This is a genomic window from Pontibacter akesuensis, from assembly GCF_001611675.1.
GTDB lineage: Bacteria > Bacteroidota > Bacteroidia > Cytophagales > Hymenobacteraceae > Pontibacter > Pontibacter akesuensis.
On the sequence record NZ_CP014766.1, the window covers coordinates 4,317,946 to 4,433,288 of the forward strand.

General features: G+C 50.3%; 101 protein-coding genes and 1 riboswitch (2 of these 102 only partly in view). Of the genes, 48 read left to right on the forward strand and 53 right to left on the reverse strand.

Features of this window, described 5'->3' with window-relative positions:
* The 3 genes in view from A0W33_RS18300 to A0W33_RS18310 are tightly spaced (at most 1 nt apart) and all read right to left on the reverse strand, a layout consistent with a single transcriptional unit that may run on beyond the window.
* On the reverse strand, positions 1–141 hold the beginning of the coding sequence (locus A0W33_RS18300) for an alanine racemase (RefSeq protein WP_068839537.1). It extends 933 nt beyond the left edge of the window; 141 of the gene's 1,074 nt are visible here — the first part of the coding sequence; its start codon is at positions 139–141; its stop codon lies beyond the left edge, outside the window.
* 1 nt (position 142) lies between these two features.
* Positions 143–595, reverse strand: a complete 453-nt coding sequence (locus A0W33_RS18305) for a GNAT family N-acetyltransferase (RefSeq protein WP_068839538.1) — start codon at positions 593–595, stop codon at positions 143–145.
* Complete coding sequence (locus A0W33_RS18310; RefSeq protein WP_068839539.1) at positions 585–2,276, reverse strand: sodium:solute symporter family protein; 1,692 nt, start codon at positions 2,274–2,276, stop codon at positions 585–587. Before A0W33_RS18310 ends, A0W33_RS18305 begins: the two co-directional genes overlap by 11 nt.
* Positions 2,277–2,580: 304 nt before the next feature.
* Positions 2,581–2,649: riboswitch (Fluoride riboswitch) on the forward strand.
* 44 nt (positions 2,650–2,693) lie between these two features.
* Here A0W33_RS18310 and A0W33_RS18315 point away from each other — a divergent pair.
* Together A0W33_RS18315 and A0W33_RS18320 are read left to right on the forward strand one after the other, a co-directional pair.
* Positions 2,694–4,037, forward strand: a complete 1,344-nt coding sequence (locus tag A0W33_RS18315) for a voltage-gated chloride channel family protein (RefSeq protein WP_194585088.1) — start codon at positions 2,694–2,696, stop codon at positions 4,035–4,037.
* 146 nt (positions 4,038–4,183) lie between these two features.
* Complete coding sequence (locus tag A0W33_RS18320; RefSeq protein WP_068839540.1) at positions 4,184–5,440, forward strand: aspartyl protease family protein; 1,257 nt, start codon at positions 4,184–4,186, stop codon at positions 5,438–5,440.
* A gap of 18 nt (positions 5,441–5,458) precedes the next feature.
* On the opposite strand, the gene A0W33_RS18325 is transcribed toward A0W33_RS18320, so the two are convergent.
* Positions 5,459–5,734 carry a hypothetical protein gene (locus A0W33_RS18325; protein WP_068840232.1) on the reverse strand — a complete coding sequence of 92 codons (276 nt, stop codon included), beginning with the start codon at positions 5,732–5,734 and terminating at the stop codon, positions 5,459–5,461.
* A gap of 657 nt (positions 5,735–6,391) precedes the next feature.
* On the opposite strand from A0W33_RS18325, the gene A0W33_RS18330 reads away from it, so the two are divergent.
* From A0W33_RS18330 to argH, 8 genes are all read left to right on the forward strand, one after another.
* Complete coding sequence (locus A0W33_RS18330) at positions 6,392–7,075, forward strand: acetyltransferase (protein WP_068839541.1); 684 nt, start codon at positions 6,392–6,394, stop codon at positions 7,073–7,075.
* Positions 7,076–7,101: 26 nt separating this feature from the next.
* Positions 7,102–8,304 (forward strand): argininosuccinate synthase, encoded by a 1,203-nt coding sequence (locus A0W33_RS18335; protein WP_068839542.1) that lies wholly within the window; start codon positions 7,102–7,104, stop codon positions 8,302–8,304.
* Positions 8,292–9,296, forward strand: a complete 1,005-nt coding sequence (argC, locus tag A0W33_RS18340; protein WP_068839543.1) for an N-acetyl-gamma-glutamyl-phosphate reductase — start codon at positions 8,292–8,294, stop codon at positions 9,294–9,296. The genes A0W33_RS18335 and argC overlap by 13 nt, the downstream gene beginning before the upstream one ends.
* 87 nt (positions 9,297–9,383) lie before the next feature.
* Entirely contained in the window at positions 9,384–10,538 is a 1,155-nt protein-coding gene (locus A0W33_RS18345; RefSeq protein ID WP_068839544.1) for an aspartate aminotransferase family protein, read from the forward strand.
* Positions 10,539–11,489 (forward strand): Rossmann-fold NAD(P)-binding domain-containing protein, encoded by a 951-nt coding sequence (locus A0W33_RS18350; RefSeq protein ID WP_068839545.1) that lies wholly within the window; start codon positions 10,539–10,541, stop codon positions 11,487–11,489. It begins immediately after the preceding gene.
* 130 nt (positions 11,490–11,619) lie between these two features.
* Positions 11,620–12,408: an acetylglutamate kinase gene (gene argB, locus A0W33_RS18355; RefSeq protein ID WP_068839546.1), complete on the forward strand. Its 789-nt coding sequence runs from the start codon at positions 11,620–11,622 to the stop codon at positions 12,406–12,408.
* Positions 12,408–13,484: a M20 family metallo-hydrolase gene (locus tag A0W33_RS18360; RefSeq protein WP_068839547.1), complete on the forward strand. Its 1,077-nt coding sequence runs from the start codon at positions 12,408–12,410 to the stop codon at positions 13,482–13,484. The genes argB and A0W33_RS18360 overlap by 1 nt, the downstream gene beginning before the upstream one ends.
* A gap of 120 nt (positions 13,485–13,604) precedes the next feature.
* A complete protein-coding gene (argH, locus tag A0W33_RS18365) occupies positions 13,605–14,939 on the forward strand; it encodes an argininosuccinate lyase (RefSeq protein ID WP_068839548.1) in 1,335 nt (444 codons plus the stop codon).
* 179 nt (positions 14,940–15,118) lie between these two features.
* Here the strand turns inward: argH and A0W33_RS18370 are convergent, their stop codons facing one another.
* A complete protein-coding gene (locus A0W33_RS18370) occupies positions 15,119–15,802 on the reverse strand; it encodes an MCP four helix bundle domain-containing protein (RefSeq protein ID WP_068839549.1) in 684 nt (227 codons plus the stop codon).
* A 180-nt stretch (positions 15,803–15,982) separates the two neighbouring features.
* On the opposite strand from A0W33_RS18370, the gene A0W33_RS18375 reads away from it, so the two are divergent.
* The 7 genes from A0W33_RS18375 (at position 15,983) to A0W33_RS18405 (ending at position 22,436) form a co-directional block, all read left to right on the forward strand.
* The gene (locus A0W33_RS18375; RefSeq protein WP_068839550.1) at positions 15,983–16,705 is read left to right on the forward strand and encodes a C39 family peptidase; all 723 of its coding nucleotides are present in this window, start codon (positions 15,983–15,985) and stop codon (positions 16,703–16,705) included.
* A gap of 1 nt (position 16,706) precedes the next feature.
* Positions 16,707–18,185 carry a RimK family protein gene (locus A0W33_RS18380; RefSeq protein ID WP_068839551.1) on the forward strand — a complete coding sequence of 493 codons (1,479 nt, stop codon included), beginning with the start codon at positions 16,707–16,709 and terminating at the stop codon, positions 18,183–18,185.
* The gene (locus A0W33_RS18385) at positions 18,172–19,428 is read left to right on the forward strand and encodes a carboxylate-amine ligase (RefSeq protein WP_068839552.1); all 1,257 of its coding nucleotides are present in this window, start codon (positions 18,172–18,174) and stop codon (positions 19,426–19,428) included. The genes A0W33_RS18380 and A0W33_RS18385 overlap by 14 nt, the downstream gene beginning before the upstream one ends.
* Positions 19,422–20,153 carry an N-formylglutamate amidohydrolase gene (locus tag A0W33_RS18390; protein ID WP_068839553.1) on the forward strand — a complete coding sequence of 244 codons (732 nt, stop codon included), beginning with the start codon at positions 19,422–19,424 and terminating at the stop codon, positions 20,151–20,153. The genes A0W33_RS18385 and A0W33_RS18390 overlap by 7 nt, the downstream gene beginning before the upstream one ends.
* A 129-nt stretch (positions 20,154–20,282) precedes the next feature.
* Positions 20,283–20,897 (forward strand): YqaE/Pmp3 family membrane protein, encoded by a 615-nt coding sequence (locus A0W33_RS21320; protein WP_317040211.1) that lies wholly within the window; start codon positions 20,283–20,285, stop codon positions 20,895–20,897.
* A 205-nt stretch (positions 20,898–21,102) separates the two neighbouring features.
* On the forward strand, positions 21,103–22,050 hold the full coding sequence (locus A0W33_RS18400) for a DnaJ C-terminal domain-containing protein (RefSeq protein ID WP_068839554.1): 948 nt from the start codon (positions 21,103–21,105) through the stop codon (positions 22,048–22,050).
* A 29-nt stretch (positions 22,051–22,079) separates the two neighbouring features.
* A complete protein-coding gene (locus A0W33_RS18405) occupies positions 22,080–22,436 on the forward strand; it encodes a hypothetical protein (protein WP_068839555.1) in 357 nt (118 codons plus the stop codon).
* On the opposite strand, the gene A0W33_RS18410 is transcribed toward A0W33_RS18405, so the two are convergent.
* Positions 22,423–23,172, reverse strand: coding sequence for a pseudouridine synthase (locus A0W33_RS18410; protein WP_068840234.1), 750 nt, complete (start codon positions 23,170–23,172; stop codon positions 22,423–22,425). The genes A0W33_RS18405 and A0W33_RS18410 overlap by 14 nt on opposite strands.
* A 195-nt stretch (positions 23,173–23,367) precedes the next feature.
* On the opposite strand from A0W33_RS18410, the gene A0W33_RS18415 reads away from it, so the two are divergent.
* Positions 23,368–23,571 (forward strand): hypothetical protein, encoded by a 204-nt coding sequence (locus A0W33_RS18415; RefSeq protein WP_068839556.1) that lies wholly within the window; start codon positions 23,368–23,370, stop codon positions 23,569–23,571.
* Here A0W33_RS18415 and A0W33_RS18420 read toward each other — a convergent pair.
* Positions 23,568–23,828 (reverse strand): hypothetical protein, encoded by a 261-nt coding sequence (locus tag A0W33_RS18420; RefSeq protein ID WP_068839557.1) that lies wholly within the window; start codon positions 23,826–23,828, stop codon positions 23,568–23,570. The genes A0W33_RS18415 and A0W33_RS18420 overlap by 4 nt on opposite strands.
* A 264-nt stretch (positions 23,829–24,092) precedes the next feature.
* Between A0W33_RS18420 and A0W33_RS18425 the strand changes: the two genes are divergently transcribed.
* From A0W33_RS18425 to A0W33_RS18435, 3 genes are all read left to right on the forward strand, one after another.
* Positions 24,093–24,392, forward strand: coding sequence for a GIY-YIG nuclease family protein (locus tag A0W33_RS18425; RefSeq protein WP_068839558.1), 300 nt, complete (start codon positions 24,093–24,095; stop codon positions 24,390–24,392).
* Positions 24,393–24,565: 173 nt separating this feature from the next.
* Complete coding sequence (locus A0W33_RS18430; RefSeq protein ID WP_229802033.1) at positions 24,566–25,567, forward strand: cation diffusion facilitator family transporter; 1,002 nt, start codon at positions 24,566–24,568, stop codon at positions 25,565–25,567.
* An 18-nt stretch (positions 25,568–25,585) separates the two neighbouring features.
* Positions 25,586–26,518 (forward strand): ketopantoate reductase family protein, encoded by a 933-nt coding sequence (locus tag A0W33_RS18435; protein ID WP_068839559.1) that lies wholly within the window; start codon positions 25,586–25,588, stop codon positions 26,516–26,518.
* Between the two features lie 77 nt (positions 26,519–26,595).
* Here the strand turns inward: A0W33_RS18435 and A0W33_RS18440 are convergent, their stop codons facing one another.
* The 3 genes from A0W33_RS18440 to A0W33_RS18450 all read right to left on the reverse strand — a co-directional run bounded on the left by A0W33_RS18440 (position 26,596) and on the right by A0W33_RS18450 (position 29,675).
* The gene (locus A0W33_RS18440) at positions 26,596–28,041 is read right to left on the reverse strand and encodes a carbon starvation CstA family protein (protein ID WP_068839560.1); all 1,446 of its coding nucleotides are present in this window, start codon (positions 28,039–28,041) and stop codon (positions 26,596–26,598) included.
* 145 nt (positions 28,042–28,186) lie between these two features.
* Positions 28,187–29,305: a DNA-processing protein DprA gene (dprA, locus tag A0W33_RS18445; protein ID WP_139237082.1), complete on the reverse strand. Its 1,119-nt coding sequence runs from the start codon at positions 29,303–29,305 to the stop codon at positions 28,187–28,189.
* A gap of 22 nt (positions 29,306–29,327) precedes the next feature.
* Complete coding sequence (locus A0W33_RS18450) at positions 29,328–29,675, reverse strand: MerR family transcriptional regulator (protein ID WP_068839561.1); 348 nt, start codon at positions 29,673–29,675, stop codon at positions 29,328–29,330.
* Between the two features lie 199 nt (positions 29,676–29,874).
* Here A0W33_RS18450 and alaS point away from each other — a divergent pair, with 199 nt between their 5' ends.
* The 3 genes from alaS (at position 29,875) to A0W33_RS18465 (ending at position 35,186) form a co-directional block, all read left to right on the forward strand.
* Positions 29,875–32,511, forward strand: a complete 2,637-nt coding sequence (alaS, locus tag A0W33_RS18455; protein WP_068839562.1) for an alanine--tRNA ligase — start codon at positions 29,875–29,877, stop codon at positions 32,509–32,511.
* Between the two features lie 88 nt (positions 32,512–32,599).
* Entirely contained in the window at positions 32,600–34,057 is a 1,458-nt protein-coding gene (gene gatB / locus A0W33_RS18460) for an Asp-tRNA(Asn)/Glu-tRNA(Gln) amidotransferase subunit GatB (protein WP_068839563.1), read from the forward strand.
* Positions 34,058–34,067: 10 nt separating this feature from the next.
* A complete protein-coding gene (locus A0W33_RS18465; RefSeq protein WP_068839564.1) occupies positions 34,068–35,186 on the forward strand; it encodes a TlpA disulfide reductase family protein in 1,119 nt (372 codons plus the stop codon).
* Between the two features lie 133 nt (positions 35,187–35,319).
* On the opposite strand, the gene A0W33_RS18470 is transcribed toward A0W33_RS18465, so the two are convergent.
* The 3 genes from A0W33_RS18470 to A0W33_RS18480 all read right to left on the reverse strand — a co-directional run bounded on the left by A0W33_RS18470 (position 35,320) and on the right by A0W33_RS18480 (position 37,259).
* The gene (locus A0W33_RS18470) at positions 35,320–35,958 is read right to left on the reverse strand and encodes a hypothetical protein (protein ID WP_068839565.1); all 639 of its coding nucleotides are present in this window, start codon (positions 35,956–35,958) and stop codon (positions 35,320–35,322) included.
* Between the two features lie 8 nt (positions 35,959–35,966).
* Positions 35,967–36,500, reverse strand: coding sequence for an acyl-CoA thioesterase (locus A0W33_RS18475; RefSeq protein WP_068839566.1), 534 nt, complete (start codon positions 36,498–36,500; stop codon positions 35,967–35,969).
* Positions 36,501–36,599: 99 nt separating this feature from the next.
* Entirely contained in the window at positions 36,600–37,259 is a 660-nt protein-coding gene (locus tag A0W33_RS18480; protein WP_068839567.1) for a protein-L-isoaspartate(D-aspartate) O-methyltransferase, read from the reverse strand.
* A gap of 205 nt (positions 37,260–37,464) precedes the next feature.
* Here A0W33_RS18480 and A0W33_RS18485 point away from each other — a divergent pair, with 205 nt between their 5' ends.
* Together A0W33_RS18485 and A0W33_RS18490 are read left to right on the forward strand one after the other, a co-directional pair.
* A complete protein-coding gene (locus tag A0W33_RS18485; protein WP_068839568.1) occupies positions 37,465–38,052 on the forward strand; it encodes a riboflavin synthase in 588 nt (195 codons plus the stop codon).
* Between the two features lie 106 nt (positions 38,053–38,158).
* A complete protein-coding gene (locus tag A0W33_RS18490) occupies positions 38,159–38,464 on the forward strand; it encodes a ferritin family protein (protein WP_068839569.1) in 306 nt (101 codons plus the stop codon).
* Positions 38,465–38,479: 15 nt separating this feature from the next.
* Here the strand turns inward: A0W33_RS18490 and A0W33_RS18495 are convergent, their stop codons facing one another.
* Positions 38,480–38,941 carry a DoxX family protein gene (locus A0W33_RS18495; protein ID WP_068839570.1) on the reverse strand — a complete coding sequence of 154 codons (462 nt, stop codon included), beginning with the start codon at positions 38,939–38,941 and terminating at the stop codon, positions 38,480–38,482.
* A 67-nt stretch (positions 38,942–39,008) separates the two neighbouring features.
* Positions 39,009–39,632 (reverse strand): trimeric intracellular cation channel family protein, encoded by a 624-nt coding sequence (locus A0W33_RS18500; protein ID WP_068839571.1) that lies wholly within the window; start codon positions 39,630–39,632, stop codon positions 39,009–39,011.
* 139 nt (positions 39,633–39,771) lie between these two features.
* Here A0W33_RS18500 and A0W33_RS18505 point away from each other — a divergent pair, with 139 nt between their 5' ends.
* On the forward strand, positions 39,772–40,104 hold the full coding sequence (locus A0W33_RS18505) for a DUF4377 domain-containing protein (RefSeq protein ID WP_068840237.1): 333 nt from the start codon (positions 39,772–39,774) through the stop codon (positions 40,102–40,104).
* 35 nt (positions 40,105–40,139) lie between these two features.
* Here A0W33_RS18505 and A0W33_RS18510 read toward each other — a convergent pair whose 3' ends face one another.
* From A0W33_RS18510 to A0W33_RS18520, 3 genes are all read right to left on the reverse strand, one after another.
* A complete protein-coding gene (locus A0W33_RS18510) occupies positions 40,140–40,619 on the reverse strand; it encodes an SRPBCC family protein (protein WP_068839572.1) in 480 nt (159 codons plus the stop codon).
* A gap of 65 nt (positions 40,620–40,684) precedes the next feature.
* On the reverse strand, positions 40,685–42,961 hold the full coding sequence (locus A0W33_RS18515) for a TonB-dependent receptor (RefSeq protein ID WP_068839573.1): 2,277 nt from the start codon (positions 42,959–42,961) through the stop codon (positions 40,685–40,687).
* A 202-nt stretch (positions 42,962–43,163) separates the two neighbouring features.
* On the reverse strand, positions 43,164–43,859 hold the full coding sequence (locus A0W33_RS18520; RefSeq protein ID WP_068839574.1) for an SIR2 family NAD-dependent protein deacylase: 696 nt from the start codon (positions 43,857–43,859) through the stop codon (positions 43,164–43,166).
* Between the two features lie 140 nt (positions 43,860–43,999).
* Here A0W33_RS18520 and A0W33_RS18525 point away from each other — a divergent pair, with 140 nt between their 5' ends.
* Together A0W33_RS18525 and A0W33_RS18530 are read left to right on the forward strand one after the other, a co-directional pair.
* The gene (locus A0W33_RS18525) at positions 44,000–44,473 is read left to right on the forward strand and encodes an AAA family ATPase (protein WP_068839575.1); all 474 of its coding nucleotides are present in this window, start codon (positions 44,000–44,002) and stop codon (positions 44,471–44,473) included.
* Positions 44,474–44,562: 89 nt separating this feature from the next.
* Positions 44,563–45,792, forward strand: coding sequence for a pyridoxal phosphate-dependent aminotransferase (locus A0W33_RS18530; protein ID WP_068839576.1), 1,230 nt, complete (start codon positions 44,563–44,565; stop codon positions 45,790–45,792).
* A 122-nt stretch (positions 45,793–45,914) separates the two neighbouring features.
* Here A0W33_RS18530 and A0W33_RS18535 read toward each other — a convergent pair whose 3' ends face one another.
* The 3 genes from A0W33_RS18535 to A0W33_RS18545 all read right to left on the reverse strand — a co-directional run bounded on the left by A0W33_RS18535 (position 45,915) and on the right by A0W33_RS18545 (position 50,936).
* Positions 45,915–47,744 carry a M2 family metallopeptidase gene (locus tag A0W33_RS18535; protein ID WP_068839577.1) on the reverse strand — a complete coding sequence of 610 codons (1,830 nt, stop codon included), beginning with the start codon at positions 47,742–47,744 and terminating at the stop codon, positions 45,915–45,917.
* A gap of 269 nt (positions 47,745–48,013) precedes the next feature.
* On the reverse strand, positions 48,014–49,345 hold the full coding sequence (gene rmuC, locus A0W33_RS18540; protein WP_068839578.1) for a DNA recombination protein RmuC: 1,332 nt from the start codon (positions 49,343–49,345) through the stop codon (positions 48,014–48,016).
* A gap of 214 nt (positions 49,346–49,559) precedes the next feature.
* Entirely contained in the window at positions 49,560–50,936 is a 1,377-nt protein-coding gene (locus tag A0W33_RS18545) for a DEAD/DEAH box helicase (RefSeq protein WP_068839579.1), read from the reverse strand.
* Between the two features lie 136 nt (positions 50,937–51,072).
* Here A0W33_RS18545 and A0W33_RS18550 point away from each other — a divergent pair, with 136 nt between their 5' ends.
* Entirely contained in the window at positions 51,073–52,182 is a 1,110-nt protein-coding gene (locus A0W33_RS18550) for an AI-2E family transporter (protein ID WP_068839580.1), read from the forward strand.
* 169 nt (positions 52,183–52,351) lie between these two features.
* Here A0W33_RS18550 and A0W33_RS18555 read toward each other — a convergent pair whose 3' ends face one another.
* Positions 52,352–55,123 carry an outer membrane beta-barrel protein gene (locus tag A0W33_RS18555; RefSeq protein ID WP_068839581.1) on the reverse strand — a complete coding sequence of 924 codons (2,772 nt, stop codon included), beginning with the start codon at positions 55,121–55,123 and terminating at the stop codon, positions 52,352–52,354.
* A gap of 364 nt (positions 55,124–55,487) precedes the next feature.
* Between A0W33_RS18555 and A0W33_RS18560 the strand changes: the two genes are divergently transcribed.
* Positions 55,488–56,018 carry a DUF2062 domain-containing protein gene (locus A0W33_RS18560; RefSeq protein WP_068839582.1) on the forward strand — a complete coding sequence of 177 codons (531 nt, stop codon included), beginning with the start codon at positions 55,488–55,490 and terminating at the stop codon, positions 56,016–56,018.
* 62 nt (positions 56,019–56,080) lie between these two features.
* Here the strand turns inward: A0W33_RS18560 and A0W33_RS18565 are convergent, their stop codons facing one another.
* The 4 genes from A0W33_RS18565 to A0W33_RS18580 form a co-directional block, all read right to left on the reverse strand.
* Positions 56,081–56,959: an OmpA family protein gene (locus A0W33_RS18565; protein ID WP_068839583.1), complete on the reverse strand. Its 879-nt coding sequence runs from the start codon at positions 56,957–56,959 to the stop codon at positions 56,081–56,083.
* Positions 56,960–57,178: 219 nt separating this feature from the next.
* Positions 57,179–58,018 carry a methylated-DNA--[protein]-cysteine S-methyltransferase gene (locus A0W33_RS18570; protein WP_068839584.1) on the reverse strand — a complete coding sequence of 280 codons (840 nt, stop codon included), beginning with the start codon at positions 58,016–58,018 and terminating at the stop codon, positions 57,179–57,181.
* A 107-nt stretch (positions 58,019–58,125) separates the two neighbouring features.
* Positions 58,126–58,857, reverse strand: a complete 732-nt coding sequence (locus A0W33_RS18575; RefSeq protein ID WP_068839585.1) for a tetratricopeptide repeat protein — start codon at positions 58,855–58,857, stop codon at positions 58,126–58,128.
* Between the two features lie 104 nt (positions 58,858–58,961).
* Positions 58,962–59,690 carry a tetratricopeptide repeat protein gene (locus tag A0W33_RS18580; protein ID WP_068839586.1) on the reverse strand — a complete coding sequence of 243 codons (729 nt, stop codon included), beginning with the start codon at positions 59,688–59,690 and terminating at the stop codon, positions 58,962–58,964.
* A gap of 171 nt (positions 59,691–59,861) precedes the next feature.
* Here A0W33_RS18580 and parS point away from each other — a divergent pair, with 171 nt between their 5' ends.
* The 3 genes from parS to A0W33_RS18595 all read left to right on the forward strand — a co-directional run bounded on the left by parS (position 59,862) and on the right by A0W33_RS18595 (position 62,296).
* Positions 59,862–60,290, forward strand: coding sequence for a type II RES/Xre toxin-antitoxin system antitoxin (parS, locus tag A0W33_RS18585; protein ID WP_068839587.1), 429 nt, complete (start codon positions 59,862–59,864; stop codon positions 60,288–60,290).
* Positions 60,287–60,751, forward strand: coding sequence for an RES family NAD+ phosphorylase (locus tag A0W33_RS18590; protein ID WP_068839588.1), 465 nt, complete (start codon positions 60,287–60,289; stop codon positions 60,749–60,751). The genes parS and A0W33_RS18590 overlap by 4 nt, the downstream gene beginning before the upstream one ends.
* A gap of 276 nt (positions 60,752–61,027) precedes the next feature.
* Positions 61,028–62,296, forward strand: coding sequence for an alkaline phosphatase family protein (locus A0W33_RS18595; protein WP_068839589.1), 1,269 nt, complete (start codon positions 61,028–61,030; stop codon positions 62,294–62,296).
* 73 nt (positions 62,297–62,369) lie between these two features.
* On the opposite strand, the gene A0W33_RS18600 is transcribed toward A0W33_RS18595, so the two are convergent.
* The 3 genes from A0W33_RS18600 to A0W33_RS18610 all read right to left on the reverse strand — a co-directional run bounded on the left by A0W33_RS18600 (position 62,370) and on the right by A0W33_RS18610 (position 65,315).
* A complete protein-coding gene (locus tag A0W33_RS18600) occupies positions 62,370–62,990 on the reverse strand; it encodes a hypothetical protein (protein ID WP_216637165.1) in 621 nt (206 codons plus the stop codon).
* A 219-nt stretch (positions 62,991–63,209) separates the two neighbouring features.
* Positions 63,210–64,598, reverse strand: a complete 1,389-nt coding sequence (locus A0W33_RS18605) for an MBL fold metallo-hydrolase RNA specificity domain-containing protein (RefSeq protein ID WP_068839590.1) — start codon at positions 64,596–64,598, stop codon at positions 63,210–63,212.
* A gap of 306 nt (positions 64,599–64,904) precedes the next feature.
* The gene (locus A0W33_RS18610; RefSeq protein ID WP_068839591.1) at positions 64,905–65,315 is read right to left on the reverse strand and encodes a DUF4625 domain-containing protein; all 411 of its coding nucleotides are present in this window, start codon (positions 65,313–65,315) and stop codon (positions 64,905–64,907) included.
* 277 nt (positions 65,316–65,592) lie between these two features.
* Between A0W33_RS18610 and A0W33_RS18615 the strand changes: the two genes are divergently transcribed.
* Positions 65,593–65,979 carry a hypothetical protein gene (locus A0W33_RS18615; protein ID WP_068839592.1) on the forward strand — a complete coding sequence of 129 codons (387 nt, stop codon included), beginning with the start codon at positions 65,593–65,595 and terminating at the stop codon, positions 65,977–65,979.
* Positions 65,980–66,089: 110 nt separating this feature from the next.
* Here the strand turns inward: A0W33_RS18615 and A0W33_RS18620 are convergent, their stop codons facing one another.
* Positions 66,090–67,121 (reverse strand): N-acetylmuramoyl-L-alanine amidase family protein, encoded by a 1,032-nt coding sequence (locus A0W33_RS18620; RefSeq protein WP_068839593.1) that lies wholly within the window; start codon positions 67,119–67,121, stop codon positions 66,090–66,092.
* A 234-nt stretch (positions 67,122–67,355) separates the two neighbouring features.
* Positions 67,356–68,816, reverse strand: coding sequence for a M48 family metalloprotease (locus A0W33_RS18625; RefSeq protein WP_068839594.1), 1,461 nt, complete (start codon positions 68,814–68,816; stop codon positions 67,356–67,358).
* A gap of 529 nt (positions 68,817–69,345) precedes the next feature.
* Here A0W33_RS18625 and A0W33_RS18630 point away from each other — a divergent pair.
* On the forward strand, positions 69,346–70,332 hold the full coding sequence (locus A0W33_RS18630) for an aldo/keto reductase (RefSeq protein ID WP_068839595.1): 987 nt from the start codon (positions 69,346–69,348) through the stop codon (positions 70,330–70,332).
* Between the two features lie 79 nt (positions 70,333–70,411).
* On the opposite strand, the gene A0W33_RS18635 is transcribed toward A0W33_RS18630, so the two are convergent.
* From A0W33_RS18635 to A0W33_RS18665, 7 genes are all read right to left on the reverse strand, one after another.
* On the reverse strand, positions 70,412–71,026 hold the full coding sequence (locus A0W33_RS18635; RefSeq protein ID WP_139237083.1) for a hypothetical protein: 615 nt from the start codon (positions 71,024–71,026) through the stop codon (positions 70,412–70,414).
* 131 nt (positions 71,027–71,157) lie between these two features.
* Positions 71,158–74,064 carry a PD-(D/E)XK nuclease family protein gene (locus A0W33_RS18640; protein ID WP_068839597.1) on the reverse strand — a complete coding sequence of 969 codons (2,907 nt, stop codon included), beginning with the start codon at positions 74,062–74,064 and terminating at the stop codon, positions 71,158–71,160.
* A gap of 35 nt (positions 74,065–74,099) precedes the next feature.
* Entirely contained in the window at positions 74,100–74,261 is a 162-nt protein-coding gene (locus A0W33_RS18645) for a hypothetical protein (RefSeq protein ID WP_172798138.1), read from the reverse strand.
* A gap of 144 nt (positions 74,262–74,405) precedes the next feature.
* The gene (locus tag A0W33_RS18650; RefSeq protein WP_068839599.1) at positions 74,406–74,840 is read right to left on the reverse strand and encodes a VOC family protein; all 435 of its coding nucleotides are present in this window, start codon (positions 74,838–74,840) and stop codon (positions 74,406–74,408) included.
* Between the two features lie 130 nt (positions 74,841–74,970).
* Positions 74,971–77,202 carry an ATP-binding protein gene (locus A0W33_RS18655; RefSeq protein ID WP_068839600.1) on the reverse strand — a complete coding sequence of 744 codons (2,232 nt, stop codon included), beginning with the start codon at positions 77,200–77,202 and terminating at the stop codon, positions 74,971–74,973.
* A 167-nt stretch (positions 77,203–77,369) separates the two neighbouring features.
* A complete protein-coding gene (locus A0W33_RS18660) occupies positions 77,370–80,774 on the reverse strand; it encodes a UvrD-helicase domain-containing protein (protein WP_068839601.1) in 3,405 nt (1,134 codons plus the stop codon).
* A 151-nt stretch (positions 80,775–80,925) separates the two neighbouring features.
* On the reverse strand, positions 80,926–81,459 hold the full coding sequence (locus A0W33_RS18665) for a hypothetical protein (protein WP_068839602.1): 534 nt from the start codon (positions 81,457–81,459) through the stop codon (positions 80,926–80,928).
* 642 nt (positions 81,460–82,101) lie between these two features.
* Between A0W33_RS18665 and A0W33_RS18670 the strand changes: the two genes are divergently transcribed.
* Positions 82,102–83,967 (forward strand): DEAD/DEAH box helicase, encoded by a 1,866-nt coding sequence (locus tag A0W33_RS18670; RefSeq protein ID WP_068839603.1) that lies wholly within the window; start codon positions 82,102–82,104, stop codon positions 83,965–83,967.
* A gap of 337 nt (positions 83,968–84,304) precedes the next feature.
* On the opposite strand, the gene A0W33_RS18675 is transcribed toward A0W33_RS18670, so the two are convergent.
* From A0W33_RS18675 to A0W33_RS18685, 3 genes are all read right to left on the reverse strand, one after another.
* Positions 84,305–84,760, reverse strand: a complete 456-nt coding sequence (locus A0W33_RS18675; protein ID WP_068839604.1) for a ferritin-like domain-containing protein — start codon at positions 84,758–84,760, stop codon at positions 84,305–84,307.
* Positions 84,761–84,840: 80 nt separating this feature from the next.
* The gene (locus tag A0W33_RS18680) at positions 84,841–86,073 is read right to left on the reverse strand and encodes a BaiN/RdsA family NAD(P)/FAD-dependent oxidoreductase (protein ID WP_068839605.1); all 1,233 of its coding nucleotides are present in this window, start codon (positions 86,071–86,073) and stop codon (positions 84,841–84,843) included.
* A gap of 96 nt (positions 86,074–86,169) precedes the next feature.
* Positions 86,170–87,000 carry an SDR family oxidoreductase gene (locus tag A0W33_RS18685; RefSeq protein ID WP_068839606.1) on the reverse strand — a complete coding sequence of 277 codons (831 nt, stop codon included), beginning with the start codon at positions 86,998–87,000 and terminating at the stop codon, positions 86,170–86,172.
* A gap of 94 nt (positions 87,001–87,094) precedes the next feature.
* Here A0W33_RS18685 and A0W33_RS18690 point away from each other — a divergent pair, with 94 nt between their 5' ends.
* Both A0W33_RS18690 and A0W33_RS18695 read left to right on the forward strand, forming a co-directional pair.
* Positions 87,095–88,552 (forward strand): phytoene desaturase family protein, encoded by a 1,458-nt coding sequence (locus tag A0W33_RS18690; protein WP_068839607.1) that lies wholly within the window; start codon positions 87,095–87,097, stop codon positions 88,550–88,552.
* Between the two features lie 263 nt (positions 88,553–88,815).
* On the forward strand, positions 88,816–89,691 hold the full coding sequence (locus A0W33_RS18695; RefSeq protein WP_068839608.1) for an SDR family oxidoreductase: 876 nt from the start codon (positions 88,816–88,818) through the stop codon (positions 89,689–89,691).
* Positions 89,692–89,794: 103 nt separating this feature from the next.
* Here A0W33_RS18695 and A0W33_RS18700 read toward each other — a convergent pair whose 3' ends face one another.
* The 7 genes from A0W33_RS18700 to A0W33_RS18730 all read right to left on the reverse strand — a co-directional run bounded on the left by A0W33_RS18700 (position 89,795) and on the right by A0W33_RS18730 (position 99,564).
* On the reverse strand, positions 89,795–90,406 hold the full coding sequence (locus A0W33_RS18700; RefSeq protein WP_068839609.1) for a hypothetical protein: 612 nt from the start codon (positions 90,404–90,406) through the stop codon (positions 89,795–89,797).
* A gap of 153 nt (positions 90,407–90,559) precedes the next feature.
* Entirely contained in the window at positions 90,560–93,757 is a 3,198-nt protein-coding gene (locus A0W33_RS18705; RefSeq protein WP_068839610.1) for an efflux RND transporter permease subunit, read from the reverse strand.
* Positions 93,758–93,781: 24 nt separating this feature from the next.
* Positions 93,782–94,936, reverse strand: coding sequence for an efflux RND transporter periplasmic adaptor subunit (locus tag A0W33_RS18710; RefSeq protein ID WP_068839611.1), 1,155 nt, complete (start codon positions 94,934–94,936; stop codon positions 93,782–93,784).
* Between the two features lie 19 nt (positions 94,937–94,955).
* Positions 94,956–96,287, reverse strand: a complete 1,332-nt coding sequence (locus A0W33_RS18715) for a TolC family protein (RefSeq protein WP_229802032.1) — start codon at positions 96,285–96,287, stop codon at positions 94,956–94,958.
* Between the two features lie 139 nt (positions 96,288–96,426).
* Positions 96,427–97,002 carry a TetR/AcrR family transcriptional regulator gene (locus tag A0W33_RS18720; protein ID WP_068839612.1) on the reverse strand — a complete coding sequence of 192 codons (576 nt, stop codon included), beginning with the start codon at positions 97,000–97,002 and terminating at the stop codon, positions 96,427–96,429.
* Between the two features lie 692 nt (positions 97,003–97,694).
* Entirely contained in the window at positions 97,695–98,876 is a 1,182-nt protein-coding gene (locus A0W33_RS18725; RefSeq protein ID WP_068839613.1) for a dipeptidase, read from the reverse strand.
* A gap of 241 nt (positions 98,877–99,117) precedes the next feature.
* Entirely contained in the window at positions 99,118–99,564 is a 447-nt protein-coding gene (locus A0W33_RS18730) for a YkvA family protein (RefSeq protein ID WP_068839614.1), read from the reverse strand.
* 206 nt (positions 99,565–99,770) lie between these two features.
* Between A0W33_RS18730 and A0W33_RS18735 the strand changes: the two genes are divergently transcribed.
* Positions 99,771–100,322, forward strand: coding sequence for an SRPBCC family protein (locus A0W33_RS18735; protein ID WP_068839615.1), 552 nt, complete (start codon positions 99,771–99,773; stop codon positions 100,320–100,322).
* Positions 100,323–100,334: 12 nt separating this feature from the next.
* Complete coding sequence (locus tag A0W33_RS18740; RefSeq protein WP_068839616.1) at positions 100,335–100,868, forward strand: DinB family protein; 534 nt, start codon at positions 100,335–100,337, stop codon at positions 100,866–100,868.
* A gap of 100 nt (positions 100,869–100,968) precedes the next feature.
* Here the strand turns inward: A0W33_RS18740 and A0W33_RS18745 are convergent, their stop codons facing one another.
* From A0W33_RS18745 to A0W33_RS18755, 3 genes are all read right to left on the reverse strand, one after another.
* Positions 100,969–102,408 carry a PhoH family protein gene (locus A0W33_RS18745; protein WP_082815301.1) on the reverse strand — a complete coding sequence of 480 codons (1,440 nt, stop codon included), beginning with the start codon at positions 102,406–102,408 and terminating at the stop codon, positions 100,969–100,971.
* Between the two features lie 309 nt (positions 102,409–102,717).
* Complete coding sequence (locus A0W33_RS18750; RefSeq protein ID WP_068839617.1) at positions 102,718–103,338, reverse strand: AlbA family DNA-binding domain-containing protein; 621 nt, start codon at positions 103,336–103,338, stop codon at positions 102,718–102,720.
* Positions 103,339–103,492: 154 nt separating this feature from the next.
* Positions 103,493–103,861, reverse strand: a complete 369-nt coding sequence (locus A0W33_RS18755) for a DUF3127 domain-containing protein (RefSeq protein ID WP_068839618.1) — start codon at positions 103,859–103,861, stop codon at positions 103,493–103,495.
* 175 nt (positions 103,862–104,036) lie between these two features.
* On the opposite strand from A0W33_RS18755, the gene A0W33_RS18760 reads away from it, so the two are divergent.
* Positions 104,037–104,978, forward strand: coding sequence for an isoaspartyl peptidase/L-asparaginase family protein (locus tag A0W33_RS18760; RefSeq protein ID WP_068839619.1), 942 nt, complete (start codon positions 104,037–104,039; stop codon positions 104,976–104,978).
* Positions 104,979–105,151: 173 nt separating this feature from the next.
* Here the strand turns inward: A0W33_RS18760 and A0W33_RS18765 are convergent, their stop codons facing one another.
* Complete coding sequence (locus A0W33_RS18765) at positions 105,152–106,045, reverse strand: cyanophycinase (RefSeq protein ID WP_068839620.1); 894 nt, start codon at positions 106,043–106,045, stop codon at positions 105,152–105,154.
* A gap of 316 nt (positions 106,046–106,361) precedes the next feature.
* Here A0W33_RS18765 and A0W33_RS18770 point away from each other — a divergent pair, with 316 nt between their 5' ends.
* The gene (locus A0W33_RS18770) at positions 106,362–106,853 is read left to right on the forward strand and encodes a YciE/YciF ferroxidase family protein (protein WP_068839621.1); all 492 of its coding nucleotides are present in this window, start codon (positions 106,362–106,364) and stop codon (positions 106,851–106,853) included.
* Positions 106,854–106,993: 140 nt separating this feature from the next.
* Here the strand turns inward: A0W33_RS18770 and A0W33_RS18775 are convergent, their stop codons facing one another.
* Positions 106,994–108,796 (reverse strand): M1 family metallopeptidase, encoded by a 1,803-nt coding sequence (locus tag A0W33_RS18775; protein ID WP_082815302.1) that lies wholly within the window; start codon positions 108,794–108,796, stop codon positions 106,994–106,996.
* A 421-nt stretch (positions 108,797–109,217) separates the two neighbouring features.
* Between A0W33_RS18775 and A0W33_RS18780 the strand changes: the two genes are divergently transcribed.
* From A0W33_RS18780 to A0W33_RS18800, 5 genes are all read left to right on the forward strand, one after another.
* Positions 109,218–110,960 (forward strand): L,D-transpeptidase family protein, encoded by a 1,743-nt coding sequence (locus A0W33_RS18780; RefSeq protein WP_068840241.1) that lies wholly within the window; start codon positions 109,218–109,220, stop codon positions 110,958–110,960.
* A gap of 65 nt (positions 110,961–111,025) precedes the next feature.
* Positions 111,026–111,568 carry a plastocyanin/azurin family copper-binding protein gene (locus tag A0W33_RS18785; RefSeq protein WP_068839623.1) on the forward strand — a complete coding sequence of 181 codons (543 nt, stop codon included), beginning with the start codon at positions 111,026–111,028 and terminating at the stop codon, positions 111,566–111,568.
* 432 nt (positions 111,569–112,000) lie between these two features.
* A complete protein-coding gene (locus tag A0W33_RS18790) occupies positions 112,001–112,387 on the forward strand; it encodes a helix-turn-helix domain-containing protein (RefSeq protein WP_068839624.1) in 387 nt (128 codons plus the stop codon).
* A gap of 313 nt (positions 112,388–112,700) precedes the next feature.
* On the forward strand, positions 112,701–114,044 hold the full coding sequence (locus A0W33_RS18795) for a DUF2254 domain-containing protein (protein WP_068839625.1): 1,344 nt from the start codon (positions 112,701–112,703) through the stop codon (positions 114,042–114,044).
* Positions 114,045–114,095: 51 nt separating this feature from the next.
* Positions 114,096–115,343, forward strand: the 5' portion of a protein-coding gene (locus A0W33_RS18800; protein WP_068839626.1) for a TIGR00341 family protein. It continues 156 nt past the right edge of the window; 1,248 of the gene's 1,404 nt are visible here — the first part of the coding sequence; its start codon is at positions 114,096–114,098; its stop codon lies beyond the right edge, outside the window.

Here is a 115,343-nt window from a genome sequence, read left to right on the forward strand (position 1 = left end):
CAGCACCTCCTCCAGGAACATTTCATGGCCACAAAGTAATTTCGTCACAATGCCCCAGTCAATTTTCTTCTCTTTAAAGACCTTGTCCAGGTGATCGTAATTGTGCTTTAATTTATCGTAATACAGTTTTAAAACTGCCATGTTATCTCGTTAGTCTATATTCTAAGTACTTATTGGTGAAGCCCATTTTCTCGTACAGATGCCTGGCCGGGTTCTGTGGCTCCACGTGAAGGGCTATGCTTCCAGTTGTGTTTTCGGTTGCCAGCTGCACCAGTTTCTTGCCCACGCCCTTTCCGCGCTGGTTGCCGTGCACCGCCACATACACCAGGATATTCTCTGGTATATAACCGCTCATGCCGGTATTGTTTAAAATCATGGCGCCTACCACCTTGTCGTCTTCCCGGGCAACCAGAACAGAGCCTCCTTTACCTTCTGCCGCTGAAAGTGCGTAATCCATGCACTTGGCAATGTCTTCGCGCTTATCGCCGTATTCGTCGAGGTGCTCAAACAAAAAGTCCAGTACCTCATCACGGTTTAGTTGCTGGTTATTTTCGGGAGTATAAATGTCGTAGGTAACGCTTGTGTTATCTGCCATGCTTGAATTCCTGTTTGTCTGGAAATAAATAGGTTAATGAAAGGTATAAAATTAAAGAAGCGGTTAGCCCAAAAAGATTCGGGTCCAGGTTAAATGGAAGCCGAAAGGTGAGGTTAACCAAAGGAATATGTACGATGCTGGCAGAAGAAAGTGTACGCCTCATCAGCTCCTCCAGCTCGAACTGGCTTAATGTCAGCCACGTTTGCGACACATCTGCAGGGAAATAGGGGTGCAGCGTCTGCGCCAGGCCCGTTAAATCAGCACCGGGATCGGGCGCGGAGAGCGAGCATACCTGCAGCGTTACGGTAACCGCGCCTCCTAGCAGCATAGCCCAAAAAGCAGCCACACTACTGCGGCGCTTCCAGAAGAGTGCTCCGATAATCGGTACAAATAGACCCGAAACCATAAAGGCGTAGGAGTATAGCATCAAATCCAGCACGTTTGTCATCATCGTGGCCAGCCACAGGGCAAAGGCCCCGGTCAGCAAGGTCACAATCTGAGAGAGCCGTAAGGTCCTGGGAGAATCCTGGTCCAGTTTGTAGAAATGGCTTAGCACATCGGTCACTATGTTCCCGGACGAAGCCATCAGGCAACTATCGGCTGTGGAAAGTATGGCTGAGAAATAGGAGGCCAGCATCAAGCCCATCAACCCGACAGGCAATACGGTGCGCAACAGCATCGGCAGTCCGGTTTCGGGATCCACCATGGCGCCTGCTGCGCCTAAGCTTTCAAACATTCCCTGCTCTGCTGCTACACGCGCCAGTATGCCCAGGCTAACTCCCATGAAAGCCATGATAGGCCACTCAAACAAGCCGGCGCTGTACCAGGCGCGCTGTGCCGTTTTCGTGTCGCGGCTGGCGTAGATGCGCTGGTACAGCGTCATGCCCACAAACCAGATGGGGATAATGGTGATAGCCCAGTTTACAAGCTCCTGCCAGGTAACGTTTGTCAGGCTAAGAAACTCCGGTGGCAACGTGGAACGGATGGCTGCCATACTTCTGGAGGATTGGGCTGTCAGGTAATCGATGCTGAAGAGCTGCGAAAATCTCAACGTTTCCATACCACCCACGGCCAGAAAGGAGACAGGCACGCCAATGAAGACAAGGCCGCCCATCAGGATGGCCCACTGGATGGTATCGGTGTAAATAACGGCTTTCATGCCGCCCATTACCGTATAAACCACCGCTATAATGCCCATGATCAGGAGGGCCGTGTTTAAATTTAGCGCTACAAAGGTGCCGCTAGCTAGTTTGGCGCCTGCCAGTATCTGAGAACTTGTGAAGCCGGTGTAGCCAATAGCCGAGATGATACCCGCCAGCAAAGCAACCCGGCGGTTAAAGTAATAGCCAAACAGCTGCGGAAAGGTAAGGAACCTGGCAAAGGCGGGGTTGCCCTTCACCTTCGGGATAAGAAACACAGCCGCAAGCCAGGCGCCCAGTAATCCCGTGAACAGCATCCACGAGCCTGATAGTCCCATGGCAAATCCAAGGCCACCAAGGCCAATAGAAAACCCTCCGCCGACATCCGTCGCAACAACAGACAAGCCAATGTGCCCACTGCTCATGGTACGGCCCCCTACATAGTAATCTTCAGCCCCTTCGTTTTTCCTGAGGAAGTAAACCCCCACGCCCAGCATGGCCACCATATAGAGCACAAAGATAGACGAGTCGATGTAGTGCATCTGTTAGAAAAGTATAATTAAGTTGTGCTGATAAAAACATAGATATACTTGAAGATAGCAAATTCTAAGCTTATTTCACCATTCTGAAGCATAATCTACGCTTGCTGGGCGGTGGCCTACACTTTGGTAGCGTCAGTTAAATGCAAATTAAGGCAAGCGTTAAGGGTTTGTAAAAGCAAGGGCGGAAACAAGCCGTTCACCGAAATTATTAGATGCGTTCAATTCAGGTTGACACTGAAAAGGCAGGGAGAATGCGCGAATTTGGCAGCGAACGCTGTACTACGTCCGACTGATTTTATATATTTGCAAAGAAGGTGATGGGGTACCACCTGGAACCGCCTGCCCGGGCAGCGCTGATGACTCCTGGTGCAGGGCATGTGCAAGCATGTGCCTGTGCTTTGTATGTAGCAGCCGAACATGATCAACCGCAGAAAATCACCCGCTACCTTTCTAACTAAACTACTTAGCCACGCAAAAGCGGCTGGAGAGCCATTTGCAACGATGAAGGTCCTTTTCAAGTGGCTACTGATCTGTGTGCTGGTCGGCTTGATGGCTGGCAGTGCATCTGCCTTTTTTCTTACGTCCCTGCGTTGGGTAACAGCATTTCGTGAGAGCCATACCTGGATTATCTGGTTCCTGCCTTTTGGAGGCTTAGGCGTAGGACTGCTCTACCATTACTATGGCGGCCGCGCGAACGGCGGGAACATTCTCTTGAAGAAGGAAATACGACATCCTGAAAAGGTAATTCCGCTCCTGATGGCACCGCTGGTTCTGCTTGGAACTTTAATAACGCATTTATTGGGTGGTTCGGCAGGAAGGGAAGGGACAGCCATGCAAATGGGAGGGGCCATGGCCGACCAGCTGACACACCTTTTTCGTTTGCGCCCCAGTGATCGTAAAATTCTCTTGATTACAGGTATTAGTGCCGGCTTTGCCTCTTTGTTCGGTACTCCCTTGGCAGGGGCTGCGTTTGGCATAGAAGTGTTTTTATTAGGTAGGACGCGTTATGGGGCACTTCTGCCCAGTTTGCTGGCAGCTGTCATCGGCCATTACACCTGCCTTTCCTGGGGAGTTGGGCACATGCACTTCAGTATTCCGTTTGTGCCCACGCTAGCAGTACCGTCCATCCTTTACGCACTGGGAGCGGGCGCAATATATGGCCTGGCTGGTATGCTCTTTTCGAGGAGCACGCATTACTTTACCAGAATTTTCCGGAAGCACATAGCCTTTCCACCGCTTCGGCCGCTTATGGGCGGCGCAGTTATAGCCGTTACCGTCTGGCTCATAGGCACCACAAAGTACATTGGCCTGGGATTACCCACCATTCTTGCTGCATTTCAAACGCCCCAGCCATGGTATGATTTCTTGATAAAAACGCTTCTGACAGCATTTACCTTGGGCGCGGGGTTTAAGGGAGGAGAGGTAACCCCTTTGTTCTTTGTGGGCGCATCGTTAGGAAATGCGCTCGCGCAGGAAATTCCGCTGCCGATGGCCCTACTAGCAGGTATGGGGTTGGTTGCGGTATTTTCCGGAGCCACCAATGCCCCGCTAAGCTGCACGATTATGGCCGTAGAGCTCTTTGGAATTGAAACCATGCCTTTTATGGCCTTGGCTTGTGCCACAGCCTATCTCTTTTCAGGCCAGACCGGTATTTATGGTCCACAAGAGGTCGGTACACCAAAGCACTTTATCTACGCACGCCTTACCGGAAAGCGGCTTGATAAAATAGGAGAAAGTGACGGCAACGCGGGCTCCATCTGAAGTTGAAACACCAATTATTTTATTGTGCTTTTGCCGCATAACATTGGCTGCTTAGCAGTTATTGCTCTGAAAATGATTATATTGTATGAGTAAATCTTCGTATACTATATAAACAAACGATGCAGTCACATTGTAAGTAAGCACCTATGACAGGAGCGGCTCTATTTATAATTCTTTGTCTTTCACTTTGCCTGCTGCCTCAGAAATCCTTAGCGCAGGAGCAACTGCAGATCGAAAGCGACACGGTTTACTTTACCTCAAACCGAAAGAAGATAACTATACCCTTTAAGTTGGTGCACAACCTGATTGTTATTCCTGCCCGCATCAATAATTCCAACACGCTCAATTTTATACTTGACTCCGGGGTGAAAAACACCCTCATTACCCGATTGGATTTTAGTGATTCGCTGGACCTGCATGCAGCAAATAAAATCAACCTGCAAGGACTGGGCGAAGGGCATGTTATAGAAGCATACTACAGCGAAGGAAACAATCTTTTTATGGAAGGCATACAGGGCGACGAGCAGGCTGTTTATGTGCTGATGGAGGACGTGTTTAACCTCTCCACCCGCATGGGGATGCCGGTGCACGGCATAATCGGGTACAGCATCTTCAAAAACTTTATTGTAAAGGTAAACTATAGCAGCAAGACCTTAACACTTTACAGACCAGATTACAAGATAAGGAAGAAACGTAGGGCCGAGGAGTATGCAATCACCATAGAGGATACCAAACCTTACCTGCACGGCACCATACGGCAGCAGAACGGAGACACGGTAAAAGTAAAGCTGATTGTGGACACCGGAGCCTCCCACAGCCTTTCGCTTTACCTGCCCACGGATGAGCGCCTGGCTCTGCCACCAAAGGTGATGGAAGCGTATCTGGGCCGGGGCCTGAGCGGGGATATAAATGGTAAGATTGGGAGAATTGAAGCCTTCCGGTTAGGCAAGTATGAACTGGAAAATCTGACTGTCTCATACCCGGACGACGCCGCCGTAAAACACGCCATCCACATTGCCGACCGTAATGGCAATTTGGGCTCTGATATACTGACGCGCTTTACCGTGATTTTTGATTACCCGCACAACCGTATGCTGTTGCAACCCAATGGCAAGTTCAAAGACCCCTTCCAGTACAATATGGCAGGCTTTGACGTCAGCACACCGCTGCCGGGCACCAACTTCTACATGATTGCCAACGTGGTGGAAAATTCACCTGCTATGCGGGAGGGGCTGAAAGTAGGCGACCAACTGCTGCTGATAAACGGCCGTGATTGCAAAGAAATGAAATTGCAGGAACTGCTGGAACTGCTTGATGGAAAGCCGGGGCGCAAACTACGGCTTAAACTGAAGCGCGACGAAGAAACGTTTGACGTGAATTTTGTGCTGCAAAGCCGTATTTAAGCTGCAGGGTAAATTTTACTATTCCTGCATGTCAAAATAAATCTGGAGCATCAAAAGTAAAATGGCCAAGCCTATCAGAAATAAAGCTGTGTAAGTTCTGGCCTTCGGAATAGGCTTTTCGTACTCCCCGCCGCTGGCATCCTTCCCCTTAAATCGCAAGTCTGAAAGTATAAGGCCGTTACCAAAGCTTAGCCAAATAGCGGCTGTCAATGCCTCGCGCGACACCAAAAGCGCCACCAAGCCAACCGAGGAAAAGAGAATACCAATAATGACGCTGATCGAGAGTTTGCCCATTAATTCTTGCATTTAAACCACCTGCCGGCAGCCGTACTAGCTGCAAAGGTAAAGGTTTCCACCTATTTTGAAGTATGGAGAATGAGTCAACTTTACAGCTCTGTCCGTCTTTTGGTAGGTTAGCCCCTTTTCCTAAGGCAACAATCAGATTGATTATTTCTTACAGATTTAACTTTGATGCTGCTTATTAGAAGTTGCAGGTTTGGGCTGAAGTATTTTACCAGATAGCATGAAGAGCTGGGTTGTATTTAATTTTTCAAAGAAATAGCAGTGAGTGTTTGGAATTAATAAAACTATTACGAAACATTTGTGCTACAAAAAAGGGTATAACAAACCCTAACCGCTATCAACGAAAATGAAAAAAAAGGCATCTTTATCATCTGATATGATAAACCATACTCCACCCATGGAGCATGCGGCTTTTTCTGTCCCTGCTACTGGGATAGTTTTCAGGGCTACTATCGCTGTGGTCCGCTACAGGCGCTAGCCTGCAGCATTCCCGACTGCCTATGCGGTGGTCCTTCTTCCACTTTTCCTGAATTCCGAGTTATAACACTGCAGAAGCCTGAAAGCTGCTGCAGAACTTGATGCATTCATACTTTTTTCTGGATTGTTTTTTAGCTGTGCCTCGCATAGGGTGGCTATACATTTTCTAAAATGAATCAACCGATTTTCAATGTGACGGTTGCTGACGGGCGACATGTGATTCATGCGCTTCAGATTTGCAACGAGATGGAGGCTTCTGCCAAAGCGCGCGGCACCGGTATTGCCAAGCGCTCTCCCGATTATATCGCGCAAAAGATGCTGGAGGGCAAGGCAGTTATCTCCCTGCACCCGGATGGCACCTGGGCCGGTTTCTGCTACATCGAAACATGGGGACACGGCAAGTATGTCGCCAATTCAGGATTGATCGTATCGCCGGAACTGCGCAAGAGCGGCCTTGCCCGCCAGATCAAGCAGAAAATATTCGAGCTGTCACGGTCCAAGTATCCTGATGCAAAGATTTTTGGTTTGACGACGGCTTTGGCGGTAATGCGCATCAACTCCGGGTTGGGCTATACGCCTGTTACTTACTCGGAACTGACCGATGACGAGGAGTTCTGGAAAGGCTGTCGCAGCTGCGTGAACTTTGAGATTCTCCAAAGCAAGGGGCGCAGCAACTGCCTCTGCACGGCCATGCTCTTTGATCCAGCTAAAGCAAAAGACTTTATACCGCTGCCAGTGGCGCAGCAGGAGCCAACTAAATCATCAGGTATAACGGGGCGCTGGTTGCGTCACCGTCTTCGGCCCGGGCAGCAGCCAGGCCTGACAGCGCCGGAACAAAGCACAGTACAAGTATAACTCTTCATCCCCAACGATACCAACACATGAAAAAAGTAGTTTTAGCCTTCAGTGGCGGATTAGATACCTCGTACTGTGCTATTTACCTTGTCCGGGAGCTGGGGCTTGAAGTATACTCAGCCATTGTGGACACAGGCGGCTTCAGTGCGCAGGAGCTGCAGGACATTGAGCGCCGCGCCTATGCCATGGGCGTAAAACAGCACACGCACCTGAACGAAACCCAAAGTTTCTACCACAGCTGCATCCGCTACCTGGTGTTTGGCAATGTACTGAAGAACAACACCTATCCGCTAAGTGTGAGTGCTGAGCGCGTGACCCAGGCAATGGCGATTGCCCACCACGCAAAAGCCATCGGAGCTGATTTTGTGGCACACGGCAGCACAGGCGCGGGAAATGACCAGGTGCGTTTCGACATGATTTTCCAGGCACTTATTCCGGAGGTGGAGATCATCACGCCTATCCGCGACAAGAAGCTGTCGAGGGAGGCGGAGATTGCGTTCCTGAAGGAGCATGGCGTGGAAATGGATTTCCAAAAGGCACAGTACTCCATCAATAAGGGCATTTGGGGAACATCCGTGGGTGGTAAGGAAACCCTTACCTCGCACCTGCCATTACCGGAAGAGGCTTATCCAACACAGCTGAGCAAACAGGAGCCGGAGCGCGTAACGCTGCAGTTCGAGAAAGGAGAATTAATTGGAATAAACGGGAAAGCTTTTAATAATCCGGTGCAGGCGATCCAGCGCCTGCAGGAGTTGGCTGCCCCGTTTGCCATTGGCCGCGATATACATGTGGGCGATACCATCATTGGCATCAAGGGCCGCGTTGGCTTCGAGGCGGCCGCACCGATGGTGATCATCAAGGCACACCATACCTTAGAAAAGCACGTGCTAACCAAGTGGCAGCTTTATTGGAAAGACCAACTCTCAGCCTGGTACGGCAACTGGCTGCATGAGGGACAGCTGCTTGACCCAACAATGCGCGACATAGAGGCTTTCCTGGAGAGCACACAGCAAAATGTAACGGGCACGGTGCATGTGCTGCTGGCGCCTTACCGCTTTCAGGTGGAGGGTGTTGAAAGCGCGCACGACCTGATGAGCGACAAATTTGGCAGCTACGGCGAAATGAACCGCTCCTGGACTTCTGACGACGTGAAAGGCTTTGCCAAGATCTTCGGCAATCAGGCAAAAATTTATCACAGCGTAAACAGCACACCGGCATGGGCGGAGTAAGTATAAAAGCAGGCATTGTTGGCGGAGCGGGGTATACCGGTGGCGAACTGCTGCGCCTGCTGCTAAACCACCCGCAGGTAGAGGTAGCTTTTGTGCACAGCAACAGCCAAGCCGGTAAGCCGGTGTATGAAGTGCATTCCGACCTTTTAGGTGATACGGATTTATACTTCACAGATACGTTGCAGCAGGAGGTGGATGTGCTGTTTCTGTGCGTGGGCCATGGAGCGGCAAATAAACTCTTAACCGAGCAGCAGCTGAAGCCAGGTATGAAAGTTATTGACCTTAGCCAGGATTTTCGCTGGAATGAAAGCTTGAACAAGGAGGTTGTAACTGCCAGTAACAGAGACTTTATTTATGGGCTACCTGAGCTGCAGCGGGAGAAGGTTAAATCGGCGCAGAATATTGCCAACCCCGGCTGTTTTGCCACGGCAATCCAACTGGCACTGCTTCCGCTGGCCCAGCACAACCTCATTTTAAGTGAAGTGCATGTAAGCGGCATCACGGGCAGCACTGGCGCGGGACAAAGCTTGAGTGCTACGTCGCATTACAGCTGGCGCAGTGGTAATACATCAAACTACAAAGTGCTTAACCACCAGCACCTGCACGAGATCCGCCGCACGTTGCAGGGCTTGCAGGAAAAGGTGCTGCCAGGTATAAATTTTGTGCCGTACCGCGGTCCTTTTACACGAGGTATCCTTTGCACGAGCTACACCCATTTTGACTTGTCATTGGAGGAAGTCCAGGAGCTTTACAGCACCTACTATAGCAGCCATCCTTTTGTGCACTTCAGCAGCAGCACCCCTGATCTGAAGCAGGTGGTGAATACAAACAAATGCATCCTGCACTTGCAGAAAGAAGGCGATTACCTCGTGATTACTAGTATAATCGATAACCTGCTGAAAGGGGCCTCAGGGCAGGCGGTACAGAATATGAACCTGCTATTCGGCATGGAAGAAACGTCAGGACTTAAATTAAAAGCAACATCTTTTTAAAGTATAAACCTATGCCTTACAGCACCATGTACGTGGAGTTCTTTATTTATTGTTTAACATCCTACATCTAGCTTAACAATCACAGATATGAATCTTTTTGATGTTTATCCGCTCTTCGATATTACGCCTGTCCGGGCACAGGGCGCTTACGTTTGGGACGACAAAGGCAAGCGTTACCTGGATCTTTACGGCGGCCACGCCGTTATCTCCATCGGGCACAGCCATCCGCACTATGTCAAGCGCATCGCGCGCCAGCTCTACGACATTGGCTTTTACTCCAACTCCGTGCAAATGCCACTGCAGCAGGAACTGGCGGAGAAACTTGGGCAGCTCAGCGGCTACCCGGATTATAGCCTCTTTCTCTGCAACTCCGGCGCCGAAGCCAACGAGAATGCACTCAAACTAGCTTCTTTCCACACAGGGCGTAAGAAAGCGATTGCTTTCAGTGGGGCCTTTCATGGCCGAACCGCAGCTGCGGTGGCTGCTACCGACAACAAATCTATTCAGGCGCCAATCAACGAGACGGATAACATCATCATGCTGCCATTCAACGACGTGGAGGCATTTAACACCGCTGTGCAGGAGCATGGTTCTGAACTGGCTGCTGTGCTGGTGGAGGGTATACAAGGTGTGGGGGGCGTGCAGATTCCGGATGTGGCTTTTTTGCAGGCACTTGAAGCGGGATGCGCGCAGACGGGTGCTTTGCTGATTTTAGATGAGGTGCAGTCAGGCTACGGGCGCACAGGCGCTTTCTTTGCGCACCAGCATGCGGGAATTAAGCCGCACCTGATCACAGTCGCCAAAGGAATGGGCAATGGCTTTCCGGTAGCAGGCGTTTTGGTGAGCCCGGTTGTGAAGGCGAAGCATGGGATGCTGGGTACCACCTTCGGTGGGAATTACCTGGCCTGCGTAGCGTCTTTGGCGGTGCTGGAGGTGATACAGGAGGAGAACCTGATGCAGAATGCCCGAAACATGGGGCGCTGGCTGATGGATGAGCTGAAAGGCCTGCCAGGGGTGAGAGAAGTGCGCGGGCAGGGCCTGATGATCGGAATTGAGTTGGACAAGACCTGTGCTGGTATTCGCAAGCAACTCCTGGAGGAACACCAGATATTCACCGGCTCCTCGTCCGACAAAAACACCCTGCGCCTGTTGCCGCCGCTTTGCATCGGCGGCCGTGAGGTACAGGCATTTTTGGAGGCGTTTGAAGCTGTTCTTTATCAAATCGACTTGCAGGAAGTATAAATGAAACAGTTTACATCAATAAAAGATGTCCAGCACCTGGATGAGCTGGTGAACGAGGCCCTGGCGCTAAAGCAGCATCCCTTTAAGTATAAAACGCTGGGCGAAAACAAAACACTGGGTTTGATTTTCCTCAACCCCAGCCTGCGCACACGCCTTAGCACGCAAAAAGCGGGGCAGAACCTGGGGATGAATGTGATCGTGATGAACCTGGACAAGGAAGGCTGGGCACTGGAAACGCAGGAGGGGACCATTATGAACGGCAACACGGTAGAGCACATCAAAGATGCCGCCGCTGTGATGGGCCAGTACTGCGACATCATCGGAATCCGGTCGTTCCCAAAACTGCAGAACCGCGAGGAGGATTACCAGGAAGAGTTGCTGCAGCAATTTATAAAGTACAGCAAGGTTCCGGTGGTGAGCCTGGAGTCTGCTACCCGGCACCCGCTGCAGAGCTTAGCCGATCTGGTCACCATCACCGAAAGCACCACCTCCAGAAAACGCCCGAAGGTGGTGCTTACCTGGGCACCGCATATTAAACCCATTCCACAGTGCGTGGCCAACTCCTTTGCAGAATGGATGAGCCAGGCGGATGTTGAATTGGTAATAACGCACCCGGAAGGATACGAACTGGCAGATGAATTTACGCAAGGTGCTACGATAACCACTAACCAGGACGAGGCGATGCAGAACGCAGATTTTGTATACGTGAAGAACTGGTCGAGCTACCGGGACTATGGCCAGGTACTGACGGATGGGGCCGGTTGGATGCTGACGAACGAGAAACTACAGCAAACCAACAGCGCCAGGGTGATGCACTGCCTGCCCGTGCGCCGTAACGTGGAACTAAGCGATGAGATTCTGGAGGGGCCGAACAGCTTGGTGCTGGAGCAGGCAAATAACCGCACCTATGCCGCCCAGGCTGTGCTGAAACGCATGCTGGAGGCCTTGTAGAATCGTTGTTTGTTGATCCTTTTCTGTTGATCGATTTTTTTGAGGTATAGACACAAGGTTTGGTCTGCTATTGGATGTTAGGTACCTATAGAGAGTCTTACGTCTTACATCTAGCGTCTAACATCTAAATATGATAGTTGTAAAAATAGGAGGTAATGTCCTGGACAAACCAGAGCGGCTGCAGCGTTTTTTAATTGATTTCGCGCAGCTGCCGGATCCAAAGCTGCTGGTGCATGGTGGGGGCAAAATAGCCTCCACCATTGGCCAGCGGCTGGGCATTGCATCCACCATGGTGGCGGGCCGTCGCATAACGGATGCTGAGACGCTGGATTTAGTAACCATGGTATATGGCGGTTTAGTGAACAAGCAGGTGGTGGCGCAACTGCAGGCAGCTGGCTGCAACGCCCTTGGCTTAACAGGCGCCGATGCCAATCTTATACTTGCTTCAAAACGCCAGGTGGGCGCGGTAGATTATGGTTTTGCCGGTGATGTGGCAGGTTCTCAAAACATAAACGTGGGGGTACTGGAGGCTTTTTTCGCTGCCGGCCTCACACCTGTTTGCGCTCCGCTCACGCATGACGGCAAAGGGAGCATGCTGAACACCAATGCCGATACCATCGCTTCGGTTTTGGCTACAGCGCTTGCGGCCAGGTATCTGGTGCGCCTTGTGTACTGCTTCGAAAAGCAAGGCGTACTGTGGGATCCGGAAGATGATGCCTCTGTAATCCAGCGCATCAACAGCCAAACGTATAGTGCGTTGAAGGCTGATGGTGTTATATCGGCGGGTATGATTCCCAAATTGGACAATGCGTTCGCTGCACTTCAACAGGGCGTGGCGCAGGTGCTGATATGCGAGGCAGAAGCCCTGGCAAGTATAACGGAAGACTACTACAGCGGCACCATGCTACAATTAGCATAATGGTAAAACGACTTTTATACCTGCAAGCGGTAGTTTTACTGCAGAAACTCATCGCGACCCCCTCCCTGAGCAGGGAGGAGGGGAAGACTGCAGCCATACTTGCTGATTTCCTGAGAGAGCACGGGGTGGAGGTACACCAGCAGCAGCACAATGTATGGGCGTTCAACAAGCACTACAACCCTGAGCTGCCAACGCTGCTGCTCAACTCGCACCATGATACCGTGAAGCCAAACGCAGGCTATACCCGCAACCCATTTGAGGCAGAAATAGAAGATGGCAAACTTTACGGCTTGGGCAGCAACGATGCCGGCGGCTGCCTTGTCTCGCTCATAGCTACTTTCCTGTACTTCTACGAACGGCAGGACCTGGCGTATAACCTGGTGCTGGCCGCTACCGCCGAGGAAGAGATTTCGGGCAGAAACGGGATAGAACTAATACTTCCTGAACTGGGGGAACTGGAGGCAGCCATTGTGGGGGAGCCAACGGAGATGCACCTGGCAATTGCGGAGAAGGGACTGCTCGTGCTGGATTGTATGGTGCAGGGCAAAGCGGGCCACGCCGCTCGCGAAGAAGGCATCAATGCCATTTACGAGGCATTGCCGGTCATCCAATGGTTTCAGAGTTATACCTTCCCGAAGCTATCTGAGCACCTAGGACCCTTAAAGATGAGCGTGACTATGATACAAGCAGGTTCGCAGCACAATGTCGTGCCGGATTCCTGCCAGTTTACGGTGGATGTCCGGCTGACAGATGCTTACACAATGGACGAAGTGCTGGACATTATCAGGGCGAATGTACAAGCAGAGGTGAAGCCGCGCTCCCAGAGGTTAAAACCGTCAAGCATAAGTATGGAGCACCTCTTGGTTAAAGCAGGAGTGGAGCTAGGCAGAAACACGTATGGTTCTCCCACCACTTCAGACCAGGCCCTGCTGCCAATCCCGTCACTCAAATTGGGTCCGGGCTTTTCCGGGCGCTCGCACATGGCAGATGAGTTTATCTTCCTCCATGAAATAGAAGAAGGCATCCGGCTGTACATTGCCCTGCTGGAGAAAGTTGTTTCAATGAATAATAAGTAAAGTGTAATGGTTGCTGAAACTCCTATGCAGCTGTCGTCAACCTTCTAATTTCTATTTTATTCATTGCGCATCAACCATTGAATTTTACTCATTCGTCATTACCCATTAATCCTTATTAAAATGAAGCTTTGGCAGAAAAGTACGGCTGTGGCCGCTGAAATTGAAAAGTTTACGGTAGGCCGCGATGCTGAGCTGGATCTGGAGTTGGCGCGCTTCGATGTATTGGGGTCATTGGCGCACACTCAGATGCTGGAAAGTATAGGGCTGCTGACACAAGGGGAGCTGACGGTGCTGCAGGCTGAGCTAAAAAGCATCTACAGCCGCATCGTAGCCGGCACATTCGAGATAGAGGCGGGCGTGGAGGATATTCACTCGCAGGTGGAGTTGGATCTGACAAAGCAGGTTGGGGAGGCGGGCAAGAAAATCCATAGCGGCCGCTCGCGCAACGACCAGGTGCTGCTTGACCTAAAGTTATACTTCCGACATCAACTTCAGGAGACAGTAAATGAAGTGGTTGCACTTTTCAATGTGTTGCAGGCGCAGAGTGAGAAGTACAAGCACGTACTGCTGCCGGGCTATACCCACCTGCAGGTAGCCATGCCTTCGTCTTTCGGCCTATGGTTCGGTGCCTACGCCGAAGGGTTGGTGGATGACATGCAATTGCTGCTGGCTGCCTACAGGATTACCGATAAAAACCCCCTGGGCTCAGCTGCCGGCTACGGTTCCTCATTCCCGTTAAACCGCCAGATGACCACCGACCTGCTGGGCTTTGGCACGATGAACTACAATGTGGTGTATGCGCAAATGGGGCGCGGAAAAACAGAACGCACGGTGGCCACCGCCCTGGCAGCTGTTGCGGCCACCCTTGCCCGCATGAGCATGGATCTGTGCCTTTACATGAGCCAGAACTTCAGCTTCATCACCCTGCCCGCTCACCTGACAACCGGCTCCAGCATTATGCCGCACAAAAAGAACCCGGACGTGTTCGAGCTGCTGCGTGGCAAGTGCAACAAACTGCAGGCTTTGCCCACTGAAATTTCCATGCTGCTGATTAACCTGCCCTCTGGCTACCACCGCGAGCTGCAGTTGCTGAAAGAAAACCTTTTCCCGGCCTTTGCCGAGTTAAAAAGCTGCCTGCAGATGATGACTTACATGGCAGAGCAGGTACAGGTGCGGGAAGATATCCTTCAGGAAGATAAGTATAGATACCTCTTCAGTGTGGATGCGGTGAATGAGCTGGTGCTACAGGGCATGCCCTTCAGAGATGCCTACAAGTCCGTGGGCGAACGCATAGACGCAGAAACGTTTCATCCACCGGCAGCGGTGACGCACACGCACGAAGGCAGCATCGGTAATCTTTGCAACGAGCAGGTGGCCCTACAGCTGCAGCAGGTGCTGCAGGAGTTTCAGTTTGAGCGGGTGCAGCAGGCATATGAGAAGCTGCTGGCTGTTTAAAACTACCTCTTTCTGCTTGTGCCGGCGAGTACCTAGAGCGCACCATCATACGGTGCGCTCTAGGTACGTCATTGCTTTTGATAAAGTATAATGTTCAGCAGGATGGGCTTTAGTAACGCAAGACACAAACAGAAACTAAAGCCGGCTGTTGGTAAGCTTTTAAACACTGAATTAAAGCTTTAATTCAGGTGGAACTTCTGTGGGTTAATCTGCTTGATTTTACGGGAGGTTTGCAGCAGCGTACCCACCATCAACGCCAGGATCACGGCGAGCGCAATAACAAGGTTTGAAAGGATTTTAAGGGATTTCATCTGACGTTCGGCATCTTCATAAAGTGATTGCCCTACTTCTTCCTGTAGTAAACTTAAGGCATGCAGCGGCAACAGCACTTCCTGGAAAGCCTCCAGCCCCTGCTGCTTGTAAAGTTTACCCGCAGCAAGCTCGTCTCCGGCAGCACTCAATTTAAGTATGGCGGTCATCACACCTCCTAATTGCTGGTCTGCCTGCAGGTAAACCTTCAAGTCTTCGGATTCCTGGGGGGTGAGGTAGGTAGCACTATATTTTGCCACCAGCGAATCTATCCTATGCTCGTTTTCGCTGATTTTAGCCGTTATCTCCTCTTTTTGCGGTACCTCTGCCAGGATATGCTCCTCCAGCAGTAGGCGGTTTTGGTAGTTGTATTCCTGAATAGCTGAAATATCCAGGGCCGGCACCAGCCTATCGGCATAAACCGATTTAAACTGCGTACTCACCACTGTCATGCTATAGGAAACAAACCAATTAGCCAGCACAATGATCAGGAAGATACTACCCAAGGCCAGGGCGATCTTTTTCCGCTGCTTTATTCTGAAACTCCAGCTCATATACAGGTTGCTAAACTCCTATAAGTTAATCATTTTACCTCAATTTATCAATACCTGCTTTTTCCCTTGAATCGCCCACGATAACTGAGTTTATATTATCTCAATTAAATACAAATACTTCATTTCCCTGCAGCGTATACAGGGCTTGTAATACCATTAGTTCTACTAACTGAATTTGGAGTGATACCCATAAAAATTCATACGCAACCCGACGACTCCACCTGTGGCCCCACAAGCCTGCATGCTGTGTACCGTTATTTTAAAGATTCAATTCAGCTAAGCGAAGTCATTAAGGAGGTGCCGTCGCTTGATGAAGGGGGGACGCTGGAGGTATTGCTGGCCTGCCACGCCCTGCAAAGGGGTTATAAAGCACGCATCTATACCTATAACATGTTTATTTTCGATCCCACGTGGATCGGTCTGAGCAACGAGGAGATCATCCTGAAACTGGAGGAGCAGCTCAAGTATAAAAAAGGCGAAAAATTCCATCGGGCCACCCATGCCTACATTGAGTTTCTGCGGCTGGGGGGAGAGTTGCGCACACGCGACCTAAATAAAGGCTTGCTGCGGGAGTACTTCGACCAAGGCATTCCATTGCTTTGCGGGCTTAGTGCCACATACCTGTACCAGAGCGCGCGCGAGATGAGCGATGAAACAGGCAAATCGATATATGACGACATACAGGGTTACCCCATGGGCCATTTCGTGGTGCTTTGCGGATTTGTCGATGATCAGAAGTGCGTGGTCGTGGCGGACCCCTATCCGGACAACCCCTCGTTTCAGAACAATTACTATGAGGTGAAAACCACCCATCTGATCAATTCCATTATGTTGGGTATGGCCACATTTGATGCAAATCTCTTGGCCATACAACCTCCCACCATTAAACCTGTGCAAGCTTAAAATGCGAAAAATAGTTGTTGTGGATTATCCCAGGGACTGGGATGAAGCAATAGAAGACACCGAAGTGGTAGACGCGCAGTCTTACCTCACCGACACCAGCTACACCGATATCCGCAATGCCCGGGTGTTTAACCTCTGCCGCTCGTACCGCTACCAAAGCGCCGGGTATTATGTTTCACTGTTAGCCGAGGCCCGGAGCCACAAGGCTATTCCGAGCGTGACTACCATGCAGGACCTGAAAAGCCCTACCATCGTGCGAGCCATTACCGTGGAGATTGAGGAGCTGATTCACAAAAGCCTGTCCGGACTAAAATCAGAAAACTTTACGTTAAGCATTTACTTCGGGCAGAATGTGGCGGCAAAGTATGAGAAGCTTTGCAAAGCCCTGCACGACCACTTCCAGGCACCGTTGCTGCGGGCTCAATTTACGTGTAAGGATGCGTGGGTATTACAAAGTATCTCAGCCATACCCATCAACGATGTGCCTGCGTCGCACCGCTCTTACCTGAAGGAATTTGCAAAGGCTTATTTCGCCCGGCACCGCTTTTCTGGCGCCCGCATTTCCCGTAAAATATATGACCTTGCCATTTTGGTTGACCCGCAGGAAAAAGCGCCTCCCTCAAACCAGCGGGCCATACAGCATTTTGTGGAGGCGGCCGAGAGCCAAGGCTTTTACACAGAGCTTATCACCAAAGACGATTATCGCCGCCTGGCTGAGTTCGACGCGCTCTTTATCCGGGAAACCACCGCCGTGAACCACCACACGTACCGTTTTGCCCGAAAAGCCTTCGCCGATGGGCTGGTGGTGATCGACGACCCCACATCCATACTCCGGTGCACGAACAAGGTATACCTGGCCGAGCTGCTGACAAAGGCAAAGGTGCCTATTCCCAAAACCATGATCATTCATAAAGACAACCGAAAGCAGGTAGAGGCTGCCCTTGGCTTGCCGTGCGTGCTGAAGAAACCGGACAGCTCTTTCTCGCAGGGGGTGGTGAAAGTTAAAAACCAGGAAGACCTGCAGCAGCAGCTCGATGAAATGCTGTGTGACTCTGAGTTGATCATCGGGCAGGAGTACACGCCCACAGATTTCGACTGGCGCATCGGGGTGCTGGACAAGCAGCCACTATACGCCTGCAAGTATTTTATGGCCAAGGGACACTGGCAGATCTACAACTGGAATGTTGCCAAGAAGAAGGACGAGGAAGGAGCCGGCGAAACAGTGCCTTTTGAGCAGGTGCCTTTCCATGTGCTGCACACAGCCCTGAAAGCCGCAAACCTGATCGGCGATGGCCTTTATGGGGTGGACCTGAAGGAGATTGACGGCAAAGCCTATGTAATTGAAGTTAACGATAACCCAAGTATAGATGCCGGTGTGGAAGACAGAATCCTGAAAAAGGACCTGTATGGCGCCATCGTCAAGTCTATCAAAAAGCGCATCGACAACAATAAAAACATCCGTAGCAATGGCGAATCCTAAGAGAAAGCTGCACCTGTTTGAGGGATACGGCGTGGAGATGGAATACATGATCGTGCATCGCCAGGACCTGCACGTTCTGCCCATCTGCGACAAGCTTATTTTTGATGAAGTGGGCGCCTACCTCTCTGACGTGGAGTTTGGGGATATAGCCTGGAGCAACGAATTGGTGCTGCACGTGGTGGAGCTGAAAACACAGGGGCCGGTGGAGAGTTTGACAAAGCTGCATCTCAAATTCCAGGAGCATGTGCAGAAAATCAATAACATGCTGGCTAAGTATGAGGCAATGCTGCTGCCAACCGGGGCGCACCCCCTGATGAACCCCTACACCGACACAAAGCTTTGGCCGCACGAGCACAACGCCATCTACGAAGCCTACAACCGCATCTTCGACTGCCGCGGCCACGGTTGGGCCAATTTGCAGAGCACCCACCTGAACCTGCCCTTCCAAGGGGATGAGGAGTTCGGTAAACTGCATGCGGCGATCCGGATGGTGCTGCCCATACTTCCTGCCCTTAGCGCCTCTACGCCCATTCTGGATGGAAAAATTACCGGCCTTGCCGATACGCGGCTTGAAGTATACCGGCACAACCAGAAGGCAATCCCAAGTATAGCAGGCAAGGTGGTTCCCGAGGCGGTTTTTACCAAAGCGGCTTATGAAAAGCAGATTCTGCAGAAGATGTATGCGGCCATAGCCGACAAAGACCCGGAAGGGGAGTTGCAGGAGGAGTTTCTGAACTCACGCGGCGCCATTGCCCGCTTCGAGCGCAACGCCATCGAAATACGCGTGCTGGACCTGCAGGAGTGCCCCCTGGCAGATGTGGCGGTGTTGCAGGCAATAGTGGCGGTGCTGCAGGCGCTGGTATCGGAGCGGTGGGCAAAGCTGGAGGAACTGATGGCTTTTGATGAAGACCGGCTGGCTGCCATACTTCTTGATGTGATCCGTGAGGGAGGCGAGGCTTCTTTGCAGGATCAGGATTTTCTGCGCATGTTCGGAGCTGAAACAAACCAAACAGTCACTGCCAGCATGTTATGGAAGCATCTGGTGAAAGAGACCAAAGGTTTCTATGACGGCCCAGAAGAAGCTAATGCACTGCAGGTTATACTTGACCATGGAAACCTATCCAAGCGGATAACCAAGGCAACCGGAGCATCACCAACCCAACTAAGTATAAAAAAAGTTTACCAGCGGCTGGCAGAATGCCTGCAGCAAGGGAAGATGTTTATACCCGTTACAACATGTTAAGACTATTGCTTACCTGCGAACACGGCGGAAACGACATACCCCAGGCATATGTCGCCCTGTTTGAGGGCAAAGAGGAACTGCTGCAGTCACACCGGGGCTACGACCTGGGTGCACTGGAACTGTTCCACACCATAAGCAGCCTGGCCGACAAATGCTTTAGCTCCACCACCAGCCGGCTGCTGGTGGAGCTAAACCGCTCCATCAACCACAAAGACCTTTTTTCTGAAACAACTGCTCCGCTGCCTGAGCCTGAGAAACAGCAGATCCTGAAGCAGTACTACAAACCCTACCGCGGGCAGGTAGAGGAGATGGTGCATGATTTTGTTCAGGCGGGAAGGCGGGTGCTGCACATAGCCGTACACACCTTCACGCCTGAACTGGACGGTGAAGTGCGGGACGCTGACATCGGGCTTCTCTATGATCCGAAAAAAGAAGCCGCACACGAATTCTGCCGCTCCTGGAAAAAACTGCTCCTGGTGCACGATAGCAGCCTGCTGGTGCGCTTCAACTATCCCTACCTGGGCATCGCGGATGGTTTCCCGACGTACCTGCGCCGCAAATTCAGCGAGGAGCAGTACATTGGTATTGAGTTGGAAGTAAATCAGAAGTTTGTTACCTCGGAGCGGCACCGGTGGCCGGACGTGCAACAGGCGCTAAAGCTTTCCCTGCACGAGCTCCTGCGGCAGCGGCGCCTCTACGAAACGCAGGCAGAGGAAGAAGACTAGCGCATATAGAAAACAAAAAAGCTATATAACAAGTATCAGAACAACAACACAGCATTAGCGGCAGGAAGCAGGTGAAGTAGGAGAGTGCTGGGTAGGATTCATTATTTTACACCAATAACTAATAAAACCATGAAAATTAAAAGTTTACTTCATTTCGTATTGGTGCTGTTCATTGGGCAGTTCCTCTTTTCCTGTAGCTCAGCAGAGTATTACAAGTTCTCGCCAGATAAGCCCGAAGCTTACAACACCACCAAGGCCAAACCTACGCCAACTGACAACAATGCACTTCTTGCTCCAACAGTGGCTGAAGTTAAGGTATCGGATGCTGCGCCTACGCCAGCCACTGTGGCACCGGAACTTTTGGCTTCCACAGCCGCACCTGTTGTGGCTACAAAAAAGTCGGCAACGGTAGTAGAAGCCCCTGCTGTGAAAGAGGAAGTGACACTAGAGAAGCGGGAGATGACCGTGGCAGAAGCAGAGGCTTTAGCCATGGCGAAGGAGCGCCTCGCTAATATGAGCAAAGCTGAGAAAAAAGCGTTGAAAAAGGACATGCGCGAGGTGATGCGCCAGAGCGGCGGCGGTGCCAACATCGTTGAAATTATCCTGGCGATTCTGTTGCCTCCACTGGCCGTGTTCCTGCACGATGGCATCGGCACCTCATTCTGGATCAACATTATCCTGACGCTGCTGTTCGTGCTTCCGGGTATCATCCACGCCTTGTTGGTTGTGACGGATACGATCTAGTCCTTACTTTCTTACCGGATACACAGAAGCACCCTTTTTAGGGTGCTTCTGTTCGTTTAGCCCCATCCAGGTTAAACACGTAAATAAATATCACGTTATTAGGATTGCCTTCAAACCCTGGGCAAGTATAAATGCTTCTGCACGGACTAATTTGTTAACATACGCCACCCGGAACAGCAGCACAACTCACCCAAAACTACATCACATGGAATACAAGGACTATTACAAAATTCTTGGAGTCGATAAAAAGGCCTCACAGGCTGACATAAAAAAAGCCTACCGCAGCCTTGCAAAAAAGTACCACCCGGATAAAAATAAAGACAACACTGCCGCCGAGGAAAAATTTAAAGATATCAGCGAGGCCTACGAAGTACTTGGCGATGAGGAGAAACGAAAGCAGTATGACCAACTAGGCACCAACTGGCGCCAGTTTCAGCAGGGTGGCTTTAACGGTGGCGCACGCGGGCAATACCAGCGGCAGCCAGGGGGCGGTTTTCAGGGCACGTACTCAGGCGGTGATTTTGGGGATATGTTCGGGGGCGGTAGCGGCGGGGCTGGGGGCTTCTCCGACTTCTTCGAACAGTTTTTTGGTGGAGGCGCTAGGGGAGGCTTCGGGGGACAGCAGGCAGGAAGGGCACGCAAGGGCCAGGATTACCAGGCAGACATGGAGATTACGCTACAGGAGGCATACGCCGGCACCAGCCGCCTGCTGACGGTGAACCAGCAGCAACTACGTATCAAAACAAAACCGGGGGTGGCCGATGGGCAGGTGCTGCGCATCAACGGCAAAGGAGCGCCGGGAGGTACCCCCGGCGACTTGTACATCAACATCAAAGTATTGCCCGATCCGCGGTTCGAACGCCGTGGCGATAATTTATATGCCACTGTGCCCGTGGATGTTTTTACCGCCTTGCTTGGAGGGGAGATTGAAGTAAACACCATGAGTGGCTTGCTTAAATTAAAGGTGCCGGAGGGAACGCAGCCTAACAAGTCGCTGCGCCTGCGGGGCAAGGGCATGCCGGTCTATGGAAAGCCGGATCAATTCGGGGATTTTTACGTAAAAATAGAAGTGAAACTGCCAACCAACATCAGCGCAGAAGAGCGGCAACTGCTGGAGCAGCTACGCGACATGCGCAAAGCCAGGGCAGTTTAGACTATTTAGTACACTTAGCCTACATTGCCATGTTAGTAACCATAGAAAGCACTAGGAGCCAGTCACCTTTCACCGATTTTGAGGATAGCCTAGCAGATCGTCTGCTCACGCATTATGCCACAGAATTACTCGAGCAGCAAGGTTGTGCTAACCTGGCAGAGCTACGGCAGGCCGTAAAGCGCGCAACAGAAGTATGCAACTGCATGCACCTGCCCCTGCGCGAAAACTTTAAAGTAGTGTACCGCTCCCGCAACGGGGAAGTGGTGCAGGACTGGCGCTTATCGCCCATGGCCTACATGCTGATGGTGCTCAACGCCAACTCCAGTAACACCTTTGTTGCCCGCACCCAGGTTGAGATCGTTCAACGCGCGCTTAATCAGCTATAAGCGTGGGCAGCGGCTGAGGCAACGCCTCCTGCTGCTCCAATACGGCAGCCCAGCCAAACGTGTGGCACAACCGCAGCATATTCTGCGGCAGCTGCGCCTGCACAACTACCTGTTGGCTGGAATAAGGGTGCTGAAATGACAATTGGGCTGCGTGCAGCAGCAGCGAAGAACTCTGCATTTCCTCGAGAAACATCTTGTTATGGCGCCAGTCGCCATGCCGTTTATCACCTACAACATAATGGCGCGCGTGGGCGAAATGCTTCCGGATCTGGTGCATGCGTCCGGTCTCCGGCTTTACACGCACAAGGCTGTAGCGCGCAGTCGCGTAGCGGCCAACTGCAATAGGCAGTTCTACGGTAGCCAGGCGGGAGTAATGTGTAAGTGCCTCCTGTGGCTCCCGGTGTTTGTGGTCTTTGTCTGGCTTGATGGGTGTATCGATGGTGGCCGCCTCGGGTGCATAGCCGCGCACGATAGCAAAGTATACTTTATTCGGTTCGCGGGCCTCAAAAGCCTTTACCACGGCAGCAGCGGCTTCTGGTGTCTTGGCAAACAGCAACACGCCCGATGTTCCGCGGTCGAGGCGGTGAATGGTGAACAGGCGGTAGCCTAGCTGGTCGCGCAACAGTTGCAGGGCAAACTCCTTTTTCTCCTCGGCAATTCGGGTACGGTGCACCAACAGCCCGTTCGGCTTGTTGATGGCCACGTAATGCTCATCCTCAAATACTATCTCCAGCACACTCTTTTTTATTTGTTTCAGCAGCAAAATTAGAGATAAAATTCCTCAAGTTTATACTTGCCATACCCATAGGTTGTGTGGCGTGGCGAGCCTTCTCCCCATGGGGCCACTTACTTTTCTTTTTATGCCTGAGGCTTTTTGGAGCGGCGGCCCGTATATTTGCAGGGAACACAGAAAAGGAGCTTCCGAACAAGTATGGCCATTTCATTAGACAACCTCAGGCGGGGCAAGAAGTATAAACTCACGAACTACGGGGAAACGTTTGAGTTTCAGGTGATGGAGATGCCCGAGGAAAATGTGTACCGGGTAAAGGACCTGAACACGCTGGACCTGTACCTGCTGCACGAACTCTACCGGTATGGCAAAGGCCGCGATTTTGACCTGGAGGAGCTGTATTAGTCGCGGGTAACACTGCCTTTCAGGTCCCAGTGGCTTTTCTGGATCTCCATGCTGTTGGGCTTCCGGACTATTTTGCGCGTATAGCGCTCGCCTTTTATACTTCCGTCCTCGTTCCTTTTCCCGATATACAGCGTTACCGGCTCCCCGTTTTCATTTGTGATGAAGGAGACATCCAGTTTAGCGAACTTCTGATCGTAGCGCCTCTCCGGTTCGTAAACCTTCTCCAGAAGCTTTTGCAGTTTTGCGTTTATAGGCATCGTATTAACTGTTTATAAAGTATAGCTTCCTCTTACGCAGAAACAGTTTTAAATGCTTCCGGCGTCAAGTATACTTTGCTGTTTGATGCCAAATCAGGTGTACCTAAAAACCCGAAGCGCTTTATACTTTACAGCAGAAAAACAAGCGGTTGCAGCGGCAATAGGGGGCTACGGGAGGCGTTATGAATATACTGGTGCCAGCCGCTGTACAGAACTCAACGCGACACCTGAAAGGCCGTATAAAAATGCAAAGGAGATAAAGGTATGCAGACACAGGACGCACATTATTATGTATACATTTTCGGTGATAAGCCACGCGAGGATGTAGAGATCGGAATAGCAGGGAATTTACAGCAGCATGTACTGCAGCACAAATCCCCGCAAACAAGCCAGGTGGCCCCGCTGCAGAAAGCCAAACTGGTGTACTACGAGCATTATGCCGCATCTGAGGAGGCACAGACACGCGAGCAGCAGATAAAGGGCGGGGGCATGGATTCTGCCTACAACCTGATTGAGTCGATGAACCCGAACTGGCTGGACCTTAGCGATACGCTGGAGGATTAAGTGCTAGCGGATTCTCTGTACAAGGTAGGAAGTTTAAAGCCCGGCCTGTTTAGAAATTATTAGCCTGCTGCTGTTCAGGTTTAGCCTTTCACAGCATGGTTTCTTATCTTTATGCCCGCTTCATATCCTGTAGCGGGCATAATTTTATATCCGCTTTATAGTGCCTTTCTAATTTGATCCAGAATAAAATCAAAAACCTGAACGAGAACATCCGGCTGCAACTCTTTGTGGTGTTGGTGGGCGTGCTGTTGCTGGTGGGTAAATTTATTGCCTTTATACTTACTAACTCCAATGCCATCCTGACAGATGCGCTTGAGTCTATTATCAACGTGGTGGCAGGGGCGTTTTCGCTCTACAGCCTGGTGCTCTCCCAAACGCCGCGGGATGAGAACCACCCCTACGGGCACGGCAAGATTGAATTTGTGGCCGCCACCCTGGAGGGATCTCTTATCTTGGTGGCTGGCGGGGCCATCATACTAAAGTCCGCGTTCAACCTGGTGAATCCTGTTCCCCTGCAGCAACTGGACATTGGTATTGCTCTGATTGCAGCTTCGGGTCTGATAAACTATGCGGTGGGCATAATGACGGAAAAACGGGGGGTGCGCACTAACTCACTGGTGCTGACAGCTGGCGGGCGGCACCTAAAGACTGATGCCTACTCAACGGCAGGCATTCTTCTGGGCCTGGTGCTGATTTATTTTACTGGTTTGGTGTGGCTGGATAGTGTGGTGGCCATTCTGTTTGGTATCCTGATTGGCTACACGGGCTATCGTATACTTCGCTCCTCCATTGCGGGCATTATGGATGAAGCCGATTACGACCTGCTCAAGCGCATTGTGGAGGTGCTAAACAAGAACCGCCGCGAAAACTGGATTGACATTCACAACCTGCGTGTGATCAAGTATGGCACAACGCTGCACATCGACTGCCACCTGACGGTGCCCTGGTATCTGACGGTGCTGGAATCTCATGATGAGGTGGAGGCGGTGGCGCGCGTGGTGCGTGAGGAGATCGATCCCGGCATCGAGCTTTTTGTGCATACGGACCCCTGCATTGCGCCGTCTTGCACCATCTGTACTAAGGGAGACTGCCAACGTCGCAACTCTACGTTTATGGAGCGTGTGGAATGGGATTTCGATAAAGTAATTGCCGACCGTAAGCACGGTACGTATTGATACCAAAACAACTTCATCATGAACAAGTATAAAGTCGCGGTAATTGGCATTGGGGGAGTGGGCGGCTACTACGGCGGCATACTTGCCCAGCATTTTGCCCATAACGACTCCTGCGAAATCAGTTTTGTGGCCCGTGGTGAGCACAAGTACAAAATTGAGCAGGAAGGCCTAAAGCTTGAACTGGAGGAAGGTACGCTGGTGGTGCATCCGCACAGGGTAGTAGAGGCGCCGCAGGATCTGGGCGAGCAGGACCTGATCATTTTCTGCGTGAAGAGCTATAGCCTGGAACAGGTTTGCGCGCAGCTAGACTCAAGTATAACTTCAAATACGCTACTGCTTCCGCTGCTGAATGGTATAGAAGGTATAGATTATCTGCAGGAGCGCTTTCCAGAGGCAAAAACGCTTTGGGGCTGTGTGTACATAGTTGCCAGCAAAGCAGAACCGGGTGTAGTGAAAGTGCAGGGCAAGTATAACCGCCTGGTGTGGGGCCATCCAAACCTTCCTGCCGAACAGCTGCAGCGCCTGCAGAATTTGTTTCAGGAGGCGGGAATTAACAACGAGCTTTATACCGATGCTGAAACAAAAGTTTGGGAGAAATTCTCCTTTATATCACCTGTTGCGAGCCTCTCGTCCCTTACCGACAAAACGATGGGGGAACTGATGGGGCAGGAGCACCTGAGCAGCCAGTTACAGCAACTGATGGAGGAGCTGAAAAAAGTAGCTGAAGCTAAGGGTATCAAACTGCCGCAGGAGTTGGTGGCGCAAAACCTGGAAGTGGTGCGCAAGCTGCCTCAGGAGGCAACATCCTCTATGCAGCGCGATTTCAGGTCCGGCAACCAAACAGAGCTTGAAAATTTAACAGGCTATATTGTAAGAGAGGGGAAAGAATATGGCGTGGAGACACCACTATATTCGGGACTCTACCAGGAGCTTAAGGCAAAGACCGTATAATTTCCTAAGCTGGCGAAGGCTGTAAATCAAAAGCGGGACAGCAATTAATGCTGTCCCGCTTTTTTTATTCTGAAGTATTAACCGGCATACTCCAACTTCTGGTTTTTAATGCGATTAGCTTTGATGAGGGTGACGATGAGTAGCATGAGCGCTACGCCGATACCTGTGGGATATGCAATATCTGTTGAGAGGCTAAAACCCTCCGGCGCCACCAGGATGTATGACACCACCACCACTGTCATGAACGTTGCCGGTACTAAGCTTACCCAATAAAACTTGTGCTCGTTTATCAGGTAAACTGTTACCGTCCAGAGCACAATAGTGGCCAGTGTTTGGTTTGTCCAGGCAAAATAGCGCCATACAATCCCAAAATCAATCAATGTCAGGCCAAAACCCACCACGAACAGCGGTAAACTGATCAGCAACCTGTTCAATATCTTGCTCTGGTTTGATTTAGTAAAATCCGCTACAATTAGTCGTGCACTGCGGAAGGCGGTATCGCCGGAGGTGATGGGAGCAGCCACCACGCCTAGTAGCGCCAGAACACCGCCAATCTTGCCCAGCATCGTATTGGAAATGACATTCACCACATAAGCGGCGTTCCCCTGCTGTGCCACCATCGTGTCGTTCAATTCGCGGATGCCGCCAAAGAAGCTCATACTTACTGCCGCCCAAATCAGGGCCAACACGCCTTCGGTAATCATGGCGCCGTAGAAAATGCTGCGGCCCTGTTTCTCGTTCGTCATGCAGCGGGCCATCATCGGCGATTGCGAGGCATGAAACCCTGAAATAGCGCCACAGGCAATGGTTACGAACAGCATCGGGAATAAAGGGAAACTCTCTGGATGGGTGCGCATGTTCGTCAGGCTCGCCATCGTTAACTCCGGAATTACATAATCACCTTTAAAAAGAACAATCATTAACCCGAACGCCATAAACAACAGCGCCACCCCGAACAGCGGATACAGTTTGCCGATAAGCTTATCGATGGGCAGCACCGTGGACAGGATGTAATACACCAGTATGCACCAAACCCAGGTGGTAACGGTGGCAATATCGCCTGTCATGTCGTTGAGGATTTTGGCCGGGCCCATGATAAAAACTGCCCCCACCATGATCATCAGGATGATGGTGAAAGCCCGCATAAATTGCTTCATGCCATCACCCAAATAGCGGCCGGTGATCTCTGTTATGCTTTCGCCTTTGTGCTTGATGGAGAGCATGCCCGAAAAGTAGTCATGTACGCCACCGGCAAATATTGACCCCAGCACTATCCATAGAAACGCAGACGGCCCCCACATGGCACCCGCTACCGCACCAAAAATCGGCCCCAGGCCGGCAATGTTCAGAAACTGAATCAGGAATATTTTCCATTGCGGCATGGGCAGGTAGTCCACGTCATCGCGCATGGTGACAGCCGGGGTAGGACGATTCGGGTCTACCTCAAAAATCCTTTCCACGAATTTAGAATAAAAGAAATAGCCCAGCAGCAGGGCAATAACAGAGAGGCAGAATGAGATCATAAGCGCGCTGTTAAGGTTAGGGGTCTTAAATACAACGCATTATACGAAAATGAAAGGCTTAATCAAGTATAAGAAGCAGCGATGTTTGCTAAAAAGCTATATACGTAAAGCTATAAGTTAGTTTGAGGTGGTGTTCGCCTGCTGCTTACGAAAGTATGGCAAAGCGTTTGCCGGGCATGGCCTTCACCATTCCTTTAAATTCCAGCCCCAAAAGCACCGAAGCCAAAAGGCTTACAGGCACCTGCGCTTTCCAGCTAAGGTTGTCCATTTGCTCTTCCCTGCTTTGCTGGAGCACCTGCAGTACCTTAATTTCATCCGCTGTGTATTCACTCAGATCAAAGGCAGCATGCTGCTTGCGGGCCTTCGCCTCATCCTGTAAGTCCCAGTTCAGCAGCTCCACCAGGTCCTGCACTGAAGTATAGGCGGCCGCTTTAAGTGATTTGATCAGGTAATTGGTGCCCTCGGAAACGGGAGAGGTAATGTTCCCCGGCACGGCCATTACTTCTTTGTCATAGCTGTGGGCGATGTTGGCGGTGATGAGGGTGCCGCTTTTCAGCGCTGCCTCCACTACAATGGTGCAATCGCTCATACCGGCTATGATGCGGTTGCGGGCCGGGAAGCGGGGAGCGTCGGGGCGGGTGCCAAAAGTATTCTCGGTGAGCAAACCTCCCTGCGTTAGCATGCGCTCAGCATACTTGCGGTGCACGGCGGGGTAAACGGTTTCGGGTCCGGTAGCCATAACGCCAATGGTAGGCAGTCCTGCCTGCAAGGCTGCCCGGTGCGCCACCACATCCACCCCATAGGCAAGGCCGCTCACGATCATGGCATTGTACGGCTTCAGCTCGTCCACAATTCGCTCCGTCACCGTCTGACCATAAGTGGTTATCTGCCTGGTGCCTACCATGCTGATGATGCGGTGATGGTTTAGGTCGGCATTGCCTCGGTAGTAGAGGAGCGTCGGGGCGTCGGGTAAGGTTTTAAGCCTGTTGGGGAATTTAGAGGAAGTATAAAACAAAAGTTGCACGTCGTGCGCAGCAGCCATTTTCAGCTTTTCCTCCGCCTGCAATAAAGCTGTTTTTGAACCAGCGGCGATGTTCTTCAGCAGGGTAGGGCCAACACCCGGAATTTTCTGAAGTTTTCCGGGAGGCGTCTCAAAAACAGCCTGGGCCGAACCGCAGTAACTCACCAACTGGCGCGTGAGCAGCGGTCCTACCCCGGGCAGGCACGTCAGGGCAACTTCATACAGGTTTTGCGTTTCCATCATCCTACCAGAGGCTACGGCAGCGTTAGTCTTTGGTGTTCAGTTGTGCTTTGATGCCCTGCAGAAAAGCCTTCACCTTCTCCAGCGACTCCACCATTTCCATCTTGTCGCGGGTCTGCACCTGCTTGTTCTTCATCATTTCCTTGGCACCCTGAATAGTATAGCCACGCTCTTTCACGAGGTGGTACACCGTGCGCAGGGTTTCGATGTCCTTGGGCGTATATTGGCGGTTGCCCTTCTTGTTTTTCTTGGGGCTCAGGTGCTCAAACTCTGTTTCCCAAAAGCGGATCAGTGAAGGCGCTACATCAAACATGGCGGCTACCTCGCCGATGCTGTAATACTGTTTCTCTATTTCTTTTTCTTTATATGGCATAACGCGTGTTTCTCAAAGTGGCAGAAGCAGCTTAATTTTGGCCCACTTGTTAAGTTTACGGCTAAAAATGCTACTTTTGTCTATTATGTGCTGTACGGCTGGCGCTACTTTCGGGCGTATCCGTTTAGCAAAAATTGAATAATTTTCGCTCTTAAACAACAAGTACAGCACTAAGTATCTAAAGGCTTAAAACTCATACATGAACTCAGCTGAGATAAGACAAAAGTTTCTGGACTTCTTTGCTTCCAAACAGCACCAGATTGTACCTTCCGCCCCGATTGTGGTGAAGGATGACCCTACCCTGATGTTTATCAACTCAGGCATGGCGCCCTTCAAAGATTATTTTCTGGGCAACAAGCCCGCGCCCAACAAGCGCGTGACTGACACCCAGAAATGCCTTCGCGTGAGCGGCAAACACAACGACCTGGAGGAAGTAGGCTATGATACCTACCACCACACCATGTTCGAAATGCTGGGCAACTGGTCGTTTGGGGATTACTTTAAGAAAGATGCGCTGGAATGGTCTTGGGAACTGCTGACGGAAGTATACAAACTGCCAAAAGACAGGCTGTATGTGTCGGTTTTCCAGGGAGACGATTCAGAAAACCTGCCGATGGACCAGGACGCTTTTAACATCTGGAAAGGAATGCTTCCGGAGGATCGTATCCTGATGGGCTCTAAGAAAGACAATTTCTGGGAGATGGGCGATACCGGCCCTTGTGGTCCGTGTTCTGAAATACATGTTGACTTACGCACAGAGGAAGAGCGCGCGCAGGTAGATGGCAAGTCGCTGGTGAACAATGACCACCCGCAGGTGGTGGAGATCTGGAATAACGTGTTCATGGAGTTCAACCGCCTGGCAGACGGCTCGCTGGTAAAACTCCCTGCGCAGCACGTGGATACAGGCATGGGCTTTGAGCGTTTGTGCATGGCCATCCAGGGCAAAAGATCGAACTACGACACGGACGTATTCCAGCCACTCATCCACTTTGTTGCACAGGAGGCTGGGGTGACGTATGGTGAAGATGAGAAAAAGGACATTGCCATTCGCGTCATGTCCGATCATATCCGTGCGATTGCCTTCACCATTGCTGACGGCCAGTTGCCATCTAATAACAAGGCAGGTTATGTAATCCGGCGTATTTTGCGCCGTGCTGTCCGCTACGGCTTTACCTTCCTGAACTTTAAGAAACCGTTCCTGTACCGCCTGGCCGAAGTGTTGGCAGACCAGATGGCACACGTATTCCCGGAACTGAAGCAGCAGCTTGGTTTTGTGCAGCGCGTGATTGAGGAAGAGGAAAACGCGTTCCTGCGCACGTTGGACAATGGCCTGAAGCGCCTGGATGCACTGGAGGACACGTTCAAGCAGAACAACAACACCATCGACGGTAAAACTGCTTTCGAATTGTATGATACCTTCGGCTTCCCGCTGGACCTGACTGCCCTTATTGCACGCGAAAAAGGATTGAAAGTGGATGAGGGCGGCTTTGGCAAGGAGATGGAGCAGCAGAAAAACCGCTCCCGCAACGCCTCGGCCACCGAGCAGAGTGATTGGGTTATACTTCAGCCGGACGTAGTAAACGAATTCATCGGCTACGACTGCGACACCTCTGAGGCTCATATTGTGCGGTACCGCCAAGTAAAGGCTAAAAATAAGAATGAGTACCACCTGGTACTGGATAAAACACCTTTTTACGCCGAAAGCGGTGGACAAGTGGGAGATTCGGGTTACCTGATTTCAGATAGTGAGCAGGTAGAAGTGCTGGACACTAAAAAGGAGAACGATCTTATCCTGCACATCACTTCAAAACTTCCGAAAAACGTGGAGGCTGGCTTCAGAGCCGAGATAGCGGCCGAGCGCCGTAACTTCATCCGCAAAAACCACTCTGCCACACACTTGCTGCACGCTGCCCTGCGCACAGTGCTGGGAGAACATGTGCAGCAGCGGGGCTCCTTGGTGAACGAAAAGGTATTGCGTTTTGACTTCTCGCACTTCGCAAAGATTGATGATGCAGAACTTCGTCAGATAGAGCATATCGTGAATGAGCGCGTTCGCCAGGCAATTCCTTTGGACGAGCGACGCAATGTACCGATCGATGAAGCCAAAAACATGGGCGCTACGGCTCTTTTTGGGGAGAAGTATGGCGACTTTGTACGTGTGATCACCTTTGGCAGCGATTATTCGGTAGAGCTTTGCGGTGGCACGCACGTGCACAACACCGGCAACATAGGCTATTTCAAGATTATTTCTGAAAGCTCCGTGGCAGCTGGTGTTCGACGGGTAGAGGCGGTGACAGCCACTGCCGCAGAAGATTATATGCAGCAGCAACTGAACGAGCTGAACGCAGTGCGCGAGGTGCTGAACACGCAAAGCAATGTATCGGGTGCTGTGCAGAAAATGCAGGAGGACCTGAAAGCGATTCAGAAGCAGGTGGAGCAGTTCGAGCTGAAGCAGCTAACCGGCATGAAAGACGCGCTGGCGCAGCAAGCTGTTAAGTTAGACGGCGTAAACCTGATTGCCCAGCGTGTGGAGCTAAGTTCGGCTGATTACATGAAGAAGCTGGCCTTTGACTTGCGCCAGGTGGTGGACAACCTGGTGCTCATACTTGCTGCCGAAATTGACGGGAAGCCACAGATTGCTGTAATGCTATCGGACAACCTGGTGCAGAACAAGAACCTGAACGCAAGCACCATGGTACGCGAGCTGGCTAAAGAGATAAAAGGCGGCGGTGGCGGTCAGCCCTTTTATGCAACTGCCGGGGGGAAAGATGCTGCTGGACTGGATGCTGTAACGGCCAAAGCGCAGGACATGGTCGCCTCGATGATTAGTAAATAGTTTTAAATGATTAATGGTTAATTAATAATGAATGATGTTGAATGGGTTATTTGATCATCCAGCATCATTCATTAATCATTATAAAGAAATGGATAAAGCAATAAGAGATAAGTATCAGGCTATAATTGGTTTAGAGGTGCACGCACAGCTGCTCACGGACAGCAAAGCGTATTCTTCTGACTCAACGGAGTATGGCATGTTGCCCAACACAAACCTGAGCGAAATTACCCTGGCGCACCCGGGTACACTGCCGCGCGTTAACAAGCGTGTGGTAGAGATGGCGGTTAAAATGGGACTTGCCACCAACTGCGACATCACCAGGTATAACGTGTATGCCCGCAAGAATTATTTTTATCCCGATCTTCCGAAAGGCTACCAGATCACACAGGATAAGACTCCGATCTGCACCAACGGTCATTTGGTAACAAAGGATGCTGCCGGAAATGATAAGCGCATTGGCATTACCCGCATCCACATGGAGGAAGACGCCGGTAAATCAATGCACTTGGCAGGCGAAACTGAGACACTCGTTGACTTTAACCGTGCTGGTGTTCCCTTGATTGAGATCGTTTCTGACCCGGATATAAGGGATTCAGAAGAAGCTTATAACTATCTGGTGGAGATTAAGCGATTGGTGCGCTACCTCGATATCTGCGATGGTAACATGGAGGAAGGCTCGCTGCGCTGTGATGCTAACGTGTCGGTGATGCTGAAAGGCTCTTCGCTTTGGGGAACTAAGGTGGAGGTGAAGAACATGAACTCGTTCCGCAACGTGCAGCGTGCGATCGAGCACGAGATCGAGCGCCAGATCATGGTGCTGGAGAATGGCGGAAAGGTAGACGGTGAAACGCGTAACTTCGATGCCAATACCGGTTCCACCACAGCCATGCGCTCCAAGGAAACGCTGAACGATTACCGCTACTTCCCTGAGCCTGACCTGCCTGCCCTGATTATTGAGCAGGAGTGGCTGGAAGGTGTAAAAGCTGCCATGCCTAGCTTGCCTCAGGAGCTGTACAACCGTTTTGTTACCGAACTCGGCTTGCCAGAGTATGATGCCGCCGTACTGACAGACGCAAAAGAAATTGCTTTATACTTTGAGGAGCTGACAAAGCACACAAAAAATTACAAAGCAGCCTCTAACTGGGTGATGGGTCAGGTTAAATCCTACATGAACGAGCTGCAGCTGCACATCAAGGACTTCCCGCTGAAGCCGGAACAAATTGCGCAACTTATCGCTTTAGTAGATGAGAACAAGGTGAGCCATTCTGTTGCTTCCAAACAGGTATTTCCATACTTGCTGGAGCATCCGGACATGACAGCTCAGCTTGTGGCCGAAGAGCAGAACCTGTTACAGGAGTCCAATTCTGATGAACTGGCACAGGTGGTGCAAGAGGTGCTGGCGGCCAATCCTGCCAAGGTAGCAGAATACAAAGCAGGCAAGCAGGCGCTTATTGGCATGTTTATGGGAGAGATTATGAAGAAGACCCAGGGCAAAGCAGATCCTAAGGTCACTAATCAATTACTGCGCGAGCAGTTAAACGCCTAAACACAACAAGATGAAGTTACACAACATACTGGCAATAGCCTCGGCTGCCGCTGTTTTGGGAAGCTGCCAGGGAAATAAAACAGCCACTAACGGTGAGGATGCCTTTATCATCCAGGGGAAACTGAATAACGCCACATCAGGCCAGATTTATTTACTTGAGTTGGGTGAGCAGAACTTTGTACCGCGCGATACGGCCGAAGTGAGTTCAGATGGTACTTTCACCTTTGAGGGCACTATCAAAGAACCAACTTTTTACCGCCTTACCCTGGACCAGCAGAACGGTCTGATGCTTGTGTTGGATGAAGGAAAGATCAATGTGGAGGCGGATGCTAAAGACATCAACGGCACGGCCAAAGTAGAAGGTTCAGAAGAGACACAGTTGTTCCTGGAGTTGAATAAATTGGTGAACGAGAACCGCCTGAAGCAAACCGAACTGGAGCAGCGTTACATGGTGGCGCAACAGCAAGGAAACGAGGCAGAAATGGAAAATGTACGTGTAGAGTTTACGCAACTGCAGAAGCAGGTGAAAAACTTTATTGCGCAGCATCCTAAGTCAGTTGTATCTGCTTTCGGTACAGCCAGCCTTATCGACCCCGTGAATGATTTTCCTTTTGCTGATAGTATGGCCACGCTTTTCAACGCTAACATTCCGAACTCCAAGTATACCGCCATGCTGAATGAGCGTTTGAAGCCTTACCGTAGCACCGCTATCGGACAGGTAGCGCCTGATTTTTCGCTACCGACACCTGATGGTGGCACAAAGTCCCTGTCATCTCTAAGAGGCAAGTATGTACTGGTTGATTTCTGGGCAAGCTGGTGCGGACCGTGCCGCAAAGAAAACCCGAATGTGGTGAAGATGTACAACAAGTACAAAGACATGGGCAAAGGCTTCGAAATCTTTGGTGTGTCGCTGGACCAGTCGGAGGACAAGTGGTTAGCCGCGATAGAGAAAGACCAGCTTAAGTGGCCGCATGTATCGGATTTGAAAGGGTGGGAGAGCAGCGCCGCACAACTTTATAATGTTACCGCTATTCCCCAGACAATTTTGCTGGATCCGGAAGGCAGGATCATTGCCAAAGGCTTAAGAGGTGAAGACCTGGAGAATAAACTAGCTTCCCTACTGGAGTAGTAAGATATAGCAGCAAGTATAAAAAGCGACGGCCGGACTATTAAAGACCGGCCGTCGCTTTTTAAATTCGTTATGTTAAAACTTTCTAATGTCGCAGCTAATACGTTTACTTGCGGCAAATCCAATCTATAAATTAGAGAAAGACTTTTTGCAGGGCACCCCAAAGCAGTTTCTTGTGCTCCACATCGTTCTCCAGCATCTTTAACGATTGGGAGAAAACAATCGGCACCGTTCCTATTGTGGCTGGGCTATAAAGCTTAAACTTCTCGTGCGGCTGCTCAGTATCGAGGCGGCTGGCGAAGGAGATGATATAGTTTAACTCCAATTCCTGCTGTAAGTCCTCGAAACGTGCTGTCTCTCCAGACAAATTGTTCACGTAGGCTACATCGGCAGGCTTCAGGCCAATGGCACCGAGAATCTTCTGCAGAAAACCAAGTTGGGGCAACCCCATAAACTCTGTGTCAGGAAGGGTTACGAGCACCACGACACCTCTGCTGTTTTCGCCCAGTATTTTGTACTTCTGCTGAATTGGCGCGGTTTGCGCTGTTACAGGGATTTTAGGAATAGCAGGCGCAGCTTTTGGAGCAGGCGCTTCAGGTGGAGTTGCTGGTTGCACGGGTGCGGCGTCTAAGGTCTCCATAGCAGCCGCTTCCGGTGAGACACTAACAGGAGCTGGAGCTGGTAAAGCTTCCTCACCTGGCACCGCATAGATGGTTTCAGGTAAAAAGTTCTTCAGAAACTCATTGCTTAGGTCTGCCTGCAATCCTGCCATTTTATACTTTACGCCGAAGCGTCTTCTTTCAGATCAAAAATTGACTTCAACTCATTGGCTTCGCTCGGCTTCATGCGGCCACCCAACACCAGGCGCAGCTGGCGGCGGCGTAGTGCTCCCTCGTACATGCGAATTTCCTCTTCGGTCTCCGGCACGGCATCCGGCACATCAATCGGGTTACCGGACTGATCCACAGCTACAAAGGTAAAGAATGCCTGGTTTGACATTACCTTTCTGCCGCTCGGAATATCCTCAGCATAAACGATAATGTTCACTTCCATGGAAGAGTTAAAGGCGCGGGTAACCTTCGCCTCCAGCGTTACCACATTTCCTAACTTTATACTTTCGGAGAACGATACGTTGTCTACGGAGGCCGTTACAACAATACGGTTGGAATGCTTCTGCGCGGCAATGGCAGAGACAATGTCCATCCAGTGCATCATGCGCCCACCCATTAAATTGTGCAGGGTATTGGTGTCGTTGGGCAACACCAGCTCGGTCATGATAACATATGATTCAGATACTTTTTTTTGTTTGCGCATGCTTGTGCCGTAGTTTGATGGGGCAAAGATAGGCTTCAGCAGCCAAAGGATAAAATCAGCGGGGAAAGTTAATGCAAGTATAACGTACCCGCCGCTCCCTTATTCCTGGCCATCCCAGCCAGAGCGGCCCAGCAAGGGCACAAACTTGAAATCAGCAAACTCTTCACGAGTAAACTCTCCCTCTGCCACACGCGTAATGCGCATCATTTTCTGCGTGTTTTCATTCCCAACAGGAATAACCAGAATGCCGCCAATGGTTAACTGACGAAGCAACTCTTTTGGCACAACGGGCGCACCAGCCGTAACAATTATTTTGTCGTAAGGCGCATGGGCAGGCAAGCCCAAAGAGCCATCGCCATGAAATGTGTGGGGCTTCAACCCGTGTTTGCGGAAAAAGATGTTAGCCTTTTCGTACAGCGGCCGGTTATACTCGATGGTGTATACGTGCGGGGTGATCTGCAACAGGACGCTGCACTGGTAACCTGAGCCAGTACCAATTTCCAATACCTTGTCCGTCGGCTTCAATTGCAGCAGCTCAGTTTGGAAGGCAACAGTATAAGGCTGAGAAATAGTCTGGCCCTCGCCAATAGGAAATGCCTTATCCTGATAGGCTTGTTCCAAAAAGGCTTTGTCGAAAAAATAATGGCGCGGTACAGTTTCGATGGCGTCGAGCACACGCGGATCACGGATACCCTTTTCCCGGAGTATCTTCACCAACGAGCGGCGCATGCCTTTGTGTCTGTACGAGTCTGTTTGCATGGGTATAGAGGTTGATGTGTAATATATAACGCTACTAAAATCAGCAGCTTCGCGAAAATAGGCATATCTGCTCACTTTGCTGCCCTTTTTGACCGCACATGCCTTAATTTAATGACCTGAAACTAAAGTCAGGCAAAGCTGTTAACTTTGGATGCAGCCAATTCTATATTATACGTAAAACCAATCGCATAAAAGAAGATATCCCATGTTTACAGGAATTATTGAAGGACTTGGCCGCGTAACGGCTATCCGGGAGGAAAATACAAACAAGCATTTCACACTTTCTTCCCCCTTCACCAACGAGCTGAAGATAGACCAGAGTGTGGCCCATAACGGGGTCTGCCTGACGGTGGTAAGTATAAAGGGAGACGAGTACACTGTGACGGCCATTGATGAAACGCTAAAAAAAACAAACCTAAACCACCTCAAATCAGGCGATGTGGTGAACCTGGAGCGCTGCATGCTTTCGAACGGACGGTTTGATGGGCATGTGGTGCAGGGCCATGTGGACCAGACGGCAATTTGTGAAGAGGTAAAAGACGAAAACGGCAGTTGGATCTTTACTTTCCGCTACGAAACCAGCCAGGGTAATGTAACCGTGGAGAAAGGCTCCATCTGCGTAAACGGAATCAGCTTAACTGTTTTCAACTCGCAGGAAGACCGCTTCTCTGTGGCCATCATTCCCTATACCTATGAGCACACCAACCTGCATCAGGTAAAAGCGGGCGACACGGTGAACCTGGAGTTTGATATCATAGGGAAATATGTGGCAAGGCTATTAGGTAAGCAGTAAGCATTTGTAAGCAGGTGGTAGGGCAATTAGTAGCAGCGTTCAGCAGCAAATAAAACTGCTTTGTGTGACTCCCGTTACAGGGGTAGAAACTTAAAACAGCACGCATATGCCTACAGAACAATATCACGAACCCGCACACGAATTATCAGACCAGACCCGCACGTTTGTGCGCATGATCACTTCCGTGATTGAAGAGGCCGAAGCCATCAGCTGGTACGAACAACGCATTTCCATCGAGAAAGACGAGGAGGCGAAAGCCATTATGAAAAATGCCCAGAACGAGGAGTTCAAGCACTTTGGCATGGACCTGGAATTTTTGCTGCGCAAGAAGCCAGCCTGGCGTGAAATGATGAAGATTATACTTTTTACTGAAGGCGATATTGTGGCAAAGGGAGAGCAGGCGGAAGACTAATTCTGACCTTGTTATTTAAAACTTTCTGTCCTGGCTGGCCATGGCGTCGTCGATGCTGAGCCGGCCAGCTCCTCCCACCGTCAAGGCCCAGGCCATGCCAATTACCAGCAGGTGGTATTCGTAACCCTCGCCGGCCTGGCTGCCGCTCCAGTTCATAAAAAAGCCATAGGGGAGGTGCACGTTCAGGATTATACCAATAAACAGCAACACAAAGCACAGGCCCCACAACCGCGTCCAGAAGCCAAGTATGAGGCAGATGGAGCCAATCACTTCAATAATAATGACGAGCCAGCCAAGCCAGCCCGGCATTCCGGACATCTGCTCAAACGCCTGCATAAAGCCCGCGGGCCCGTGGCCCCCAAACCAGCCAAACAGTTTCTGTGCCCCATGCGGAAACATCACCAGCCCGAGGAAAACGCGAAGTATGGTTAAGCTCCAGGTATCCGGTGTTTGAAGTATTCTGTCTTTGAAGGCCATACGTTATAGATTGATCTGCAACATTGAACACTACGGATTTTTCAGCACGGGGATAACCGGCAGCGATTTAGGGCTGGCGCAGCCGGTTGAACTTAGGCAGGCTTAAGTTATATTTCACCGCCAAGAGACGCATCACAATAATCAAGAGCACAGAGGAAATAAAGTTGATGTTCCGACCCACTTCCAGGTACTCCAGCCCCAGGTAAAAAGCGGCGCCCAGCAGGCAGGCGCTGGCGTAGAACTCCTGCCGAAACAACACCGGCACCTCGTTTGTCAGGATATCCCGGATCACGCCCCCCATCACTGCCGAAAACATGCCCATGATGGCCGCAATTTCCGGACTTGCCCCAAGGCTAAGGGCCTTTTCCATCCCAACAATAGTGAAGAGCGCGATTCCCAAAGTATCAAAAAGCAGGAAAGTGCGCCGTAGCCGCAACAGCCATTTGTAAAAGATACCGCTGAAGATAATGGCAGCGATAATGATGTAAAGCAGCGTTACGTCCTGTACCCACACCAGCGGGTAGCTGCCCAACATGATATCACGGAGGCTTCCCCCGCCGATGGCAGTTACAAAACCGATAAAACCGGCGCCAAACCAATCCTGCTCCTGGTCGCGCTCGCTGGCGGCCAGTGCCCCGGACATGGCGAAGACCACGGTACCAATCAACTCAAGTATGTATTGTATTTCCAAGGCTGCTTTGCTAAAGCAGGCAAGTTACAAGGCTAAGGCTTCAGAATAAAATAAATAGGGAATAGATCGAGTGACAATGCCTCTCTATGCAACCAAAGCACTACTTACCGGGGTCTCTAATTTAAACAAGCTGAGAAATATGAAAAACATTACCCTTGTCGCTGCCCTAATTCTAGGATTTAGTTCTTGCAAGAAAGAAGCGTTAGAAACAGTTGAAACTACCATGCACGTGAACTACTACAGGCAGTCCTGCCAGGGAGTGGGGGAGATGAAGTGTCTGCTTGTACAGGAAGGAAATCAGGTAGGATCCAGCGACTGGACCCTCTTCTATGACAGGATAGAAGGCTTCCAATATGAAGAGGGGTTTACCTATGTTCTAAGAGTAAGAGTTGAAAAAGTGGAAAACCCACCTGCAGACGGATCAAGCCGAAAGTACATCCTGTTAAAGATTATATCTAAAGATGAGGTGTAGCTACACTTCTCCTTAACGACGCAAAAAGAAACTAACTACTCCTGCGGCAGCACTTCCTGCCACCGCTCGCTTTCAGCATAAGCTTTGATAACAAGATTGCGCTGCTGCAGCAACTGCGTCATGTACTTCTTCAGAAAAAGCTTGTCTGCAAGCTTACCCAGGATGCCAAGAGGGGAAGTATAATCAAAGATATCCTGCATGGTAGTCAGCTCATTATTATACTTAAATGAATGCGTGTGGTGAAAGCGCCGAAATGATCCCTGCACCATCTCATCCACAAAGTATGTCGGCCGTTCAAAAGCGGTAATTTTGCTTGTCAGGTGCTGCCAAATCCCAAAATGTTTAGCCCGCCACGTTACTTCCTGATTTAGGTTGATAAGTCCTTCCGTTATACCTGCCACCGCGGTTTCCTGTGTGGCAGCAGTTGATAGTTGATGCAGGTCTATACTCCGGCTCAGGTCAAAGCAGCGTGCAGCGGGAGCAGCAATAAGGGTTTCCAGGTAGATGACAGGCATAAGACAAGATAAGAAGCGTTTGCTATACTTCCTCACGTTTGCAAGTATAAACCCCACAACCTGCCTTACATCAAACCGAATTTTATCCCAAAGAAGAAGGTCCTGGGCCGCGCTGGACCATAAATGTAGTTGCTGTCACGGAAAGCACCTGTGTCAAAATCGCTCTGGTAGGCATTGAAAATGTTCTGCACGCCCGCGTTTAGCTGGAGGTCTTTTTCTAAACTTTTAAGGGTGAAGCGGTAGGAGAGCTTCAGGTTGTTTTCAAGGAAGGATGGGGAAGTATATAGTACGTCTTTTACCACGCCTGGCGCACCCGCAAAATGTGGCACCAGCATTGGCCCGGTATACACCCCAGAGAAAGTAGCGTTGAATCGGCTTTGCGGCAGTAACGTGAGCACATAATACCCATAGGCATCGGGCGAGCGCAGGTAGGTTCTGGTGCCGGCGATCTCTTCCGACCATGCCACTGGCGCGTCATACCGCGACTTCTGAAACGTAAATCCGGCCTCTAACTGAAAGCGCTGATCATAATTCAGCCTTCCCTCCAACGTAACTCCCTTTACCGTGGAAAGGCTTCCGTTTTTACGCAGCAACTGCTGGTTGCCGCTTTCGTCAGTGCCTATTTCCTCCAGCACAAATGCACCCTGAAGCCGTGTGTAGAAGCCATCCACTGTGAAGCCATATATCATTTGCTCAGTCGCTTTATTAAAATCCACCGAAAGGTTAAGGCTGTTGGATGTTTCTTCCCGTAAGTCCGGGTCCAGCTGAATCAGGGAGATGCCGCCGCCTGCAAAGGCAATGTGCATGTCAGTCTCAAAGGCTTGTGGTGCCTTGAAACCACGGGCATAGGAGGTCCGGATTTGAGTGGTGGTGCCCAGCTTGTAAAGCAGGTTCAGGCGGGGCGTCAGTATCAGCCTGTCTACGTTGGAATGTCTGTTTATCCGGACCCCTGAAAGCACGGTCAAGGCCGCATTCACGTCCCAATCACTTTGCAGAAACAAGCCTGTTAGATTTGTTCTCTGGTCGATCAGGTAACCGTGTGCTTCGATTTCATCAAAGGTATACTCATACTGATGCTCAGCACCTGTCGTGAAGGTGTTGGTGCCCCCTAAAAAAGACGGAGCCTTAACGTTGAACTGGAAACCGCCCTGCAAGGTGTGGTTCCTGGTGCTGCCCCAGCCATCCGATTGCCCAATGCCCGTGTAATGGCTTCTTTTTGTATTTTGGCCCGAGCCATACAGGCTGTAGGAGGTATTATTTTTGCCGGAATGATCCCAATTAAAGCCGCCCACAAGTATGTTCTGTAGCCTGTATTCCGATTGGTCTGCTTTGTCTGCTGGGCCTTCCAGTTTGTTGCCGCCATGCCGCTCTTCGTTAATGCTCCATCCATTCACGTCTATTGCATCATTTGCGGTCGGTTTGAAAAAGGAGTTGAAGCCGAAAGAGTTGTTCACCAGTTCTGGTAACTCCGAAAATCCGTCCCCGTTAGCATCGAAGGCTCCTTTGTCGCGGTGCGAGGCAAAAAAGGAAACACCGGCATTGCGTGCCTCATTGACAGTGTTAATGTTGGCATTCAGAAAGTGATCCCATGCCTTACCGCCCACCACAGAAGAGTTGGAGGAGAAAGTATAGGTGCTTTCCTCCGGCTCTTTTGTGATGATATTAACCGTTCCGGCAATGGCACTGGAGCCATACAAAACAGAACCTCCGCCGCGCACTACCTCCACACGCGCCACCATGTTTGCCGGTATCTGCTCTAACCCATAAAGGCTCATTAGGGCATTAAACACAGGTCGGCTATTGATAAGCACCTGAGAGTAGGAGCCGCCAAGGCCATTCATACGCAATTGTGTGTAACTGCAGGTTTGGCAGTCGGTTTCCATCCGCAGGCCCGGCTGAAAGCAAAGTCCTTCAGAGAGCGTATTTGACTGCGTGAAACTAAATACCTTGCTGTCCAGCACGTTGACAGCAACAGGGCTTTCCAGCCTGCGCCGCTCTGTGCGCGTACCTGTTACAACCACCTCATTTAATGTCGCATTCGCCTCAGCCATGTGGATGGCAACGGTAGTGGCAGCATTTGCAAAAACCTGCACCTTTTGGTGATGTGGCTTATATCCGATAGCAGAAACCACTAACTCATAAGTGCCTGTTGGAACATTGCTTAAGCTAAAGTAGCCTTTCTCATTAGTTGGAGTTCCTAAGGAAGTATGCAGCAGTGCTACACTAGCATAGGGCACTGCTGCGTCGTTGGCAAATATTTTCCCTTCAATGGTTCCTACTGTTTGTCCAAATATGGACGGACTTAGGAACAGGGCAAACAGGAGTGTAATATTAAACTTCATTTTGAGAGTAGGTGATAAACAAAATTACACATGAATAATATATAATTTAGACTAATCTAAACTTAAGATTAGGCACATTTGTTTCACCTGCTAATTAAAAACTATAAATGTTGTTCCATAAGCATGGAGGGAGGAGTTAATAAAACAAAAGCGCCACCCGGATTAGGAGGTGACGCTCTTATTTAAATTAAAAATTTAGTGCCTATTTATACTTGTCGAGAAGAAGCTGTTTTACTTTTTGCATGCCTGTGCTTGCCTTTTCTTCGTACCGGTGTACATTCGCTCGCTGCCGCATACTGGGCAAATTGGGGTCTACCACAAAGATGGGTACATCCGGGTCCACCAGATCCACCAGCCCGGCTGCGGGGTATACTACCAGCGAGGTGCCCACTACCAGAAAGATATCAGCCTGCACTGTTTCTTCGGCCGCTTTCTCCATCATGGGCACGGGTTCGCCAAACCAGACGATATTCGGTCTTAGTTGTGATCCCTTCTCACATTTGTCACCTACATTCAATTCCCAGCCATCCATAAGGTAAACCAGGTTTGGGTCCAGCGTGCTGCGGCTCTCGAACAATTTCCCATGTAGGTGAATCACATTGCTGGAGCCGGCCCGCTCGTGCAGGTCGTCCACGTTTTGTGTGATAATGCGCACATCAAAACTTTCTTCCAACTCTGCCAAAGCCAGATGCGCCGCATTAGGTTTAACACTGTGGGCATTTTTGCGACGCTGGTTGTAAAAGTCCAGCACCAGCTCCGGGTCTTTGCGCCAGCCTTGCGGCGAGGCGACATCCATCACATCGTGCCCTTCCCATAGCCCGTCGGCATCCCGGAAAGTGGCAATTCCGCTTTCAGCGCTTATACCTGCACCTGTTAATACCACCAGTCTTTTTTTCATCGCGTTATGCTTGTTTTATACTTCACTTGTACCATAGTAGGTCTTTGAGGTTATAAGAGAGACAGCGCTTTTATGTTGCACGCATCATGAGCGGCATTGGAATCGTTAAGGTATACAGATCAGGAACAATAAAAAAGTAAATGCAGGCCATCATCTTTTGCGGCATCCAAGCCAGCGGTAAATCCACTTATTACAAAGAGCACTTCTTTAACAGCCACGTGCGTATCAGTATGGACCTGCTGCGCACGCGAAACCGGGAAAGCCTTTTTTTGGAGGCCTGCCTACGCAGCAACATGCGGTTTGTGGTAGACAACACCAATCCCACCGCTGAAGAAAGAGCAAAATACATTCATCTGGCGAAGGCCGCGAAGTATGAGGTTCTTGGCTTTTACTTTGAAGCAAACTCCACGGAAGCTGTTGCCCGTAACAGCCTGCGCAGCGGACGGTTTAAGGTGCCGGATAAAGCCATCTATGGCACGCACAAAAAGCTGCAGCCACCTACGCTGGCAGAGGGATATGACGCACTATACCTTGTCAGGCTGCTGCCTAACGGGCACTACCAAGTCCGGCAGCCAGGGCAGGAGGAGGATGGGAAACAAAACGAAATAGCTTAAACACCATCTAAAGCAATTCTGAAAATTTATACCCACAGCAGCTGTGCATGCTGTTTCGGGCCTTGCTATCTTCGCTAAATTTTTCGAGTATGATTCAACGAAGCGAGCGGCTCAACAATGTGTCTTACGACCTGTGCGGGCCATTATACGAGCGGGCTAAGGAGCTGGAGCTTCTGGGTCACCACATCACAAAACTGAACATCGGCAATCCGGCGCCCTTTGGGTTTGATGCCCCTGCGGAAGTGATCGAAACTATTGTGCAGCACCTGCGCCATGCCCAGGGGTACTCTGACCACAAAGGTATTTTAAGTGCCCGTGAAGCCATAAAAGACTACTATACTTCTAAAGGCATTGCAGATATTCATACCGATGACATTTTCCTGGGTAACGGCTTAAGCGAACTGATCATGCACGCGGTGCAGGCGCTGCTGAACGAGGGGGATGAGGTGCTGGTACCGTCGCCAGATTACCCCCTGTGGACAGCTGCCGTTCGTTTTTCGGGTGGCAAAGCGGTGCATTACCTATGCGATGAGGAAGCGGAGTGGTTTCCGGATGTGGCGGATATCAAAAGCAAGATCAGCAGCAGGACACGCGCCATTGTTATCATCAATCCCAACAACCCCACAGGCGCTGTTTATTCTAAAGAGCTGCTGCAGGAACTGGTGAATTTGGCAGAACAGCACAACCTTGTTATTTTCTCAGATGAGATATATGATAAGATTCTGTACGAGAACACACCTTATACTTCCACAGCCACGCTTTCGGACGAGGTGCTTTGTGTGACCTTTAGCGGCTTATCCAAAAATTACCTGGCAGCAGGTTTCAGGGCAGGATGGATGCTGCTGACTGGCGCCAAAAGCAAATCAGCAGCTTATATTAATGGACTGAACACCTTGGCCAGCCTGCGCGTGTGCAGCAATGTGCCCGCTCAGTATGCCATTGCCGTAGCTCTAAAAGGCCAGCAGCACATCCACGACCTCACCAAACCCACCGGACGACTGGGTGAGCAGCGGGCTATTTGCTACGAAAAGCTTACGGCTATACCGGGAATCACCTGCGTAAAGCCCAAAGGTGCTTTTTACATGTTCCCGAAACTTGACGTAAAGAAGTTTAACATCCAGGATGACCAGCAGTTTGCCCTGGATTTGCTTTCGGAGCAGCATGTGCTACTGGTGCAGGGCAGCGGCTTTAACTGGCAAAAGCCCGATCACTTCCGGGTAGTATACCTGCCCGAGAAAGCGCAGCTAAGTCAGACAATGGATAAGCTGGCTAACTTCCTCCAGACTTACCAGCAAGGTGTGTTGGAGTTAAAAAGTTAGAGGGTTAATGAGGTAGAAAGTATAAAATGTCATTAATGAAAGAGCCGCAGCGGAATTCCGTTGCGGCTCTTTTTATACTTGCCGAACCAATTCATAATTCAGCATTCATACTTCATCATTAACTAGATCGTGTATTTGCGGCCTTTGTTCTGCGCTTTCAGGTACTCCATCAGCGGCTGGAAGTAATCGACCATGGCACGGGCGCTAAGCTCTTCGCCGGTTTTTTCCTTCAGCATATGGCGCCAGTCGGCTGAGGCACCTGGGTACATGATGTCGCGCAGGAAGTTGCCCACTTCTTTTTTGCCATAGTAGTTTGTGGCGTGCGGGTCCTGCTTCAAAATGTTCTTGGCGATGTGGTCGTGCAACTGGAACAGGATAACATAGCTCAGCGCATAATCATAGTACTGGGCCGCATCGTCGTTAATGTGCGTTTTGGTTGCTGCATCCAGGTACTGCTCGCCACGCTCGGTTGGAGGCACAATACCCTGGTATTGCTTCGTCAGTTCCCACCAGCGCTTGTTCAGTTGGTCGGCCGGCAGGTTGTTGGCGTAGAAATCGTTTTCCCACTCACTCATCACACCAGCAGAGAACGGAATGAACGTCACATAACTCAGCGCCTCCTTCAACAGCGACTGCACCTCGTCTGTCTTCGCGTCTTTCTCAATCAGGTTCAGTTCGGCCAGGAAAGGCTTTTGCATGGCCGCCAGGCCCATCAAGCTACCAATGGCCTCATGATAGGCACGGTTGGCGCCACCTCGCAGCAGCACCGGCACATCCGGGTTGGTGTAGGTCATGTAGTAGTAGATGTGTCCCAGCTCGTGGTGCGTGGTCTCGTACCACTCCGAGTTCGGCTCCACACTCATCAGGCTGCGCACGTCCTGGTCCAGGTCCATGTGCCAGGCCGAGGCGTGGTTGTTCTTCTTGTAATTGGCACCGGCTGGCAGCGGGTACAGGCTCGACTTCGTGTAAAACGTCTTCGGCATTTCCGGGAAACCAAGGCTGGTATAAAAGCGCTCTCCCTGTTGCACCAGCCACTCGGCCCCTTTCGGTTTTAAGGCTGCATCCAGGTCAATGCCCTCCACATTCACCATCGAGCTCCAGTCCTGGCCCCAGCGGTTTGGCACCCAATGCGCCGGCAGGTAGTCCGGCACTTCCTTCACGCCGTACTGCTTGGCCAGTTCATAGCGTGCGTACGTATGCAACTCGCGGTAAAGCGGACGCAGCTCTTTGTTTATCTGCTGCATCAGGTCCATCATCTCAGCACGCGTCATGCCGTAATCAGAAGCCTGGTAGGTGAAGTAATCGTCGTAGCCGAGGCTTTGCACGGTTTTATTGCGCAGCTCTCTCAGGTTCAGAAGCCCTTCTTTCAAGCCCGGACCCACTTCCTTGCTGGCATTCCACGCCGCCAGACGCTTCTTCACGTCAGTTTCCGTCTTCAGTAAGTTGTCAATGTCATTGGTGCTCACCGACTTCTCGTACAGGCGGTAATCGAAACCGTAAAGCTTTTCGGTCTGCTCTGTTTCGGCTTTGATGCGCGCCTTCACCACGTCCGGGATAATCTGCGGGTTGTTTGCTCCGCTGTAAAGTATAGCCTCGAACTGCTTTACCTGCAGCGGCGTCAGCTGATCCTTTTTCTCCAGCATGGCCTTGGCCGTGTTAATGTTCACGGCACTGCCGGTAAATGCGGCAAACGCCTCGTTGGCCTTTCGGGTGGCCACGGCGTTGGTGGAGTCCCCTTCCACAATCTTTGTGTTTGATGCCCACTCAGCCTCAGCCGATTTGGTGTACAGATCCTGGTAGGTGCTGGAATATTGGTCGAGGAAAGTTTGCGCCTCCTGTTGTACCTCAGTCAGCACAGCAGTCGCCTCGGTACCGGCGTTCTCTGCTTTCTGACTGGAGCAGGAGGAGAGGAGTACAGCGGCCGTGAGACCGGTGAAGATTAGTTTTTTCATGTGATCAGGTTAGTTTACAGTATTACGAATATAGCATTATACGCTCGAGGAGCAAAAACCTTGCAAACTGATCCGCAGCCCAGGCCTACTCCCAATTTTTTCTCCACAGAAGTATAAAAACCACTTAAATTGATGTAAGAATGGTTACTCAAGCATACACACTGGCACTGCTGTCATCGCTCACCTGCTAAAAAGCCGTGACGAAAAAGAGCGGCCCTGGAGATCCCAAAGTCACTCTATGATTTTCAATAGAAGGAAGTATAAACCCGCTATACCTCTGATTTCTCTTCCGGCAGTTGTGCTTCCTGCAGCAGGCTGGTGTCTATTGTCTTGCTGGTTTTGGCACCCAGTTCGCGCAATATCTCTACCCGCCGGATGAGATTTCCCTTGCCGTCAGTGAGTTTGTTCATGGCGCTGTTGTAGGAATTCTGGCTGTTCTCCAGGTGCTTTCCAATTGTTTTCAGATCATCCACAAAGCCCACGAACTTATCGTACAGTTTGCCGCTCTCTTCGGCGATGCGAATTACATTGCGCTTCTGGTCTTCCTGCCGCCACACGCCGGCCACGGTACGCAGCGTTGCCAGAAGGGTAGAGGTGGTCACCAGCACGATGTTGCGATCGAAGGCGTCGGTGAAGAGATCGTGGTCATTTTGCAGGGCCAGGCTGAAGGCGGGCTCAAGCGGAATGTACATCATCACAAAATCAGGTGAGTTGATGCCGTTCAGGCGGTGGTAGTCTTTGCGGCCCAGGTCGGTGAAGTGCGTGCGGATGGAGTTGATGTGGCTGCGCAAGTATAGCTCCTGCTGGTGATCGTCCTCGCAGCTGCAATAGGCTTCATAGGCCACCAGCGACAGCTTAGAGTCGATAATCAGGTGCTTTCCCTCCGGCAGGCGGATGATCACGTCCGGCCGGTATACTTTGTTGTCCTCGTTCTGGCGCACTTCCTCACGCTCAAAATGCACTCCTTTGCGCAACCCGGATTTTTCGAGCAGGCTCTCCAGCAGGTATTCGCCCCAGTTGCCCTGTGTTTTGTTTTCCCCTTTCAGGGCTTTGGTAAGGTTGATGGCATCCTGGCTCATTTGCTGATTCAGGGAAGCCAGCTGCGTGATCTGCTCCTTAAGGGAAATACTATCCTTCAGGTTCTTCTCGTAAGTCTGGTCTACCTTGGCTTCAAATTCTTTAATGCGCTCCTTCAGAGGGTTCAGGATACGCTCCAGGTTTTCAGAGGATGATTTGTTGAAGTGCTCGGCGTTGTTCATGAGCACCTGGTTGGAAATGCTCTGGAACTGCTGCAGGAACTTCTCGCGCAGCCGCTCCAACTCACGCCCCTGCTCCTGCAGGCGGGCTTTCAGGTGCTCGTAGTCCGTCTCGGTTTTGGTGAGGGCATTGGTGAGCTCCATGGTTTCCGTCTGCGCTTCCCGCAGCAACGCTTTTAACTGTTCCACATCGGCTGTCTGCTGCCTTGCCTGCGCCTCCAGCACACCCTGTGTCACAGCGGCCTGGTTCGCCACCTGCTGCAGGCTGTTCAACTTCCCCTTCAGCCCCAGAAAGGCCACCACCAAGCCTCCCAAAAAAGCTGCTATGCCTATGAGTATCTCCATAAGGTAAAGGTAGCAGATTATTAGTTTTTTGTTGCGAAATTGCTAAAGAAATTAGTTAATGAGACTGGAGTACGTGTTGAAGGAAAATGAAGTATAAGATCCACAGTACACTATACATCGCGCCTCCCAAGAGTTTTCCGCATAAAGTTCAGAATAGATTTCTCCCTTGGGTCGAAATGACATTAGCTGTTGGAAGGTGGTGGGAATAGATTATCTATCGCACCAGACTTACTTTATACTTCTTGCCTTTGATTTTAGCACCGTTCAGTTTTGCCACTGCCTTAGATGCGGCTGCTTCCGGTACGGCCACAAAGCTATGGAAATCCTGAATTTCGATCTTCCCAATTTCTGTGGCATTCATGCCTGCCTCCGCAATCAGCGCACCCACAATATCGCGTGGGCTGAGCTTGTCTTTGCGGCCCCCGCTGATGTGCAGCGTTGTGAAAACAGGTGCCTCGGTAGCCGCTGATTTTTTAGCAGCTTTTAAATTAGAAGGTTCCAGCCAGTTGTCTACCTGCACTTCAGGCCACTGCTCCAGCTTTTGCGCCTCGCGTTGATTTACCAGGCTGTACACGGTACCAGAGCGGCCGGCGCGTCCTGTACGACCACTACGGTGCAGGTAAGCAGCCTCATCGTAAGGCAGCTCCAGGTGTATGATTGTTTCCAATTTATCGATATCTAGTCCGCGGGCAGCAAGGTCGGTGGCGACAAGTATGGCGGCAGTTCCGTTGCGAAAAAGCGTCATGGTTTTATCGCGTTCGCGTTGCTCCAGTTTGCCATGCAGTGCCTTGGCCGCAAAGCCATACTCCTGCAGGTGGTGGGCCACTTCTTCGGTGGTGAGGCGGGCATTCACAAAAACTACTGTACCAGCGTGTGGTATGCTTTCCAGCACGCGCACCAGTGCATCGCGTTTCTGCTCATCCGGTACTTGCACTCCAATATACCTGATACGATCAGGAACAGAGGTGGCCGTGGCCTGCACAAATTCAGGAGCGCGCAGTGATTCGGTTATCAACTCCTTTACATCACCCGACATGGTGGCCGAGAATAAAATGGTCTGCCGCTCACGGGGTAAGGCACGCATCAGGGTATCCAACTCCTCCTCAAATCCCATCTCCAGCAATTTGTCGGCCTCATCCAGCACCACCTGCTTTGCATGCCTTAGGTCTAATGTTCTGCGGCCAAGGTGGTCAGTCAGTCTGCCGGGTGTACCCACCAGTATCTGGGGTGGATGCACCAGCGAGTCTTCTTCAATGCGGTAGGAGTGGCCACCGTAAAAAGCGCTGATCTTTAGATTTGGGATGTGCCTGGCATACTGCTTCAGCTCCTGGCGCACCTGCACCGCCAGCTCGCGCGTTGGCACAATTACCAACGCCTGCACCTGCTGCAGTTCCGGATTTACGCGCGCCAACAGCGGCAAACCGAAGGCTGCCGTCTTTCCGCTGCCGGTCTCGGCCTGCCCGGCCACATCGCTGCCCTTTAACAGAAGCGGAATAGCCTGTTCCTGTATGGGCGTGGGAGAAGTATAGCCAAGGTCTTGCAGGCCTTGTAGTAAAACATCAGAAAGTTGCAGGTCGCGGAAAGTAGTCATGAGTAGTGAATTAATTTGCAAAGGTACAGCTTTCCCGGCAGCTTACGGCCACTAGTTGTGCTATTCATACTATACTGTGGAGCCCCCAAAGAGGATACCTAAAACAAAAACAGGGTAAAATGCAGTACTAGGAGGTATGGGAGTAAAATACAGGAAGATAAAGCGCCTAACTTTTATACTTTTATTTGCTATCCTGCTCGTTTATGTGCTGGTAGAAGCCAGGGAGTTCCTGTACCCGATCTTTATCGCTATACTTTTTTCATACCTGCTTTATCCCATCGTCAGCAAGCTCGAGGAGTGGGGTGTGCCGCGTATTCTGGCCAATCTGCTAACGATTATAGCCGGTATGGCTACCGTAGTAGGCGTATTAGTCTTGCTTTACCAGCAGTTGTCTAATTTTCTCGGTGATCTTCCTGCGCTACAGGAGCAGGCATTCAAAAATATCGATCGCCTGCAGTTTTTCCTGGAACGGAGGTTTGGTGAATTTGAAAACACAAACAAGCTATGGCTCAGGCAGCAGGTGGCGGGTGCTTTTCAGCTTAGCGGCACCCTTATCAAAAATGTGCTGAAAGCCACAACCGACACCCTTGTGAAGTTCGGCCTGATGCCCGTGTATGTTTTCCTGATGCTATACTACCGCAATAAGTTTGAGAATTTCCTGTACCGGCAAATCCCTTCTTTTCAGCACTCCAAAGCACAGAATATTCTGGAGGAGATTTCCCAGGTTACTAAGCGCTACATGACGGGTGTGGTGATAGTTATACTTATACTATGCGTGATCAACTCCACAGGTTTGCTCCTGATCGGTCTGGAGTACGCGATACTGCTGGGCATCTTATCGGCCTTCATGAATTTTATACCCTATTTCGGCACGCTGATAGGAGGGGCCATTCCACTGCTGTACGTGCTCATGGTGCAAGGATCGCCGCAGAAAGCACTGGCTGTGGTGTTGTTTTTCCTGCTGGTGCAGTTCACTGAAAACAACATTCTGACGCCCAACATCACCGGGAGCAAAGTGAACATCAACCCCATGTTCACTATACTTAGTATTGTGGTGGGAGGCATGATCTGGGGATTGCCGGGTATGTTTGTGGCCGTTCCTTTTCTGGGTATGTTCAAGATATACTGCGACTACACCGACGGCCTAACCGCATGGTCATACCTGTTGGGAACAGAAGGAACAGAAGAACATGCTTTCACCATTAATAAGCTTAAAATCCTATTCAGCAGGAGGAAGCAAGGGTAATTTATGTTAGCACCTTGTAATACTTTTACTTCCAACTTCAACAAAGATTTTTAAGTATAACTGACAAGTATAATCGCTCCAAGTATGGCTTCAATTTTCTATAAAACAGCAGGGCCGGAAGAATATCTCCCGGCCCTGCTGCTGTTACTGGTTTCTGATAGAGTATAAATTAGTTGCGGCGTCCGCCCCAGTTCCCTCGCTGCGGCTCTTCCATGGAAGGTGCTTCGCCACCCACAAACTTGCGGATGTTGTAGGAGAAGGTCAGCATGAAAAAGCGCTGCAACACGCTCGACTGCACATCTTCCACATAATCTGAGAACACGTTACGCTGCACGCTCACGTTCTGGTTCAGCAGGTCGTTTACACTTAGGCTGATTTCTCCCTGCTGGTTCTTAAATATCTTTTTGCCCAGGCTCATGTTCCAGAGCGCATAGCTTTCGTCCACACCGCTGGACAAGCCAGGGTTGTACTGGTGGTTCAGCTCGGTACGGTACACAATACCTTTCCAGATAATCCAGTTCAGGCGCAGGTTTGTGTTCTGGCTGAAGTAATTGTTGTTCTGGTTGGTGCGCAGCGTATTTTCAATAATGTTGTAGCTGGAGTTGGTTGACATGTTAAAATCTACCTTTTCGCTGATGTTGCTGCTCAGGTTCAGCCCCGCTCTGAAGTTGGTGTTGTTGGCGTAGTTCACCTGCTCATCAATCATGCCCGGTATCCTGGTATAGCCGATGGAGCCGTTTACGTTAAAGTTAGAGCTTAGGAAGTGAAGCGGCTGGCCATAATTAAAGAACGAGCGCACGTTCCAGTAGCCATCCATGTTCACCGGGCGGCTAAGGCGTGCGCCGGGCTGCAGCTCGTATCCGTCGGTGAAGCTAGACGGCGCGCTGTTGGTGTATACGCTGTTGGCTATATAATTCTGAGTTACGGTACCGAACACGCCCACAAAGAACACATGGTTGTTTTCCGGGTTAAAGTTTCTGAAGCGCAGGTTGATCCGGTTCTGGTAGTCCTGATCCAATTGCGGGTTTCCAATCCGCGGCTGCAGCGGGTTAGAGATATCCAGCACGTCCTGCAAGTCCTCTACCGAAGGCACGTTTGTGTTAGTGCGATAGTTGATGTTCAGGTTGCTGGTTTTAGAGATTTTATACTCATATTCCGCAGACGGCAACACATTCTGGAAATTTCGCTTGAAGGAGTAAACCCGCGGGTACTCACTGTCACTCTCCAGGGTGGCATACTGGTAGCGGGCATTCAACTGCAGCCTTGTCTTATCGTCGCGGTACTGGTAGCTTGGTCCAACGCTTTGGCTTAGGTAGTTGCTCTCGAACTTATTGCTCAAAAAGGCAATCGGCTCACCACTGTAATCGCCGTCTTCGCTCAATCGGTTGTACGCTCTTCTGTCGGAGTCATTTAATTGGTTGCCTATGTTATACTCCAACTGTAGGCGCGACTTTTCGCCGAGGCGCTGGGAGTAGTCCAGATTGCCAGACCAGGCAAGGTTATTTCTGTTCAGGTTAATGTACTGGTCCCGCACCACATTCTCGCTCGGATCCAGTAAATTGTCTGTGTTCTCAGCCTGGTACGTGTCCCCGTCGGTGCTACCATAGCTCGTGTTCACATCAGCCGTCAAAATACGCCCGGAGTCCCCAAAGCGGTGGGAGAAAAGAATATTGTTGCTGAAGTTGATGTTATCGCGCTGAGCCAAGTTGGTATTGATGGAATTGGTGAGCGGCTGTGCATCAGCAAAGGTGTTCGCCACACGGTTAGTTATGTCCTCGTTCTGCTCTATGCTGATACGCGGCGTCACGAGCAGCCTGTTGTTTTCGTTTATGTTGTACTGTAGCCTGAAGTTCAGGCGGTGGCTTAGCTCAGCACTGTTGTTTACGCTGTTCTCCACGTAGGTAGTGTCGCTGTTCACATAGTCGCGGAACCTGTACTGGTTGTTCACCACCTCGCGGTCGGTGAAGTTATAGTTGCCGCTTACCTCTATTTTCTTGCCCCAGGTATCGTTGTAGTTTACCGCAAAGCTGTTGGTGCTGATGATGCCGTTGGGAGAGCCGCCGCCCCAGCCTCTGCGGCCGCGCATGCCACCACCGGGTGTCTCGCCAATCGAAAAGTCAAACAGGTTGATGTTATTCGTAAGGCCTGTTAGCGTAATCCGTTGGTTGTTGTTAAAGTAGTTCACACTGGCACCCACCAGGTAACGCTCATCTGTGCCATAGCCAGCAGAAACTTTTCCAGTGTAACCCTCCCGGGCTATTTTCTTCGTGGTGAAGTTGATAGTTTTCAAACGATTTCCATCATCAAAGCCACTGAAGGCAGCTCTGTCGCTTTGGGCATCAAAGATCTGCACGTTCTCCACCATATCGGCCGAGATGTTGCGCATAGCAGTATTCACGTCATTGCCCGTAAAGCGCTTGCCGTCGATCATCACCTGCTGCACGTCTTCGCCCTGGGCTTGAATTTTACCGTCCTGCACCACCACGCCCGGCATCTTTGTTACCAGTTCCTCGGCGCTTGCATCCGGCGCTGTTTTAAAGGCCTTGGCGTTGAATTGTGAAGTATCGCCTTTTTGCTCACCCAGTTGCGCACGCCCCACTACCTGCACTTCTTTCAGTGCGGTGTTTTCTTCATTCAGCGCCACCACACCTAAGTCAACCGACTGGTTCTGCACCTGCAAAGGCCTGGAAATTTTGGTGAACCCGATGTAGTTCACCTCCAGCATATATTGCCCGGGAGTTACACGCTCAAAACGGAAGCGCCCTTCGGCATCTGTCACCACGGCCAGTGGGTTAGAGCCCGTTTGCAGCAGCACCACGCTTGCCGCCGGCAATGCTAATTTATCCTGGGCACTTTGCACAACGCCCGTAACGGAAACATTTTGTGCGAAGGCATTCACCATGGTCAGCAACAGGACCAGAGCAAGTAGTAATTTTTTCATTGATGTTTGGTAGAAGTAGAATTCAGGGTTTAGACTAGCAGGTGCGTGTTTAGTTTAACCTCCCTGATAAATTATTTTTATTCACGCCAATTTACCTTTGTGGTAAGTAATTTTGTTGTCTAACAACTTAATATCCAGCGATGTATAAATAAAGCTTTAGACATTGCCTTGCATCACTATAGCCTTGAGGCAAAGGCAATGCAAAGAAGTAGGGGGCTGCGGAAACAATATGGCGCCGGGATAGGTTACAAACACAAGGAATGTGTATTAAGTAGCAATAGGACCTAGTTGCTTATCTGGGTCTTTGCATACTTCAGCGGCTTCCTTTCCGTTTCTCTTTATAAATTTCCATACCTCATTTCCGTTGTTCGTATTTACCGCCATATCTGATTTTGTAAAGCGCCGGCTGGTGCAGCCTGTGCTGAATTTGTTATGGCAGGGAATGACGCCCCGCAGCTTGGCTGCAACGGTGGCCGCAGGTACGGTTGTGGGGGTGATTCCGGCAATAGGTGTCACAACCTTGCTTGGCACGCTGGTGGCGGCGCGTTTCCGCCTAAACATCGCGGCTACGGTGCTGGTCAGTTACCTGGTGCAGCCACTTCAGTTGCTGCTGGCTATTCCGTTTATCCGTTTGGGTATTTCCCTGTTCAGCTTAGGGGAGTTGCGCCTGTCGCTAGCCGAAATGCAGACTATGTTCAATGCCGACTGGGTGGAGGCGCTAAATAAACTTTGGCAGGCTAACCTGGCCGGTGTTGCCGCCTGGGCCTTGTTGGCCACTCCGGTTGGCGTCCTCCTGTACTTGGTGCTGATTCCCCTGTTCAAGTGGCTGCTCCCCAAACCTAAGTTAGCACCCGTTCCAGATGTTCCTTCAGAGCAGATTACGCAAATTATATAGATATCAAAAGAGCCAGCCCTTTATTAAGGCTGGCTCTTTTGATATAGTTTTGAGCAAAAAAATCAGGTAGTCTCCAGTATCTGGAAGAGTTCATCCAGCTTTGGCGTAAGTATGATCTCGGTACGGCGGTTTTTCTGACGTGCCTCCTTGCTTTTCGCATCATCCAGCGGCACATACTTAGAGCGGCCAGATGGCGTAACGCGGGTAGGGTCTACACCTGCATTTGCAAGTATACGCGTGATCTCAGTGGCGCGTAAAACGCTTAGGTCCCAGTTATCCTGCATGCCCACGGTGCCTTTGGCAATCGGAACATCATCGGTATGGCCTTCTACCACCACGTTCACATCTTGCTGCTCCTTCAGTACGGCAGCCAGTTTGCGCAGTGCTTCAACACCCTTCGGGTCTACTTTGGTTGAGCCTGAGTTGAAGAGCAGCTGCTCGGCTAGCGATACGTACACTTTGCCATTTCGCACATTCACCGTCAGGTCTTTGTCGTTAAAGCCAAGGAGTGCGTTGCTTACCCTGTTGCGCAGGTTGGCCACGGCTTTTTCTTTCTCGTCCAGAATGCGCTGCAGCTCAGCCAGGCGCGCCTCCCGTGCTTTCAGGTCGGCATTCAGGCGCTCGATCTGAGATTTGCTCATGTTCAGGTTTTCGCCCAGGGTTTTGCCTTCCTTCAGCGCCTGAGCCAGGCTCTCCTCGTACTCGCGCTTTTGCTGCTCCAGTTTTGCACGCTCGCTCTCCAGGCTGGCTTTGGCCTCTTCCAAAGAAGCTTTCTGCTGCTCCAGTGTCGACTTGTCCTGTTCCAGACCAGCTTTGTCCATTTCAAGCGCATTTTTGCGCGCCATCAGATCTTCGTATTTTTTCTTGGATACCACGCAGGAAGAAAGCGTCACAGAACCCGCCAGCAGCAGCATGGAGGCCCTTAGTAGTTGTTTTTTCATATCAATGAGCTAAAAGTGTTCGATGGGTATAAAGCAAATATAGCGAAAACCTTAGAGCAAGCCAGTGCTTTTTTTCCTGTTTTACATCCATCTACAAAGCCAGCAAAACCTCTTTAAAACTTCTAATTTTAGATTAGATTTTGCCTTGGTCTCTTTCAGCTCATGCTGATTCTTGCTGCAAGAGAGGAGTTGTGCTAGGGTATGTAGTTTCTAACCCTACTATCTCTGTTTCTCTGATTGTGCAGTTGCTGCTTCCCAGCCGATCATGGCCATTTTGCGTTCACTGCCCCAGCGGTACTCGCCAATGCCACCCACGCTTCGGATGACCCGGTGGCACGGAATTAGAAAAGCGATGGGGTTACTGCCTATTGCCGTGCCCACAGCCCGGCTGGCACTTGGCTGCTCAATTGATTTTGCCAGTTGCCCATATGTGCTCAGGTGTGCCTCCGGAATGCGCAGCAGCGCTTCCCATACTTTCAATTGGAAGGGAGTGCCACTTAAGTGAAGTTTGATTTTGCCCGCAGCGGGAGTTAGGCTTTGCTGCCAGAAGGCCGTCACCTGCAGGTGCAGTTCAACTTGTTCAGGCACAAGCAGGGCATTTGTCCAGCTCTGCTGCAGTTCCTGCACAGCGGTTTCCTCCTGCTGGTAAAAATGAAGGTAGCAGATTCCTTTTGCTGTGGAGGCCACAATATATTTCCCGAACTGGCAGGTGCCGAAAGAATATTTTAGAACCAGCGCTTCCCCCTGGTTTTTAAATTCACCCGGTGTTACGCCCTCTATACTAACGAAAAGATCGTGGAGCCGGCTGCTGCCGGAGAGGCCGGTGGAGAGCGCTGCATCCAGCACTGAGGCACTTTGCGCAAGCACGGCCTTGGCATGGTGCAGCGTGAGGAACTGCAGAAATTTTTTAGGGCTCACACCCGCCCACTCGGCAAACACCCGCTGGAAATGCTGCGGGCTTAGGTGAACGTGCGCTGCTACTTCCTCCAACTCCGGCTGCTGGCGGGCGTTTTCGCGAAGATATGTCAGGGCGTTGGCGATGGTCTCATAGTGGTTCATGGCAGCAAGTTCCTAAATGCAGCCCAACCTATCAACCCGATTCTTGCGGAATTTATACTTGATTCAAACAAAAATCCCCTGCCGGTGAAGGGCAGGGGATTTGATTTCTAATTGCTCGAACTTTCTGTTTGCAACATGTCAGCGTCGGCTTGTTTAAAGAAGCCCTGCGGGTCGGGCATCTGCGCCGCCAGCTCCATCACGAAGCCATAGTCGATCTGCGTCATGTTGATGTTCCGGCTCTTGTGCAGGTAATCCCACGCCTCTGCATACTTCTTTTCATAGTACTTCACCAGCGACAGGTTGTACAGCGCATAGGCATTGCCAGCATCCAGCGTTGTGGCCGTGGAAAGGTACTCAGCAGCCTTCTTCAGGTTTTTCTTCTTTTTCTTTTCCTTGTACAGCGCCAGGTAAGCGCTGGAGGCATCAGACAGGAGCAGGGAGTTCTTTGCGTTCAGCGCCAGCGCTTTTTCATAGAAACCCACAGCCTCCTCGTTGCTTCCCTTTGCAGCCGTTACCAGGCCAAAGGCCCAGTAGGTGTTTTGGTTGTCCGGGTTCAGGAGCCAGGCCAGGTTAAAACGGTACATGGCCGTGTCCGTTTGCCCCTCGTTCAGGTATTCCCAGCCGCGCTCCATAAAGAAGTTGCTGGCTTCCCGGCGGTCCCCGAAGTTTTTGTCGCAGCTTGTCAGGAACTTCTCGTCCTTCATTTGCTCGGCTTCGGTTTTCTGGGTTCCACCGAACATAGGCATCACCTTTGTGCTCACTACTGCTTTTTGCTCCTGTGCAAAACTTAGGGTGGCGGCGCAACAGCAGGCAACTGCGGCTAAGAGTATCTTTTTCATAATGCGTTATTGTTCCAATTTATTCAGGCTGCATCACCTGATTTGTGCACGTAGACTTATGGTTACTGCATCTAAATATAAGGCGGTGGATTTATACTTGCAAGCTATTGTGTTTTCTCCGACGCATATACGCCTTTGGGGTCCTGCTCTTTCTGCAGCAGCACTGCTATAAATTGCTTGTCTTCCTTGGCTTTGTCCTCCTTGATGCTAGCATGCAGGTACTTCCAGGCAGTGGCGTAGTTACCCTGGTAGTAGTTGTTTACCGCTAGTTTGTAATACGTGTCGGCAGCTTGCTTAGGGTCCAGGTTAAGCGCCTGCTTCAGCAGCTTTTCGCTCTGTTGCAGGTCGGTTGGTTCGCTGCTCATGTAGTAGCGGGCCAAGTGTGCCGTAGCTACATCCGTAAGCAGGCGTGGGTTCTTTTTATCATTTGCCAGGGCTCTGTACAGTATGTACAAGGCTTTGTTATGCTGCTCCTGCCGACCATACACCAGTCCATAGCCCCAGTATACATCGTTGTTGGTGCTATCCATCAGCCAAGCCTGGTTAAACAGGATAGTGGCAGAGTCAAGTTTGTTCTCGTTGAAATTCCGCTGTGCCTGCAGCACATAATAGGCGCTGCCTAGTTTCCGGCTCTTGAACCGCTTCACATTGTCTTTGAGGAATTTCTGCTGCCTTGCCTTTGCCTCATTTGTCTTGGGGGCCATGGCAGGCACTACATCCTGCATCGTAAGCGGGTAGGGTGGCAGCTCCTGGTTTTCAGTGGCGGCACTCTGCGTGCTACAGCCACTCAATCCTATCAGCACTATACTTGTTGCTGCTATCCAATATCGCATGCTTAACTTTACTTGATTTATGTTTCAACGCTGAAGTATAGCTTTTAGTGCAACTGCTCCATACTGCTAGCGCATCCTCCTAAAAAAGCAGAACTCGCTAAACTATAATACGACAATTGGCGTTTTTATTTAGACAAGTTTCGTATATTTGAATGAATAGCACTAGCAACTATGGCAGAGGCCCTAAAATTAGATAACAGCTTAACTTATAAGCTAATAGATGACAAGGATGTGTTTATGCTCATCAGCACGGTGCGTGAGGGCATAAAGTATGCCTTGTTCCAAAGCATTGCCGATGTAATCCCGTTCAACCTAACGGACTGGTCAAATTTTCTGCACCTGTCAGAGCGCACCTTTCAGCGTTACAAGAAGGAGAAGCGCACCTTTGATCCGCTGCACTCGGAAAAAATTCTGGAAATAACGCTGGTGTACAACAAGGGGATAGAGGTATTCGGTGACAAGCTGAACTTCGATGCTTGGCTTAACGCGAAAAACGTGGCCCTGGGCGGCGGCAAACCAAAGGAACTACTCGACAGCACTTTCGGCATCGGCCTGCTCCGGGACGAGCTGACGCGCATTGAACACGGCGTATTGGCATGATCGTATTCCGCCTCAGCAGGGGACCGTACAAAAATGATTTATCAGGAAAAGGAGCGGAGCTGGCCGGTGGGCGCTGGAACAGCAAGGGCGTGGCCATGCTTTACACGAGCGAGTCTATAGCCCTGTGTACGGTGGAGATTGCTGTGCACATGCCGCTGGGCATCATCCCTAAAGATTATTACCTCATCCGCATTGAAATACCCGAGGGAGCAAGTATAAACGAGCTGCCGGAAGCTGCCCTTCCACTTGATTGGAAGTCATTCCCCCATGCCAACAGCACCCAGGAACTGGGCGATGCGTTTGTGCAGCAGGCGGAGCACCTGGTGCTGAAAGTTCCTTCGGCCACCGTACAAGGCAACTTTAACTATCTGCTCAACCCCCGTCATCCATATTTCCGCCAGGTGACTATTGTAGAAACAGCACTCTTTGAATTTGATAAGCGCCTTTTTGTGAAGGAATAAGGCCGACTATTTGCATTAGCTGGGTTTAAACCAAATCTGACCGAAATGGATGTATAGCCATAACAGGTGCGCCTGGTGTGGCTGCCCTTTATACTTGCCAGGCAGCTTCTCTCCAGAACCATAGGTGAAAATGCCGCTTGTTCCACCTAAGCGTCTTAGTGCCTCCGGCTTATAATGTTGGTCTTCGAACTCGATATTGCTGCTTCACGACATGAACATAACACAAGCTTAAACAGCTCATGCTGGCGCTTTACGGCTAAAAAACTAATTTTGTGCATGAAACAACTCGCCATTCTTTTTATCTCCTTTATACTTACTGTTCCTTCGGTAGCACAGGTAGATACCTTGCAGCATGTAGTGGAGGGGCGCCGGAACAGCCCAGAACAACAGCAAAAGCCTTATGTTATCATGATCTCGGCTGACGGGTTTCGCTATGATTATGCTGACAAGTATAACGCTTCAAACTTAAAGCATTTCCGGCAACAGGGCGTGGCCGCGGAGTCGATGCTGCCTTCCTTTCCCTCTAAAACATTCCCAAACCACTATACGCTGGTAACGGGTATGTACCCGGCTTCGCACGGGCTGATTAATAACTACTTTTATGATCCGCAGCGAAAGGAGTCGTATTCGATGCGCGACAGGGGAAAAGTGGAAGACGGCAGTTGGTATGGGGGAGTCCCCCTTTGGGTACTGGCCGAGCAACAGCAAATGCTGACGGCAAGCTTTTACTGGGTAGGATCGGAGGCCCCGGTGCAGGGCGTGCGGCCAACGTACTGGTATTCCTACAATGAGCAGATTCCTTTTGAAAGCCGGGTACAAACAGTGGTAGATTGGCTGGAGTTACCTGAAGAGAAACGCCCGCACCTAATTACGTTTTATATGCCCGAAGTAGATCATGCCGGCCACCGGTATGGACCCGACGCACCCGAAACGCGGCAGGCAGTGCAGGAAATGGATGCGCAGTTAAAGCAACTGACAGATGCTGTGGCCGAGACTGGTTTGCCGGTAAACTATATATTCGTGTCTGACCACGGAATGACTCAGATAGACACAGACAGTACCTTGCCAATGCCCGCCGCGATAGACACTGCCAACTACTGGGTATCGGGTGGCGGCATGGTAGTAGAGCTGCATGCAAAAGAGCAGAGTAAGCGCGCCATTAAACGCTCGTATAAGCAACTGAAGCAGGAGGCAAACGGAGCCTACCATGTATACACCCGAAACAACCTGCCCAGGCACCTGCACTACGGCAGGAAGGACGATGCCTTCAGACGAGTGGGCGATATCCTGTTGCTGACGGATGCACCAAAGGTTTTCCATTTCGGAACGCGCACGCCATCGCCAGGCACGCATGGTTACGACCCGGTAGCTGTTAAAGACATGCACGCCACTTTCTACGCCTGGGGACCTGCCTTTAAAGAAGGGTTGAAGATTCCGGCATTCCAGAACATACACGTGTACCCGGTAGTAACAGAGTTGTTGGGCCTGCCTTACAAGCACAAAATTGATGGCAATAAAAGCGTTGCGGAGCAAGTACTTGATTAGCTTTCCTACAAATAAAAAGGAGCCACTGCATTGTGCAGTGGCTCCTTTTTATTTGTAGGATCAAAGATTGTTCTTAGTTATTTCTTCCAGGCAAATATATCTGCAGGCCGACTGCCAGAGAAAGTCCGGTTTCAGCGTTGCCTGTTTCAATATTAGCGCTGCTTCGAATTAAGTTTACCGTTCCTTCCAGTGCCACGTTAGAGGCTACGAAGTGTGCATAACCTGCACGCAAACCATATACTCTGGAAAAGAAAGCATCCCCTTCGCTGTCTTCCTCTGAGCTACCGGCTAAACCAAGTACAGCCTCACCAAACCAACGATGTGTTGGTGCAGCTCCCTCAGGAAAATAATAGCGAACAAAAGGCACTAAGCCATATCGCCAGGATTCGCCACCGTCATAGATAGACAGACCGAGCTGCGCTTCCGCACCTATTACAGCATTATCGCTGATGAAGTAACCGGCTCGTGGCCCAACGTCAAAAGTAAAGGTTTCGGACTTAAAATTGTGACCAATATTACCGATGCTAGCACCAACCAGCCAGTTCCCTTTCTTTACAGCTTCGCTGGCAACAGGAGCAGTTGTCTGTGGTCTGCGATCCAGCACTTCATCAGTGATCTGGGCTGAGGCTCCAAAACTTATGATCGAAAATAGTGTCGAAAGTAAAAATATATTTTTCATAGTCTTCATTTTCATAGAGTTGTGAATAGTTAAATAGTAAATAATCAACTTAATGTATACTATTTTAACGGGTTAATCCCCCCTTTGTTTTCAAATATGTATAAATGAACACTTGAAAATATGTTTTTGCATAACTGATCGGATACCTGATGGAGGCAACAATTCGAAATTTTTATTTTATGTGAATAATCAAATTGTTGTGTCAAGGCAGGATAGGCAGCAAGGATATGTTGCTCATAAAGTGTAAGTTTTATCCATGGCTGCGATCTCAACTGGCCACTTAAACTGCCCCTTAATTTTAGTCCTTAGCGCCTCAGCGGCTTCCGGCTCTCCATGGTTTAGAAACACCTGCTTAGAAGCCCGCAGGAGGCCTAACCACCAAAGCAGGTCTTCCTGGTCGCCGTGGGCCGACAGCGAACCGATCTGGCTGACCTGGGCCTCTACTTTATACTTTTCACCGTCTATTTTGATAAAAGGTGCGCCACTGGCCAGCTGCTGCCCACGCGTTCCGGTTGCCTGATGCCCTACGAGCAGCACCGTGTTTTTAGCGTCGCCAACCAACTGTTTCAGGTAGTAGAGCACCCGTCCTCCCGTCACCATGCCGCTGCCCGCAATAATTATTTTTTGCTTCGGCCCATCGGCATGCAGCACCCCCAGCGTTTCCTGATACTCCTGGATGATGTGCACGTTCTTTGTCAGCTTCTCTGTTTCAGATTCGGTGAGGTTGTGCCAGCTGCTGTGGTCCTGGAACAGCCTGGTAATATCTATGCCCATGGGAGAGTCCAGGTAAACAGGAACGGACGGTATACTCTTTTCTTCCATCAAGTTGTGCAGCAGCACAATAATTTCCTGCGCCCGCTCCACGGCAAAGCTCGGAATCACCAAAGTGCCGCCTTTATCAAATGTACTGTTAACCACCTCCTGCAGGGCCTGGTACGGCGAGAGCGCAAGATCATGCAGCTTATCTCCATAGGTGGATTCCAAGATGACGTAGTCTGCTTTTTTGGAACGTACGGGGGCATCAAGTATAAGCGGCGCGCGCTGCCCCACGTCTCCCGAAAAGAGGAAAATCTTTCCATTCACCTCTAACTCTATGGAGGCTGAGCCAAGGATGTGGCCGCTTTTCAGGAAACGAAATTTTACCCTATTGCCTAGCTCTACCCATTCCTTGTCAGGATGTGTCTCAAACAGACTGATGGTTTTGTTGACGTGCTTCGTTTTGTAAAGCGGCTTACGCGGCTTTCTGGACTGGTCGCGTCTCTTATTCGCAGCGGCTGTATCTTCTGCCTGAATTTTGGCACTGTCGTGCAGGATTACTTCAGCAATCTCTTTGGTGGGGTGGGTGGCGTAGATGGGTCCCTTGAAACCTTTCTTTACCAGCACAGGCAGGTAGCCGGTGTGGTCGAGGTGGCCGTGCGTGACAAGTATAGCATCAAGCTCTGAGGGGGCAAAGGGCAGCTTATCAAGCTTGTTCAGTTTACGCTCTGATTTGCCTCCCTGGAACAGGCCGCAGTCAATTAAAATTTTATACTTGTTCGTCTGAAGGTATGTTTTAGATCCTGTTACTGTGCCTGCTGCTCCTAAAAACTGCAACTGCACCTGGTGGTTTTCGTTATGCGCCATGCGTCTGTTTCTTGCTTGTAATAAATAATCTGAAAGCTGAATGAATGCAGCCAACCTTTAATGGGAGAGGTACGCAAAAGAAGCTGCTGCGGCTGCCGAAAGGAATCTCAGCGGCTCCAAGTCTGTGTATAAATCAGGTAAAGTGTTTATGAAAGGGAGGGAAACATGATTTCTGCAACAGATGCTTGATGAAACCATAAGCGGGTTAAAAATATTTCAAACCAAGTCTGCTGCAAAATGAAAGAGCCCCGCATCTGGCAGGGCCCTTTTAAGTATAGCTAGTTCAAGTGGGGTTACAGGAGGCGTTTACATTGCAACGTTCACGTTTACGGTTCGCTCGCCCGTGTTACCTTGCTCATCCGTTGCCTCTACAGTTATTTGATACGCGCCAGGCTGAGCATTCTGGTCAAGGTTTATCATGAAGTCCAGGTCAGCCTCTCTGTTGTCGTTCAGGAAATCGCGCACGTCTTCATCGTCCACTACACGCTCAGTTCCACTTGCGTCTGTTACCAGTACCCTGATCATCTCCAAGCCAATATTATCTGTTACCTCAGCCCTTAGCTGAATCTGATCGCCCGGGGCAAAGGTAGCGTTAGCTGTGGGAGACATAATCTGAACAACAGGAGCCGTGGTATCGAGGTCCACATCATCATCGTCCTCACAAGAAATGAATGCAAAAGAAAACAACAACAGGAACAACCAATTTAACTTTTTCATAGGTAATAAAATTTAAGTTTGTGTAAGAAAATTATGAAATTAGAATATATGGGCACATTGAGGGTGCCACATAGGGGAGTGCTCTGGTATAAACGGGCAGGTTTGGATATGGTTGTGCAGCTGTAAAGCAGTGCAATTTTATCAGCCTGTTTCGAAGGCATTCGAGCTGGCTGTTACTAAACAATACCGGGTGTACGCCATGTTATAAGAACACTTGCCATAGCACCACGTACAATTTAGTCAAAGTAAATACCTGTAAGTTAAGATATCGATTCGTATGGAAAATTTTGTATTGCTATATCATTTCGATAAGGAAGAAACTAAAAAGGAGTTCGAGAAAAGCTTTAAAAAGCAGTATCCACGTAACAGAGAGGACCAAAGCAACGGCCTCCGGTACATCGGATTTACGGAACGTGCCGAACCTGCTGCGGTGGATAATGTGAATACTATTCTTACATCAATGGGTATGGGGCGCGAGGGCTTTTTCGGACTAAACGACTATGTGGCTCTATACTTTACCCGCGACAAAGAGCCGGACGTAGTTAAACGGCAACTACTGATCGGAACAGAGGAAATGGTAGACGCGGGAGCCGAACACAAAACAAGCGATCCGCACAGGAGCAGCATCAAGCGTTTGTTGGAGTACGATTACTCTCAAGCGTAAGGAAGTAAATTGGTATAAACTGAAAAAGCAGGCGTTTCTCACGTCTGCTTTTTCAGTTTATAGTATGGTGGGAAGAGATTTTCAACCCTTCTGAAGGCACTTCCCTCAGTTTATTTAGTAGCCTTATAGTCTGTGATGATGCCGTCGGTAATCCAGTTTGCCAGGGCCTGCCTGTTGTTCGGAATCACAAAACGGCGCTGATCTTTATCGTTTTTAATGTTGCCAAGTTCCACAAACACTGTGGGCGGGTTACTGTACTTTACCACATACAAGCTACTGCGCGGCGTAACGCTGCCGAAATATTCCCGGTTTGGCTGATAACGGTTATACTTGGTGTCGAAAACCTGATGAATGCGCTCAGCAAGCGCTTTGCCAGCAGGGCTGTTTTCGTGATGGTAAAAAAACACGTCGATATTCTGGCCTTTGCTGCGGCTGTCGATGTGCACAGAGAGCATGCGCTGGTAGGCTCCTCGATGCTTTTGCGCCAGCTGGTTTATATCCTGTACCCGCTGTCGCAGCCGAAGCTTATGGACGTAGGGAACAGGTTTGCCAAAGTACCCCACCTCATCGCGATCCATTTTAAGCACGTTTTCATCCCGAATTCCGTCGTCCGGGTCCTGGATGATCATGTAAACGGTTGCGCCGCGCTCCATCAGCCGGCGAGCCAGCCGTATGGTCACATCATAAGCATATTCATCCTCGCTTAGCTGATAAGGTCCATACTTGCCTATAGCCCCGGGGTCAGGGCCACTGTGTCCGGCCACCAGGTAAAACACGGCTCCTTTCAGCTGCTGGTTCACAATTTCCACGCGCTCATACTTCGGCCCGAAAAGCGGAACCTTCAGTACGCTGGGCGAAGCATTGGCTACAGCAGCTGCGGCTTTAGTGCCGGAGGTGGCGCTGGTTTCAGGAAGCAGGTATGTTCTGCCGGCATAAAGGCTGTTACCCGCGCCAAGGTTCTTTTGGTTTAGTTCCTGAAAAGCTTTTATGTGGCTGGTTGGGTTCAACCCATGTCGCTTGAGCAGTAAGTAAATCCCATCTCCGGGTTTTGCCACCACTTCTCTTAAGGATTGGCTAAAAACAGGTATTGAGAAAAGCGTGAACGTGAGCAGTAGTATAAAATATCGCAATGGGTAGGGCATGTTTGTTTCTCTCTATTTCTTACGAAGCAGAAGTATGAAATATTTCGAAGGTAGTAAAATTCTTTAAGAGTGAAGGGCGGCTTGGCCATAACACCAGTACGGCAAAAGCCAGAAAGAGGAGTCTGGGTGAAGTTTAGCCTGACGAATAGCTCTAAAAATTGAGTCAATCAATCACACAAAAGAGGCGCCTCTGTTAAGTAGATGCGCCTCTTTCTGTGATTTGATCAAGCTGCTTTACTTCGACAGGAGCTTGATCATGGTTCCTTTCTCCACCCGGTCGCTCAGCTGCAGCCCGTTAAGTATGGCTAACTCCTCGCGTCTCGCCTCTGGTACCTGGTTTCGATCGAAAATCTGTGCCAGGGTAGCAGTCTGCTGAACTGTTTCTATGCGTATGCGCTCTGGCTGCCGGTTCAGCTTCTCTTGGTCGGTAAGCACACTGAAGTTCTGCATGGTGTTGCTGAACTGCGGCGCGTAGTTGTTGAATTGCGAGGCCAGCGTAACCCCCATCAGGTTGTAGATGTTGCCGTTGTATTTAATCAGGTACATGAGCACCCGAATCTCCTGCTGCTGTTGCTGTTGTTGCTGCTGCTGTTGCTGCTTAAGTTGAGCCACTATGGCGATAGCAGGAAGTCCGTTTACAGTCACACTCTTCGACTCAAGCGGCTGTAGGTTGTAATTTTGCAATACCTGCTGCGCCGCCGTCTCCAGGTTGTCGCCTTGCGCAAGCGTAAGCGACATAAGCGCGCCCCCATCTTTCGGAGCCATTTGGAACTGCTGCGGCGAATTCATGTAGTTCCAGCCGTTTGGTATAGGGAACTTAAACTTCAGCTCGGGGTGGTAGAAAACAAAGTTCTCAACAAATCCCTGGCGCGGATCCTCACCATATACCAATCCGTCAATCAGCTGGAGGTAACTGTTGCGGTCTACCTGAGCTCTTGTCAGATTAAGCTTTTGCTTCCATTCTGCGGCCAGCGCTGTCACTGTCTCGTAGCGGTCGCCCGGGTTAGGGTGCGTGGAAAGGAAGCCAGGAATCTCTTGCCCGCTTTTTTCCTGCTGCCGCTGCAGTGTTAAAAAGAAATCGGCCATTTCTGCCGCATCATAGCCAATTTTGGAAGAATACTCCACGCCCAGCATGTCTGACTCCCTTTCATCATCCCGGCCAAACTTGAGGAACAGCAAACCAAGCCCCTGTGAGGCCGCCTGCCCGGCCTGAGCCACGGTGGGTGAAAGAATAGAACCAAGTATGAGCCCTCCTTGCGCCAAGGTAGATTTGGCCTGCTGCTGCACCGAGTGCCTTGCGGCAATATGGCCGATCTCGTGCCCCAGTACTCCGGCAAACTGCGCCTCGTTGTTAAAGTGCGCCATAATGCCACGCGTGAAATAAACATAGCCTCCAGGCACTGCAAAGGCGTTGATCACGGGCGAGTCTACAATTTTAAAACTGTATTTGATGTTGCTGCGATGGGAGATTGCAGCCATTTCCTGCCCCTTCTGCTCCATGAAACGCTGCAACTCGGGGTCCTGGTACAGCCCAAATTGGGCAATTACTGCAGGGTCGGTTTGCTGGCCCATCGCCACCTCTTGCTCCTCAGACATTAGCACCACATCGCGCTTGCCGGTTACAGGATTAACGGCGCAGGAGTTTAGGAGCAGCGTTGCTGCTAAAGCCCATCCTGCTATCGGTATTTTTTTCATATTTGAACCGTTTAGTTAGCTGTTTCCTCTATAAATTAAATATTAGGAAATCAGAATTTGATAATATCAACGGCGGCTTAAAATGATATGTTACACAGCCGAAGCAATTCCCGCGCCATTGCCAGCCAACAATCGTGCATGCCATCATACAGGCTACTATAGCAGCTCCTGCAGCAGTCAATGAACTCGCGTTAATTAGGAGATGGTATAGCTATTTTATTTTAGCCGGGGCTGCCTAATACTTTTAAAATGAATGTTATGGCTATTTCCGCGGATACAATGAAAGAAAGTCTAAACTGGCAGCGAATAGTTAACTGTGATTCCCCTTTTTGAGGTACAAAAGCTATTTACATCACCTCCTAACTAGATTTTGTGAGTACCCTATACAGAGTTAACTCTCTTGTGGGGTAACATACAGCTGCGCCCTCACGACGTAATAACCTGTAGCGCGTATAGTATACAGCAGGCTTGGAGGAGCAAAGCCTGCAGCATAGCAACTTGAAAATTTATTTTTTTATCTCAGCGTACTATGAACAAACGAATATTAGGGAAACAAGGACTCGAAGTTTCAGCGCTAGGACTCGGCTGCATGGGCATGTCCGACTTTTACAGCGACCGCAACGACCAAGAATCCATCGCCACCCTGCACCGCGCCATCGAGCTTGGGGTTGATTTTCTTGACACGGCCGACATGTATGGCGTTGGCGCAAATGAGGAACTGATCGGGAAAGCGGTAAAAGGCAGAAGAGAGCGGGTGGTGCTGGCCACCAAGTTTGGCAATGTAAGGGGAGAGGACGGAAGCTTTCTTGGCGTGAACGGGAAACCGGAATACGTGCGGAAAGCCTGTGAAGCCAGTTTGAGACGCCTGGGGGTGGATCACATCGATTTATACTACCAGCACCGCGTTGACAAGAACACGCCCATTGAAGAAACGGTGGGTGCCATGGCAGAACTGGTGAAAGAAGGGAAAGTCTTATACCTGGGTTTATCGGAAGCCTCGGCGGAGACAATAAGAAAGGCGCAGAAAGTGCACCCGATCTCCGCGCTGCAGACAGAGTACTCACTGTGGAGCCGCGATGTGGAGGACGAGATACTGCCTACATGCCGCGAGCTGGGTATAGGCTTTGTACCGTACAGCCCGCTGGGCAGAGGCTTTTTAACCGGGCAGTTCAGGAAGTTTGAGGATCTGGCTGAAGATGACTACAGACGCCACTCGCCGCGTTTCCAGGGCGAGAACTTCCAGAAGAACCTGGACCTGGTAAAGAAAATTGAGGAGCTGGCCGCACAGAAGGGCTGTCAACCGTCGCAGTTGGCGTTGGCGTGGTTACTGGCGCAGGGAGAGGATATTGTGCCTATCCCCGGCACTAAGCGCCGCAAATACCTGGAGGAGAATGTGCGGGCCCTAGATGTAACACTGACGCAGGAGGAACTGCAGCAAATAAATGACATCGCGCCAAAAGGAGTAGCCGCCGGCGACCGGTACCAGGAGGAGCAGATGAAAGCAGTTAACGTGTAGTCAGGGAATCAAACAAACAGTAAAAGCCAGCACCTCAAAAAGCATGTGCTGGCTTTTACTGATTAATATCTCCATGATGTCAATTCAAGCGGTAGTTCACAAGCTCGTAACGGCGCATCAGCCTGCCAGTATCCCCATAGAATAGATCAGATCGGACGAGGCCCACATCAGGCGATACATAGTCTTTTTGAAAGGAGGACACAGTTGGTGAGTTGGGAGTGGTATATTGGTTCTCAATCTCAAATGTGTAACCCATAAAGCTATAATAAGCGTTTTCGATGGGGGCTAGGGTGTTTATACGGGTGGTAAGCACGTAGAGTAGGTAGCCCGGATATTGGTATGTATAGCCAATACTGCCGTAATCAGCATTCTGGTAAAGTATCAGCGCCACCTGGCCGCCTCTGTTATAGTATACGTATCCTTCGTTGCTGTTCTGCACGATGTACCCATCATTCAAAATGTACCATCTACTGTTATAAATGATTGTATCGCGCAAGACAGCACGCCTGTACAGGCTTGTATCCAACGCTTCGCCGGAATGCATATAGTTTATCACCTGGTACGTCCACTGGTTCCCCACCTGCAGCGGAATCAGTTCCTCTTTGGGCGAAAGATCTTCCTCGCGTTGGCAGGAGAAAAGCACGCACTGCAACAGCAGAAGCAGCGAAAGAGACAGCCGACTATTACACTTCATAAGCGCCTAATTTAAAGTATAAGTATAAGATCCCATTCACAGAACAAGCGTTGCATGCGGCAGGCGTTTCCGCAACGTAGAAAGTTATATGGCCCACAAGTATAAAGAGGCAGAGCCGCGTATTTACTAGGTTAGCGCGCGCAGATGCCCCGGTAGGCGCACCACTGGCACACATCCAGATCCTTCGTTTTCTGTATCGGGTCCTCCGGGTCCAGCACGCGGTTTACAAAGTCGCTCAGGATTTTTTCAGAGGCAATTTTAAAGTCTGTTCCTGTTTCGCCGCTGCCGCCAATATTGTCTGAATCGAAAGGCAACACGCCGGCCTCCAGGTTCCGGAAAGAGATAATGCCAGACGTGGGCTCCAGGCTTTGCACCGGCACGTGCTGCGCATTCCGTAGCAGTGTTTCCGGCGACTCCTCCAGCATGCGCTTGATCACGTACTCGTACAGCCACAGTTGTCGCGCCTTGCCATACTTTGGGTCAGTAAGAAAGTGTAGCTCCACATCATCTGGTTTTACCCGTAGTTGGTTTTGCTCCACCTTTCCGGTTTTATAATCGATTACGCGCAGTTGGTGTCCCGTCAGGTCAATGCGGTCGGCCTTGCCGGCAATGCGCACGTTTACCACGGTATTGCCTACCTGCACCGGAAGTATGGCCGAGAGCGTTTCCTCCAGCCGCAGCACGTAAAGCGGCAGTTCCTCTGAGTAAATTAGCTTTTGCAGATACTTCTCCAGCACCTCCACGGCCACCTTAAACAGCAGGTAGTTCATGCCGCGCTCCGGTTTGGCGCCAAGGGTTACTTTGCTGAATTCCTTTTTTACTTTCTCGTCCAGCCCCTCTAGCATCTGCTCCACATGCACAGCCTCGATTGGCGCTCCGCTCTGTTCGAACGGGCGGAAAAAATCCTCCAGTACCTGGTGCACAATGGTTCCGAATTGATCAGCTCCCAGCTGTTCCTCCACCTCATCCATTTCCTGCATTTTGGCGATGCGGGTAAAGTAGTACTGCAGCGAACAGTTGATGTACATGTTCAGGTGCGAAGGGTAAAGGCCGCGCTCCAGCTCCTGCCTTAGCTGCGCAATGATCTCCGGGGATTTGCCGATAACAATGTCCTCGTTGTACTCCCGCATTTCCTGCTGCTCCACGGCAGCGGTCAGGTCCCGGAACTTGATCTTTGGGTTGCGGAGGGCCAGGTCGTTCTGCAGCTGAAGTATAAAACGACTCTTCTCGCCCGACCCATAGGTGTCGGAGGGCAGCACGTACAGCAGGTTGATCGTTTTGGCACGTTGCAGCAGGCGGTAAAAGTTATAGGCCATGGCACCCTCCGTTTCGGCATAGGTGGGCAGGCCAAACTCCCGCAGTACATCGTACGGCATCAGCGACTCCTGGCGCTTGGGCGCTGGCAGCACGTTCTCATTTACCGAAAGGATGATCAGGTTCTCAAAATCCAGCGCGCGCGTTTCGAGCATACCCATTATCTGCACCTCCGAGATCGGCTCGCCGCTAAACGGCAGGCGCGTCTGGGAGATGAGCTCATAGAGGAATTTGCGGAAGCTGCGAACCGAAATCTTGTGCTCCCGGCAGTCAAATATCGTGTCGAGGCGCTTCACCAAAGTATAAAAAATGTACAGGTACTCCGTCTCAATGCTGTTGCGGCCATGCGCGTATACTTCGCGCAGCAGCTCGATAAGCGCATACATGGCCACGATGATGTCGTCGCAGTCGCGCCAAGTGCGGAAGAGCGTTTCGAAGAGCGGGTGATGCTGCCCAAGCTCCAGCAGTTCCTGCGCCGTGACGAGCACCTTGTTTTCCTGTACCATTTTGTCCAGCACCTGCTGAATCATTCCTTTGTACTTCGCCTGGTCGGGCTGATCGTTCAGAAACAGCTCGTAGCGCCGGATAAAAGGGTGCGTCAGGAGTTTCGTTACACTTAGGTGATGGTATTGGTATACTTTGTAGCCGGAGCTTTGCAGCTGCGTCACACCGGTCAGGTGTACCTCGAACAGCAAATCAATGAGGTTAAACAAAGGTGTCCCCCGGAAGCTGAGGCCCATGGTGACGTTATAATTTTTAACCTCCTCGGGTATGGAGTGCAGCACCGGCAGCAGCAGCGTTTCATCGGGCAGCACGATGGCTGTCAGGGTGTGCTTGTTTTTGCTCCGTATTTCCTGCAGCAGCTGCCCGGCCAGTTTGCCCTGCATGCTGGCATTCGCCACACCAATCACGTTTATCTCTTTATCATCCGTCAGCAGCAGGTTTTGTTGCCAGCGCCATTCCGGCATGCCCCACGTACTTTTATACTTGCGCAGGAAGCTGCCGGCACGGTTCGGGGTAGCTTCGTCCATGTAAAAGTCATCGGAGTCAAAGAGCACTTCGGCCTTATTTTGCTTCAGCAGCGTACGAATGATTTTCTCTTCAGAGTTGGTAAGGCTGTTGAGGCCGATGAAGATAAACTGGTGGCACGCGCTGGACTGGGCGATCTTCTCTATTTTACTGGCCACCTGTCGGAAAGCCATGCCTGTGTATGCCTGCTTTTTGTCGCGCAGGCGCTTTTGCAGGTTGTGGTAGGTTTTCTCGATGTTGTCCCAGAGGCTGAAATACTTCTTGAGCGTGGGAGAGAGGTCTTTGCCCAAAAACTTCGGGTCCCAGCGCTCCAGCGCCTTCGCCTCGCTCAGGTAGTCAAAAAGCTTGTCGGTGTTTACCAGGTTCTGGTCAATGCGGCTGAAATCCTCCAGCAGCGTACCGGCCCAGGTTACAAAGTTATCAAAGTCGAGTTTCGGGTCCTGCTCCAGCATCAAATCAAAGAGCTCCAGCTGCAGGTTAATCGGCTCCAGCACATCTGTTTTGGAAAGGCTGCGGATAAAATCCTCCATGGCATACACCTCCGGCGACCAGATAGGCTCCGGTGCCGCCTGTGCCAGCGCTGTTTTAAAGAAGAAGCTCGCACGCCGCGACGGCAGCACAATGCAGAGGTCGCTGATGTTTTCTTTATACTTCTCGTAAACGTATTTAGCCGTAAGCTCCAGGAAAGTCTGCACGGGGTGTAAATTAGAGTGGGTGAAAGGGAGTTGATTTAACGATACTTTATTTTTCTCAAACTAAGTGTAATTGCCGTTACAAAAGAGGCAGCAGCTACCACCAGCACAAATCGGGACTGCCAGATGATCGCTTCCCCCTTTTTATCCAGTTCCCGGTTTAGCTCCAGTTTTTCAGTGGGGGTAAGTGTATCATCCATCTCTAGAAAAAGATACTGATGATCTACTTCATACTTGTAGCTCACTTGCATGTTGAACCAGAAAAACAAGCAGAGAGGAACTAGCAGATAGAGCAGTAGTATATACCGGCGCTTGATGCGGGATTTAAATTTGAGGTGCACGGGTTAATGAATGGAAGGCGTCTTCTTCTCCTCCGAGTCTGGAATTGGAAGAAAAGGATTATAGGCAATCTCCCACAGGTTCTCGTCCGGATCTGCAATGTAGCTGCTGTAGCCGCCCCAGAATACCTTTTCGGGGCGCTTCAGTACCGTGGCGCCTTTCTCCTCCAGTAGGGCAACCAGCTCATTTACCTCCCGCTCTGATCTTACATTGTGCGCCAGCGAAAACCTCCTGAACCCGCTGCCTTCCGCTGAAACACCCGCATCGTCGGCCAACGACTCCTGTGGGAACAGCGCCAGTTGTATGCCGTTTAGTTCGAAAAAGACGATGCCTTCCGTGCTGCTTTCCGTGGGTTTCCAGCCAAAAACGTTCTGGTAAAAGTCACGTGAGCGTTGCAGGTTTTTCACTCCCAGCGTGATGAGTGTCAATCGTGGTTCCATAGTACGGCCTAACAAGTATAAAAAGACGGGACATGCCCGCTACTGAGGCTCCCAACGTGAAAATAAGAAGCTGCGGTTTATTACCCTACCAAATGGCTCTTCTTATTTTCGATCGTGAAGAATTTGCACCTTATTGCCGGTGCAACTGCACGGTAAAGGTGGTGCCGAGGCCCTGTTCGCTCTCCACCATAATGCGACCGCCTAAGCTCTCTACCTGCATTTTGGTCAGGTATAGCCCCAGGCCTTTCGACTCCTTCTTCTGATGGAACGTCTGGTACAATCCAAAAATCTTGCTGCCCACGTTTTCCATGTTCATGCCCAGGCCGTTATCGCTTACCGAGAGAAACACAGTAGCATCGTTCTCCCACGTCTTTACAAGAATTTCCGGCTCCCGGCTTTCGTCCCTATACTTGAGGGCATTAGACAGAAGGTTGTGCATAATGCTCTCCAGGTACACTTTTGATACCGGAAAAGCCAAAACAGCCAGTTCCGTCCGAATAGTTGCATTACTTTCAGCTATCACCGGTTGAAGGTTCTGCTCCTGTTTTCTCAGTGCTTCCGCTACGTCCGCAGCGCCATCTGTTTGCTGATCCAGGGCCGATTTTAGCAGCAGGTTCAGGTCGTGAATGGTTTCTGACATGTTCTCGACCACAACATGCATTCGGCTCATCACCTCAGAAGCAACCTTTTGCGATGGCTCTGCCTGGTACAGGTTGTACAAACCTTTCATGTTACTCAGTGGCGATCGGAGGTTATGCGTAATAATGTGGGCGAAATCTTCGAGCCGCCTGTTCTTAGTCTGCAGCTCATGGGCGTTGTTACGGAGGTCCTTGTTCAGGTTCTTGAGCTGATCGGCCTGGTTGCGCAGGAGTATGGCCGTCAGGTCTTTCAGCAGAATCTGTGTAATCTCCAACTCATTCAGCGTCCAGGGATGGGATTTGCCCTTTACGATCTCTTCCCAGTTTTTGAATGATTTGCGTGGGTGAATACGCGCCTCGGTTTTTGCCGTCATTGGCTTCTCCGGATTACCGGCCCAGGTGATTGTTTCCCTGATCTCGGGCTTGAAGTATAAAATGTACTCTTTGTTATAGCGTGATATTTCCAGGGCAAGCAAACCGCTGGCTTTGTTTTGAAAGGCCTCGGCTCCGGGCATTAGCTTGGAGAGCGTCCGGGTGCTGAACACCCTGTCCGACCGGTGCTCCGCCAGCCATTCGATAATGGCCATTACCTCGTGCTCCTCCGGCGCGTTGGCCGTACGAGTTAGCTGGTTGTTGATGTAAATTGCCGCTGAAGCACTTTGCGTAATGTCAAGCAAAGTCAGATCACCACTGAAAAGGCCCTGGCTGATGTCGCCGGATTTGTTTAATTGCTGCACCAGTGCCTCCTCGCGCTGTTTGTACAGCTCAAAAATATCCAGGTCGCGCTTTTCGTGGGTGGCCATAATAGCGTTGGCAAAGGCTTTTGCCACCAGGTAACACACCTGCCGTTTCCAGTAGTCGATAAAGATCGGGCTGAGGTGGTGGCAGGCAATCAAGCCCCACAGTTTGCCTTTCACTAAAATGGAAAAGGAGAGCGATGCGTGGACACCCATGTTCTGCAAATACTCGAGGTGAATCTCCGAGGGGTTGCGCAACTCAGACAGGAGAATGTTGGAGGGCGCACCGGTAGATGGGCTGATATAAGGGATAATCTTTACCGGCTGTGCCTGTACATCCGGTATCTGCCTGACGTGCTTCTTCTCAAGCAGGGTTCGCGCCGGGGCAGGAATATCGCTGGCGGGGAAGTGGTGGTAGAGGTAGGAGTTCACACCATCTTTTACATTTTCGGCAATCACCTCGCCATTCCAGTCCTCGTCGAACACGTAAAGCATCACCCGATCATAGGCCAGCACCTGCTGCACAAAATTTACCACCAGCTGAGCCTGTTCCCCGAGTCCCTCCAGGGTGTTGAGCTGGGTCTGGAACTGGGCGAAGTGCTGTGTGTTCTCCAGCCTTTGCTGGTCAGCGCCCTGAAAATAGGGCTCGCATTCCAGCACCAGTTTTCCTTCGGAACTATGTATGAATCCAAAAAAAAGGTGCTCACAAAGGTGAAGCAGCTGTGGGTTTAACTTCACCGCGTTCCTGAGTTGCTTTTCAAGCATCAGGTAACCCTGACCAGAACACAGTTTCTCCAACGTATGGCCGATCAAGTCCTCAGGCACAACATCCACAAATGCAGCGATATTAGTACTAACCTGCTCCACTTGCAGCGACTGCTGATTTAAAATAATCAGGAAACCGTGTGGCTGAATTTGCCCAATGTGGTGTATCGGTTCGCTGTCACAGTTAGAGAGATCAACCTTCAGGTTATTGTAGTTCTGCATGCAAATAAGAGTCTGCTGTATGGGGCTTGTGCGGGTACTGCTGGATTTATACTTCCTGTGCTTATACTTTAAATAACAACAGGCAGTTGCAGCACCATAGCGCTATCACTATTAAATAGTAAGCCATCCATACGTTATAAGTACAAGTAATAGTCCGGGGATAACTTTTAGAGTTCCAGCCCCAGCTGCTCTGTTTTCTTGCTGCCATACTGCCAGGTTTTCACTTCCTCTGTTTCGAAATAGTACAGCACGCATTTCACCTTCTGGTAGCCCAACTGCCGGAAGCGCACGGCATAGTGGTCCAGCCGGTAACGGTGCTCGGGCTCGGGCGGCGGTGTTTTAAATTCCATCAGCACCACCGTATCGCCATCAAACACAATGCGGTCGGGTTTGTAGAGGTAAGCGCGGGCATCCAGCACTTCCTTTTCATGCTCTACCACCACTTTGTTCGTGAAATAATAGCGCAACCGCGGGTGGCTTATTACTTGCTTCAGCTTCTGCGCCACCTCAGGCTTTTCACGCTCGCTGATGATGCCTTCGTACACCATCTGGCGCAGCACACGGTCAAGTTCCGGGGCAAAGGCAATGCGCGCCAGAGCATAGTGCAGTTTTCGGTTTTGCTGACGCTGCACCGTCTGTGTTTCAAAGTCAAACACGTTGTTGGCGTGCTGCTTTATCTTTAGCCGCTGCTCCCAATCCGTGGAAGCCAGGTGATCCACGCGGTAAGTGGTGTCGTTGTCTGAAGCATCATCACGCCGTGCTACCTGCTGTTTACCCTGCGCCAGCTGGTAGCAGTGCTGGCCAAAGGCCCATAGCTCTTTGTGCACCAGGAAACGGTACAGCAGGTGGCTCACGTTTTTCGCCTGGACGTCCAGCTTCGGCGCCTTGCGCTCGTCCAGTAGCTCGCGGGCATCCCCAATCAGGTACAGCCGGTCTATGGGGCGGGTGAGGGCCACGTACAGCATGTTCAGGTTTTCTATGAAGGTTTTCTCGAGTTCCGTGTTGTACTGCTCTGAAAGAATGGTGTTCTCCAACCGCGAGCTGGTGTTCACGGCCACGCTTCGCAACTTTCCCGTCACATGCACATCATCGGGCAGCTGGCTCCACATCAGGTTCCCAGGCTTAGGAGAGGTGCTCCAATCCGCGAAGGGAATGATGACGATCGGGTAAGCGAGTCCCTTGGACTTATGGATGCTGGTGATGGTGATGGCGTTCCTGTTTTTAGGCGTGTTAATGCTTAGCTTGTCCTTCTGCACCTCCCAGTAAGAAAGAAAGTTATTCAGGTTGTTGCTGTGCTTGAGGCTATACTCCAGCACCAGGTCCAGGAAGCGGAAGAGATACTCGCTCTCGTTGTTCTTGCCCAGCAGGCTGAAGATGCGGATGAGTTTTTCGGTGAGCTCGTAAATGGAGAGGTTGCCAGTTTCACGCTCCTGCACATCAAAACCGAACACGCGCAGCTGCTCAAAGAAAGATGCGTTCTCTTTGTCATTGGCGATATCGGCGATGGTCTTCGTCATCTCCACATCCGGCACCGTCTCCAGTGATACCTTGCATACCAGGTATAACGCCTCTGACTTCGCCAGCGAATCGTTTGGCCGGTTGAAGACCCGGAACATGGCGATGATCAGGTTAATGACTTCGGCAAACTGTAGGGAAAGCGAATCCTGGGAGATAATATCGAACCTGCGCTCCTTCAGAAAATTGGCGATCAGCTTACTCTTCACGTTGGTACGGCAAAGTATAGCCATGTCCTTCAGCGCATAGCCCTCAGACAGGCCATGGCGCACCAGTTGCAGCACCATGTTCAGCGTGCTCTCGTCGTAGGTCAGCAGTTCTTCGTTTTTGTATCCTTCATACAATGTTGCTGTGCGTGCGCAGCCGTTCAGGTCATACTGCAGGTTCAGGTCGTCCTCGTGCGTAAAAAGGACCTGAATATGCCCACCGCCCTTATCGCTGCCAGTGGGCACCTGCTGCGTAAAATCCTTGTCGTAGATAGAGGTGAACATCCCGAAATTAGCATGCCCCTGGCTGATGAAGGTGAACAGTTCGTTGTTGAAATCAATAATCTCGGAGCGGCTGCGGTAGTTGGTGCTCAGGTTTTCAGGCTGCCGCGCCTGGTCCACCGACTCATATCTTTCGCGGATGAGCGGGCCGTGCCGCCGGTTTTCGTAGAGCTGCTTCGTGCTGCCTTTGTAGAGGTGCAGGATCTGCTCCATTTCACCGCCGCGCCAGCGGTAGATTGCTTGCTTGGCATCGCCCACCACCATGCTGAAGTGGCCGGAGGCCAGCGCATTGTCTACCAGCGGCAGGAGGTTGTTCCATTGCAGCACCGAAGTGTCCTGGAATTCATCGATCAAAATGTGTTTATACTTCTCGCCAAGCCGCTCATAAATAAAGGGCACCGGCTCCATGAGCACAATATCGATGATGCGTTTGTTAAACTCGGAGATATGGACGGTGTTTTTGTCCAGCTTTATCTCCTGCAGGCATTTTTCGAGCTCGTTCAGCAGCGAGACCTTGTACAGGTGCGGCACCACCTGCTGTATCAGGGTGAACGTAGCGGCGTACTTGTCTTTGATCTCCTCAATATGGAAGTATAGCTCCGTCAGTGGCTGCTTAATGCTGTCAATTTGTGCTTTGGCTGCCGAGCTGGCTTTGCCGCCGTACCACTTATCATCGGCAATGGTCTTGGCAGCATTGCTGTTGCCATAATTCAGGTCAACCGTTTTTAGCCAGGTGTTAAAGTAACTGTAGATGCCGCGCGTGCTCTGGTATAGGTCGGCAGGGGAGACGTCGGCCTGTTCAAACAACTGCATGGCCTGCTGCGCCGCCTCCTGCACTGTTTCCGCCACCTGCTTTTGCACCAGAAACAGCTGCTCACGCACTTCCCGGAAATCCTCCAGACTTAGCTGCTGCAAATCGGTGATGGCTTCGTAAACCTGTTCGTTCAGCAGGTTGCGGGCAAAATCCATCAGGTCGTCGGGCAGCATAGTCCAGCTTTTTCCTTCCCGTGCCTTCTCCAGGGCATACTGCTCCAGCGTCTGCGAGAGCAGGTCGTTCTTTGAGTCCGTCACCTTGTCGAGCAGCAGCGACACAGCTGTGCGGAGCAGGGTGTTGGAATCCAGGTCCACTTCAAAGTTCTGCGGAATGTTCAGTTCGCGCGTGAAAGCCTGCACAATTTTATTTACAAAGCTATCGATGGTGCTGACGCTGAACTCCGAGTAATTGTAGAGGATCTGGCGGAAGAGCTTTGCTGCGCGCATGCGCACCTCCTCTTTGTCAAGATGCTCCTCCGGGTACTCCAACTTTAAATCCTGTGTTATGCCATCCAATAATTGCTCACTTTTCTGCTTGTCCTTCTCCGGCAGACTTGAATCGTTAAAGTTGCGCAAGGCAGAAAGAATACGTTCCTTCATTTCAGCGGCGGCATCGTTGGTGAACGTTATTGCCAGCACCGACCGGTAATAGTCCGGGTCGGAGGTGTGCAGGGCCAGTTTCAGGTATTCCTTTGTGAGGTGATAGGTTTTGCCAGAGCCGGCGGAGGAGGAGTATATCTTGAATGTTGAGGGCATAGCTTTTCTCTATTCTCTAAAGGTACAGCAAAGGGAGGGTTTCCCCCAAATCTGGCGCTGCGAATTTGGCTGCAAATACAACCGGGAAAAACAAAAAACCTCTGCCCGGTAGCAAGCAGAGGTTCTATAGGTTGGGGAAAGCCACCGGTGCTTACGCGTAGGTCAATTCTCCTTTTGATTCTGAAGGTTGCGCGGCAAAGTCCTTAGCACAAACATGGTACATGATTCGGGCCATCGACAGTGAATAGTCGGTTATTAGGCAATGCTGCTGCTCTGCGCTCATAAGGGCTTTGCTGCTGCCCAGGTTAAACTTGTTCAGCTCAATTACCTCGTCAAAATTCTGGCGCAGCATTTTCATGGCTTTGAACGAGGGCTCGTTATAGTATACCGGTATAACCTGGCACACGGCATAACTGCCTTTTTTTCGTTCCTGCGCAATCATATCGCAAAGGGCATCAATATTAGTTCTGTCAACGTCCGATAGAATCACGTAAAACACGTTACGGCGGTCAGCATTCAGCGCTCTGGCAGGTGCACTGCCCACAAGCATGTTGCGGCTGATTTTCGTGCCTTTCAGAAAAGCCTCGTCCTTTAGAATCTTGTTGTGGATTTTAAACGCCAGGGCACCTGCAGCGATCAGGTTAAAATCTTTGCCTTTTGTTGAGATTTTGGAGAAGTGTAACATATAGTAGGGACTTAGGGTTATGTTTTCGCTTTTATTTAGGCAATGGGTACTGAATGCATGGCAAAGCCACTGGCACTGCTACACCAAATATTTTATTCGGCATCTCCCGCACCTGTTACTAAATCAGGTGCAATTGTGCAAAATGTTTTTGTATCGTTTACTGCTTAACCCACAAGGAAGCAGCTTGTTAGGCAGAAAGGTGTTTTCTTTTACTACGTTTGTTTAATGCAAAGTATTCCTTGATTAGTCGCTTTAATGGTTGAGCTATTATTTACACTAGTGAATGTCAGTATTTTACGAGTAGACTGTTTTTTAAAGTTACTTTTTCTAATATTTAATTTGATTTAATTACTAATTTATGCATTAAAAAATATAATGCACTTATTTTATTGGATTATAAGTCGGGTGCACGATATGGTGGGTAAACAGACGGTAAATCAGTACAAAAGCAATTGCAGCCGATAAAAGAGGTACGATTAGGATATCACTTAAATAATAAGTAATTTTGCAGCTTGATTTGGATCAGGCTGATTTATTGATAACTGAATACACGGGTTGTTTTTTGTTTTCTTGTCGCTCTCTTCATAGGAGAGAAAGGTTGATTAGCAGGCTGCATCCAAGTGTACAGTTATACATAATTAGATGAACAAAATCAGATTTGACGAGCTTCCGCTATCGCCGGAAGTCCAGCGAGCCATCGCTGACATGGGTTTCGAAGAGGCTTCACCCATTCAAACAGAAGCTATTCCTGTTGTTTTAGAAGGCAGAGACATTATTGGCCAGGCCCAGACGGGTACTGGTAAAACCGCTGCTTTCGGTATTCCAACCATCGAGGGAATTGACCAGAACGACAGAAGCGTACAGGCGCTTATTCTTTGCCCCACGCGTGAGCTGGCCATTCAGGTTTCCGGAGAAATCCAGAAGCTGGCTAAGTATAAGCAAGGCATTAGTGTTGTTCCGATTTATGGCGGACAGCCGTACGAGCGCCAGTTGCGCGCGCTAAAGCAGGGTGTTCAGATTGTAATCGGTACGCCGGGCCGTGTAATGGACCACATCGAGCGTGGTACGCTTGTGCTAGACAAAGTAAGAAAGATTATACTTGACGAAGCGGACGAAATGCTGGACATGGGCTTCCGTGAAGACATTGAGTTTGTACTGGAGCGTATCCCTAAAGATCGCCAGACAATCTTCTTCTCGGCCACCATGTCAAAGCCAATCATGGAAATGACCAAGCGTTACCAGACAGATCCTGTTCTGGTAAAGGTGGTACACCAGGAGCTGACCGTAACCAACATTGACCAATCATACTTTGAGGTACGTAACAGCGCTAAGCCGGAAGTGCTTTCGCGCTTGATCGACATGTACAACCTCAAATCAGCCATTATCTTCTGTAACACGAAGCGCATGGTGGATGAACTGGTATCGGGCCTGCAGGCACGTGGCTATTTTGCAGATGCCCTGCACGGTGATTTGAACCAAAACCAGCGTACGAACGTGATGAACAAGTTCCGCAACGGCACGCTGGAAATACTGGTAGCAACTGACGTAGCTGCCCGTGGACTGGACGTGGAGAATGTGGAAGCCGTTATTAATTACGACCTGCCGCAGGACGAAGAGTCTTACGTACACCGCATTGGCCGTACAGGCCGTGCCGGTAAGTCCGGTAAAGCCTTCTCATTTGTAGGTGGCCGTTCTGACGGGTACAAGATCAAGGACATCATGCGGTATACCAAGGCGAAGATTGTGCTGCAGCAGGTACCGTCGTTGGAAGATGTAAATGAGATCCGCACGAACATGTTCTTCGATAAAGTGAAGGAAGTGCTGGAGAAAGGATCACTTGCCAAGAACGTGTCCCGCATCGAACGTTTTGTGAACGAGACAGATGGCTACACGCCGCTTGATATCGCAGCTGCCCTCTTGAAAATGAGCCTGAAAGAGGCGAAGGCAAAGGAGAAAGGCGCTGAAGCTGAGAAAGGCCTACGTGCCACGAAAGACGGCATGGATCGCCTTTTCATTACAATCGGCAAAAAAGACCAGGTACACCCGCGTGACCTGATCGACCTGCTGTCGCAGAACACCAGCATTCCGGAAGGACGTGTGGGCGATATTGACCTGTACGACAAGTTCAGCTTTGTGGAAGTGCCAACGGAGTATACTGCTGAGATCGTTTCCAGCATGAGCCGCTTCGAATACGAAGGCCGTTCTGTGGTGATTGAAAAGTCAGAGAAGAAAGGTACGCGTGAAGGCAAGGAAGGCGGAGAAGACTTCGGCTTTAGCAGTAGAGAAGGTGGTGATCGTGGTGCCCGAGGCAGAAGCGGCGGCGGTAGCTTCCGTGACAGAGACCGTGGTGACCGTGGCGGCGACCGTAGAGGTGGCGGCGGATTCCGTGGTGGAGACGGTGGTGGCGACCGCAGAGGTGGCGGCGGCTTCCGTGATAGAGACGGTGGTGGTGACCGCAGAGGCGGCAGCAACGGTGGCGGCGGCGGTTTCCGCAAAAGAAGATTTTAATTCTTCAATTTCCTGAAACATCGGCAGTTTTATGCCGTATACTATAGTATTACAGCTAAAGAAGTATAAAACCTTCGGAAGCAAAAGAAAAGGCCGACTTGAAACGTCGGCCTTTTTGATTTTAAGAAATATTCTCTGCAGACAAACCTTCTGCAGCAGCAGCCCGTAATAAGGGTATCATAAAAAGGTTGGAAGATTACGCTGGCTGCTTCGGTAGCAAGCTTTAACAAGGGTAGCATCAGACGGATGCTACCCTTGTTGTTTTTCAGTCGAAACCGAAATAACACAAAAAAAGGGTACCCGTGAGGACACCCTTTGTGAATATAAACTTACGATTTTACTTATTCTGCTTCGCCTGGTCGCGTAATGAGCGAATATGGTCATGTGCGCTTTTAACATCGCGGTACTGCTGTTCCACAATTGGCTTCAAGTCACCAGGCAGGTTTTTATCCAACGCTTCCTTGTAAGCTTTCACAGCATAATCTTCGCCACGCTCACACTCATCCAGCACTTTTGCCCTGTCTTTTGAGGATAGAGCCGACTTGATGTCAATCCAGGCGCGGTGTACCGTACCTTCTATAGAGCTTGACTCATCGTCGGTTTTGCCCATTTTGTGCAACTGGTCCTGCAATTCAGTGATCATGCTGTCGCGCTGCACGGCATACTTACGAAACAGCTCTTTCAGGTCCTGGTCTTCTACGTCTTCAGCAGCAGTTTTATAACCCTTCGCGCCATCCTTGCAACGTTCGATCAGGTGGTGTACTGTATTAAATACTTCTTTGTTATTTTCCATAGTTTTAAGCATATATGTTTCTGTATGCCTTCATACTGCTATGGTTTATTTTTTGTTGCCGATAAGGTGTTTCTGCCAAACTACATGCTTTTACTAGCCATATGCCTGCCCGCGAGATAGCCGGTGGTCCAAGCGGCCTGAAAGTTAAACCCACCCGTTATTCCGTCTACATCCAGCACCTCGCCAGCGAAGTACAAGCCCGGTACCAAGCGGCTTTCCATGGTCTTCATGTTCACCTGGCCTAGCTCAATGCCACCGCAGGTAACAAACTCCTCTTTAAAAGTGGTCTTTCCGATAACCTCCACCGGCAGGCGAAGCAGCGCTTCCAAAAGTTTGTTTGTGTTCTTGCCGGGCAAGTCAGCCCACTTAACCTCCTCCTGTATTTCGGCCAGTTGCGTTAGTCCGCGCCACAGGCGTTGCGGCAGGCCAAACAGTGGATTGCTGCTGACAGTCTTCTTCGGGTGCGCCTGGCGGTACTGCAGCAACTGCTCCCGCAGGCTCTCCTCTGTTTCGTCCGGCAGCCAGTTGATGAGTGCGGTAAAGGTATATTTCTGCTCGAAGAAATGGCGCGCGCCCCAAGCGGAAAGCTTCAGAACAGCCGGACCGGAGTAGCCCCAGTGGGTTATGAGCAAAGGCCCTTCGTACGCCAGTTTCTGTCCGGCAATCCGCACCAGCGCCCGTGGCACGGAAACGCCCATTAAATCTTTGAGGGGAGAGGAAGGCACGTTGAACGTGAAAAGCGAAGGCACCGGCTCCTGGATGGAATGCCCGAGTTTTTGCAACCAGGTATAGCCCTGGCTTTTCGGGCTGCCGCCAGTGCATACCAGTACCTGCTGTGCCTTTAGGCTGCTTCCTCCAGACAACTGAAGTATAAAGTATGGCTCCTCACCCGGTACATGCTCTATACTTTCCACACCGGTGCTGGTTCTTATCTCCACGCCCACACGGCTAGCCTCCTGTATTAAACAATTCACAATCGTTTCGGAAGTGTTAGTTACAGGAAACATACGGCCATCAGCCTCCGCCTTTAGCGGCACGCCCCGCTGCGCAAACCAGTTTACCGTTTCCTGCGCACCAAAAATCTTAAAAGCCTCTTTCAGCTGTTTCGCCCCACGTGGGTAGTGCTGCGAAAAAACGGTAGGCGCAAAGCAATTATGAGTCACGTTGCAGCGGCCACCGCCGGATACGCGCACCTTTGCCAGCAGCTTGCTTGTCTTCTCCAGCAGCAGCACCCTGGCTGCCGGGTTTGCTTCCGCACACGTTATTGCCCCAAAAAAGCCGGCAGCTCCACCGCCAATTACTACTATCTGCATCCTCTAAATTACTAATCTCTGCGAAGGCTTACCTGCTATACTTCACATGTAACCCTACTTTCAAACAACAGGGCGTTACAGGCGCTTCCCACAAATTTACGAAAAGAAACCCATGGGCTCAGGGTGCAGAAACACATAAGCCAATTCATCCTTGATTTTCTGGCTGTTGATAAGCTTGAAGTGCGTTTCTTCCATCTCGTCAAACTCAGGCGGCGTAAGTCCCAGGTGCCGGGCGGCGGCCGTGTAGAACTCTTTCCGGAGTGGGTGTCCGTCGGCACTGGCATGGTATACCTTGCCCCATTTATTCTGCTCTATGATGCGCTGTAAAATAGCCACACAATCGTCGAGGTGGATGAGGTTTACGGGAGCGTCTCCGTTGGGCACATGCTTTTTGCCGGCCAGGAACCTTCCCGGCTGCCGGTCGCCGCCCACCAGCCCGCCGAAGCGCAAAATTGTCGTCAGCCAGTCTTCCCGCCCCTGAAACAGGCGCTCAGCCTGCAGCAGCATGTGGTTCGGGTTTTCCTGCTCAGTAAAAACGATGTCCTCCTCAGTCACCACGCGGTTCAGGTCCTGGTACACAGAGGTGGACGAGACAAACAGGATGCGTTTGATTGGAGAGCTCAGCAAAGCTTTCAGGAGCAGGTGCATTTGCTTCAGGTAGCCCTCGCCGCCGTCGGAGCGCAGGTGTGGGGGGATATTGAGCACGAGTACATCGGCATTCAGAAAATCCTGCAGCAGTTCCTCGTCTGTTTCCGGATCAGCCAGGTTGAGCTGGTAAGGCAGTATGTTTTTCTGCACAAGCAGCACTAGCTTTTCTTGTGTGGTTGTAGAGCCTTTGATGGTATAGCCTGATTGCTCCAGCCGCTCTGCCAGGGGCAGCCCCAGCCAGCCGCAGCCCATGATGCTGATCGTTCCTCTTTCTTCCATAGTTCTTTATACTTGTTCGGCGAATAACAAATGGCAGGTGCTTCTGTTTCAAAACAGCCATGCCAATGCAAGTATAGCGACAAACAAAGGATAAATGACACACGACGTGGTGATAATCGGCTCGGGCTTCGGCTCTCTGACAGCAGCGGCGCTTCTGGCCAGGCAGGGGCTGCGTGTGTGTGTGCTGGAACAGGCCAAGTATCCGGGCGGCAGTTCCACTTCCTACAAGCGCAAAGGCTACTGGTTCGAGACAGGTGCCACCACACTGGTTGGCCTCGATGCGGACATGCCCCTGCGCTACCTGCTCGACCAGATAAAGGTAAAGCTGCCGGTACAGAAGCTGGAGCCCCCCATGCAGGTGCACCTTCCGGATGGGCAGACCCTGACGCGCTACGGCGATTTCGACGCCTGGATAAGGGAAGCGGAACGGGTGTTTGGCCCGGACAACCAGCGGCCGTTCTGGGAGCACTGCTACCGGATAAGCAAGCAAGTATGGCGTACCTCGCTGCAGCAGCAAAGCTTTCCGTTCTCCAACGTGAAAGACCTGCTGCTTTCATGGCTAAGGGCAAGGCCGGCGCAACTGAAACTGATTCCGGGCGCTTTTAGAACAATGGAGGAGGTGCTGGGCAAGTATGGTCTGCTGCAAAACAAGCTGTTTGTGGACTTTGTGAACGAGCAGCTGCTCATTACGGCTCAGAACAGCATGGAAGAGGTAAGCGAGCTGTTCGGCGCCACCGCCCTCTGCTATACCTTGTACAGCAACTACTATGTACCCGGAGGGCTTATCAATTTGGTCAAACCAGTAGTCACCTATATTACAAATGCCGGGTCAACAATCCAATATGGCCAGGAAGTACAATACGTGAAGCCTCAGCAACAGGGCTATGAAGTCATCACGCAGAAAGAAACGTTCAGGTGTACTTATATTATATCAGGCGTGCCACTGAACAATACAGCGAATATATTTCAGGATGCACGGGTACAGCAGCGGCTGCAGAAGTATATCATGCCATCAGAGAAGCTTAACGGTGCCTTCAGTATGGGGCTTGTGCTAAAAAGGAAAGAGCCGCTGCCCGTAGTACTCCACCACCAGGTGCACGTGCCGGAGGGGTTGCCCTTTATCGGGAGCAAAAGCATCTTTATCAGTTTCAGCCATCCTGCTGATGCCTCCAGGGCGCCCGCCGGAGAGTTTGTCGCCAGCATAAGTACCCACGTCAGTCACCCGGAGCTGCATCAACTGGCGGATAAAGAACAGCTGGAGGAGGCGATTCTGACGGCACTGATGCAAAAGGGAATTATCCATCGCGACCAGATTATTTCGGTGCAATCGGCAACGCCGGGGGCCTGGATATTCTGGACCAAGCGCGCCTTTGGGGCAGTGGGCGGGTATCCGCAGTACAAGCAAATCAAGCCGTGGCAGATGAAAGATGCGCGTCTTGATCATAAAGGGGCGTACGTGTGCGGCGATACGGTTTATCCCGGTCAGGGGATAGTAGGCGTTTGCCTGAGTGGCATTATTGCAGCGAACAAACTGCTTCAGGATCATTTCTGAGATATCAGCAGCTGTTAAACCAGAGACTTTATAGCAGCTTAAACTCTCAAAATGCCATTTAGGCAAGTAAGATCCATTGAGTAATCAATAATTCTCTGCAGGATTAAAAGCGAGAACACCACATGCTTTCTCTCTTTATTCAACGGCACATACATCAAAAGAAGGTCGAACAAGTATATATACTTCAGCTATACTTCTTAACTTTAAGAATACCGGAGATGGCGGATGCTTCTCTCCGCATGAGATAAACTTGAAAAAAGACTATGATCAAAGCAGAACCAATGTTAAAAGAGGGCGCCTTGAAAGGCAAGACCATTATCGTTACCGGTGGTGGTACTGGCCTTGGGCGCTCGATGGTTAAGTATTTTATGGAACTTGGCGCGAACGCTGTCATTACGAGCCGGAAGCTGGAGGTGCTGGAGCAAACGGCGAAGGAACTGGAAGCGGAGACAGGTGGCAACATACTGGCTGTTTCGTGCGATGTGCGCAAGTATGACGAGATTGAGGCAATGCTGAAAGCCACGCTCGAACGCTTCGGACGGGTGGACGTGCTGGTGAACAACGCCGCCGGTAACTTTGTAAGCCCCACTGAGCGCCTTAGTCATAAAGCCTTTGATGTGATCACAGACATCGTGCTGAAAGGCAGCTATAACTGTACCCTGGCACTGGGCAAACACTGGATTGCGCAGAAGCAGGAGGGAAGCATCCTGAATATCGTCACCACCTACGCTTGGACAGGCTCCGGCTATGTGGTGCCTTCTGCCTGTGCCAAGGCAGGCGTGCTGGCCATGACGCGCTCCCTGGCATCGGAGTGGGCCAAGTATGGCATCCGCTCCAACGCTATTGCACCGGGTCCCTTTCCGACCGAGGGGGCCTGGACGCGTCTTTTCCCGAAGCAGCTGGCTGAGAAGCTAGACCCGATCAAACGCATTCCGGTAGGACGTTTCGGGGAGCACCAGGAACTGGCAAACCTGGCCGCCTACCTGGTTTCCGATTATGCCGCTTTTGTTAACGGGGAGGTTGTAACTATAGACGGTGGCGAGTGGCTGCACGGGGCAGGCGAATTCAACTCCTTTGATCAAATACCGCAGGAGATGTGGGATGCGATGGAAAAGCAGATGCGCGGCAAAGGGCAGTAGAAGCTTCGCTTATACCTGAAAAGCAGCAAAGGCATGGAATACCATGCCTTTGCTGCTTTTAATTCTATATGTTTAGCGCCCTTAGCGTCTCAGCCCTGCAGGTTTACTGTGCCAAAAGAACGGCAAGCACCACGTTCACGCCCAAACCTATGCCCCAGTTCTTCCATACTTTTCGGGATTTGATTTTGCGGGCATTCTTTACATAGCCGGTTTTATAGTCAGGTTTCTGCATTAACTGATGGTCAGGGGAATCTAGGTTACGGTCTCTCGGAGGAGTTACAGAGCAAGCAATTGCCGGAACCAAGCCTATCAAAGGGCTGAGTAAACTGGCCACAAGCGTACCCGTACCGGCAGCTTTATAGCCATCATAGTGGTTGGTGGCATCTAACTGCCCTTTCTCCACCAAATTAACAGAGAGCATTTCAGGTGCTGCCGTCAACTCAGCTCTGACAGGTTCGGCTGTTTGCGCGGATGGGTCGAACTCAAATGTTTCGCTGGTGTTGTTGGCGTACTGGATCAGCGTTACATCATTTTTAGGGATAATGTAGGTGGGGCCTTCCAAGCTTTCAAAGCGCTTGTACTTAATCTCTGAAGGGGTAATCTCCAGCACTTTTGCCTCCAGCTTTTCTCCGGATCGCTTCATAATAACATCCTGTGCCTGCACGCCAGATAACAAGCCAACCGCACACAGGCAGGTAAGTAAAAACTGTTTCATAAAAAGTTTGTTTTGTAGATTATTCGATCTAAAAGTATAAACCTAATACCTAAATAACAATAGAATGCTATAAATATATGTAGCTGTTGGTGAATAAAATAGAAATAGCCCCGACTCAAAGAACCGGGGCTATTTCTATTGTTTTACTTCATATTACTGATGCGGATTCACATAGGCAGGATCTCCGCCCTCATCTTCCGGTTTGTAGTTAGTCCTAAGTCTAGCCAGACCTTTCTTACCGTAAGCCAGCCGCGTAATTACCACATACAGCACCGGCACCACAAAGATGGCCAGGAAGGTTGCGGCAAGCATACCGCCTATCACCACCCATCCGATTGTCTGGCGCGAAACGGCACCAGCACCGGAGGCCAGGGCTAGTGGAACCACACCAAGTATAAAGGCCATCGACGTCATGATGATCGGGCGAAGACGCAGCTTCACGGCCTCAATCGTAGCCTCAATTAGCTCCATGCCTCGGTCTACCCGCTCCTTGGCAAACTCCACTATCAAGATAGCGTTCTTGGCAGCCAAACCAATCAGGGTGATCATACCGATTTGGGCATACACATTATTGTCCAATTTTGGCAGGAACGTAAGGGCCAGTATCGCTCCGAACATTCCCAGCGGAATGGCAAAAAGTATGGAGAACGGCACCGACCAGCTTTCATAAAGGGCAGCCAGCAAGAGCAACACCAGAATAATAGACAGGGAGAAAATATAGATAGTACTGTTGCCGGCTGTTAATTCCTCGCGGCTAAGGCCGGAAAAATCATACCCGTAGCCGGCTGGCAATACCTGCTCAGATACCTCCTGCAGTGCCTGCAGCGCCTGCCCGCTGCTGTAGCCGGGAGCGGCACTACCCATCACTTCGGCCGAGCGGAAGAGGTTGTAATGCGAAATAACGGAAGCGTTCTCCACTACCTTATAATTTACCAGCGCACTAAGCGGTACCGACTCGCCCTGCCTGTTCATCACGTAGTACTGCTTCAGGCTTTCAATATCCATTCTGTAGGCGGTGTCAGCCTGTGCCACTACCCGGAAATTCCGTCCGTATCGGGTGAAGTCATTCACATAGCGGCTACCCATCAGCGACGACATGGTGCTGTAAATATCAGAGATAGCTACTCCCTGGCGCTTCGCCTTCTCGCGATCCACCTCCACATGGTAGCCTGGCGTTCTGGTGTTGAAGAAACTATAGGCCATGGCTATTTCAGGACGCTGGTTCACGACGCCCAAAAACTGGCCCAGCACTCCTTCAAACTCCTTTAAGCTGCCGCCACCAGCGCGTTGCTCCAGCATGAAGCTAAAACCGCCAGAGCTGCCGAGGCCTGGAATAGCCGGTGGAGCCACCACAATCACATTAGCCTGTTTGATGGCGGCAAAGCGCTGGTTCAGGGTTGCCATAACACCTGCCAACTGGTCTGCTTCATTCTCCCGCTGGTCCCAAGGCTCCAACTGCAGGAAAATTGTGCCGCTGTTCGACTTAAAGGAGAAATTGATCGCATTCAGGCCGCCAATAGCCGTGTAATTCCTGACAGCCGGAATATCCTTTAGAATATCTCCCATTTCAGCCAGTGTGGCCTCTGTTCTGTTAGAAGAAGATCCTTCGGGCAATTCTATGGATATAAACATGCGCCCTTCATCTTCCGTCGGGATAAAGCCTGTCGGTTTAGCAGAGAACAAGCCTACCGTTCCGGCATAAACGCACACCAGGATGATGAGCACGAGCGGCGCCGCTTTTATACTTCTGCGCACCCCGGAGGAGTATGATTCTGTCGTGCGGGCAAACCAGCCGTTAAACTTGTAAAAGAACTTGTTGATGCCCCTGGAGTTCTTGTTCACGTTCATCGGCTTCAGCATCAGCGAGCAAAGCGCAGGCGTGAGCGTAAGCGCCACAAAAGCAGAGATTAGTACCGAGATGGCAATGGTGATGGCAAACTGCTGGTACAGGCGCCCCACGATTCCAGGAATAAAGCCCACCGGTATGAATACCGCCGCCAGAATCAAGGCAATAGCAATTACAGGGGCTGTTATCTCTTTCATAGCTTTCCGCGTTGCCTCCTTTGCCGAAAGCCGCTCATGGTCGATGTAGTGCTGCACAGCCTCCACCACCACAATGGCATCATCCACCACAATGCCTATGGCCAGTACAAACCCAAATAGGGTGAGTGTGTTGATGGTGAAACCCAGCGGAATAAAGAAAATAAAGGTACCAATGATGGACACCGGAATCGCCAGGATAGGCACCAACGTAGCGCGCCAGCTCTGGAGGAACAGAAACACCACAATAATCACCAAGATCAGCGCCTCTACCAGCGTATGCACCACCTCGTTGATCGATACCTGCACCACCGAAACTGTTTCAAAGGAAACAATATAATCTACATCGGCAGGGAAGGTGCTTTTCATCTCCGCCAGTGCCGCATAAATGCCCTCGGCTGTTTCGAGGGCGTTACTGCCCGGCGCCTGGTACAACAGCAGGATGGCAGCCGGGTTCCCGTTGATAGTGGCGGCACGGCCATAGTCAAAGCGGCCAAACTCAATGCGGGCCACATCCCTTAAATATACTATAGAACCGTCTTCCGGATTGGTCCGGACGATAATGTTTCCGAACTCCTCCTGTGTTTGCAGGCGGCCCGTCACCGTAATAGGGTACTGGAAAGCTTGGCTATCAAATTGCGGCTTGGCACCGACGGTACCTACGGCCACCTGCAGGTTTTGCTCCTGTATGGCTCCCGTAACTTCGCTGGTGCTGATGCTGTACTGGGCCAGTTTGTCCGGTTTCAGCCAGATGCGCATACTGAAGTCCTGCCCCAAAGCATTAATGTCACCAACACCCGGCACGCGCAACAGCGCGTCGCGCACATAGATATTCGTGTAGTTGTCGAGGTACTGTATGTCGTGCGTTTTGTTCGGCGATATAATACCGATAACCATCATGATGCTGGGGTTACGCTGGCGCACCGTCACGCCCAAACGTCTCACTTCCTCCGGCAATCTTGGCTCTGCGATACTGGCTCGGTTCTGCACGTCCAGGGTAGCAATGTCGATGTCGGTGCCGATCTCAAAAGTGACACTCATGTTCATCTGGCCGGTACTCGTGTTGGTGGAGGTGATATACGCCATGCCCGGCGTACCGTTGATCTGCGTTTCAATCGGCGTGGCCACACTCTGCTCCACGGTCTCGGCATCGGCACCTGTGTAGTTAGCCGACACGGACACAACAGGAGGGGAGATGTCCGGGTACTGCGTCACCGGCAGGTTCATCATCGCCAGCACGCCCACCAGCACGATCACTATGGAAATGACCATGGCGGTGACCGGCCTCCTTATAAATACATCTGATATCATTTGCTTCTTCTTTTCTTGGGTTAATTAGTTTTTACCGCCTGCCTGAGGGGCGGCTCCCGGTGCCTGCTGCGGTGCGCCCACCTGCACTTTGGCACCCTGGCGTAGCTTCTGTATTCCCTCCACCACAATGTTGTCGCCGGCTTTTACACCTTCGCGCACCACTATGTCGGAGCCGAAGCGGGTACCGAGCTGCACGTTCTGCTGGGTTACAGAGTCGCCCTGCACCACGTACACAAAATATTCGCCCAATTGCTCTGATACAGCCCTGTAAGGGATTACAAGCTGGTTGCCAATATCCTGGTTCAGTACATTAACTGTTACCGTCATCCCCGGCACTAAAACAGCATTCGGGTTCGGGAATTGCACCCGCACGGTGGTGGTACCGGTACGCCTGCCAATCGCCCTGTCTATCACCAGCAGTTTGCCTGTATGCGGGTACAGTTCGCCGTTGTTCAGGCGAATGGTGAAAAGCGAATCGGGCTGGTTGCCTTGGGTGAGGCCACTGAAACGGGAAATCTCCTGCTCGTTAATATCAAAATCAACGGCGATGGGATCCATGGAGGAAATGGTGTTGAGCAGCGGCTGGCCTGGTGAAACCTGCGCACCCACGCGCACCTGCGAAATGCCGATGGTGCCGCTGAAGGGGGCAGTAATCACGGAATAGCCTAAGTCTGTTGCCACGCTTTGCACCTGCGCCTCCGCTGCCGCCACCTGCGACTTTGCCGTTTGCACATCGGTGCGGGCATAATCTACCTGCTGGCGTGCAATAGCGTCCTTCTGCGCGAGGGTCTCATAGCGCTCCAAATCCTTCTGCACGCGTGCAAGATTAGCACGGGCGCTCTGCAGATTGGCCTGCGACTGCTGGTAAGCTGCCCTATACTTGCTCTGATCTATTTCATAGAGCTTCTGGCCTTTGGTTACTTTCTGGCCGTCCTGCACATAAATGTTAGTAATGTACCCCGCTACCTGCGGGCGCAGTTCTACTTCCTGCAGTGGCACCACAGAGCCAGGGTAGGTGTCGGTGCCCGTCACGCGCTCCTCAGAAACGGTAATGGTGTTAACGGGAACGGCCATAGCGGCGGGGTTCATCTGCTGTTGCCCGGCTTCTTCGCCACCGCAAGCGGTAAGTATAACTGGGCCGGAGATGGCTGCAAGCAGCCAGAGTGTATGTCGCTTCATGCTGATTTGTGCTTATTTCTTAGTTGATGTCTATGGTACCGATAGCACGCTGGTAATCCAGTTTGCTGGCCATAAGGTTGAAGAGTGCGTTATAGTAATTCAGTTGGGTGGTACGAAGGTCTGTTTCCGCCACAATCAGGTTTATGTATGGCACAATACCCTCATCATACTGCAGCTTGATTACCTCATACACCTCCTCGGCCAGCGCCACGTTATCCCGGACCGTCAGCCACTCGTAATAATCGCTTTTGTAATCAGCCAGTGCCGCCTGATATTCGGTGTTAACGGCATGGCGCACGTACTCCGTTTGCACTTCCAGCCGGTCCAGCCGCAACTGGGCTATCTTTATGCTCTGAAGTCTTCGCGTACCCTGAAAAATAGGCAGCGACACGCGCAAACCCACGCCGGAGGTAGGATAGGCCTGGTTGTAAAGCTGCGAAAACTCGTCGCTAAAAAACAGCCAGTTATAGGTACCGTAAGCAGATACAGTCGGAAGAAAGCTCCACTTGTAGTAGGCCTCGTTGAGCTGCAGGAGCTCACGTTGGGTCTGCAGTTGCTGCAACTCAATGCGGTTGGCAAAATTCAGAACCTCCGTGGTATCCACCAAAACCAGTTGCTGCATGGACTCATAGTCATAAGCCAGGTCTAGCTCCTGCTCAACCGGAAAACCCATCAACTGCTTCAGGTAGGCCACTTTGGCCTTGATGCTTTCCTGCGCGCGCTTTATATCACTGCGTATGTTGCCGAGCGTAATGGCCGCGCGCTGGTAATCCGTTTTATCCACCAGGCCCACCTCGTACCGGCTTTGCGCGTCGCTGTACTGCTTCTGCTGCCTTGCCAGGTTTTCATTTAAAATCCGCAGCTGCTCCTGCGACAGCAGCACATCATAGTATGCCTTGCTAACATCCACCACCGTGTTTATTTTGGTATCGGTAATGTTTTGCTGCAACTGCTCCTTTGTATGGCGCGCTGCCCTTGCAGCCAGTAGCAGGTCGCTGCTGTAAATAGTCTGCGTGGCCTCCAGCAGGACATTGGAAGTATAATTGCGGCCAAGCGTTATCAATTGGTCTCCGAAAGGCTGCTGCTGCAGCTTCAGGTTCTTGGTGCCGCCGTAATTGGCCGACACCTGCGGCAGCCAACCCGAGAGATTGACGTTTATTTCGCGCTTGCCGATGGTCTCATCAATTAACGCCTGCTCCACTTGAGCACGATGCTGCAGCGCATATGCAACACACTGTTCCAGGGTAAGCTCTTCTGCGGCAGTGCCCGCTGTTTCCTGCGCCTGCAGAAGGGAGGGGCTAAGCAAACCGGCCAGGATCAGCATCCTAAATTTTTTAATTATTTTCATCATCTATCTTGTGCTCGTGTTTTAGCTGGTTCTAAATTGTCTTAAGCGGCAGGTAAAGAGTTGTGCTAGCATAATTTAAACTGCACAAATACTGTTTAAACATAGATTCTATTTTAGTTAAAGCCTCTACCTTACGAAGTACCTACGATCGCTTGGTCATACCGTCCCAAATAATTTCCCTGATCTGCAGCAGTTCCTGCTCAGTTATACTTACGTGGCGCAGTCGCATCATTTTGGCCGTGGTAATGATGTTTCCAAGCACCAGCACACTTAGTACTTCAGGGTTTGCTTCACGCAAGAAGCCGTCCCGCACCCCTTGTGCCATGAACAGGTTCAGGTGCTGCCGGATTTTATCCTGCTTCGTATCATGCATCAGTTTTTGGTAGGGTGAGTTCACAAACTGCTCAAAGAAAATAAGTACATTGGGGTTGTGGCTGTAGAAGCGGTAAAGGTTAAGCCACAGGTTGTAAAATCTATACTTGTAAGGTAAGCTTTCCGAATCGTTCTGCTGCATCGCCTCTATCGCATTGGTCATGATATAGGAGAACACATTACATATTAACGCATCTTTGCTTTCGAAATAGTGGTAAATAGTACCTGCCGCTACCCCAGCCTTTTTAGCCACTAAACTCATAGGGGTACCATGAAAGCCATGCTCCCTGATCAACTCCAGTGTGGTGTCTAAAATAGCTTTTTTCTTCCCTGCCAGCTGTTCCATTTTATTTGTCTGAACTCAATTGAACGTTCATTCGGTCGGCAAAGGTACGATAACAAACCAAAACACCAACACCTTCGCCTATACTTATACTTTCAGAATAGCAGTGAAATGTATTAGGAGTAAAGCAAAAAGTATATCAAATGTTTACCAGTACAAGTGTAATTACAAGCATAGGAAGTATAAACTGCTGCTGCTATGGTCAATAAGGTTGTTTCTACAACTATTTGTGCATCAGAAAACACATATACCAAGTATATGGACGCTGCGGGAGGAGCCAAATAAAATTTGCAAAGCATGATGGTACGCAGCTACTACGGCAGGTTGGGAAGCATAAAAGGTGGAATGGTTCTGTGATTCTATTTTATTAAACACTTAATAAAATGAAGAGAACCTGAACGGAAGAAATGGGTATAGGATAGTAATATATCTTTTCATTGAAAGTTATAAAAATGAAAAAAAGACGCCGCCTAAGCACTGGCACACAGTTGCCACAATGGCCAAAACTTGGCAGTACTACCTTTTAGTGCAACGATCTGCTTTAGAAATCCCTTTATTTGGAAGAGGCTGTACAAACACAAACAGCACAGCATACCTCCGTGCTGTTATGCTGTGCTTAAACTTTAAATAGATTGCACTACTGGATGCTAGATGCGCCGTCTGTACTTTCAATCAAAGGAGTGTCTGGTGAAGTTCTAGCTGGCATTAGCCTTTAGCACGCGCAAGAAGTTACCGCCCAATATTTTTTTGATGTCGCTTTCGCTGTAGCCACGTGCAACCAGCTCTTTAGTGATCAGCGGGAATGTATCCACCCCGTCTAACTGCTGCGGGGCCGAGGTGATGCCATCAAAATCAGAGCCTAGGCCCACATAATCTACTCCTACAAGTTTTACAATATAATCAATGTGGTCGATCAGAACAGAAAGGGGAGGGCGTATCTGTTCTACTTCGGCAGGATAGGCTTCTGCCATATAATCCATGACCTTCTCTTTTGTCCATCCAGTGGTTTCGAGTGAATCACTTTCAGATTTATGCGCTCTTTGAAAGTCATTGATGCGTTTCCGGAAGTTAGGGTCCAGAAAGTCGGAGAAGAAGTTGAGTTGTATAACGCCTCCGTTTTTGGCCACGGCTTTAATCTGCTCGTCCTTCAGGTTTCGGAACACCGGGTTCAGCGCGTAAACATCGCTGTGCGACACAAGCACCGGCTTTTTGGTTATCGCCATTACATCCCAAAAGGTTTTCTCCCCAACGTGGCTCAGGTCTACCAGCATCCCTAACTTGTTCATGCGGCGCACAATCTGCTTGCCCAAATCCGACAGCCCTTTATCGGCTTCATTCAGTTTTCCCGAAGTTTCGGCCATGGCTGAGGTGGCCCAGGGGGTAGAATTATTCCAGGTGAGGGTAAGGTAAATGGCGCCGCGCTTGCGCATTTGCTCCAGCTTTTTCAGGTCATTCTCTATCATATGGCCGCCCTCCACACCAATCATGGCAGCCATTTTACCTTGCTTTACGGCCTGCATCACCTCTTTATAATTTGTAACCAACACCATTTTGTCAGGGTTGCGCTTTACAATGGCCTCCAGGGAATCTATCTGCTGCATGGCATACTTGAAAGAACCCGTCTCGTCGCTCCAAACTGAGAAAACCTGCACATCTACACCGCCCTCCTTAAAACGCGCCAGGTCGGAGTGCGTTTTACCCCGCAGGTCATCGTTCAGGTTGAGCCCTTCCATTACGTTTATAAGCACATCATTATGAGTATCCGCCACGATGGCTTCTGCGTGTATTTTTTTATAATCTTGTGCCTGAGAAGAAAGGCTGGCTAAACTAAGGCCAAGGGTGGCGCCAAGGCCCACTAGTATAAAGCGGTTATTCATAGAGACTGATTTTTCGTGATTATTCTTTTCCTGTCCAGCTATACTTGCTGATCAGTTTCCTAAATATAGTTATTTATAAGGAATAGTAGGTGTTACGTGTGGAGTGGAACTAAGTAAAGCAGCGGCTCAACGCAACAGGTCCTGCAGATTTATAAATATGCTTTTGCTTCTGCCCCTGCACAAAAAAGAGCACCCTGCTTAACAGGATGCTCTTTGTGGCTTAGGGAGATAAAAGAAACAATTAAAACCGACCAATGTGGTCGTAGCTGGTGTGTGCCTCCCACTCCCTGAACTTGGTTATCTCCTTCATAAAGGCATCGATGAACCAGGCCATCAGGCTTATGTCATCCAGCAGCCCCAGTGCGGGTATAAAGTCCGGAATTAAATCGAGCGGCGACACCAGGTAAAGCAGTACCGCCACACCTAGCCCCAACGACTTCTTCGATACATCCCGGTAATGTCCGTTAATGTATGCCCTTACTAGGCGAATAAAGGTTTGCATGAAGTTCTTCAGCTGGTCGAAACCGCTTTCCTTACTTTCCACATTCACCAGCTTATTATAGGCTGTCGTCAGCAACAGACCCAGTTTGAAGGGCTTGCCCAGTAACCCGCCGGCCTTACCTGTAAACTTTTTGAAGATAGGGTTTTGCGAAATTGTAAATCCTTTCTTTATCCAGTCGTTAAGCATATATTCTCTTTTTTTGATGTTCAGTATATTCCTGTACGTTTATATCCCGGTAATGGCTGCATCAGTGGCATCGCAGATGCGGACAAGGCTAAATATATTAAAATAAATATACCTATAACACTTGATTAGCTCGCAATAGCTTCTTAAAATTGGTACATTGATGACAGCAAATAATACAAGCTCTCGCATTTTAAAAATTTCGCTACATGAGGCTACCAAAGATTGGTTTGATCGCGCTTTTGGGTTTATCAGCCGCCGCATATGGGGCTGCTTACCTGTTGCCCACTCAGCTGGAAGTGGAGCGCAGCATACACCTGGTACAGGAGCCGGCACTGGTGTACCGTTACCTGAATAACCCCACAGAATGGCCGAACTGGAGTGCCATCAACAGAAAAGACGATCCCTCGGTTATTCACCTGTACGGTGGTCCTTTTGAGGGGAAGGGTGCCCGCCTGCAGTGGAGCGGCGACGAAGTGGGAAATGGCCATATTATTTTTACAGAAAGCACCAGCCCCAGCAGCCTTGTGTACCAGCAGTATTTGCCCGGCGCAAACGATACGGTGCAAGGATACTTCACAGTTCAACCTGAGCGGGATGGTACGCTGCTGACGTGGCGGCAAAATGCATCCCTGGCGCAAACCTTCGAGGGGAAGCTAAAAGGGATCATGCTCAAACGCCGGATGCAGCAGGAGCAGGAAAAAGGCCTGATGGGGCTAAAAATATTGCTTGAGAACCAAAGTAAAAAGAAGACATCCTAAAACCTACTACAAATGCCTACGACGATAAATAGACCGGCTCCGGACGAATACCCGGATTACTACCATGGGTACATGGACTTATTACCTGAAGGGGACGTTCTTTTCCTGATGGAAAAGCAGACGGCTGACCTGAGGCATATGTTCAAAAACATTTCTGATACGCGTGCGGAGGAAACTTACGCCGAAGGAAAGTGGACCATGAAAGAGCTGTTGCAGCACATGATTGATTCCGAGCGCATTTTCGGCTACCGTGCCCTGTGTATCAGCCGTGCTGAGGAAGCCTCCTTGCCAGGTTGGGATGAGAACCGCTATGTAAACAACTCCTTAGCCAACATTCGCCCTTTAACCAATTTGCTGGAGGAGTACGAATTGGTGAAGCGCAGCAACATGGCCATGTTTAAAAGCTTTACTGCCGAAATGCTTAGCACCGAAGGCATTGCCAATGGCAGAAGAATAACCGTTCGGGGTCTGGTCCATGTGATGGCAGCACACGAACTGCACCACATGCGGATTCTGGAGGAGCGCTACCTGAGGCGGAAAAGCTAAACAGCGTATAGAAAATAAAGAGCCCTGGCGCAAGAATAAGCTTGTGCCAGGGCTCTTTGTTTTCTAATTGAAGGATACCTGATTCTATAAATGCTCTATACTACAAAAGATCATTTGCCAAGTTAGCCAACTCAGAGCGCTCTCCTTTCTGCAAGGTGATGTGCGCATAGAGCGGGTGGTTTTTAGCCCGGTCGATCAAGTAGGAGAGGCCGTTACTCTGAGAATCCAGGTAGGGCGTGTCGATTTGGTAGATGTCGCCGGTAAAGATGATTTTGGTGTTCTCTCCGGCCCGCGAGATAATCGTTTTCACCTCGTGCGGCGTGAGGTTCTGCGCCTCATCCACGATAAAGATAATATTCGATAAGCTTCTCCCGCGGATGTACGCCAGTGGGGTGATCATCAGCTTCTCCAGCTCCACCATTTCGCGCAGTTTCTGGTACTCCTTGCTTGTTTCGGAGAACTGGTTCTGTATATACTTCAGGTTATCCCAAAGCGGCTCCATGTACGGGTTCAGTTTTGACTTAATGTCGCCGGGCAGATAGCCGATGTCTTTGTTGCTTAGCGGCACCACCGGGCGCGCCAGGTACAGTTGCTTGTAGTCGCGGCGCTGCTCTACGGCACTGGCCAGCGCCAGCAGGGTTTTACCTGTGCCGGCCACGCCCTGTATACTCACCAGCTTTATCTGCGGGTTCAGCAATGCATGCAGGGCAAACGCCTGCTCGGCATTGCGGGGTTTCACGCCGTAAGCCGTGTGCTTGTCCACGCGCTCCAGCCGTTTCTCGGTAGCGTTGTAAAAGGCAAGTATGGAATTCTTGAAGCTCTTAAGTATAAAGAAGTGGTTGTCGGCCGGCGCCTCCTTCAGTACTTTCTCAACAGCGCAAAAGCCTTGCTCATACAACTCATTTATACTTTCAGCGGGTACATCCTCAACTGTATCGTTGCCGGTGTACAAGCCTGCCACATCCTGTATCTTTCCGGTTTCATAATCCTCTGCGGTGATATTCAAAGCACGGGCTTTCAGACGCAGGTTGATGTCTTTTGTGACCAGCACCACCTTGTTTTCCTGCATTTGCTCCTGCAGTTGCAGCGCTGCGTTCAGAATGCGATGGTCGTTCTTGTCACCGAAGATTTCCGTGGCCCCCACACCCTTCGTCTCATGGTTCATCAGCACTTTAAAGTTGCCTTTGTTCTTGCCGTTCAGCGGCAGCCACTCCTGCAATTTGTGCTCAGCCGACAGCTTATCGATAAAGCGGATAAATTCCCGGGCCTCGAAGTTCTTGATGTCATTGCCTTTTTTAAAGTTATCGAGTTCTTCCAGCACCGTGATCGGAATAGCCACATCATGCTCCTGGAAATTCCTGACGGCGCTGTGGTCATAGAGTATGACAGAAGTATCGAGCACAAAAACTTTCTTCTGTTGCGTGTCCAGTGCTTTTGATTTCTGTGCGGCTGGTTTTGCGGATTTACTTACGGTTAGGTTGCTGCCTTTGCTGCGGGTGGATTTAGCGGCAGGAGCGGTCTCTTTGGTTGCATGCGCCATAGGTATGGGGTTAGGGTGAAACCATGTTAGCAGTAGCAGCTGAGATTGGGTGCAGCGGCATACGCTGTTTCTCCTGTTTACGATAGATTCGGGGGACAGGCCATGGTGCTGAGCCTGTGGGAGAAGGGGAAAGAAGGGTGCGGAAAGCTGTAAAGTTCTTATTAAATAGCTATACCCTTGACAGCTAATAAATTATAAATCAGGGATAGAGGTGAATAAATATTTAGTTTTTGATATTTTTTTTGAAGTAGTCTATGCCGCTACAAGACAGGCGCTGTACAAGTATGGCGCAGTAATGATGACTAGCTGCTAAGCCAGGGTATAGAAATCCTCCTTCTCCTTATCGTGGAGCAGGAGATAGCCATGAATTACGAGCTTCACCAATATTCTGTAGGCACGGCGCTCGGAGAGGTTTGCCAGTTTCATATATTGGTTTAGGGTAATGCGCGGATGTGTGAGCAGGTAATCCAGCACAGCGGTCTCGTGGCGGTCCAGCGGGAGCGGCTCAAAAGCGGAAGGTTCCTGTTCCATCACTTTGTCTACCATTTTAGAGGTCTGCACGCTAGTATCCTTCACCCGCACAAAACCACGCCAGTCATCTTCCTTTACTTTGGCAAAATGCGGTTTTGTCTTGCTTTCCGCTATAGTCACTTTCAGAACTGTTCGGTCATCCTGCTCAATTTCCTCATACTGCAACAGCACAGGCGGGTCGCAGTAAAAGCCAGCTGCCAGATCAAGCGTGTGTTTTTCCTCTTCCGGGTCCACGCCACACACATAGCCGTTGTCCTTTACACCAACAAGTATGGTGCCGCCACGCGTGTTGGCAAAAGACACCATCGTTCGGGCAATTTTCTCCGGCTTCGTCACGCGCTGCTTAAAATCAACGGTGTCGCTCTCTCCTCCGAAAATCAGTTTCTGTAGCTCGTCCATGAGTATGCGAAAAGTGAAACAGCAAGTAAGCCGTAGTGGTAACTGCCTATACTTGTACTGCGCTCAAAAGGTAAGGCATTGTGCTGAATATAAAACAAAAAGCGAGCCTATACGGCCCGCTCTGTTAAGTTTATGTTAATTGGCTGAGATCTGCTTAGAAAGGCAAGTCGATGTCAGCGTCGCTGCTATAGAAAGAAGGGGCATCCTGCTGCTGGGAGCCTGCTGGCGCACCCGCCTGTCCGGCAGCTGCCGACTCTAAACGCCATGCCTGCAGGTTGGTAAAGTACATGGTCTGGCCGTTTTTGGTGAAAGGCTTGCCGGAAAGGTTAAATGTTACTTTCACTTCATCGCCGTTCTTGTAGGTGTCAAGCAGGTTGCACTTGTCCTGCGTCAGCTGAAATTTGCAGTACTGTGTGTATGAGCCATCCGGAATCTCCAGCACAAACTCGCGCTTCTTGAATTTGTCACTGATCTGTTGCTCTTCAAAGATCTCGTACAGCTTACCTTGGATATCAAAAGACATAATAAATGAATTTAGAATAGATTATTTACTTAGAACAAAGATAACTAATTTCTGCTAAAATTAGGTCCCGTTAAAGGCCTTTATCACGGCTTTTCCGCCAAAAAAATCAGCTATTATAACACCCCATTCGCAGCAAGCGTAGAGGGGAAGCAACACCTTAACATTTTACCGATACATGAAAAACATAGCCATAGCCCTGCATGGAGGAGCCGGTACCATTGAGAAAAAATCCCTTTCACCTGAACAGGACAAGGCTTTTCGGGCTGCGCTGAAACAAGCTGTTGAGGAGGGGCACCAGGTGCTGGCAAGAGGCGGCAACGCCCTCGATGCAGTAGAGTTGGCGGTGACACTGCTGGAAGACTCCCCTCTTTTCAATGCCGGCAAAGGCGCCGTGTTTACGAAGGAAGGAAAGCACGAAATGGACGCGGCTATTATGTGTGGGCGTACGCTGGAAGCCGGGGCGGTAGCTGGTGTGCGTAACATCAAAAACCCGATACAATTGTGCCGAAGCATCATGGAGCACTCCGACCACGTGATGCTGAGTGGGTACGGTGCTGAGGAGTTTGCGCTGAACCACGGCTTGGATTTCGCCCCTGAGTCCTATTTCTTTAATAAGTTCCGGTATGAGCAGTGGAGCGAAGTGCGCGACACGAATATTTACCAGTTAGACCACACCGTGCACACTGACGAAAAGTTCGGTACAGTTGGTGCCGTAGCCCTGGACGCCGCGGGAAACATAGCCGCGGCCACCTCTACGGGAGGCATGACGAACAAACGCTACAACCGTATTGGCGATACACCCATCATCGGGGCGGGTACGTACGCGAACAACGCCACCTGTGCTGTGTCGTGCACCGGCCATGGGGAGTATTTTATGCGCGCTGTGGTAGCCTATGATGTTTCCTGCCTCATGGAATACAAAGGGCTTTCGCTACAGGAGGCTTGTGAAGCGGTAGTTAACCGGAAGCTGGTTAAGTTTGGTGGAGAAGGCGGCCTTGTTGCCATCGCGCCCAACGGTGACGTGGCAATGCCCTTTAATTCCGAGGGAATGTATCGCGCAAAGAAAGCAGGGGAGCAGCAAGCCTTTGTGGCCATCTACAAAGACGAGCAAGTATAAAAGTTTCACAGATCCAGCGGGCAAAGAAACTACTGAACCTGCTGCTGTACATGCTATGAGTTGCTTCGCCTGTGCTGTACATGCTATGAGTTGCTTCGCCTGTAGCATATTCATATCAAACGAGCCGTCTTACATATACTATATGCTGCAGGCAAGAATATTAGCTTAAACACTTAGCTACTGGTTTCCTGTAGGTTTGCGTGGCGGTAAGCCTCCTCACTGGCATAGAAGGTACGGGTGTTGATATCAAAGATATTGCCTTTGGCGAGCACGTGCATCACCATATGGTCTATGGCAACAGGGCGACCTTTCTCCACATCGTTGATATTTGTATACTTTACCTCATGTCCGTCGGCAATCACCACCAGATTTGAACCGATGGTCTCTACCTTACAGCCTTCTGTGATCAGCACACCGGTGTCTTCGCCCAGCCCGATTCCAATAGTTTTCGGATAGGAAACCACGGCCTCCATTAAACGCCCGAAGCGGCCGCGCTTCACAAAATGCGTGTCGATGATGGCACTGTCTAGCAACTCAAGCCCGGTACCCATTTTCACAGCCCCCCGCAGGAGCGACTCCGGAGCACTTCCTCCTTTTATCATGCGCTTGCTCATCGCCATGGCGCCGGCACTGGTACCGGCAATAACGAAGGGTTCGTGCCAATAACGATGTTTCATTACTTCCAGTATCTGAGTGTTCAGGAACATGCGCGTGATACGTGACTGATCGCCCCCGCTAAACATAACACCATCGCAGGCGTTCACACGCTGAATGTATTCAGAAAGCTTCGCATCGTCCTGCGTTTTGATATGCATTAAATTCACGTTCTCCACACCCAAAATGCTGAAAGCACTTAGGTAACGCTCGCCTACTTCCTCCGGAATCATAGAAGCCGTGGTGATAACCTCTATATGGGGTTGTTTCGCAGGAATTTCTTTCAGGAAACGCTTTAGGATGCCTAGTTCAAAAAAATCCAGGTAATATTTTTTCTTTGATCGCGGGTTCGGGTAAGTGCCTTTGTCCTCGTTGCCGCCAACTGCTATTAGTTTTCCTTTTGGTATATCCACAGGTAATGATGGGAGTGATTTAAGTTGAAGTAAAAATTTTAAGGGTCAATTATCATACGGCAGAAGCGCGTTTAGTTTGCGCGCGCCTCTGCTACGCTCATTTTAAAAGTATAGGGATACAACAGAGAATACAAGTAATATTACCGCTTTTATATGCCGCTATATATGAAATATACTATAACAAGATTCCATTAACCCAATATTAAAGCTTTTTGCTAACAAAAAGTCATATTAGTATAACTCGAAAGTAGCAGTGCCGTATAGATTGCCAAAGACAGTAACAAAGGATTATTTTAACGCGAAACCTTTCCAAGCTATGAAACTAAACAACTTAAAGGATCTGATGATCCACGAACTAAAAGATATTTATAACGCTGAGCAGCAGATCACGAAGGCACTTCCGAAGATGATGGAAGCCACTTCTTCTGATAAGCTGAAGAAGGCATTTCAAGATCACCTGAACGTAACCGAAAAGCAGATAGAGCGCCTTGACAAGGTGTTTGAAACAATAGGAGAAAAGTCTTCAGGCGAGAAGTGCAAGGCCATGGAAGGCATCATTAAAGAGGCGGAATCAATGATGAGCGAGCGCGCTGATGCAAGCGTGATGGATGCCGCTTTGATTGCCTGCGCACAGCGTGTGGAGCACTATGAGATCGCCGCTTATGGTACGGCCTGTACTTATGCCAAGCAGTTGGGTATGGATGACGTGCTGAAGCAGCTGAAGATGACGCTGGACGAAGAAAAGAAAACAGACGAATTGCTGACCCAGATTGCTGAGCAGTCTATTAACATAAAGGCTCAGAAGTAAAGAGCCTAAAGACGTAGGAAAGGCTCTGTACCTTCGCCTGGCCTAACCAGCAGGTAGGAAGGTAACAGAGCCTTTCGCATGAACAGAAAAGGGAGACCATAACGGCCTCCCTTTTCCTGTTTTACATTTTTCGCCTTAGGCTATTTCAGGAGTTCATCCAGCGTAACGGTAGATACAGCATGGTAATTCGGCCGCGCATTGGCATATATAGCAAGTGCTTTCTTCTTTCCCTCCGGCGTAGAAATCAATGCCTTGTAAATAGGCACCAGGAATTTACGGCGTCCCACATTTGTCAGGAACGTTTCGAGGGCTTTATCTGCGGTGGTGTAGTTGTTGTTGATGGCGTGTATGAACCAGGCAGCCAGCACTTCTGAGTTTCCGGAGTTGGTAAAGTTGAATGCCTTGTCCAGCTCGGCTAATTGCTGCTGGCTCATCTGCTCAGGGAGCAGGCGTATAAAGTGCAGCCACTCGTGGCTCGACCATTCTTTTGTGTTTAACTGTGCGGCTGGTTTGCCACCCTTCCAGCTCTGGAAAGCCTCTTCCACTTTAGCGAAACGGGTGCTTGTTGGCGCCACAAAGCCTTCCGGAATCCCAGGAGAGTATACCCACCCTTCGATGTTGATTTCCTTTGCCAGCTCTTCATCGCCTTTAATCAGCTCCTTGCGCAGGAAATCCAGAAACGTTTCTGACTCTATACTTTGAAAGGCAAAAGTATTAAAGTAGTTGTTTATGAAAGCATCAAATTTCTCACGCCCCACGGTATTTTCGATGTGGCGCAGAAAGAAGTTTCCTTTTTCATAAGCAATATCAGTCAACCCTTCATCAGGATCGCGCCCTTCTAGGTCCAGCTTCAGGCGGGTATCTTCACTGTCCGCGCCAATGTCGTTCAGCGTGTTGGTCAGGTCCTGGTAGCCGAGCACCTGCAGCATGTTGGCGTAATCTTTTCCGTACAGTTGCTCCATAATGCGGCGCTCGAAGTATACGGTGAAGCCTTCGTTTAGCCAGAAGTCGTTCCAGGTAGCATTAGTCACTAAGTTGCCACTCCAGCTGTGTGCCAGCTCATGGGCGATCAGGCTGGTGAGTGAGCGGTCTTTGGCCAGCACGGTAGGGGTTACAAAGGTAAGGCGCGGGTTTTCCATGCCACCGAAAGGAAACGATGGCGGCAGCACCAGCAGGTCGTACTGGTCCCATCTATACTTGCCATAGATTTGTTCGGCGGCCTGCAGCATTTTATCCATCTCGGCAAACTCGTAGGCGGCGGCTTGAATGGTGGCAGGCTCGGCGTAAATACCTGTCTGAGGCCCCACCTCGCTGAACACCAGGTCACCAACGGACAACGCCATCAGGTAAGACGGTATCGGTTGCTTCATCTCGAAGGTATAGGTGCCCGTGGCGTTTTTCTCCACCGGGTTTTCGGCACTCATTACAGCCAGAAGCTCTTTCGGCACCTTTACGGTGGCATTGTAGGTAATGCGGATGCCCGGGCTATCCTGAATCGGAATCCAGGTACGGGCAAGTATGGCTTGAGACTGAGTGAATAAGAACGGGTGCTGCTTGCCCGCTGTTTGCTGCGGGTTGAGCCACTGCAGGGCCGCGGCATTAGGGGAGGTGGTATACTGTATGGTTACTTTTTTAGTGTCAGGTTTGATTTTAACGACCAGCGGGCGCCCCAGGAATTCTTTTTCCTCTCCCAACTCAAAAGTCGTCTCTTCCATCTGATCCCCCAGAAAAACCTTCTCAATGTTTAAGCCCCGGGTGTCAAAAATAATCTGGTTTGTCCCTGTCTTGTTTTCGATGCGGTAAGCGGCGGTTCCGCTTAATATCTTCCGATCAAATTTAACGTCAATGTTCAGGTCCAGGTGTTTGGCCACCGCCTCTGCAGGATTGGCAAAGCTGTGAACATCTACCGCTACATTGTCCAGGGCGGTTTGTTCTGTTGTCATAGTCTCTTTTTCATTTGTGGTGGTGGAGCAGGAGGCAAGATGAAGGCTTGCGACCACGCCCAAACTAAGTAAGCAGTGGTGATAGAATCTCATTGTCTTTGTCGGATAGTTTAAGCGAAAGATAACTAAACTGGTCGAATTGTTAAAATGTGCCGCTTCAGGCAAGCTTCATCTCTCAGGGCACCATATTTGCAACACAAGTATAGGGCGCCTTATCAACGCAATTTATACTTGCCTCAGCTAAGTAAAAGGCTGTTGCATCGGGGGCACAACTTTTTAACAGTTTTTGAAGTACATGTAGTTGCACCGCCTTTTTTAAGGCAATAGCAGCTTGTTTATTGCACTTTACTTATATCAGGCTGCTGCTTATAATGCGTTCTTGCGCATTACACAAAAGTCCGCACAACCAAACAACACAGACATGAACCCCTTCAAATCAAAATATCTCAGATATGGCTTATTGCTTCCTTTATCGGCATCGCTGCTGATCGGATGCGGAAACTCAGAAGAAAACAAAGAAGGCAACATCACCGACGGCCTTTTTGGTAAAAAGGAGTTGCCCCAAGCCTCTACCGACAGTGTTTTTGTAAAGCAATACATCAGCAAGCAGCCGGAATTCAAGGAATTTAACGACCTGATGTTTCACTTTTACGGAGACCGTGATTACAAACTCGCCTGGTTCCGTGAAAACGAGCTCGTACCACAGACCCAAAAGTTTCTGGAGGTAATAGATAAATCAGAACAGGAGGGGCTTGACCCGCAGAATTATAAGGTGGTTGACCTGGAGAAGATGATTCAGCAGTACAAACAGCTGGAGCCACAGGACTCTTCCCGCCTGGCGCTGCAGCAAGAAATTGATGTGGCCCTCACGGCCTCATACTTCAACTATGCCTCAGATTTTTACCGGGGCCGCGCCAATCCCCAACTCAACGCCAGTGATGCTCAGTGGGATGTGAAGCGTAACAAGATCAAGCTCCACAAGGCACTTCAAACGATACTGAAGGAGCGGGAAAGTACATATCCCTACTATGAGTTTGAGGCCCTCCATACCGGCTATACCCGCCTTCGGGAAAAGCTACAGGAATACAGGGAACTCGAGAGCAGGGGCGGCTGGCCTAAAGTGGAGCTCGGCAACCGCAAAAAGCTCGAGCAGGGCGATACTGCTCAAGCCGTTATAGCCTTAAGAAAGCGCCTGAACCCCAGCCAGACCTTTGCCGCTACCGACCCTAAAATGAAGACATATGATGCCCAGCTGGTGGCACAGGTGAAGAAATTCCAGATGCTGAATGGACTAAAGGAAGATGGCGTAGTGGGAGGGAACACCCTGAAGCAACTGAATGTGCCGGTGGAGGACCGTATCCGCCAGATCATGATCAACATGGAGCGCTGGCGCTGGATTCCGAAACGCCTGGTGCCAAAGAAGCTTGATCAGAAGTACATCTGGGTAAACATACCTGAGTACAAGCTCTATATTTACGAAGACCCCAATAATGACCCTGAGGCAGAACGCCAGTACAAAAAAACAATGGAAATGCGGGTTATTGTGGGAAAGACGCTTAACTCAACACCTATATTTAGCGACAAGCTGGAGTATGTGGTGATGGCGCCCTATTGGAATGTGCCGAACAGCATTGTGGCAAAAGAAATGAAACCCAAGTTGGTGAACAATCCCGGCTGGCTTGCAAGTCAGAACATGGAGGTAGTAACGAAAGACAAAACACCGCAGTCGGTTTCGCCTTATTCCATCGACTGGGCCAATGTTTCGGAGGATAACTTCAACTACCGGATCCGCCAGAAGCCAGGCCCGAAAAACTCACTGGGCATGATCAAGTTTTTGTTCCCTAACGAGTATGCGGTTTACCTCCACGACACTCCAGCCGATGCGCTCTTCAGCCAGACGAACCGCGACTTTAGCCATGGCTGCGTGCGGGTGCAGTATCCTGTGAAACTGGCAGACTACCTGTTGGAGGGAATGCCCGAATGGAATGAGCAGACAATAAAGCAAACCATGACATCGGGTGAAGAGACTTGGGTGACCTTACCGAAGCAGGTGCAGGTATACCTGGTATACTTTACCAGTTGGGTTGATGACAATGGGGACATCCATTTCCGGGAGGACATTTACGGGCACGACAAAAAACTTGAAAACGATTATTTCGGATAAACTTAAATGATAAACTACTGGAGCAGCCCAACCGGCTGCTCCAGTAGTTTAAAAGAGCATGAGGCATGAGAAAAAAATATAGTTACCTGCTGCTGCTACCGGTAATGCTTTTGGCTTGCAACCAGCCCGAGGCAGAAGATAGCAGTACGAAGGAAATGAATATACCCACAGATTCCTCTAGTGTGGCAAGCGCCCCCATTGCCTCGGAGACTGACACTACCTTACAAAAAAAACAGGAACTCACCCTTCGCGCCCTTGGAAATACATTGGACGAAATCAGGTATGATACTGATACATTGGAAGTAGAGCCTGGGGCTTTTGTAAAACTCACTTTTGTAAATGAAGGCACAGATATGCCGATGGTGCACAATGTGGTGTTCACCGAACCGGGGAAGTATAAACAGGTTGCCTTGGCTGCTGAAGAGGTTGGGGCCTCCGGCAACTATGTACCCAATTCACCTGCTGTTATTGCGTCATCTCCAATGGCACTTCCAGGGCAGACGGTGGAGTTGGAGTTTACAGCACCCCTGAAAAAGGGCTACTACAGTTTCGTGTGCACGTATCCGGACCACTGGCATAAAATGCATGGTGTGCTGGAGGTAAAATAAAAAGCAGTGAATAACTCCTTAGCGGGGCAGGTTTGACGAAGACGTCATCAAGCCTGCCCCGTTGCTTTTGATACACTTGAACAAGTAACTGACACATGCGCTGCCAAATTGCACATTCATGCAGAACTCACAGAAAGTATAGCTGAGCAGGAGGGCAGAAAGGAGAAGTATGAAACTGATTTTATGCGCTTTGTGGATAACTGAAGTTATCCACAAAGCGCATCTTTAAGCCTGACACAATGGCACATATATAATAAATTAAATATAAGGGGTGAGGATTTAGTAACTTCGATATGCAGGCTATTCAGTTAGAGCAAATGAGAACTAACAGTTATACCGGAAGGTATTGCCAAATGTATATCTACTGTTTATAATTGTAAACAGACAACATTACAATTGTAAATTCGTCTACCTGGTATACCTCTTCTTCCTATGATCGAAAGAATTCGCCAGTTAATGGAATATAAGGAGTTTACCTCCACGCAATTCGCTGATGCCATCGAAATTCAAAGAGCTACCATGAGCCACCTTCTAAGCGAGCGCAACAAGCCTAGCCTGGATGTAATCGTGAAGATCTTGAGTGCCTTTAGAGACATTGATCCCAACTGGCTGCTGCTGGGCGAGGGGGAAATGAAACTCAGCGTTGCTTCCGCTGCACAGCAAGCGGCTTCGCCTGCACCAGAACCAGGACAACTAAAGCAGCCGGAGCCGCAACGCCACGCGGGGCCAGTGCCCGTTTTCTCATCAACCGCAAAGCAGGTCGAGCAAATAGTCATTCTCTACAAAGACAACAGCTTTGTATGTTACCAGCCTTCTTAACCTCAGGTTCTGAAAGGAAGGCAAAACAGTTTCTACTTCTGTTGCCCTGTAGGTTCTGTATTTGATCAATCCTTCTGTCGTGGAAACTGATTCTGAACATACATTTCATTACCTGAGCTGAACAAGAAGACGCGCTGCTGCTTTTACAAGTATAAAATGCGCTTGGGAGAAGTTTAATTTAAGTTTATCCTTAGTGCCTTTGTAAACAGAACCTCAACAGTGGAAGACAGCGCAAACATAAGTACAACCTCCCGCTCCAGGTATAAGTAAACTTCTATACTGCCCATTTCAGTCTCAAACCCCTGCAACTTACATGGAAAGAATTACGAGCCGGTTTAAATTTGCCTATAGCTACATCATTAATAGCATAGGTTTCTACCCCTCCATTATATCACTGTTCTTTTTTGGGCTATCGCTCTTTATGCTATACATGGAGGCGAATGGCTTAAGCAAGAGCTTTAAAGACAAACTGCCCTTCATGATCATCACCGATGAGGCGACGGCACGGCTGATTCTTAGCTCGATCACCACAGGAATTATTTCCCTAACGGTATTTAGCTTTACAATGGTGATGCTGGTGCTGAACCAGGCAAGCGCCAATTTTACCCCACGGGTTATTCCGGGCCTCATTTCCTACAAATCTAACCAGCGTGTGCTGGGTTTATACTTGGGCACCCTGATCTACACGCTCGTGATCATGGTGAACATCCACGCGGATTATTACAGTATTCCGTTGCCCGGTTTTTCGATTTTCCTGGCGATGTGCTTTACCATATTGTGCTTAAGCTTCTTTGTCTACTTCATTCATTCCATTTCCCAATCGATCCAGATTGAAAGTATACTGGAGAGTATTTATCACGTTACTTCAGACAGGCTTAACGACGAAATTGCCAAAGACAAAGGAACAGGTATACCAGGCGTGTTCGACACAGACAAAACGTGGCACCCGCTTAAAAGCCCGCAGACAGGTTACATTCAGAACATGGACCGGGGAGCCGTGCTGGAGATTTGCAGTGAATATAATGTGGCGCTATATTTCGAACAGCCCCTGGGGGCATTTTTAGTGGAAGGAGTGCCCTTTGCCCGCACGGATAAACCCATAGATGACATGGATGGCTTTACCGATAAGCTATTTGCCCATGTAGATTTTTTCCGGGAAGAGCGGCCAAGCGTTAATTACCTGTTTGGGTTTAAGCATATAACTGAAAGTGCGGTAAAAGCGCTGAGCCCCGGCATTAACGACCCCGGCACGGCCATCAAAGCAATCGATTACCTGACGGCACTGTTCTCGCTGCGAATGCGCCTGACGGACGAAAAGGTGCTGTACGACAAGAAGGGCAAAGCACGCATACGGTTTGAGCACGAAACGTTTGGCAACCTGTACGCCATGTGCCTCGGCCCGATACGCCTGTATGGCAAGGGCAGCAGTGTAATTGTGATACGGTTGCTCTACTTGCTGCACAGTTTGCTTTACAAGGTGCAGTCGCGGCCACACCTGAAGCCTATACTTTACAGGGAGGCGCTAATGCTCCTGCACGATGCCGACAAGGAAATTTCAAACCCGGGTGACCGGCTGCAGATTAACCATCAGGTAAAACAGCTAAACGCGCGGCAGATTTTAGATAAAGAATTGCCGCTGCTAAACGTGTCACTTTAGCTATCTTCGCAGGAGTCGTTCTTATTTTTTTATTCAACTCCTTATTCAATCATGCTGTTTCGAGCCTTCAGAAAGCTACTGAGTAACGTCTTTAACATTCAACATCAAACGGATGAGCCGGGCACCATCCGGGAGATAAACGATAAAATCCCTATCAGGGGAAACAACACCTGGATGCTGATTTGCTCGGCTATGCTCGCCTCCATCGGCCTCGATACCGGCTCAGGCGCGGTGATTATCGGCGCCATGCTTATCTCTCCGCTCATGTCGCCCATACTTGGCGTAGGACTGTCAGTTGGCATCAACGACCGCGAGATGCTGGTCGACTCCTTAAAGAACCTGGCCCTTGCGGCCGCTGCCGGTTTGGTGGTGAGCACCTTCTACTTCAGCATCACACCGCTTGGCGAGCCGACGAACGAGCTACTGGCGCGCACCCAACCTACCTTACTGGATGTGCTGGTGGCTATTTTTGGTGGCGTAGCCGGCATTATCTCCATCTCCCGCTCCGACAGGTCAAATGCCATTCCAGGGGTTGCCATCGCCACCGCTTTAATGCCCCCGCTCTGTACCGCGGGCTATGGCCTGGCTGTGGGAAGGATGGATTTCTTTTTCGGTGGCTTTTACCTGTTCTTCATAAACGCTGTTTTCATCAGTCTCTCTACCTATATGATCGTGAAGTACCTTCACTTCCATACCAAAGACTATGTTGACAAGGCAAAGCAACAGCGGGTGGCGCGCATCATGGTGGTGATGCTGGTAATCGTGCTGCTTCCGAGCGTATACTTCCTTTACAATGTATACATAGGCGTGAAGACGAAAAAACAAATTGAGAGCCTGGTGATCGCCGACTTCATCAGCCGTAACAATGAAGTGCTGAAATGGGAGGTGCAGGACAATGACTCCCTCAAATACATCAAAATATACAGTGTAGGCAAGCAGGTGGATGAGCAACTGGTGCAGCAGTACAATAGCGTGCTGCAGGAGAATAGCCTGCCAAAGTACAGAGTAAAGCTGGTGCAACTAGATGTGTCACCGGAGGAGGTAGAGCAGATCGCCTATGATATAACGCACAACCTGACCCAAGACATGCTGAAGACCATGGAGCTGCAGAAAATACAGGAACAGCGCTCAGACAGTTTGCGCAGGCAAAAAGCGCTGTACAGCTCAGGTGCTGCCACACAGGACTTAAAGCTGCTGTTCCCGGAGATACAGCGGGTGCAGGTGGGAGACATGATAACCACCTCCAACCCAGCCAAGCCAGATACCATTACCCTGGTGATGCTGGACTGGGAAAAGGCC

Coding starts and splice junctions, on each gene's coding strand:
- A0W33_RS18775 (WP_082815302.1), bottom strand. CDS start 108,796: ATGACAACAGAACAAACCGCCCTGGACAATGTAGCGGTAGATGTTCAC.
- A0W33_RS18750 (WP_068839617.1), bottom strand. CDS start 103,338: ATGGACGAGCTACAGAAACTGATTTTCGGAGGAGAGAGCGACACCGTT.
- A0W33_RS18635 (WP_139237083.1), bottom strand. CDS start 71,026: ATGAAGTGTAATAGTCGGCTGTCTCTTTCGCTGCTTCTGCTGTTGCAG.
- A0W33_RS18615 (WP_068839592.1), top strand. CDS start 65,593: ATGGAAAATTTTGTATTGCTATATCATTTCGATAAGGAAGAAACTAAA.
- A0W33_RS18350 (WP_068839545.1), top strand. CDS start 10,539: ATGAAACAGTTTACATCAATAAAAGATGTCCAGCACCTGGATGAGCTG.
- A0W33_RS18530 (WP_068839576.1), top strand. CDS start 44,563: ATGATTCAACGAAGCGAGCGGCTCAACAATGTGTCTTACGACCTGTGC.
- A0W33_RS18400 (WP_068839554.1), top strand. CDS start 21,103: ATGGAATACAAGGACTATTACAAAATTCTTGGAGTCGATAAAAAGGCC.
- A0W33_RS18785 (WP_068839623.1), top strand. CDS start 111,026: ATGAGAAAAAAATATAGTTACCTGCTGCTGCTACCGGTAATGCTTTTG.
- dprA (WP_139237082.1), bottom strand. CDS start 29,305: ATGATGGAAACGCAAAACCTGTATGAAGTTGCCCTGACGTGCCTGCCC.
- A0W33_RS18630 (WP_068839595.1), top strand. CDS start 69,346: ATGAACAAACGAATATTAGGGAAACAAGGACTCGAAGTTTCAGCGCTA.
- A0W33_RS18345 (WP_068839544.1), top strand. CDS start 9,384: ATGAATCTTTTTGATGTTTATCCGCTCTTCGATATTACGCCTGTCCGG.
- A0W33_RS18720 (WP_068839612.1), bottom strand. CDS start 97,002: ATGGAACAGCTGGCAGGGAAGAAAAAAGCTATTTTAGACACCACACTG.
- A0W33_RS18740 (WP_068839616.1), top strand. CDS start 100,335: ATGCCTACGACGATAAATAGACCGGCTCCGGACGAATACCCGGATTAC.
- A0W33_RS18420 (WP_068839557.1), bottom strand. CDS start 23,828: ATGCCTATAAACGCAAAACTGCAAAAGCTTCTGGAGAAGGTTTACGAA.
- A0W33_RS18570 (WP_068839584.1), bottom strand. CDS start 58,018: ATGAACCACTATGAGACCATCGCCAACGCCCTGACATATCTTCGCGAA.
- A0W33_RS18685 (WP_068839606.1), bottom strand. CDS start 87,000: ATGGAAGAAAGAGGAACGATCAGCATCATGGGCTGCGGCTGGCTGGGG.
- A0W33_RS18770 (WP_068839621.1), top strand. CDS start 106,362: ATGAAACTAAACAACTTAAAGGATCTGATGATCCACGAACTAAAAGAT.
- A0W33_RS18780 (WP_068840241.1), top strand. CDS start 109,218: ATGAACCCCTTCAAATCAAAATATCTCAGATATGGCTTATTGCTTCCT.
- A0W33_RS18755 (WP_068839618.1), bottom strand. CDS start 103,861: ATGTCTTTTGATATCCAAGGTAAGCTGTACGAGATCTTTGAAGAGCAA.
- A0W33_RS18795 (WP_068839625.1), top strand. CDS start 112,701: ATGGAAAGAATTACGAGCCGGTTTAAATTTGCCTATAGCTACATCATT.
- A0W33_RS18315 (WP_194585088.1), top strand. CDS start 2,694: ATGATCAACCGCAGAAAATCACCCGCTACCTTTCTAACTAAACTACTT.
- argB (WP_068839546.1), top strand. CDS start 11,620: ATGATAGTTGTAAAAATAGGAGGTAATGTCCTGGACAAACCAGAGCGG.
- A0W33_RS18550 (WP_068839580.1), top strand. CDS start 51,073: ATGGGAGTAAAATACAGGAAGATAAAGCGCCTAACTTTTATACTTTTA.
- alaS (WP_068839562.1), top strand. CDS start 29,875: ATGAACTCAGCTGAGATAAGACAAAAGTTTCTGGACTTCTTTGCTTCC.
- A0W33_RS18715 (WP_229802032.1), bottom strand. CDS start 96,287: ATGATGAAAATAATTAAAAAATTTAGGATGCTGATCCTGGCCGGTTTG.
- parS (WP_068839587.1), top strand. CDS start 59,862: ATGGCAGAGGCCCTAAAATTAGATAACAGCTTAACTTATAAGCTAATA.
- A0W33_RS18705 (WP_068839610.1), bottom strand. CDS start 93,757: ATGATATCAGATGTATTTATAAGGAGGCCGGTCACCGCCATGGTCATT.
- A0W33_RS18440 (WP_068839560.1), bottom strand. CDS start 28,041: ATGATCTCATTCTGCCTCTCTGTTATTGCCCTGCTGCTGGGCTATTTC.
- A0W33_RS18485 (WP_068839568.1), top strand. CDS start 37,465: ATGTTTACAGGAATTATTGAAGGACTTGGCCGCGTAACGGCTATCCGG.
- A0W33_RS18695 (WP_068839608.1), top strand. CDS start 88,816: ATGATCAAAGCAGAACCAATGTTAAAAGAGGGCGCCTTGAAAGGCAAG.
- A0W33_RS18525 (WP_068839575.1), top strand. CDS start 44,000: ATGCAGGCCATCATCTTTTGCGGCATCCAAGCCAGCGGTAAATCCACT.
- A0W33_RS18515 (WP_068839573.1), bottom strand. CDS start 42,961: ATGAAGTTTAATATTACACTCCTGTTTGCCCTGTTCCTAAGTCCGTCC.
- A0W33_RS18565 (WP_068839583.1), bottom strand. CDS start 56,959: ATGAAAAAACAACTACTAAGGGCCTCCATGCTGCTGCTGGCGGGTTCT.
- A0W33_RS18505 (WP_068840237.1), top strand. CDS start 39,772: ATGAAAAACATTACCCTTGTCGCTGCCCTAATTCTAGGATTTAGTTCT.
- A0W33_RS18545 (WP_068839579.1), bottom strand. CDS start 50,936: ATGACTACTTTCCGCGACCTGCAACTTTCTGATGTTTTACTACAAGGC.
- argH (WP_068839548.1), top strand. CDS start 13,605: ATGAAGCTTTGGCAGAAAAGTACGGCTGTGGCCGCTGAAATTGAAAAG.
- A0W33_RS18305 (WP_068839538.1), bottom strand. CDS start 595: ATGGCAGATAACACAAGCGTTACCTACGACATTTATACTCCCGAAAAT.
- A0W33_RS18390 (WP_068839553.1), top strand. CDS start 19,422: ATGTTAAGACTATTGCTTACCTGCGAACACGGCGGAAACGACATACCC.
- A0W33_RS18520 (WP_068839574.1), bottom strand. CDS start 43,859: ATGAAAAAAAGACTGGTGGTATTAACAGGTGCAGGTATAAGCGCTGAA.
- A0W33_RS18325 (WP_068840232.1), bottom strand. CDS start 5,734: ATGGGCAAACTCTCGATCAGCGTCATTATTGGTATTCTCTTTTCCTCG.
- rmuC (WP_068839578.1), bottom strand. CDS start 49,345: ATGGAGATACTCATAGGCATAGCAGCTTTTTTGGGAGGCTTGGTGGTG.
- A0W33_RS18435 (WP_068839559.1), top strand. CDS start 25,586: ATGAACAAGTATAAAGTCGCGGTAATTGGCATTGGGGGAGTGGGCGGC.
- A0W33_RS18655 (WP_068839600.1), bottom strand. CDS start 77,202: ATGCAGAACTACAATAACCTGAAGGTTGATCTCTCTAACTGTGACAGC.
- A0W33_RS18535 (WP_068839577.1), bottom strand. CDS start 47,744: ATGAAAAAACTAATCTTCACCGGTCTCACGGCCGCTGTACTCCTCTCC.
- A0W33_RS18425 (WP_068839558.1), top strand. CDS start 24,093: ATGCAGACACAGGACGCACATTATTATGTATACATTTTCGGTGATAAG.
- A0W33_RS18710 (WP_068839611.1), bottom strand. CDS start 94,936: ATGAAGCGACATACACTCTGGCTGCTTGCAGCCATCTCCGGCCCAGTT.
- A0W33_RS18605 (WP_068839590.1), bottom strand. CDS start 64,598: ATGGCGCATAACGAAAACCACCAGGTGCAGTTGCAGTTTTTAGGAGCA.
- A0W33_RS18675 (WP_068839604.1), bottom strand. CDS start 84,760: ATGGAAAATAACAAAGAAGTATTTAATACAGTACACCACCTGATCGAA.
- A0W33_RS18510 (WP_068839572.1), bottom strand. CDS start 40,619: ATGCCTGTCATCTACCTGGAAACCCTTATTGCTGCTCCCGCTGCACGC.
- A0W33_RS18670 (WP_068839603.1), top strand. CDS start 82,102: ATGAACAAAATCAGATTTGACGAGCTTCCGCTATCGCCGGAAGTCCAG.
- gatB (WP_068839563.1), top strand. CDS start 32,600: ATGGATAAAGCAATAAGAGATAAGTATCAGGCTATAATTGGTTTAGAG.
- A0W33_RS18735 (WP_068839615.1), top strand. CDS start 99,771: ATGAGGCTACCAAAGATTGGTTTGATCGCGCTTTTGGGTTTATCAGCC.
- A0W33_RS18600 (WP_216637165.1), bottom strand. CDS start 62,990: ATGAAAATGAAGACTATGAAAAATATATTTTTACTTTCGACACTATTT.
- A0W33_RS18370 (WP_068839549.1), bottom strand. CDS start 15,802: ATGAGCTGGAGTTTCAGAATAAAGCAGCGGAAAAAGATCGCCCTGGCC.
- A0W33_RS18465 (WP_068839564.1), top strand. CDS start 34,068: ATGAAGTTACACAACATACTGGCAATAGCCTCGGCTGCCGCTGTTTTG.
- A0W33_RS18610 (WP_068839591.1), bottom strand. CDS start 65,315: ATGAAAAAGTTAAATTGGTTGTTCCTGTTGTTGTTTTCTTTTGCATTC.
- A0W33_RS18495 (WP_068839570.1), bottom strand. CDS start 38,941: ATGGCCTTCAAAGACAGAATACTTCAAACACCGGATACCTGGAGCTTA.
- A0W33_RS18660 (WP_068839601.1), bottom strand. CDS start 80,774: ATGCCCTCAACATTCAAGATATACTCCTCCTCCGCCGGCTCTGGCAAA.
- A0W33_RS18700 (WP_068839609.1), bottom strand. CDS start 90,406: ATGAAACAGTTTTTACTTACCTGCCTGTGTGCGGTTGGCTTGTTATCT.
- A0W33_RS18475 (WP_068839566.1), bottom strand. CDS start 36,500: ATGCGCAAACAAAAAAAAGTATCTGAATCATATGTTATCATGACCGAG.
- A0W33_RS18760 (WP_068839619.1), top strand. CDS start 104,037: ATGAAAAACATAGCCATAGCCCTGCATGGAGGAGCCGGTACCATTGAG.
- A0W33_RS18335 (WP_068839542.1), top strand. CDS start 7,102: ATGAAAAAAGTAGTTTTAGCCTTCAGTGGCGGATTAGATACCTCGTAC.
- A0W33_RS18405 (WP_068839555.1), top strand. CDS start 22,080: ATGTTAGTAACCATAGAAAGCACTAGGAGCCAGTCACCTTTCACCGAT.
- A0W33_RS21320 (WP_317040211.1), top strand. CDS start 20,283: ATGAAAATTAAAAGTTTACTTCATTTCGTATTGGTGCTGTTCATTGGG.
- A0W33_RS18690 (WP_068839607.1), top strand. CDS start 87,095: ATGACACACGACGTGGTGATAATCGGCTCGGGCTTCGGCTCTCTGACA.
- A0W33_RS18320 (WP_068839540.1), top strand. CDS start 4,184: ATGACAGGAGCGGCTCTATTTATAATTCTTTGTCTTTCACTTTGCCTG.
- A0W33_RS18385 (WP_068839552.1), top strand. CDS start 18,172: ATGGCGAATCCTAAGAGAAAGCTGCACCTGTTTGAGGGATACGGCGTG.
- A0W33_RS18330 (WP_068839541.1), top strand. CDS start 6,392: ATGAATCAACCGATTTTCAATGTGACGGTTGCTGACGGGCGACATGTG.
- A0W33_RS18790 (WP_068839624.1), top strand. CDS start 112,001: ATGATCGAAAGAATTCGCCAGTTAATGGAATATAAGGAGTTTACCTCC.
- A0W33_RS18665 (WP_068839602.1), bottom strand. CDS start 81,459: ATGTTACACTTCTCCAAAATCTCAACAAAAGGCAAAGATTTTAACCTG.
- A0W33_RS18555 (WP_068839581.1), bottom strand. CDS start 55,123: ATGAAAAAATTACTACTTGCTCTGGTCCTGTTGCTGACCATGGTGAAT.
- A0W33_RS18650 (WP_068839599.1), bottom strand. CDS start 74,840: ATGGAACCACGATTGACACTCATCACGCTGGGAGTGAAAAACCTGCAA.
- A0W33_RS18745 (WP_082815301.1), bottom strand. CDS start 102,408: ATGGCGCATGCAACCAAAGAGACCGCTCCTGCCGCTAAATCCACCCGC.
- A0W33_RS18620 (WP_068839593.1), bottom strand. CDS start 67,121: ATGCCCTACCCATTGCGATATTTTATACTACTGCTCACGTTCACGCTT.
- A0W33_RS18730 (WP_068839614.1), bottom strand. CDS start 99,564: ATGCTTAACGACTGGATAAAGAAAGGATTTACAATTTCGCAAAACCCT.
- A0W33_RS18680 (WP_068839605.1), bottom strand. CDS start 86,073: ATGCAGATAGTAGTAATTGGCGGTGGAGCTGCCGGCTTTTTTGGGGCA.
- A0W33_RS18645 (WP_172798138.1), bottom strand. CDS start 74,261: ATGGATGATACACTTACCCCCACTGAAAAACTGGAGCTAAACCGGGAA.
- A0W33_RS18380 (WP_068839551.1), top strand. CDS start 16,707: ATGCGAAAAATAGTTGTTGTGGATTATCCCAGGGACTGGGATGAAGCA.
- A0W33_RS18310 (WP_068839539.1), bottom strand. CDS start 2,276: ATGCACTACATCGACTCGTCTATCTTTGTGCTCTATATGGTGGCCATG.
- A0W33_RS18575 (WP_068839585.1), bottom strand. CDS start 58,857: ATGAAAAAGATACTCTTAGCCGCAGTTGCCTGCTGTTGCGCCGCCACC.
- A0W33_RS18450 (WP_068839561.1), bottom strand. CDS start 29,675: ATGCCATATAAAGAAAAAGAAATAGAGAAACAGTATTACAGCATCGGC.
- A0W33_RS18580 (WP_068839586.1), bottom strand. CDS start 59,690: ATGCGATATTGGATAGCAGCAACAAGTATAGTGCTGATAGGATTGAGT.
- A0W33_RS18625 (WP_068839594.1), bottom strand. CDS start 68,816: ATGAAAAAAATACCGATAGCAGGATGGGCTTTAGCAGCAACGCTGCTC.
- A0W33_RS18595 (WP_068839589.1), top strand. CDS start 61,028: ATGAAACAACTCGCCATTCTTTTTATCTCCTTTATACTTACTGTTCCT.
- A0W33_RS18415 (WP_068839556.1), top strand. CDS start 23,368: ATGGCCATTTCATTAGACAACCTCAGGCGGGGCAAGAAGTATAAACTC.
- A0W33_RS18590 (WP_068839588.1), top strand. CDS start 60,287: ATGATCGTATTCCGCCTCAGCAGGGGACCGTACAAAAATGATTTATCA.
- A0W33_RS18480 (WP_068839567.1), bottom strand. CDS start 37,259: ATGCAAACAGACTCGTACAGACACAAAGGCATGCGCCGCTCGTTGGTG.
- A0W33_RS18725 (WP_068839613.1), bottom strand. CDS start 98,876: ATGAATAACCGCTTTATACTAGTGGGCCTTGGCGCCACCCTTGGCCTT.
- A0W33_RS18470 (WP_068839565.1), bottom strand. CDS start 35,958: ATGGCAGGATTGCAGGCAGACCTAAGCAATGAGTTTCTGAAGAACTTT.
- A0W33_RS18360 (WP_068839547.1), top strand. CDS start 12,408: ATGGTAAAACGACTTTTATACCTGCAAGCGGTAGTTTTACTGCAGAAA.
- argC (WP_068839543.1), top strand. CDS start 8,292: ATGGGCGGAGTAAGTATAAAAGCAGGCATTGTTGGCGGAGCGGGGTAT.
- A0W33_RS18490 (WP_068839569.1), top strand. CDS start 38,159: ATGCCTACAGAACAATATCACGAACCCGCACACGAATTATCAGACCAG.